Source organism: Streptomyces sp. NPDC056479, assembly GCF_042795335.1.
Taxonomy (GTDB): Bacteria; Actinomycetota; Actinomycetes; order Streptomycetales; family Streptomycetaceae; genus Streptomyces.
Map to the genome: position 1 here is coordinate 84,587 of NZ_JBHTRZ010000012.1, position 111,161 is coordinate 195,747.

Here is a 111,161-nt window from a genome sequence, read left to right on the forward strand (position 1 = left end):
GAGGGGGGGGGGGGGGGGGGTGGGGGGGGGGGGGGGGGGGGGGGGGGGGGGGGGGGGGGGGGGGGGGGGGGGGGGGAAGAGAGGGGGGAACCCCCCCCCCCCCCGGCCGGATGGGGGGAAGACCGGCCGGGGCGCTCGTCCCCCGTGTCCTGGTGGTCCGTCGGCGGCTCGGCCTTACTTGCCGTAGGCCGCGAACGCCTTCGAGAAGGCGAACTTGTCCTGGAGGATCGAGCTGCACGTCGCGTCGGCCGCCGGCTTCTCGCCGCCCGCGCACTGCTTGTCGCGGGTCGCCGACCACATCGACAGCCAGCCGAGGCCCTTGGACTTGGCGAAGTTCACCAGCTGGGTGGCGTCGTCGACCTTGAAGATCTCGGTGGTGACGTCGTTGACGCCGATCATCGGGGTGACGGCGACCGTCTTCCAGGCGGCGCTGTCGGAGAGGCCGAGCACGCTCTTGACCTGGGCCTGGGTGGCGGTGGCCGCCTGTTCGGCGTAGGTGCCCATGTCGCCGCTGTACGCGGGGCCGTAGTCCATCGCCATGATGTTGACGGTGTCGATCTTCACGCCGTTCTGCTTGGCGTTGGAGAGCAGGTCGACGCCCGGCTGGGTCAGGCCCTCCGGCATGACGGGGAGGGTGAAGGAGACGTCCAGGTTCGGGTGCTGCTGCTGGAGCTTGGCTATCGCCTGGGCGCGGCGGGAGTTGGCCGCGGTGTCCGGGAGCGCGCCGCCCTCCACGTCGAAGTCGACCTTGGTCAGCTTGTACGCGTCGACGACCTTGCCGTAGGCCGCCGCGAGCGCGTCCGCCGAGGAGCAGGTCGTGGCCAGCTCGCTGCCGGCCGCGCCGCCGAAGGAGACACGGACGTCGCCGCCCTTGGCCCGCAGGTCACCGATCTGCGCGGCCACCGCGTCGCCGCCGAGGTCCGTGACGCCGCCCCACTTGGGGGTGCAGCCGCCGCCGTCGGTGATGAAGGCGAGGTTGTAGTTCTTCACGCCGGTCGCCTCGGCGCTCGCCGCCATGTCGAAGGCCGGGTAGAGGGAGGTGTCGATGTACGGGGCGAAGCCGGCGGACGCGTCCGTGCCGGTGCCGGGGGTCTCCGTGGGCTTGGCCGTGGGGGTCGTGGACTGGGTGGGGGTCGCGCTGGGCTTGGGCGTGGCCGTCGCGGTCGGGGTCGCGGTCGGCTTCGGTGACTGGGTCGGGCGGCCGCTGGGCTCCGGGGTCGCCGTGTCGTCCGTGGAGCACTTCGCGTCGTCGATCAGACAACCCGTCGGCGCGGCCGTGCCGTTGACCACGAAGCCGACCGTCACGGACTCGCCGGCCGCCAGGCCGTCGGTGTCCCACTTGGGCGGCGTCACGGTGATGTGCTGCCCGCTCGCGCTCGACTCGGCGTTCCACAGGGAGCTCAGCTTCGAGCCCGAGGGCAGGTCGAACTCCAGCGTCCAGTCCTTCTTCGCCTGAGCGCTGTTGTTCGTGACGACGTACTGCGCGGTGTAACCCGTCGACCAGTCACTGGTCTTCGTGTACGCCGCCCCGATCCCGGCCGCCTGGGCGGTGCCGGTGAACAGGATCGCGCCACCGCCGGCCACGGCCGCGGCGACCAGGCCGCCTATCGCCTTGTTCCTGCCACTGACCTTGCGCCGGTGGGTGCTGCTCATCACGTGCCTGCCTCACTGTCACGGTTCACGGGGGTGGGTGCGGCAGCACGCTAGCGATTCGGAATCGGGCAAAGCGCCTGATCCGGACGGGGGTTGACGGCCTTAGGGCACGCTTAAGGAAGGGATCGGGGCCGGTTAAAGGTCGAGACCAATTTGCCGGGACGGCGGCGTCGCACCGACCCTCGATGGCCCCTGCGCACCGGCTCTCTCCCGTCCAGCTGGATCCAGATCCGCACCTCGGTCCCGCCCAGCACCGATGATCCGATCCGCACATCCCCGCCGGTCGACTCCGCGAGCCTGCGGACGATGTCCAGCCCCAGCCCGGTCGACCCGGCGCTGCCCGAGCCCCGCCCGCGCGCCATCGCCGCCTCGGGGTCGGATATGCCGGGCCCCGCGTCCGAGACCAGCACGATCACCGCGTCCTCGCCGTTGTGCACGTCGACCGCGAACGCCGTGCCCTCGGTCGTATGCCGGAAGACATTGCCGAGCAGGGCGTCCAGCGCGGCCGCCAGATCGGCACGGGCCACGGGGATGCGCACCGGCCGGTCCACCCCGGCCACCCGCACCTTGCGGCCCTCGTCCTCGGCCAGCGCCGACCAGAACGCCATGCGCTCGCGCACCACCTCGGCCGCGTCGCACCCGGCGCCCGGACCGGCCGCCACCGTCTGCGGCTTGGCCTCCCGGGCGGTACGGATGATGGTGTCGACCTCGCGCTCCAGCTGGGCCACCGCGGCCCGGGTCTGGTCGGCGGCCGGGCCGTCCCCGAGCGAGGCCGCGTTCAGCCGCAGTACGGTCAGCGGCGTGCGCAGGCGATGGGACAGGTCGGCCGCCAGCTCGCGTTCGTTCGCGAGGAGTTGTACGACCTGGTCGGCCATCGAGTTGAACGCGACCGCGGCCAGCCGCAGTTCGGTCGGCCCGTCCTCCGGCACCCGGGCGCCCAGCTTGCCCTCCCCCAGCTCGTGCGCGCCCTCGACCAGGCGCTGCGCGGGCCTCACCATCCGTACGCCCAGGCGGTCCGCCACGGCGACCGACCCGACGATCAGCGCGAGACCGACCCCGGCGAGCACCGTCCAGGCCGTGGTGAGGCCGTTGGTGACCTCCGCCTCAGGGACGTACACCTCGACGACGGCGATCTCGCCCGAGCTCAGCGCGACCGGCTGAAGCAGCGTGGATCCGCCAGAGACCTCGGTGGTCGAGGCGCGCCCCAGCCTGCGTACGGTCGCGATGTCGTCGTCGGCGGCCCGCTGCCGGCCGAGGTCGACGGCGTCGGTGTCGCCGGACGCCGGTATGTGCACGGCCATGCCCGCGTCCGACCCGGCGGAGGCGACGACCCGCTCCAACTGGTCCCGGTCGGTGGTGATGGACAGCGCCGGGGCCACGGCGGCGGCCTCCCGCTCGGCGTTGGAGAACGCGCGGTCGCGGGCCATCTCACGGATGACCAGTCCGAGCGGCACGGCGAAGGCGACCACGACCATGGTGGTGACCGCCAGACAGACCTTGACCAGTGCCCATCTCATCGCGGCGGCTCCCCACCGGGTGGTTCCAGCTTCACGCCGACGCCTCGCAGGGTGTGGAGATAGCGCGGCCGCGCGGCGGTCTCCCCGAGCTTGCGCCTGAGCCACGACAGATGGACATCGATCGTCTGGTCGTCGCCGTACGACTGCTGCCACACCTCGGCGAGCAGTTCCTTGCGGGGTACGACCACTCCGGGCCGGGCGGCCAGGAAGGCGAGCAGGTCGAACTCGCGGCGGGTGAGGTCGAGTCGGGCGCCGTCCAGCTCGGCCTGGCGGCGCAGCGGATCGACGGTGAGACCGCCCACGCGCACCACGGTCTCCGGCGGAAGGTCGCCGGCGGCGGCACGGGAGCGCCGTAGCACGGCCGACATGCGGGCCGAGAGGTGCTCGACCGAGAAGGGCTTGGTGAGGTAGTCGTCCGCCCCGGCGTTCAGCAGCCGGACGATCTCCGTCTCGTCGTCCCGCGCGGTGGCGATGATGACCGGGACGTCGGTGATCCCACGCAGCATCTTCAGGGCCTCGGACCCGTCCAGATCGGGCAGTCCGAGGTCCAGGATGACCACGTCGAAACGGATATGGGCGACCTCGCGCAGCGCCTCCAGCGCCGTCCCGACACTGCGCACGGTGTGCGCCGCGTCGGTCAGGTGCCGGATGAGCGCCGAGCGCACGAACGGGTCGTCCTCGACCACGAGCACACTTGCCATGCGCCGCACCGTACGCCATGCGAGGGACGCTCATCCGGGCCTGTGGATAACTCAGTCCGTGTGCGGCCCGTGAGGCGGGTGAGGCAGTATGGCCCGCGATGCGCAGAGGACTCGTACACGTACTGGCTTGGTCGCTCGCCACGGGCGCGGCGGTCACGCTGTCGTGGTGGGGGGTCCACACGGTGATGGCGGGCACGGTGTACGACCGCCCGCGCGCCCTGCCCATCACGGCGGCCGACGCCACCACCCAGGAGTCGAAGCCGCTGGCGTCGTCGACCCAGTCGCCGAGGCGGCCGACCCCGTCGACGAGTCCCTCCCCGAAGCCGACCGGGAAGCCCCGCACGCCGTCCCCGTCGAAGCCGCCGGCGAACACGCCGAGCCCTTCCTCCACCACCTCCGGCCAGGTCAAGAGCTACGACACCGACGGCGGCCGGGTGGTCTTCGACATCGGCGACGCCTCCGCGACCCTCGTCTCGGCCACCCCGGGCGCCGGCTGGTCGATGCAGGTGTGGAAGACGGAGACGTGGATCCGGGTGGAGTTCGGCGCGGGCGCGGACCGGGTGTCGGTGTTCTGCACGTGGCACGACGGGCCGCCGCGGGTGGAGATCGGGAACTACTGAGTCACCGGAACACGGACGGGGGCGGGGCCGGGGAGGCCACCGCCGCGAGGTCGGTGACGGGGACGGCCCCGCCGGTGAAGTCGGTGAGCGCCTTGCCGTGCTCGACACGGGCGGGGTGCGGGTCGGAGGCGGCGCCACGGGTCAGTTCGGCGACCGGGAGCGGCCGGTCGGAGGCGACGAGGACGGCGTTGCCGAAGCGCTTGCCGCGCAGCACGGCCGGGTCGGCGACCAGGGCGAGTTCCGCGAACCGGTCGGCGGCGGTGGCGATCTGGCCGCGCAGATGCGCGAGCGGCGGCCCGTCGGCGAGGTTCGCGGCGTACACACCGCCGGGCGCCAGGGCCCTGCGTACGTCGTCGAGGAACTCCGTCGAGGTCAGATGGGCGGGGGTACGAGTCCCGCTGAAGACATCGGCGATGACGAGGTCCGCCCACCCGTCGGGCACCTTGGCCAGCCCGTCCCGGGCGTCCGTCGACCGCACCCGGATGCGGGCGCCGGGATCCAACGGCAGCTCCCGCCGCACCAGTTGGACGAGGGCGGCATCCCGCTCGACGACCTGCTGGGTGGAACGGGGCCGGGTGGCGGCGACATAGCGGGCGAGAGTGAGGGCGCCGCCGCCGAGGTGGACGGCCTGGATGGGTCTGCCGGGCGGGGCGACGAGGTCGATGACATGTCCCAGGCGCCGCTGGTACTCGAAGGAGAGGTACCCGGGGTCGTCCAGGTCGACGTGGGACTGAGGAGCACCGTCGATGAGGAGCGTCCAGGCGCGGGCACGATCCCGGTCGGGTATCAGCTCGGCGAGCCCGCCGTCGACGTGTTCGACGACGGCTTCGGCCACTGCCGACCGGCGCCGGGCGTTCCTGGACCTTCCCATTGGGTCATTGTCGCAAGCGGGCGGCCGGGCCGCCCGGGCAGCCGCGTCAGCAGCAGTTGTCGGCCGCCTCGATCAGCCGGGCCGCCTCCCCCAGCGCCGCCCGCAGCATCGCGGGATCGGTCGCCAGGTCCGCCTCGCCGGGCGGCAGGAGCCAGTCCGAACCCTCGACCGGGGGCTCGGGGTGCGGGTCCAGGCGCAGCCCCCGGCCGTCGGTCTCCGTACAGGTGCTGCCCGGCACGTCCCAGGCGGCCGCCGTGCCCGGCGGCACCACGAAGCCGAGGGTGTCGCAACCGTCGTCGTGCAGTACGGGCCCGACCGCGTCGCCGGTGCCCCGGCGCAGGATGTCGACGGCCTCCAGGCCCTGCCGCGCGGGGACGGTGACCACGTCGCACCCCGTCTCCGGGTCGCAGCCCGAGCCCGGCGGCGCGCTGCACTCCGCGGTCGGCGCGTGCCCCGCGGTGGTCGCAGCCGTACGAGGAACGATGCTCTGGCTGGTCTTCATCCCGACCTCCACCACGGAACCCCTTTGCAGTCCGAAGCGTTCAACGCGGCCCGACGTCAACGGCTACGGCGGAAGTCCGCCGCAAAGGATGGCAGTTCATGGCAGATCACGTATGAGATATCCGGTTTGTAGCTAAACCCTGCGTACCGGGTCCGCTACAGCAGGTACGTTCATGCCCGCCGGACGCAAGGGCACCACACGGATATTCGGTACGGATAGCCGGTTGAACTCGTCCTCGTTCCGGCATGGTTCGACGGTTCGCACGAGAGGACCCGGCCATGGCGTCGTCAGAGCTGACCTCGTCCCAGCCCACCAGGCCACCGCGGCCGAATCTCGCGTTCCGGCAGTTGCGCGGACAGCGCTCGCCGGCCGAGTTCGCCGCGGTGGTGCGACGGGCCGCTCGCGACATCGGCGAGCGGGTCAGCTGTGACGCGCGTTACGTCGGCCGGGTCGAGGCCGGCGAGATCCGCTGCCCCAACTACGCGTACGAACGGGTGTTCCTGCACATGTTCCCCGGCCGCACGCTCACCGACCTCGGCTTCGCGCCCCGCTCGTCCGTACGTGGACGCCGGGCGCGCGACGAAGAGGGCGCGCCCCTGGCACACACCACGAGCCCGGCGTGCGCCACAAGTGAGACGCGGGGGGCCCGTGAGCCGTATGACCCAGAGAACCCGGGGGACCCGTACGACCCGTATGACGCGTGCGGGACAGAGCAGAATTACGAGAACCACGAGGAGAGCGACGTGCTACGTCGCGCATTCATGACAGGCGGGGGCGCCACGGTGGCCGCCGCCTCGCTGAGCCCCCTGGGGCTCGCCTTCGACGCCGCGGCCGCGGAGCGTCCCGTCCGACGTGTCGGGGGGCGCGAGGCGGACGCGCTCGAGGAAGCCGTACGCCGTATCCGGCTGCTCGACGACCGGCACGGCGCCGACGGCCTCTACCGCCGCGCCGCCGCGCCGCTGCGGGCCGCCTACGCGCTGCTCGACGCCGGTACGACCCGGCACGCGGTCGGCGAGCGGCTGCACGCGGGCGCGGGTGAACTGGCCATCTCGGTGGGGTGGCTGGCGCACGACTCGGGGCGGTTCGACGACGCGCGCTCGCACTACGCGGAGGCGTTGGCGACCGCCAGAATGGCCGGCGACCCGGCCCTGGAGGCGCATGCCTTCTGCAATACGTCCTTCCTCGCGCGGGACGCGGGCCGGCCCCGCGAGGCGGTGCGTGCGGCGCAGGCCGCGCAACGCGCCGCCCGCCCCCTCGGCTCCGCTCGTCTGATGTCGCTGCTCGCGCTGCGTGAGGCCGGCGGCTGGGCGGGGCTCGCCGACCGGACCGGCTGCGAACAGGCTCTCGTCCGCGCGCAGGCCCTCTTCGGACGGGGCCGCTCCGAGGCCGACCCCGAGTGGATGAGCTTCTACGGCGAGGCCGAACTGGAGGTCCTGGAGGCGCAGTGCTGGTCGGTGCTGGGCAACTGGCGGCGTGCGGCGCGGCACGCCGGGCGGGCGGCCCAGCTCCAGGATCCGCACTTCACGCGCAACATCGCCCTCTACACGGCGGAACTGGCGGACGACCTGGCCCGCGGGGGGCGCCCCGACGAGGCGGCCTCGGCCGGGATGCGGGTGCTGGACCTGCTGGACCAGGTGCAGTCGTCCCGGGTGCAGACGATGCTGGCGGGCACGGCGCGGGTGCTGCTGCCGCACCGGCGGGCGAGCGGGGTGTCGGCGTTCCTGGAACGCCATGCTTCGGCGCCGCGGACCGCGTGAACGCTTTCGGCGCCGCTGAGGGCGTGAACGTTACGGCGTGAGCGACCGCCCCAACGGCTCGGTGCCCTGGTCGGCCAGGTGCCCCAGGTCGTTCCAGCTCTCGATCGCCGGCTCCCCGTAGGCCCACCCCAGCACCGACAGCGACGTCGGATTGAGCCGTATCCGCGCGGCGAAGTCCAGCGCCAGCCCCAGCCAGCGCGCGCCTATGGACCGCAGGATGTGCCCGTGCGCGAACACCAGCACGTCCCGGTCCGCCTCGCGCGCCCATGCCACCACCTCGTCGGCGCGGGCCGTCACCTCGGAGAGGGTCTCGCCCTCGGGCACTCCGTCGCGCCAGATGAGCCAGCCGGGGCGCACGGCCTGGATGTCCGCCGGGGTCATGCCCTCATAGGCGCCGTAGTGCCACTCCATGAGCGTGTCCCAGGTACGGGCGCGCTCGCCGAAGCCGGCCAGTTCGCACGTCTCGCGCGCGCGTGACAGCGGGCTGGTGCGGACCTCGACGCCCTCCAGCCCGTCGAACGGCGGCTGGTGCAGGCGCTCGCCGAGCAGCTTCGCGCCCCGGCGGCCCTCCTCCAGGAGGGGCACGTCGGTCCTGCCGGTGTGCTTGCCGGACAGCGACCACGCCGTCTGTCCGTGCCGGGCCAGCAGGATGCGCGGTGCCATGAAGGGGCCTTTCCGGGAGAAATGAGAGGCGGAACGTGTCCATCATCGCGCACGCTGTGCCGGGGCAACCCGGCGGTCGATCTCTGCGTCTAGAGGGCCGGGGCGCCCGAAGGGGGCTCGCGCATACACCGTAAAGTGGTACGGCCGGTCAACCGGGCGCTAACAAGAAGGGGGAGGCGATCGGATGCCGCACGCCGATATAGCTGGCGTGGAGGCGACGCCGCGGACCCGCCTGCGCTGGTGGACCGAGCTGCCGCTGATATTGCTCGTCTACGCCTGCTACTCGGCGGGCCGACTGCTCGCCCGGGGCGATGTCTCCCACGCCGTCGACCACGGTCTGGCGATCCTGGACATCGAGAAGGCCCTTTACCTCAACGCGGAGCACCCCCTCAACCGCCTGTTCACCCGCGAACCCTGGCTCGGCGTCCCGGCCGACTTCTGGTACGCGTCGCTGCACTACCTGATCACGCCCGTGCTCCTGGTCTGGATCTTCAGGTCCCGCACCGTGCACTACCGTGCGGCCCGCACCTGGCTGATGACGTCGACCTTCATAGGCCTGATCGGCTTCACCCTGCTGCCCACCTGCCCGCCCCGGCTGCTCGCCGACGGCCACGGCTTCGTCGACACGATGGCCCAGTACAGCTCGTACGGCTGGTGGGCCGGCGACGCGAGCGCGCCGAAGGGCCTGGGCGGCATGACCAACCAGTACGCCGCGATGCCGAGCCTGCACGTCGGCTGGGCGCTGTGGTGCGGCGTGATCCTGTGGCGGTACGGCGGGACGCGGCTGACGAAGGTGGCCGCGGTCGCCTACCCGCTGATCACCACGATCGTGGTCATGGGCACCGCCAACCACTACTTCCTCGACGCGGTCGCGGGCGCCGCCGTGATGGGCGTCGGGTTCCTGCTGGCGCCGTACGTCATGCGGGCCATGGACCGGCTGCGGACGCGGTTCGGGCCGGCCGCCGCACCCGTCGCGGCCACCGTCGGCGTGCCCGTCCCGGTGGGCTCCGGCGACACTCCTTCCTCGATTGTCAGTGCCGGATGCCAGACTTCCGCGGGTGAGCGAATTCCACGGCAGCGCCAGTCCCGGTTCGAATCCGGAGCCGAGCCGAGTGCCTCTCCCCAGGACGCGGGGGACGGCGCTCCGGCACCGGCTCGCTGAGCTGCGCGGTCCCGACGTACCCGCCAAGGCGCTGGACGCGCGCGCCCTGGCCGCCCTCGCCGCCAACCCCGGCTGCAAGCGGCGCGCGATCCTGGACGGCGCCGGGGTGAACAAGGCGGCGCTGGCGAGCGCGCTGGGCTCGCCGTCGGTCTTCGGACAGTCACAGTTCGCCTTCACGCGCGGGAACGCCTTCGAGGCCAAGGTCAAGGCCGACGGCGGCGCGGAGCTGCTGCGGCTGGTGCGCGAGAAACTGGACCGCGCCGCCGAACCGCCCGCCCACGCGCGCCTGCCCGAGCTCGCCGCGATCGGCCCCGAGGGCCGCACGGCCCGTACGGCACTGGCGCTGCGCGAGGCCACCGAAGCACGCGGCGAGTGGACGCTGCTGGACCATCCGATGCTCGCGCTGGACGTCGCAGGATCGCCCGCCTTCCTGGAGCCGGACGCCGTGGTCGTGCACCCGGACGGCAGCTGGACGGTCGTGGAGATCAAGTCCTTCCCGATGCTGGACGGTTCGGCCGACCCGGCGAAGGTCGGCGCCGCCGCGCGGCAGGCGGCGGTGTACGTGCTGGCGCTGGAGGAGGTCGCCGCCCGGCTGGAGTCCGCCCCGCGCGTGCGCCACCGGGTTCTCCTCGTCTGCCCCAAGGACTTCTCCAACCTCCCCACCGCCTCGGCCGTCGATGTGCGCAAGCAGCGTGCGGTGACCGCGCGTCAGCTGGCCCGCCTCACCCGCATCGAGGACATCGCCGACACGCTCCCCGCCGGCACCTGCTTCGCCCCCGAGCTGCCCTCGGCCGACCTGACGGCCGCCGTCGAGTCGGTCCCGGCGACGTACGCGCCCGAGTGCCTGTCCGCCTGCGAGCTGGCCTTCCACTGCCGTGCCCGCTCCCGCGCATCCGACGCGGTGACGTCGCTGGGCCGCTCGGTGCGGGCCGAGCTGGGCGGCCTGACCACGGTCGAGGACGTGCTGTCGGCGGCCCGCGGCGAGTCCGGCGATCCGGACGACCCGGCGGTGGCGGCCCTGCGCAGGGCGGCACGGCTCCGCGCTGAGGCCCTCGGCCAGGAGGCGGTGGCCGGGTGTCGCTGATCTCCACCCTGGCCCGCCTCGAAGCCGTCAGCACCGGCCGCGCCCAGCCCGCCGCGACCGTGCGCCACCGGCACCTGTCCGACCGGCCGCTCGTCTTCGTGCCCCTCACCACCGCCGGCGAGGCCGGCGCCCCGCTGGGCGCGCTGGTCGGCACCGACCGCGACGCCCCGCATCTGCTGGTCGTACCGCAGCCGCGCGACCGGGACCTCAGGTTCACGTTCCTGTCCGAGCTGGCGGACGTCGTCCTGCCGTACATCGACGCCCACGCCGAGGCCGTGGAGGCCGCCGAGCGCAACGAGACCGATCCGGAGACCGGCAAACGGGTCAAGGTCGAGGTCGAACTGTGCGCGGACGCCCCGCAGTTGATCGTGCCCAGCCGCGCGGGCGTCGATTTCGTACGGCTGCTCGGCCGCTCCATGCGCTTTCGGCGTACGGCGGAGCAGGACCCGGAGACCCCCTACCCCGCGCCGCCGCGCGTGCCGTTGCTCGGCCGCTGGCTGACGCACTTCGGGGAGCGGGCCCGCGTGCCCGGCTCCTCGCTGCTGCTGGCCATGACGGATGTACTGGCCCGGCACTGGGCGACCGGCCAGTCCACGCTGGAGGACCAGCACCTGGGCGCCCTGCTCGCCTGGATCGCGCCGCCGGAGGGCGAGACGGGTGCCGAGGCGGCCCTGCGGGCGGAGCTGGCGCGGGACCGGGACGGCCAGCTGCTGTGCCCGCCGGCCGGTCCGGCCACCGACCCGGCGTTCGACAACAAGCTGCTCGCGCCCGCCATCGAGCGCTACGACCGCGCCCGCACCGCTCTCGCCGCCGCCGAGGACGGTCTGGAGGCCGACGACCGGCTCGGCGAGCTCACCGCCGCCGAGCGGGAGATCCGGGCCCTCGTCGAGAGCCGGACCCGGCCCACCTGGGACGCGGTGTGGGGCGGCCTCGACCGATTGCGGGAGCTGCCGGAGGCCGCGCGGGTCGAGGAACGGTGGACCCGCGACCGCTGGTCGTTCACCGGCCACCGCGACCGTGTCGTCGCCGGCGAACCCCCGCAACCGCGCCGCGACGACGCGGTCACCGCCGCCAACAAGCTCGCCGCGCGCGAGCGCGAACAGGCCCGTCTCGAGGCCCAGGAGGCGCTCGACGATCCGCTGGTGATGGCGGGGCGACGGCTGGCCGGCGAGGCGTTCGCGGGCGAGGTCACCGATGTGGTGATGGCGTACAGCGAGGGCAAGCGGCCGAGTCCGCGCCCCCTGGTCACCGTCCGCACGGCCGACCGGCCGTATCTGGGCGAGCGGGCCAAGGTGTACCGGTCGCTGGGCGGCAAGCCCCAGTCGGCGGAGTTCGTCGGCCACGACGGCGCCCTCGACGAGGACGCGGGCGTGCTGCTGGTGCTGCGGGTGCTCGACAAGATGGGCCGCGGCAAGGAGCCCGAGGAAGGCTCGGTGCCGGAGAAGGGCGACCTGGTCTGCTTCACGCTGTTCGAGCACGAGCAGCGGGGCGGGGCGAAGCTGCCCGACCCGGAGCAGACGCCATGGACGCACGGCGGGCCGCCCGGGGAGCAGATCTCCGAGGCCGCCGATCGGCAGACCGAGGAGGACGTGCTGTGACCGCCGTGTTCGACCCCGGTGCCGCGGCCGGTGAGGCCACCGACGCGATCCTCGCCGACACCCTGCACGGCACCGCGCGCGGCGTCGTCGTGGACTCCCCGCCCGGCGCCGGCAAGTCCACGCTGGTCGTCCGTGCCGCGCTCGAACTCGCGGAGGCCGGGCGCCCCTTGATGATCGTCGCGCAGACCAACGCGCAGGTCGACGACCTGGTGCTCAGGCTCGCCGAGAAGAACCCCGAGCTGCCGGTGGGGCGCCTGCACAGCAGCGACGCCGACCCGTACGACAAAGCGCTGGACGACCTGCCGAACGTACGCAAGTCGGCGAAGGCGGCCGACCTCGCGGGCCTGTCGGTCGTCCTGTCCACGGCGGCGAAGTGGGGCCATGTGAAGGTCGACGAGCCGTGGCGGCACGCGATCGTCGACGAGGCGTACCAGATGCGCTCGGACTCGCTGCTCGCCGTGGCGGGGCTGTTCGAGCGGGCGCTGTTCGTGGGTGACCCGGGTCAGCTGGATCCGTTCGCGATCGTGGGCAGCGAGCAGTGGGCGGGGCTGTCGTACGACCCCTCGGCCTCCGCCGTCACCACCCTTCTGGCCCACAATCCGGACCTGCCTCAGCACCGCCTGCCGGTCTCCTGGCGTCTGCCCGCCTCCGCCGCGCCGCTCGTCTCCGCCGCCTTCTACCCCTACACGCCGTTCCGCAGCGGCACCGGCCACGACGACCGCCGGCTCGGCTTCGCGGTCCCGTCGGACGGCTCGGGCCCGGACCGGGTGATCGACGAGGCGGCGGAGTCCGGCTGGGGGCTGCTGGAGCTGCCCGCCCGGCACACCCCGCGCACGGATCCCGAGGCGGTACGGGCGGTGGCGGCGGTCGTACGGCGTCTTCTGGACCGGGGCGGCGCGGCGACGTCGGAGCGCTCACCCGATCCCGCGCCCCTGACCGCCGACCGGATCGCGGTCGGCACGGCCCACCGGGACCAGGCGGCGGCGGTCAGGGCGGCACTGGCCGAGCTGGGGGTGGCCGACGTCACCGTGGACACGGCCAACCGTCTCCAGGGCCGCGAGTACGACGTGACCGTGGTCCTGCACCCCCTCTCCGGCCGCCCTGACGCCACCGCCTTCCACCTGGAGACCGGCCGCCTGTGCGTCCTGGCCTCCCGCCACCGGCACGCGTGCATCGTGGTGTGCCGGGCAGGGGTGAGCGACCTGCTGGACGACTATCCGTCGACGGAGCCGGTCCAATTGGGGACGCTGGTGAAGTTTCCTGATGGTTGGGAAGCGAATCACGCGGTGTTGGCACGGCTCGCGGAACATCGGGTGGCCTGGCGACCGTGACCGGACACAGCCCACACACCCACCACGCCCACCACAACGCCGCCCCTCCCGCCGGACGGAGTCCGGCACGCCGCCGGAGGCGGCCGATCAATACAGCCCAGATGGTTGGGAGGCGAATCACGCGGTGTTGGCACGACTCGCGGAACATCGGGTGGCCTGGCGGCCTGGCTGATCAAGGGCCGCACCTGGTCACAGGTCCTGACCGCAGGTTCCAGGCCCCACCCCGGCTGACCTGTCCCGACGCCCACTTGCGCGGGCGCGGGACAATGGACGGTGGACCCGTTACGTACGAGGAGGACAAGACATGGCGGAGCCCACGCCGCGTCGGAACGAACCGCGGCTACGCCCCGCGCCCCTGCTCTTCGAGCCCGCGCAGGTGGCCGCCGACCCGGAGCACTTCTTCGACCTGGAGTCGATCGACGACCCGCGTGCGCTGCTGGCGCGGGCGACCGAGCTGACGCAGGCGTTCCGGGCGGCGGCGGACCGTGCGGTGGAGTTCCAGGCCGTCGCGGCCGCCCAGCTGGCGGACCCTCGGCGGTTCGACCGGCTGACGCCCGCCGACATCGCCGAGCAGGCCGAGTGGACCGAGGACTACGCCAAGAAGATGGTCGAGTTCGGCAGGGATCTGATGCGAGGGGTCGAAGGGCCGGGGCACGTCGACCCGGTGTGAGCCCCTGGGCACTCCCACACACCTGATGGCATATGCCAGGCGGGCAAGATACCCGCTCCCACCCTCTTCTGTCCGGCCTTTCGGCAACCCTCGGGGATCATCCGCTCACTCCCGGTAGATGTATCCGTCATGAGCAGCACACGGGACGACCTCTTCTCCGACCACCCCGACGCCCATCTCGACGGCTCTTTCGACGCCCCCGGCGGCTCCGGCATCTCCGGCGTCACCCCCGACGGCGCCGCCTGGCTCGCCTCGGCAGGAACGTATCCGCGCAGCACGCTCACCCTCTGGGCGGAACGCCCGCAGGCTCCGGTGGTCCTGCCCTGCGGCTCGGTCTTCGACGTCGTCAGCACCCCCGCGATCTTCGGTCGCCGGATGCTGGACAGGCTCTGGCACGAGGGCCCGGGATCCGGACCGGTGGCCGTGTTCCGCGGGCGGATCCTGATGTTCACCGCGCCGGGCACCGCCCACCGCCTGCCCTCGCTGCTGCGCTGGGAGGAGTTCGGCCGCACGGACGGCATCCCGCCGCTCCTCTGCCACGGCACCGGCGACGCCGTCACCGTCCCGGCGCCGACGGACGTCGATCCGCAGTCCCCGACGCCCGCCGGCTCCCGCTGGCTGGTCGCCCCGGACACCCGTAATCCCTGGTTACCGGGCCCCGAGGTGCTGCTCTGGGCGGCCGTGCGGGCGGCCCGCGCCGCCGTTCGGATATCGATTTTTCCCCACCCGGATCAGGGTGCTAAGGTCTACGACGTCAGCAGGCGCCGCTAGCTCAGTTGGTTAGAGCAGCTGACTCTTAATCAGCGGGTCCGGGGTTCGAGTCCCTGGCGGCGCACAGACAGTGAAAGCCCCTCGTGAGAACGAGGGGCTTTTCGCATGCGCACCGTGCCTGCCTACGACCCCCCGATCCCGCCACCACCCGCCGTCGTGATCTTCACCGTCCAGGCTCCCGAGGCCGTCCGCCCCTCCGCCTCCACCCGGACATCCTCACCCGGCACCGTGAAGCTCTCGCCGAGCCCGACCGGCGCGTCCGCGAGCGGTGGGTACACGGACTCCTCCCAGCAGGCCTCGCTGCGCGGATGGGCGTCGATCACCTCGACCGGCCCGCCCCCGGACTCCGCCTCACTGCGCACCCGGTACACCAGCACCCCCTGCCGGCAGGTCTCCGCATCGTTGCCCACCGCACCGCGCACCTCGAAGGCCAGAGCGCTCTCCGGACCGGTGCGCACGACGGCGAGCTTGATGCCGTTGCCCAGCCCGAACCCCGGCACGGCCCCGCCGGATCCGCGAGCACCGTCGGAGCCGTAGGCACCGTCGGAGCCATAGGCCCCGTCCGACCCGTGCGCCCCGTCCGAGCCATGAGCGGGGTCCGAGCCGAACCGCCTGTTGGAACCCAGGGCCCCCGCCTCGGCCACGCCCGTCCGCGCCCGGCCCCCCGGCCCCACCGACAGCGGCTCCAGCGTCAGCCGAGCGGACCCGGTCCCCACCCCCTGCACACACACCACCTGCCGCGGCTCCAGCCACCCCAGCTTCCACTTGTGCCAGCCGAACAGATCCGGCGCCATGCCGAACTGGCTGCCCATCAGGTCCCAGTCGCCGACATAGGTGTCCCAGTCGCCCTTGCCGTCCACCGGACGGTGGTACAGGTCCGGCAGATCGAAGACATGGCCGGTCTCGTGCGCGAGGACGAGACGGTCGGGAGGATGGTTCTCGAACACGGTGACGACCCGCCGGATGTCCGTGCCGTCGGCGCGCAACGGGGTGTCCAGGTTGACCACCTTCGTGGCGTCCGAGTCGACGCCGGGCGCGTCCGGGTCGGCGACGAAGTACACGATGTCGTAGCGGGAGAAGTCCACCTCGCGGTCGGCCACGGCGAGCGCGTCACGGAGGTAGGCGGCCCGGTCGGAGACCCGCCAGTCACGCTGTATGGCGTAGGCCGTCGACGGGCGCGGCATGCGCAGCCAGTGGCGCAGTGGATGCGGGCGCAGGGTGAATCTGCCGTAGGAGGCACGTTCGAAGAAGCGGGACGTGGACGGGAAGTGGTCGGCCGCCAGTTCGGCGGGGGTCGTCAGGGGGGCCGAGTCCGGGAAGGACAGGAACACCATGACCGCGTCGAGCTTGCGGGTCGGGCGCGGATAGGCGGCGTTCCAGGTGTCCAGGCCCTCGGAGTGGTGGGCGTCGGTGCGTTCGAGGGCGCAGGGCCCCGAGTCGAACGGTTCCGCGGCCGAGGGACCCACGACCAGCGAGGTCGCCGCGAGCGCCGACATCGTGGTGAACACGGCGGCGGTGCTGCGCAGTCGTGGCCGGTCCCGCAGCAGGCCAAGCCCACGGAACAGGGGGGACTGACGCGGCACGTGGACCTCCGAGTGCGGTTCGCGGGACACCGCACCCAGCCTGTGTCGGATTGTCGTACTACGTCCTGTTCTGCTGCACCGGACGGGTGAGTGGTCCGGGGGCCCGTCAGAACCGACACCCCCGATTCGCTCACGGAACGTCACAAGTGGTCGGGGGCTCGAAGAAGCCGTCCAAGCGCGAGCAGAAACGATCTGTCAGAAGAGCGCGTCGCGTGGGAACACTGAACAGTAGGTGGAAGGGCCCGAGAGCAGCCTCTATGATCGGCACACTTTCCTGACACTTTCCTGCACGGACGCGGCCCGGGGCCCATCCCTCATCCACCCGGCCGGCCATTCCGATGAGACCCATCCGAAGATCGAGTGCACTGCGGGAGCGAGCGGTGAGCGGAACGTCCGAAGGGCCGACGCCCGCGGCAGACCTCATCGGGCCGGCCGTCACAGAGAGTAACCTACAGCCATCGCCCGGTACCGGGACGCCGCCCTACCGGTCCGCCTTCCGTGCCGCGCCCCTGGCGATGGCCGTGGTCGACCGCGACGGCCTGGTGGCCGGCGCCAACCCCACCTTCGCCGAGCTGCTCGGCACGACCCCGGCGGCGCTGACCGGTTGCGTCGTCGCCGACCTGATGGACCTCGCCTCGGACGCCCGCACCTGGCACACATACCGCGAGGTGCTGCGCGGCCGCCAGGCCGAACTGCGCTGCACCCGCCGTCTCAAGCACCCCGAGGGGCACTCCCTGTGGGTGCAGGTCACCATCGCGCCGCTGCCCGGCGAGGAGTCCGAGGGCCTGCTGCTCTCCGTGGCCGACATCAGCGCCCACCGCGAACTCCAGGCGCGGCTGCGGCACTTGCAGATGCACGACCCGGTGACCCTGCTGCCCAACCGCACGCTGTTCTTCGAGCGGCTGTCGACGACGCTGGAGGTGGAGTCGTACGAGGAGAGCGGCACCACCGGCCGAATCGGCCTGTGCTATCTGGACCTTGACGGCTTCAAGGCCATCAACGACACCCTCGGCCACCGGGTCGGCGACAAGCTGCTGGCCGCCGTGGCCGAGCGACTCACGGCCTGCGCGGAGCAGGCGGGGTACTCCCGGTCGAGCCCGCCGCTGGTGGCCCGGCTCGGCGGTGACGAGTTCGCCCTGCTGATCGAGGACTCGACGGGCACCGAGCAACTGGCCGACCTCGCCGAGTCGGTGCTCGAAGCGCTGCGCGCCCCCTTCGACATCTCCGGCAGGCGGTTGTCGGTGACGGCCTCGGTCGGCGTCGTCGAACGCCACGCGGCCGGCACCACCCCGACCGCTCTGATGCAGGCCGCCGACACCACGCTGTACTGGGCGAAGGCCGACGGCAAGGACCGCTGGACGCTGTTCGACCCCGAGCGCAACGCCCACCTCATCACCCGGCAGGCCCTCGCCGCCACCCTCCGGCCGGCCATCGAGCGCGGTGAGTTCGCCCTGGAGTACCAGCCGTTGGTGGGCATGGAGGACGGCAGGCTCAGCGGCGTCGAGGCGCTTGTCCGCTGGAATCATCCTCAGTTCGGCGTACTGGCGCCGAATCGGTTCATCGGACTGGCCGAGGAGGACGGCTCGATCGTGCCGCTCGGCCGCTGGATCCTGGCGACCGCCTGCCGCCAGGCGCGGGCCTGGCAGTTGGCGCACCCCGACGAGCCGCCGATCTTCGTGAGTGTGAACGTGGCGGTGCGTCAGGTCTGGGACTCCGACCTGGTGGCGGACGTGGCCCGGATCCTCGACGAGACACAACTCGACCCGCAGCTTCTCCAGTTGGAGCTGACCGAGTCGGCGGTGATGGGCTCGGGTGGCCGGCCTCTGCAGGACCTCCAGGCACTCAGCGACATGGGCGTGCGCATCGCCATCGACGACTTCGGCACCGGCTACTCGAATCTGGCGTACCTGAGCCGGCTGCCGGTCTCGGTCCTGAAGCTGGACGGCTCCTTCGTACGGGGCTTCCAGTACGAGAGCGACAACAGCGCGGCCGTGCCGCCGAACCCGGCCGACGAGGTCGTGGTCGAGGCGATGATCCAGCTCGCCCACCGGCTGGGTCTGACGGTCACCGCGGAGTGCGTGGAGACGCTGGCGCAGGCCTCGCGGCTGCGCCGGATCGGCTGCGACACCGGCCAGGGGTGGCTGTACTCACGGCCGGTGCCGCCGGATCGGATCTCCGAGCTGCTGGGAGTGCGGGTCTGACCGGTCCGGTCAGGCGGCGGGCAACCCGTAGGCGTCCGCGATGAGTTCGAACGAGCGCAGGCGTACGTCCATGCCGGGCGCGTTGCTCGTGATCATCAACTCGTCGGCGCCGGTGCGCTTCTGGAGGTCGTCGAGGCCGGCACGGACCTCGTCGGGGGTGCCGTGGATGACGTCGGCGAGCCAGGAGTCGGCGAACTCGCGCTCCAGCGCGCTGAACTGGTGGGCCTCGGTCTCCTCGGGGGTGGGGATCAGACCGGGGCGGCCCGTGCGCAGCCGGATCATGCTCAGCGCGCCGGACATGACCTGACGACGGGCCTCCTTCTCCTCGTCGGTGGCGAGCGCGGAGACGCCGATGAGGGCGTAGGGCCGGTCGAGGACGGCGGACGGCCGGAAGGACTCCCGGTACAGGTCCAGGGCCGGGATGGTGTTCCGTGCCGAGAAGTGGTGCGCGAAGGCGAACGGCAGACCGAGGATGCCGGCCAGCCGGGCGCTGAAGCCGGAGGAGCCGAGCAGCCAGATCGGCGGGCGGTGCGGGGACTGGACGCCGCCCGGCGAGGTCGCCTGGATCGGGCCGGGGACGGCGTGGATACGGCGGTAGGGGTGGCCGTCCGGGAAGTCGTCGTCCAGGAAGCGGGTGAGCTCGGCGAGCTGCTCGGGGAAGTCGTCGGCGCCCTCGTTCAGGTGATCGGTCCGGCGCAGGGCGGCCGCGGTGGCGCCGTCCGTGCCGGGGGCGCGGCCCAGGCCCAGGTCGATACGGCCGGGGGCCATGGCCTCCAGGGTGCCGAACTGCTCCGCGATGATCAGTGGCGCGTGGTTGGGGAGCATCACGCCGCCGGAGCCGAGACGGACCCGGTCCGTGTGGGCGGCCAGGTGGGCGAGGATCACGGCCGGGGACGACGAGGCGACGCCGGGCATGGAGTGGTGCTCGGCGATCCAGTAGCGGTGGAAGCCACGGGACTCCGCCAGACGCGCCAGCTTGACGCTGGTGCGCAGGGCGTCGGTGGCGGTGCGGCCCGAACTGACCATGACCAGGTCCAGCACGGAGAGGGGGACGGGGGCGCTGCCCTGTGCCTCGCCTCGGATCTCGTCTGCCGCCACTGTTGCCTCCTGATGCGTACGTTGTGCTGGCCGAAGGGGTCTAACAGGAGATTGCCTCCGTTTATTCCCGGGCCTTCTTCCCGGTCCCGGCCGCGAACGTGGCCTCCCGGAACAGCGGGGTCTCGCCCCGCCCCGCTCCGCGCAGGCGCAGGGCGTAGCCGACCAGGGCGTGGTTCAGCATGTACAGCCGGTGTTCCGCGCGCCCTCCCGGGGAGAGCCGGTCGACGACCCACTCGACGGGCGTGGCGCCGGCGTAGGTGTCCCTGGGTTCGAACAGCAGGTGCGCGGCGCCTATCTCGCCCAGCACGTTGAGCGTATAGGCGAACGGGTAGGGGCGGTTGACGCGGTCGTCGTCGGTGCGGTCCAGGTCGGGGAAGCCGTCCACCAGCCGCTCCAGCATCTTGGTGCCGATCAGATCCATCCGGCCGGTGAGCATGGCGGTCTGGGTGACGTAGGCGTACGCGATCCCGTTCAGGAAGTAGTTCGCGCCGGGGTCGATGTGCACCCACTGGCCGACGATGTCCTCTACGAAGGCGTTCAGGTCGGGCACCTGGTCCTCCAGGCGGCCGAGGTTGTGCAGGGCGATGAGGTAGTAGAGGCCCATGTGGGTGCGCTCGACCGGGGTGATGCGGGACATCAGCTCCTTCGCCTCGGCCAGCCGGTCCCGGCCGTGGGTCAGGTACTCCTCGGCCCGGCCGGTCAGGGCGACGGCGTTCAGCATGGTCAGCAGCGGGTAGATCCGTACGAAGCTCTCGGACATGGGCTGCGGGAACGCGGGGGGCAGGTTCAGCTCGTCCGCGCGGTCGAGGTAGGAGAGGACCTCCTTGACGAAGTCCCGGCCGTCGTCGGCGATGAACCGCTCGTGGCCGAGCAGCGAGATCACCGACAGCAGCATGGAGCCGCCGCGTCCGCGGAAGAACGGCGCCGGGATCTTCTCCAGCAGCCCCAGCGCCTCCCGGACGTAGTTGCACCGCCCGATCACCAGCCGTTCCTTCAGGCCGAGTTGGCCGAGGGCGAGGAAGACGGCCGAGTAGGCGGACAGCTTCTCGTAGTGGCCGTGGCGGCCGGCGTTCTCGTCCTTGATCCGGTCCGGCTCGATGGTGTCGGCGACGGCCAGGGTCTCAGCGGCGAAGTCGGTCACCGAGTTGACCAGCAGGGACCGGTCCAGCCGCAGCTTGGCGAAGGCGTCCATCAGGATGCAGCCGGCCATGACCCTGAAGTACGGGTTCTGCTCGGCCCGTACGGCGGCCAGGATCGGGGCGAGGTCGCGTTCGAGGTCGGGGCGGCGCAGGTCGCGGCCGGGGTCGGCGACGTTCAGGGCGAAGTCGGCCAGGAGGTGGGAGAAGCGGGTGTAGGCGTCGTCGACACCCTTGGCGGCCAGCAGGCCGAACGTGTGCCGGATGCGGGCGGCGGCCTCGGCGTCGTAGCCGACGGGGTACTGGCCCAGGCCGGTGCCGCGGACCATCCGGCTCCACGGGGTGGCGATGACGCGGGTCTCGTGGGACAGGTGGTGCAGGCCGTCCACCGGGACCGGGAACGCGGCGGAAGTCATACGGGTCTCCTTGCACGGGAGTTGAGGCTGCGAGGTGGGCAGGGGGAGGCCGCCGGGCAGGCCGGGGGATGTGCCTGCCCGGCGGACCTCGGAGGGGGGATGGGGTCTCAGTCGTCCAGGTGGGGCAGCGGCGGTACCGCGAGGCCGAGGAACTCGGTCCTGGCGCCTTCCAGCATTTGCAGGGCCCAGTTCAGCCACTTGATGCCCTCGCAGTAGATGGCGACCGGGCGGCGCTGGGTCTGGTAGGTGTCCACGAGGGTGCCGTCCAGTTCCTTCTGGAAGTGGAAGGGCGGCATGGCCGTGAAGTGCTGGCCCATCATGAACACGAACCGGATCAGCCAGTACGGGTCGTCCCGCAGATAGGGCGAGTCGGGGTCGTCGAGCCCCAGCGCGGCCGTCATCACGCCGGCGAAGTGGTCCTCCATGCCCTGCGGCGCCCCGGTGTCGAGGGTGCCCCCGTTGGCGATCACGTCCCGCACCCGGTACGCCCGCTGGTACGGGTTGCCCGGCAGGAACGCGATGTCGACGGTGGGGGTGTGCCCCTCCTCGGCCTCGACGTTCAGGGTGAACTGCTCGAAGTGGATCTCGTCGTAGTGGCCGATGGAGTTGTGCCAGGGCTTGTTGTCGTACATCGCGTCGTCGCGGGTGTCCTTGCCCTCGCTCTTGAAGCCGATGGCGCGGGGGTCGAGGAACCTGATCCCGAGCGCGGCGGGCGTGATGGCCGCGAGCGCCTCGTCGATGTCCTCCCGCGGCGCCCCGGACTCGATCAGCCGCTGGGCGTGGAGCAGCGGCCCGGTGTCGCTGATCTTGATGTTCTCGGTGTTGGTGTCGCCCATGACGAGCGAGTGATGGGCCGGTTCGAGGATCTCGGCGAACTCAGGGGTCCCGCGGAAACGCTTCAGCAGAGCCCCGTGATTGAGGTAGGAGACGCCGTTGACGACGATGCGCTCGGTGTCGAGGAGCTGCGCGTTGAACGTCCGCGGTGCGGTGCGGCGGCACAGCTCCAGGCGGTCCTCGATCTTCCGGAAGTAGGAGGTGTCGAGCGTCTCGCCGGGCGCCGGGACCCGGCCGACGCTGTGCACGTCCTCGTTCAGCACCCGGATGATCTGCTCGTAGAGGCGGGCGACCACGGCCGGCGGCGGGGTCTGCTTCTCGACGTACCGGCTGACCTCCTCCCCCGCGACATAGCTCATCTCGTAGATGACCTCACGGTCGACGGTCCGGTCGGCCTGCCGCAGTCCGGACGGCACCGGGATCTCCCGCTCCAGGACGGTGAAGACCTCGGGGAAGTAGCCGCGCACCGGCTCGGGCAGGGCCAGCAGGAACTCGGCCTGCTTGCGGGCCTTGGCGAACGGCGGCAGCATCACGCCGTCGCCCTCCGGGTTCCAGCGTGCGGTCGTCAGCGCCTCGCTGAGGATCTTCCGGACCGTGATGTGCTCCTCGCCCTCCTTCCTGACGAAGACGGTCATGGACTCGCTGCCGCCCTGGCCGAAGCTGACGATCGTCTCGTCGATGCCGATGTAGGCGTGGACGGTGCTGGAGAGCACCCGGCGGCTGCGGGCGTTGGCCAGGACGCGTTCGTTCTCCTCGGTCAGGGCGAGGACGCAGGCGTACTCGAACGCGTCGAGGGCGGGATTGACGCGCTTCTTCCAGGCCTCGGCCGGTTCCGTGACGGCGACGACATGGGTGGCGTACGACCCGGTGTCGACGTCGGTCACGGCCGGCTCCGAACCGAGGGCGACGATCTGGCAGTTGCCGTTGAGGTGGATGCGTCGCACGCCCGTGCCGAGGGCGCCGTCGCGGAGCACCGCGCGGGTGGCGTCGGCGAGGTCCTTGCGGGACTGGACCGGCACGCCCTCGGGCGACACCAGGGGGATCCCGGCGCCGGTCAGCCCGCCCAGGATCCGCTCCAGGGTGTCCTCCGGGAGGTGCGCGGCGCTCAGGGTGACCGCGTCGGCAAGCGAGACCGCCCCGGAGACGGCCAGGGCGGCCAGCCAGCCCGGGATGTCGGCGCCCTCCAGGTAGTGGTCGCTCTGTGCGAACAGGGCCGGCCGGTGCTGGGCGAGGGTGTGGAACAGCAGGTACTCGTGGACGACGCGGTGTCCGGCCGGGGGGATGCCGCCGCCGAGGCGCAGGGCCTCGAGCATCCGGTCGTGGATCTCGTACGCCGTCGGCTGGTGGTCGAGCAGCATCCGGGTCCTGCGGGCCTGCGATTTGCCGTCATGGGCGGCCGGTCCGCCGAAGTGGAAGACGACGACCTCGGGGGCGGTGGTGTGGAGCGTCCGCGCGCGGACCTCGCCGGTGCGGTCGAGCACGGTCAGTTCGACGTAGGCCTTGCCGAGCATCGTCGCGTCCCCGGCGGTGATCCGCTTCTTCAGGCGTGCGCGGGTGACGAGTTCGCCCCGGTCGAGGGCGATGTGCTCACGGTGGGCCCGGGTGTGCTGGAAGATCTCCAGAAGCCGGTGGAAGCTGGGCGAGCCCTCCCGCTCCGGGCGCAGCATCTCCGCGGTGATGACCCGTCCGAGGGTGCGCGAGAAGTAGTCGTCGCAGAAGTCGCTCTCGGCGGCGAGGCGGAACAGCTCGCGAAGCAGGTGGTGGTCGTCGCGGGTCAGGTCCTCCCCCGTGGTGTACAGCTCCTCCAGCCGGGACATCAGGGCGCCGACCACGTTGACGGCGCGCAGGATCCTGGCGGTGTCCTCGTGGCTGCCCGTGTACGCCACGGCGGGCGCGGCGACATCGTTGTCCCGTAGGAGCTGGACCGACTTGGCGCCCAGACCCAGCTCCAGCACCATGTCGACGTCGAGGTCGTTCAGGGTCTCGCAGGTGTCCCGGGAGGCCATGACCTGGTCCGTCATGGCCAGGACGCCTTCGCGGACGGCGGCCGCGGTGGTCAGCAGGGACATGTCGTGGTTGGACACCAGCGGCACTCGGGGCTCGTGGAAGCGGATCCGCTGGGTGCCGAGGAACCGCTCCAGGGCCTCGCGGGCGGGACGCATCCGCGCGGAGTGGGCGAGGAAGACGGTCGGTTCCTTCAGCTCCCAGGTGGTCGCGTCCGGGGAGGCGGCGACGAACGCGTCGAACTCGGCCCTGGCTCCGGAGCGGACGTAGAGGTTGGCCTGGGTGGGCGCGTATGTCTTGTGCAGTTCCACGTCGGTGAGCGGGAACGTCTCGCGCAGCGCGCCCAGCACCGCCGCGAGGGCCTCCGGGCTCGGCGCCTTCATCGCGAGCACGTGGTGCGGCTCCCCCACCAGGGGCGTGGCCCGCACGGACTCGTCGAGGTAGGAGGCGATGTCCCGGGCGAACGGCTCGTCGGTGCTCCGGGCGCCCGCGGCCTGGAGCATCAGCGGCGTGAACGCCTGGGCGATCCGGACGCCGTCGTGGACGGAGAGGGCGCCGCCGGCCACCGCGGCCGTGAGGATGCCGAAGCTCTCGCCGGTGTAGGCGACGAAGCCGACCGGGACGCCGTTGCGGGCGATCCGGTCGCGCAGGTAGGCGTCGAGGGCCAGGCTGTGCACCAGCAGGGCCGCCCCGATGAAGCCCTGCCGCTCCAGCTTGCCCTCCGGAAGGCTCTCCGGGTCCAGCAGGAGCAGGTCGGGACGGGCGGGGAAGCCGAGGGCGCGGGCGGCCTCGCGGTAGATGCCGGTGATCTCGGGGTTGCCCGAGTCCAGCAGGGCCCGGCCGAGGCTGCGGTAGAAGGCGCGGCTGCCGAGGCCGGGGAAGAACCCGGCCACGCGTATGCGGTCCTTGGTGCTGAGGACGTCGTCGACCGGGCCGAACCGGCCGGCGGCAGGAGAAAGGACATCGGAAAGAGAGCGGGACACAGGCTTCGCCTCTCGGGTTTTCTGAGCGGTAACGTCGCGCGCTCGCCTTTGGGCGCGGAAAATTCACGTTCCCAAGTACAGAAGAATTCTTTCCGACCGTGCAGACTTGATTCAACACGTTCCGATGCAGGGATTTTCAAGCCTCTTCAAGCAACCGCAGAGCAATGTCAGAGAAGTGCAAACATGCAGCTCAAAGCAGCATCAGCGATGTTATTTCTAGGAGCATCAAAAAAAGCAGGGCCGAAAGCCACTGCGGCTTTCGACCCTGCTTTTTCGAAGGAACTGCGGGAACTACTGGAATTACTGGACGCCCGCCTCGACCGTTTCCGTGCGGCGCGCGGCGCCCGCGGAGGTGTTCTTCGCATTCGCCGTTCCGCCGCCGAGGGAACCCGCCGCCACCACGACCAGTCCGGCGAGGGCGAGTCCCGCGCCGACCCACAGCGGGGAGACGAATCCGTATCCGGCCGCGAGGGCCAGGCCGCCGAGCCAGGCGCCGAGCGCGTTGCCGACGTTGAAGGCCGCGATGTTGGCGCCGGAGGCCATGGTGGGTGCGTCGTCGGCGTACTTCATGGTGCGCACCTGGAGGCCGGGCGCGGTGGCCAGGCCGATGGTGCCCATCAGCAGCAGCGAGATCAGCGTCGCGACCTTGCTCTCCGCGGTGAGCGCGAAGACACCCATGACGACGGTGAGGACGGCCATGATGCCGATCAGGGAGGCGTTGAGTGACTTGTCGGCGGCCTTGCCACCGACGAAGTTGCCGATGAAGGTGCCGGCACCGAACAGCACGAGCAGCCACGGCACGGTGCTGGTGGCGAATCCGCTGACCTCGGTGAGCGTGAAGGCGATGTAGGTGTAGCCGCCGATGACGCCGCCGAAGGCGAGGATGCTGAGCGTGATGGAGACCCAGACCTGACCCCGGCGGAAGACCGCGAGTTCGGCGCGCAGGTCCGTGCGGGCGGCCGCCGTGGTCTGCGGCACCAGGAGCTGGATGCCGGCCAGGGCGACGACGCCGATGACCGTGATGGCCCAGAAGGTGGAGCGCCAGCCGAACTGCTGGCCCACGAAGGTGCCCAGCGGCACACCGAGGACGTTGGCGGCGGTCAGCCCGCCGAACATGAGCGCGATGGCGCCGGCCTTCTTGTTCTCGGCGACCATGTCGGAGGCGACGACCGCGCCGACGCTGAAGAAGGCTCCGTGGCACAGGGCCGCGACGACCCGGCCGACCATCAGCAGTTCATAGGTCGTGGCGACGGCGGAGATCAGGTTGCCCGCGATGAACAGCGTCATCAGGCCGACCAGGACCTTCTTGCGGTCGAAACGGCTGATCGCCGCGGTCAGCCCGAGGGCACCGATGGCGACGCTCAGCGCATACACGGAGACCAGATACCCGGCAACCGATTCGGAGACGTCGAAGTCGCCTGCCACCTCCGGCAGCAGCCCTACGATCCCGAACTCCGTGAGGCCGATACCGAAGCCCCCCAGTGCCAGGGCGATGAGCCCGATAGGCATGTGAAAACCCTCCGTTGCAGTGGCATGCGGTCCCGGACCGTGCCTTGCGGGACGCTGACATATCGAAGTATCGCAGAACCTCGATACGTCATGTCAAGTGGAGTTCGGCTCAAGGGAGTTGGATTCGGGCGGCCCGCGACGGCGGGACCGGGTCCGCGAATGGCCGCTGACCTGGGGAAACGGCGCGGAGCTTACGACGACGTAACGTATCGACTATCCTCGATACATCCACAGTCGGCTCCGCGTCAGCACCGGAAGGCCCATGACGAAACACGACACGCCTGAGACAGGCGACCTCGCGCCCCTGCTCGAAGCCCTCAAGGCGCTCGCCAACCCTGTGCGGCTGCAAGTGCTTCAGTGGCTGCGGGAACCGGAAGAGCACTTCCCGGTCAACCCGGCCGTCACCGACCCGCGCGCGGTCGGCGTCTGCGTCAGCCACATCCAGGCCAAGACCGGACTCGCGCAGTCCACCGTCTCGGCCTATATGGCCGTACTCGAACGCGCGGGCCTCGTGCGCTCCACGCGCGTCGGCAAGTGGACCCACTACCGGCGTGACGAGGAGCGCATCGCCGCGCTCGTCGAAGACCTCCACCGCGAGGTCGGGGAGGTCCATCTGGCGGACCTCCTTCCCTCGTAACCCACTTCTCGCGCGAGTCCGGGCCCGGGTCATCTCCGTGACCCGGGCCCGGACGTCATTTCCAGACCGTCTCGCCGGACCCGCCCACGGGCTTCTCCGGCTCGGGCACGGGGCTCGTGCGCAACCGCGGCAGCATGCCCGGCGCGGCGAGCCCCGGCAGCACCAGTCGCCACAACGCGGAGATCCGGGCGGGCAGGTCCCGCCGGTTGCTGTACGCCTGTGACATCACCTGAAGACCGGTGAACGCGCCGACCACGGTCGCGGCCACCTCCGGCAGATCCGCCCCCGGCAGGAGCTCTCCCTGCTTCTCGGCCTGGCACAGCAGGTCCTCGACGACCGTGATCGACTGGTTGTACGGGGTCTGGGCGGAGGGCGAGAAGGACGACTGCTCGACCGCCAGCCGCACGCTGGCCCGCAGCACCGCGTCGGTCTGCAGCCGGCGTGAGAACTCCAGGGTGAGGTCGATGACCGCCTGCAGCTTCACCGGCTGGTCCGGCACCACCAGGGCCTCGCTCTGCGCCTCCACCAGCGCCGCCGCGATCGCTTCCTTCGACGGGAAGTGGTGATACAGCGCGCCCCGGGTGAGACCGGCTCTGGCAAGTATCTCGTTGGTGCTCGCCGCGTCGTAGCCACGCTCGCCGAACACGGCCGCGGCGGCCTCCAGGATCGAGCGTCTCGACCTGATGCCTCTCTCCTGTTGGGCCATCGCCGGCTCCTCGCATCTCCAGCTCGGAAACATACAAACTTGTCTGCATTGTATTCGCCCGAGCAACGAGCTGACCAGCCCTGTTCCGGTTAGGGTCAGACACTTCCGAGCCGAAAACCGACGCCTCGTACGTTCACGATCCAGCGACTCGATCCGAGCTTGCTCCGCAGGCTGCTGACATGGGTGTCTATGGTGCGGCCGCGCTGCGACCACTCGTCGTCCCACACCTGGCTCAGCAGTTGACGGCGGGACAGCGTGGTGCCCGGCCGGGAGGCAAGCAGGTACAGCAGGTCGAACTCCTTGGGCGTGAGGTCCACCCGCCGTCCCTCCAGCAGGAGTTCGCGGGCATCGGCGTCCAGCTGCAGCGGGCCGTAGGTGATGACCTGGGCCGGCGGCCGGGGACGGACCCGGCGCAGCACCGCCTCCATCCGGGCCAGCAGCTCCCTCAACCCGTACGGCTTGACGACGTAGTCGTCGGCTCCCGCCTGCAGCCCGAGCACACAGTCGAGTTCGGCCGCCCGCCCGGTCACGGCGATGACCGGCACGTCACCGGCCGCCCGCATCCGGCGGCACACCTCAAGTCCGTCCAGATCGGGCAGGTCGAGGTCCAGCAGAACGAGGTCGGCATCACCGTGGGCCCGTAACGCCTCGGCCCCCGTGGTCACGCCCCGCGCCTGATAGCCGTGCCGGCTCAACTCCTGCACCAGGCCCTCGGCGGCCGGGAGGTCACCCTCGACCACGAGAATCCGCAGCGCCCGTGCATTCTCGGACACCGGCTGATCCGCCCCGACGCGCGTTCTCGCCGAATCCATGACCTGCCGATCCATGTCACGTCCTCCCCCAGGCACATCACATCGAACTGTTGAGCGCTCGCCCGAGGACGGTACCAGGCAGGGCTGCCGGTTTGTCAACGCGGTCCGGACCGAGGCGGCAGCGGAGAAGCCGACAAGTTACTCGTTAAACAACTGCACCAGACGACTCAGAAGTACGGACATTTCCTCCCACTGTCCCTCTTGGACCGAGCCGACCACCCCGTATACGGACGAGTCAAGTCCACGTAACCGCGCTGTAAACCAAACAAGTCAGCCGGTCTTTGAAGAGCTTTTACTTTGAAACCAATCCACCCTGTCTGTATGTTCGAGGGAACACGCGTTCATCAGAGACGGGGGGTCAGGACGCGCGTCCACTCACCCCTGTCCGCGAACAGACAGGAGTGCCACGGATGCTGACCACCGTCCAAGCGCCCACGACCTCCCGTGCTCCCCTCGGGGACCCGCGGCTGACCGCCACGGTCCCGCGCGAGTACGTCCATCGCGTGTCCGTGGCCGAGGTGTTCCTGACCGGCTGGGAGGCCGACGGCACGGACTCCTTCTTAGTGCGGGGCCAGTGGCCGCGCAGCCACGCGCTCTTCGCCCCGGTGGGCGGCCACCAGGATCCGCTGCTCCTGGCCGAGTCGATACGGCAGGCCGGAACGCTGCTGTCGCACGCCGAGTACGGGGTGCCGTTCGGCCATCAGTTCCTGATGTGGAACATGTCGTTCAGCGCCACCGCGCCGGCGTTCGAGGCCGGCTCCGCCCCGACCGACATAGAACTGCACACCAGGTGCCACGACATAGTCCGGCGGGGCAGAAGCATCGCCGGTATGCGCTACGAGGTCTCCCTGCGGCGGGCCGGCCTGACCGTGGCGACCGGCGGCGCGAACTTCAGCTGCACCAGCCCCGCCGCCCACCGACGGCTGCGCACCGGCCGCCCCACCACCACGGGCCGTGCCCTTCCGGCTCCGATCGACCCGGCCGAGGTGGGACACACGGATCCGGAGCACGTCGTGCTCGCCGCCGCGGCGGCGCCCGGCGAGGCACGGTGGGAGCTGCGGGTGGACACCGGGCACGCGGTCTACTTCGACCACCCCGTGGACCACGTCCCCGGCATGGTGCTGATCGAGGCCGCCCGCCAGGCCGCCCGTGCCGTGACCCGGCAGCCCCGGGCCCTGCTCCTCGACCTGGACACCGAGTTCAAGCGCTACGCCGAACTCGACGCGCCCTGCTGGATCGACGCCCGCGTCGAGGGCACGGGAGCGGGCGGGGAGCAGCGGGTCCTGGTGAGCGGCACCCAGCAGGGTGAGCGGGTCTTCACCGCCGAGCTGTCCGTCGGATGCCCGGCCGTCTGACCCCGGCGTCGTGCGCCCCCTCGCCGGCCGCCGGCGTCAGGCGCCCCACCGCCTGACGCCGCCCCCTCACACCTGCACGATCGGCTCCCGGGTGAACAGCTCGCCCAGCGCCGCCGCGTTCACACGGCGGTCCGCCAGGCGCAGCGCCTCCCACACGGTGACCTGGTTCGCCGTGAGGACCGGCTTGCCGAGTTCCCGTTCCAGGGCCGGGATGTGGGCGGCCGTGTGCAGTGCCGTGTCCGGCAGCAGGACCGCCTCCGCGTCCTCCGTGTCCGCCTCCTTGGCCAGCGCGAACAGCTCGGCCTCACTCCACGTCCCGACCTCCGCCGCCGTGATGATCCCGGAGCCGCGCACCGAGACCACCTCCGCACCGCCCGCCCGCAGGAACTCCGCGAAGAGTGCCGCCACGTCGTCCGGATAGGTCGCGCCGACCGCCAGTCGCCGTACGCCGAGTTCCCGTGCGGCGTGCACGAAGGCGAAGGACGTCGACGACGCCGGCATGCCCGCGGTGACGGCCAGGGTGCGCACCTGCTCGTGGGCGCCCTCCCAGCCGTAGACGAAGCTGCCGGACGTACACGCCCACACCACCGCCTCGGCACCCGTCAGGCGCAGCGACTCCACGCCCGCCGCGAGCCGCTGCGCGGAGCCCATCCGCAGCAGCGCGTCCACCCGGTGCGCGTCCTCGCCGATGTCGGTGTGCACGAGGTCGAGCCGGATGCCGCCGGCCAGCAGCTGCTCGATGCGCGGATAGTCGTCCTCGGCGGAATGGCCAGGGTAGAGAAATCCGAGAGCGGTCATGTCACCCTTTCTACTGCTGTTCCTGCTCGGGAACATCCGGCACGTCCGGAAGCACGGGCCCGCTCCGCGCGGGCGGGTCGATCCGGGCCGCCGGATCGATCAGCGCCTGATAGGGCCCCACCGCGCGAGTACCCAGCCTGCGCAGCGCGGCCCACATCGTCACCTGGTTGGCCGAGAGCACCGGGATGCGCAGTTCTGCCTCCAGTTGCGGGATCACGTCGTAGGTCGGGAGGTTGGTGCAGCTGATGAACAGCGCGTCGGCCGCGCCGCGCACCGCCGTGCGCGCCATGTCGGCCACATCGCGGTACGGCACCTTCCAGATGTGCCGGGTGAGCCCCATGAACGCGCATCCGGTGACCGCGACCCCCGCCTCGGCCACGTAGTCCTCCAGCGCCCGCGTCACCGACACCGTGTACGGCGTCACCAGCGCCACCCGCCGTACGCCGAGGTCGGTGAGCGCCTCCAGCAGCGCGCCCGAGGTGGTGACGGCCGGCATCGCGCCCGCCCGGGTCATCGCCTCGCACATCGCCCGCTCGCCCGCGATGCCGCCGACGAAACTGCCGGAGGTGCAGGCGTAGGCGACGACCTCGGGCGAGATCGCGGTCAGGGTGCGGACGCCGTCGCCGAGCGTCTCGTGCTCGCTGACCAGCCGGGCCAGATCCAGGCTGACCTCGACCGGGACGAACGGCGTCCGGGTCAGATGCAGCGAGACCTCGTCCGGCACCCAGCGCCACAGCTCCCGGTCCAGCGCGAAGTCGAACGGGGCGACGACTCCGACACCGCGCTGCGGGTGGGGGCCGCCTAGGAAGGAGATGTCCATGGCCATGGCAGGCACCGCCCCTCACTACGAGATACGGGTGAGCAACGGACCGTATGAACGCCCGTGTTGACGAAGGTAGGTTCGGGTGCGAGCGTGGTCAAACCTCGCATGTCAGACGGCCGTCCCTTCCAGTAGAACTCCGTGGAACGGCCCCCGCACACCCCCGAGAAACGGCCTTCGCACACCCTGGAGAAGCGACCCCGAATGACCTCGTCCGGTTCCTCGCCCACGCTCCTCGTCCTCGACGCCGAACCCCTCCCCCGCCTCGGCCGCCTCACGGGCCGCGCCCGCGTCGAACACGCGGACCCGTCGACGCTCGCCGAGCGGCTGCCGCACGCCGACGTGCTCCTGGTCTGGGACTTCACCTCGCACGCCGTACGCCACGCGTGGCCGGGTGAGGGTCCGCGCCCGCGCTGGGTGCACACGGCGAGCGCGGGCGTGGACCATCTGATGTGCCCGGAGCTCACCGCGTCCGACACCGTGGTCACCAACGCGCGCGGGGTCTTCGACCAGCCCATCGCCGAGTACGTCGCCGCGCTGGTGCTGGCGATGGCGAAGGACCTGCCGAGGACCCTGGACCTCCAGCGCTCCCGCCAGTGGCGGCACCGCGAGGGGCAGCGGGTGGCCGGCACCCGCGCGTGCGTGGTCGGGTCCGGCCCCATCGGCCGTACGATCGCCCGCACGCTCAAGGCCCTCGACGTCACCACCGCGCTGGTCGGCCGGGTCCCGCGCACCGGCATCCACGGCCCCGACGACCTCGACCGGCTGATGGCCCGCGCCGACTGGGTGATCGCGGCCGCGCCGCTCACCGAGCACACGCACGGCATGTTCGACCTCCGCCGGTTCGGCGTCATGCAGCCCTCCGCCCGGTTCATCAACATCGGCCGCGGGCAGCTGGTGGTGGAGGAGGCGCTGGCCGAGGCGCTCACCAAGCGGTGGATCGCGGGGGCGGCGCTCGACGTCTTCGAGCACGAACCCCTCACCCCCGAAAGCCCGTTGTGGGAGCTGCCGGGCCTGATCGTCTCCCCGCACATGAGCGGGGACACCATCGGCTGGCGCGATGAACTCGGGCTTCAGTTCGTGGAGTTGTACGAGCGGTGGGAGGCGGGCAGACCGCTGCTGAACGTGGTCGACAAGCAGCGTGGGTACGTACCCGGACGCTGACGTCTACGGCTGGAGGGCGACGCATGACGGATCTCACCGAACTGACCGCCGTACAACTCCTCGACGGATACCGCAAAGGAGAGTTCAGCCCCGTCGACGCCACCCGAGCGACCCTTGAGCGGGCCGAGCGGATCCAGCCAGAGGTCAACGCCTTCGTACGGCTCACCGCCGACGCGGCCCTCGCGCAGGCCGCCGACTCGGCAGACCGCTGGCGGCGCGGCGAACCGGCCGGTCTGCTCGACGGTGTTCCGGTCACCGTGAAGGACATCCTGCTGATGCGCGGGGCGCCGACGCTGCGGGGCTCGAGGGCCGTCTCCGAGAAGGGCGACTGGGACGAGGACGCCCCCTCCGTGGCCAGGCTGCGCGCCCACGGCGCCGTCTTCCTCGGCAAGACCACGACCCCCGAGTACGGCTGGAAGGGCGTCACCGACTCGCCCCTGTCCGGCATCACCCGCAACCCTCTCGACCCGACCCGCACGGCGGGCGGCTCCAGCGGCGGCGCGGCGGCGGCCGTGGCGCTCGGCGCGGGACCGCTCGCCCTCGGCACCGACGGCGGCGGCAGTGTCCGCATCCCGGCGGCCTTCTGCGGCATCTTCGCCCTGAAACCGACGTACGGCCGGGTCCCCCTCTACCCCGCCAGCGCCTTCGGCACCCTGGCCCACGTCGGCCCGATGACCCGCGACGCGGCCGACGCGGCCCTGCTCCTCGACGTCATCGGCGCCCCCGACTCCCGTGACTGGTCGGCGCTGCCGCAGGCACCGGGCTCGTTCGTGACCGCCATGGCGGGCGGCGTGCGCGGCCTGCGGGTCGCCTACTCGCCCTCGTTCGGCGGCCAGGTGGCGGTGCGCCCGGCGGTCGCGTCGGCGGTACGGCGGGCGGTGGAGCGGCTGGCGGGGCTGGGGGCGTACGTCGAGGAGACCGACCCCGACTTCACCGACCCGGTGGACGCCTTCCACACCCTGTGGTTCACCGGGGCGGCCCGGGTGACCCAGCATCTCGGGCCGCACCAGCGGGAGTTGCTCGACCCGGGCCTCAGGGAGATCTGCGCCACCGGTGCCCGTCGCTCCGCGCTGGAGTATCTGGCCGCGGTGGACGTCCGTATGGCACTGGGCCGCAGGATGGGCCGCTTCCACGACACCTACGACCTCCTTCTCACCCCGACCCTCCCGATCACGGCCTTCGAGGCGGGCGCCGAGGTGCCGAAGGGCTCGGGGCATCGCAGGTGGACCGGCTGGACCCCGTTCACCTACCCCTTCAACCTGACCCAGCAGCCGGCGGCCACCGTCCCCGTCGGCACGGACGGGGACGGCCTGCCGATCGGCCTGCAGATCGTGGCCGCCCGGCATCGGGACGATCTGGTGCTGCGGGCGGCACACGCCCTGTACGAGGACGGGGTCACGGCCTTGGGGGCCTGACGGTCGTGCCGGTGCCGATCACCTCGACGGGTGTGTCCCGCAGCCGTTCGACGTGGGACAGGAGGTCCTCGTTCAGACGCGCTCTGGAGTGGTAGAGGTCCTCCTTCCAACTCAGCGCCGCGCGACCACCCAGATCCTCCTCCACGAGCGACGTCCGGCCGTCGGTGCCGACGGCCGGACGCCCGGTGTGGCGAGCACGCAGCAGCTCCGTCACCTGCTCGAAGGCGCCGAACTGGTGTGATCCGATCCAGAGTCCACCGCCCAGAAGCTCGTCGGAAGCCGCCCTCGCCTCGTCCCGCATGGCGTCGGACTGCGAAAGGAACCGCTCCACGTCCAGGGCGAGGCCGGCTTCCAGGTCGGTGAGGGCGCGGCGCAGAAAGTCGTGCCACGCCCGGATCGCCGTACGGGCCCGGGCCACCCGCTGCAACTGCACCTGGGTCGCCTCACGGTCGGCCCGCGCCCGCTCCTGCCGGGCGATCTGCCGCTGATGCGCCAGCGGTCCGAGGAACATGGCTAGGGCCGAGATCAACGCCCCGACGACACCACCGAGCAGCCCGGCGATCGTGTTCGACATGGCCGCAAGTCTGGCCGAGGAGAGGCGAGTTCTATCCGCCGATCCGCCGGAAACTCAGCGACTCGCCCAGCGCCCCCGACCGCCACAGGTCGTTGCAGCCCTCGGCCATCTCCGCGAGACCCTCCACGACCTGGCCCCAGACGATCCCGGGCACCCAGCCCACGTCGCCGTTCAGCAGCAGGTTGTTGCGCTCGTAGAACAGGGCCAGGTCGACCACGGTGGTGCCGGGGCGGACCTCACGGTCGTAGCCGTAGGACTTGGTGCCGAGTTCCGTGCCGGCGAAGGCGAAATAGCACAGATCGCCCGGAATGGGGGTAACTGTTGGGTTTTCCAGGGGCGGCTCCGTTTCCGCGAAGGGCGGGAAGAGGGCATAGATCTCATTGCGGGCGTATTTGGCGTGGTAGACGTCGCCGGACAGGGGCAGGGCATCCCAGACCGCCGCGCAGGTCCGCGGGGCGCGATCGTCCAGGAGCTTGGCCGTGCAGCGGATTCCGCGCTTGACCAGTGACACCTCGATGAACCGTTCAGTCATGCATTCCAGGGTGCATACATCGCATGGTCCCGGGTAGCCGCGCCGCCATGGCTCCACCTAATGGGAACGACAGAAACACACCTGGGACCACGCGCCGGTCGCTGCTCGCGGGGGTGGCGGCGCTCGGTGCGCTGGGGGCGGCCGGCTGCTCACGGGTGGCCACGGCATCGACCAAGGAAGGCGGCGAGCTGCTCGACCGGCTGAAGGCGGCGGGCGTCGTACGGCTGGGTATCGCGGGGGAGATCCCCTTCGGATACATCGACAGGAACGGCGAGCTGACCGGCGAGGCACCGGAGTTGGCCAAGGTCATCTTCAAGCGGCTGGGCATCGACCGGGTGCAGCCCGTGCCGACCGAGTTCGGCTCGCTGATTCCGGGCCTGAACTCACAGCAGTTCGACGTCGTCGCCGCCGGGATGTACGTCAATCCCGAGCGCTGTGAACAGGTCATCTTCTCCGACCCGGACTACCAGATGCTGGACTCCTTCATCGTGCGCAAGGGCAATCCCAAGGGCCTGCACGACTACAAGGACATCGTCGAGAAGAAGGCCAAGTTCGCCACCGGGACCGGCTACGCCGAGATCCAGTACGCCGTCGAGGCGGGGTACAAGGAGAGCGACATCCTCATCGTGCCGGACCAGGTCGCGGGGCTGAACGCGGTGGAGGCGGGACGTGTGGACGCCTTCGCCGGTACGGCGCTGACCACCCGTGAGGTGGTCAAGAAGTCCGCCAAGGCGGAGTCCACCAAGGCCTTCGCGCCCCTCGTCGAGGGCAAACCGCACGTCGACGGAGGCGCGTTCGCCTTCCGGCCGACGGAGACGAGCCTGCGGGACGCCTTCAACGTCGAGCTGCACAAGCTCAAGAAGAGCGGCGAGCTGTTCCGCGTCCTCAAGCCCTTCGGCTTCACGCAGGCGGAGATGACCGACCTCACCGCGAAGGAGCTCTGCGGCGGATGACCTCGGGACTCTGGGAACTCGTACTCAAAGGGATATGGATCACCGTCCAGTTGCTGGTCCTGAGCGGACTGGTGGCCACGGCGGTCGCCTTCGGGGTCGGCATGGCCCGCACCCACCGGCTGTGGATCGTCCGCTTCCTCGCGGGCGTCTACACCGAGGTGTTCCGCGGGACCTCCGCCCTGATCATGATCTTCTGGGTGTTCTTCGTGCTGCCGGTCGCGTTCGGCTGGCAGCTGGTGCCCCTCTGGGCGGGCACGCTCGCGCTCGGACTGACCTACGGCGCGTACGGCGCCGAGATCGTGCGCGGCGCTCTCAACTCCGTCGACCCGGCACAGCGTGAGGGCGGTATCGCGCTCAGCTTCACGCCGTGGCAGCGGATGCGGCTGATCCTGCTGCCGCAGGCGGTGCCGGAGATGATCCCCTCCTTCAACAACCTGCTGGTGGAGCTGCTCAAGGGCACCGCGCTGGTGTCCGTCATGGGCATGGGCGACCTGGCCTTCAGCGCCAATCTGGTGCGCCTCGCGCTCCAGGAGAGCGCGGAGATCTACACGTACATCCTGGTGATCTACTTCGTCATCGCCTTCCTGCTCACGCGAGGGATGCGCGGGCTGGAACGCAAACTCAAGGCCGGTGTCGGAAAGTCCGTCGGGCGCACGCCCGATCAGGAGCTGCACCGACCTGAGACGACCGGTGTGGGCGCGGGAGGTGCTCTCGGATGACCTGGGACTGGGGCGCTGTCGCCGACTTCATGCCGCGTTTCTGGGACGGGCTGCTGCTCACCTTGCAGATCCTGGCCCTCGGCTCGCTGATCTCGTTCGCGCTGGGTCTGGTGTGGGCGCTGCTGATGCGCACACCGAGCCGCTTCGTGCGCTGGCCGGTCGGGGCGGTGACGGAGTTCATCCGCAACACCCCGCTGCTGGTGCAGCTGTTCTTCCTCTTCTATGTGCTGCCCGAGTGGGGCATCACCGCCTCCGCGCTGACCACCGGCGTCTTCGCGATCGGGCTGCACTACTCGACGTACACGATGCAGGTCTACCGGGCCGGCATCGAAGCGGTGCCCGTCGGCCAATGGGAGGCCGCGACGGCGCTGAATCTGCCGGTGACCAGGACGTGGCGGGTGGTGATCCTGCCGCAGGCGATCCGCCGGGTGGTCCCCGCCCTCGGCAACTACGTCATCGCGATGCTCAAGGACACCCCGATCCTGATGACGATCACGGTCATGGAGATGCTCGGCGAGGCGCGGCTGTTCGCGCAGGAGAACTTCCAGTTCACCGAGCCCCTGACGGTCATCGGTGTGGCCTTCATCTTCATCGCCTACCCGGCCTCCCTTCTCGTACGAGCCCTGGAGCGACGCCTTGTCCGCTGACACCCCTCTGATGAAAGATCCCGACGCCAGCGCCAACCCGCCGGTGGACGGCGCCGAGCTGATCCGGTTCGACAACGTCACCAAGCGCTTCGGGTCCAACACGGTGCTGGACGGGCTCGACTTCTCCGTCGCGTCCGGCAAGCACGTCACGCTGATCGGCCCGTCCGGCTCCGGCAAGACGACGATCCTGCGGCTGCTGATGACCCTGACCAAGCCCGACGAGGGCACGATCACGGTCGCCGGGGAGCAGCTCCACCCGGCTCCCGAGAAGCAGATCCGCGAGGTCCGCAAGAAGATCGGGATGGTGTTCCAGCAGTTCAACCTGTTCCCGAACATGACCGTGCTGCGGAACATCACCGAGGCCCCGGTCACCGTCCTCGGCATGCCCAAGGACGAGGCCGAGGCGCGCGCCCGCGAGCTCCTCGACCTGGTGGGCCTCGCCGACAAGTGCGACGCCCGCCCGACCCAGCTCTCCGGAGGCCAGCAGCAGCGGGTGGCGATCGCGCGGGCGCTGGCCATGCGGCCGCAGGTGCTGCTGCTCGACGAGGTGACCTCGGCGCTGGACCCGGAGCTGGTCGCGGGCGTCCTCGACCTGCTGCGGGACATCGCCCGCACCACCGACATCACCATGCTCTGTGTGACCCACGAGATGAATTTCGCCCGGGACATCTCGGACCAGGTGCTGATGTTCGACTCCGGCCGGGTCATCGAATCCGGCACTCCGGAAAAAATCTTCAACGACCCCGAGAACGACCGCACCCGGGAGTTCCTCAGCGCTGTGCTGTGACTCCGTGAGGGGCTCATACCTTTGGCATATGCCAGAGTGCTAGCACCGCAGTTGAGGGCGTCGCAATCTCGTCAACAACCGCTCACTACAAGCCTCTTGCCCGTTATCGTGAAGGGGATCGACTGACTCGAACCCGGCCCGATGAGAAGCGACGTGCGACCGCAGGGGGAACCGTGGCGCTGCAGCACGAGTCGACAACGCCGTACCAATCGGTCCAGGACGCCTTGCGCGTCCTGGAAACCGTGGCGCGGCACAGCACCGGAGTCACGGATGCCGAGCTGTCCCGGCATACGGGCATCGGCCTGGGGCGGCTGACCGGCCTCCTGCGGATGCTGCGCCGCGAGGGGTACGTCGAGCAGGTCGTGGACGGGGCCTACGTCACGGGCGACGCCCTGGCCCGCCTCGGTTCCGCCCAGGGCCGGGAGCAGGCCCTGCGGGACAAGCTCCAGCACACCCTGGACCGGCTGCGGGACTCGGTCGGCGCCGCCGTCTACATCAGCCGGTACCTCGACGGCGAGGTCAAGATCGACCAGTTCGCGGCCGGCCCGGGTACCCCGGTGGTCAACGAGTGGGTCGACTTCCGCTTCTCCGCCCACGCCACCGCGATCGGCAAGAGCCTGCTGGGCCAGCTCGACCACAACGGCCGGCGCGACCATCTCTCGCGGCACAAGATGGCCCGCCTCACCTCGCGCACGATCACCAGCGACAAGGTGCTGCTCTCCCGTCTGGAGTCCCAGCCGCCGACGGTCCCCCACCTCGACCTCCAGGAATACGCGGTCGGCACGGTGTGCGCGGCCGTCCCGATCACGGCCGGCTCGTCGGTGGGCTGCCTGGCCCTGTCCCTCCCGGTCGAGCACGCCCACCGGCTGCGCCAGGCGGCGGACGCGCTGAACCGGAACGCGGCGCCGGTGCTGCTGTCGCTGGCGATCCAGTCCTGACCGGCCCTGGTCCACGGTGGTCTGAAGCACCCCCGCGGACCAGGTAGTATTTTCTTCGTCGCCGCCGCGAAAGGCACAAATCGCGGTCGGCGCGAGTCATGCGCCGCTAGCTCAGTTGGTTAGAGCAGCTGACTCTTAATCAGCGGGTCCGGGGTTCGAGTCCCTGGCGGCGCACAGACGAAGGGCCTCTCGTGGGAGCGAGAGGCCCTTCGACGTATACCCAAGACCCCCGCCGCTTCGAGGCAGGTCCTACGGGGGCGGCTGGGGGTCCGGGGGTCATCCCCCGGGAAATGCAGCATCAGCGGGTCCGGGGTTCGAGTCCCTGGCGGCGCACAGACGAAGGGCCTCTCGTGGGAGCGAGGGGCCCTTCGACGTATACCCAAGACCCCCGCCGCTTCGAGGCAGGTCCTGCAGGGGCGGCTGGGGGTCCGGGGGTCACCCCCCGGAGAATGCAGCATCAGCGGGTCCGGGGTTCGAGTCCCTGGCGGCGCACGGACGAAGGGCCTCTCGTGGGAGCGAGAGGCCCTTCGACGTATGTCATGGCCTCCGCCTCGGTGAGCCTTCGATACGTCCGCTCCCCCGGCGGCCGCCACCACACCGGGTCGCCGCACCGCACCCCCTCCCGCCTGAGCCCGGCTCGATGGATCTTGTTCGTGGCGGTCACCGGCATCCGCTCCACCACCCGCACGAACCGGGGCGCCATCTTCGTCCCCAGATCCGGCTGGGCGAGCAGGAACCCGCCGAAGCCCACCGGCTCGAACTCCCCCGCGATCGTCGCCATGACCTGGTCCCCGGTCACCGGATCCGGCACCGCGTACACGGCGACGGCAGCCGCACCCTCGTACCGGGCCAGGATGTTCTCGATCATCGCGGCCGACAGGTTCTCCCCGTCGACCCGCAGCCGGTCGTCGCCGCGCCCCGCGAAGTACAGATAGCCGTCGGCGTCCCGGCAGAACAGGTCCCCCGTCCAGTACCAGCCCTCCCGCCGCCGCTCGGCCTCCGCCTCGGTATTGCGCCAGTACCCCTCGAAGGGGTTCGGCCCCCGGTTGACCAGTTCCCCGATCGCCTTGTCCCCGTTGACCAGCCGCCCGCCCTTGTCGAAGACGGCCGGCGGACACTCCGCGCAGCTCTCCGGGTCGAGTACGACGAGCCCGGGCCCCGCCCGCCCCACGGCCCCCGGCGGCGTCCCCGGCGACCACTGCACGGCGGCCCCGCCCTCGGACGACCCGTACCCCTCCACCAGTCGCACCCCGAACCGCCGCTCGAAGGCGGCAGCGTCCACCGCGCCCGCCTCGGTGCCGAAGCCGAGCCGCAGTGCGTGGTCCCGGTCGTCGGGCTGCGGCTCGGTGGCGAGGATGTACTGGATCGCCCGGCCGACGTAGGTGAAGTACGTCACCCCGTACCGCCGTACATCCGCCAGGAACCCCGACGCCGAGAACCGCCGCCGCAGCGCCACTCCCGCTCCGGCCGCGAGGGCGGGGGCCCAGTCGGCGATGACCGCGTTGCCGTGGAACATCGGCATGCATATGTAGTGCACATCGTCGGGCCGCACCCCGAACTGCCCGGCAAGCGAGAGGCCGGCCGCGGCCAGCCGTCCCTGGGTGCAGATCGCGGCCTTGGGGGCGCCGGTCGAGCCGGAGGTGAAGTAGAGCAGGAGCCGGTCGTGCGGGGTGGCCCGGGAGGGGTCGGGGCGGGCGTCGGCGTACGGGGCGAGCAGGGCGTCGTACTCCGGCGTGCCGGTCAGCAGCAGGCGGAGTCCGGGCAGCTCCAGGCCGTCGAGCAGCGGTAGCCGGGCCGGCTCGGTGACCAGGACCCGGCACTCGGTGTGCAGGATGTCGCGGGCGAGCTCGGGTCCCCGCCGGGTGGGGTTGATCCCGGCGACGGCGGCTCCCGCGAGGGCGGCCGCGCCCAGCCACATCGGGTACTCCGGGGTGTTGTCGAGGAGCACCCCGATATGCGGCTCGGCGCCAGATGGCAGCAGGTCGCCCAACAGGGCGGCCCGGGCGGCGGCCCCGGCGGCCACCTCGTGCTGGGTGAGCACCACGTCCTCGAACCACAGCCCCGGCCGATGGTCACCCCACCGCGCCGCGACGAGCTCCGCGACCGTACGCCGTCCACTGGAGTCCATGAGGGCGCACGGTAGTTGACGGATCGTCAGATGTGGAGGGTCACGGGGTGATCGTGACGCCGTCGACGACGACGGTGTCGACGGTGCCACCAGGGTCCTCGTCGAAGCCCAGGCCGTAGCCGTCGAAGACCTGGCTGTACGTGACCATGAAGCCGACACAGAACACCACGACCACCCCGAGGAACGCGAGGACACCGAAAGCGGCCGCCGCCTGCCCGACGCGGCCCGGCGCATGGGCCGTGGCCACCACCTGCGCGCCCTCGGCGTAGTGGACGGTGACGAGATCACCCTCGACCCTGGTCCCGGGCCCGCCCTCCTCCTCGAACCGGACGACGCGACCGTCGCGCGCGGTGAACTCGTACACGTGGTGCAGGGTGGTGTGCACGGACGTGTCGCCGTGGCCTCCGCTCACGGTCGTGTACGACCGCAGACAGCGCGCCTGCGCCGTCAGTCCGCTGTTCCACGCACTGCGTATCTGCAGCGAGCGGCGCACCACCCGGTACGCCATGAAGAGCGCCCCGGCCATGATCAGGCCGGGTACGAAGTAGAAGAACACGTCCATGGTCCAGTCCCCCGAGGTCGGTGCGTCGACCCCGATCGGCCGACGTGGGAGGGATCTACCCACGCCGGCCTGGGTGCTGACTCAAGGGAACCTCAGAACGTGACGTCCGAGCACGCGTAGAACGCGTTGCCCGTGTCGGCGATCGTCCACACCGCGAGGATCACGTGGTGACCGCTGAGCCCGGACGGCAGCCTGCCGCTGTGCGAGAGCGTGGACGGCGGGCGCTGTCCGTTGTACGGCACCGTGAAGAACGGGGTGAGGTTGAGGTCGGAGCGGGACAGGTTGTGGTTCTGGTTCCAGCCCGGCTTGGTGACGTAGTACCGGAAGTCGGTCGTGGCGTGCATGGCCGTGAACTGCCAGCGGAAGGTGTAGTTCTGACCACCCGTCACTCCGGTGGTGGGCCAGGCACCGCCGGACGGCGTCTTCGGCGCGCTGAGCTGGCTGAACTGGCCGAGGCCACCGTTGCATATCTGGCCGTCGGCCGGGCCGGAGCCGGGGAAGCCCTTCGGGCCCTCGACGCTCTGCGGCTCCCACTGGATGGAGCCGCAGTTGGTCACGGTGCCGTTCTGGCAGAGCTTCTGCCGGCTGATGGGGAGATCGGTGTAGCCGTGGCTGCTCGCGCCGCCGCCGGAGAGCACGACGGCCCCGGCCGTGGTGAGTCCGAGCGCGGCGGCGTACCACTTGGTCCTTCTGCGCATGCTGCTGCTCCTGGGAACGTGGGGGAAGTTCGATGAGCTTGCAGGTCTAGACCAAGTCCCAGATTATTGCTGACTATTGGCTGTGTCCATATCAAAGACGTGTCCATACCAATCACGGACCCGTTTCACCGCGCCCCGCGCAGAACGCCACCGTCAAGTCCTTGACCAGCGCCTTGCGTTCGTAGTCGTCCAGCTCGACCAGACCCCGCATGGTCAGCCGGGTCACCGTGTCCTCCACCGAGTCGACGACCGAGGTGACCATGGCGGCCCGGTCCTGGGCGTCCAGCGCGGCGATCCGGCGGCGGTGCATGGCCGCGGCGACCTCGGGCGCGTACTCCACCCGCACCGGCCGCACTGAGAACACCTCCAGCCCGACCACGCCCGCGTCCCGCACCACCCACCGGGTCAACGTGTCCGCGGCCACCTCGACCGAACCCCGCGAGACACCCGGCATCTCCACCGGCACCCGGGCCAGCGCCGCCTCGACGCACTCGCGCAGATACGACTCGTGGTCCTCCACCCCGAGCGTGGCGCGCGCGGTGTCCTTCACCCGCCACACCACCAGGACGACGACCCGCAGCGCGACCCCGTTGCCGTCCGCCGCCGGCATCGGCTCGCTGCGCCAGTGCCGCAGCCGTACGTCGACCCGGCGGCGCAGCAGCAGCGGGTTGACCCACATCAGCCCGGTGCGCCGGACCGTCCCCCGGTAGCGGCCGAACAGCCCGAGCACCCAGGCCCGCCCGGTCTGCCCTCGCGTCAGTCCGCCGAGGCCGAGCAACCCGAGCGCCCCGGCCCCCGTGTATGCCGCCCACTGCGCGGGCCCCAGCCCGGTGCCCGCGGACACCGGCAGGCCGAGCGCCTGAGCCGCCAGCGACGGCAGCACCCCGGCCCACCACGAGGTGGCCAGGCATCCGGCCGCGGCGCAGACCCCGGCGAACACCCCGGCCGCCCCGGGCAGTACGCGCGCGGGCCGCTCCTCCAGCTCGGGGTCGACCTGTGGCTCGGGACGTGGCTTCGGTTGCACCGGACGGCGCAGCCGCGGCTGCTCCCCCGTGCCCTGCCGACGCGCCACGACCGTCGGCCGGAGCGGCACGGACACCGGCCCCGCCTCGTCGCGGAACAGCAGATGGACGGGGATCTCGGTGGTCGCCTCGTTCTGGATCAGCCGCCCGGGCCGGATGGGCCCCTCGGGCTCGGGCGTGTGAGAAGTGGTCGTGGTCATGCGTGCCTCCAGCCTCCGCGCCAGATGCGTCACAACGGTGGTTGCCGTGATGTCGGGTCAGGAGAAGAGCCGCCGCCAGGTCTCCGGACCCGGATAGCCGTCCGCCGCGCCGCCCCGCCAGCCCTGGGCACGCTGGAAGGCCTCCACGGCGCGCCGGTCCGCCTCGCTCCAGTGCGGTCCCGGCCCGATCTTGTAGTGCTTGCCGAATCCCTTCTTCACCAGCTGGCTGCCGAGCCTGGTGACGTAGTCGTTGTCGACGCCCGGCCGGAACATCGCCCGGCCGGGATAGCCGGCCACTCCGTGCGAGGCGGGCGGCGCGGGCGGGCTCGGGCCGGACGTGCGGGCCGGTACGTCCTTGCCCCGGCCCGAAACCAGCAGCGCCCACGTCTCCGGTCCCGGCAGCCCGTCGGCGTCCTGACCCCGCCAGCCCTGCGCCAGCTGGAAGGCCTGCGTGGCCCTGCGGTCGGCACCCGACCAGCGCGGACCCGGGCCGGAGGTGTAGTACCGGCCGGCCCCGCGCTCGACGAGCAGCCGGCCCAGCCGGGTGACATGCGCGTTGTTGGCCCCGGGGCCGAACTGCGCCCGCCCCGGGTAGGCCGCCGGACCCTGCTGCCCCTCCGGCTTCTCACCGCCCGACTGTCCGGGGTCCGTCTTCCCGCCGTCCGACTCACCGGTGTCCGGTTTCGTCCCTGTCGAACTGCCCGCGAGCCCCTTGTAGCGGTAGGCGACATAGCGGTCGGAGTGGTTCCAGTAGGCGTACGGGGTGGTCTGTCGGCGGGCGTGCGGGGGTGCCTCCTCGTAGGCGATGTAGTAGGTGTGCGTGTAGTCCGTCCAGCCGCCGAAAATGACGACGTGCGAGCCTTTCTGGGGGTTCGCCGGATTGTGGAACAGCAGCATGTCGCCCGGCTGCAGATCCGCCTTGGGAATGCGTACGCCGTACTGGCCGAGGCTGCCCGTCCATTCGTTTCCGGGCAGGCTCCAGGCCATCGAGACGAAGCCCGAGCAGTCCTGCCGGTATCCGTCCGACCAGTACTTGGACATGCTGTACGGCACCTTCGCGGAGACCCATTTCTTGGCCCGTTTGATGATCTCCGCACGGGTCGTCGGGGGCGTCTTGATCGGGCCGGAGGGATTGGCCGGCTGACCGCCCGGACCATGCAGCGGCGCCTTGCCGCCCTGAGGGGTATAGGGCTCGTCACCTGCGGGAACGGCCTGCTGGTCGGATGGGTCGGGGGCGGCGACGGCCGGGGCCGTGTGGCCGACGACGACGGTGGTGGAGGCGGCTGCGGCGAGCAGCAGCGCCCGGTGGGCGGCCGGGTGGCGGCCGGCCCGGGAATGCGGCAGGACGCGTTGCCAGTGAACGCATCCGGGGCAGTCGCAGTCACTCGCCGGATCGAATTCCTCGAATGCCGGAGTCCGAGCCTCCATGCGATTCCCCTCACACTCCAGTTGGAAATGTCCGCGGCTGTACACGCCGTCAGTTTCTCAACTGTCTTCCGGACCCGCATGTTGACGGTCCGAATGGTTTACAAAGCCCCCGCGACCCCTGCGCCACCCCCGGGCGCGTGGTCCGGAGCACTTCCGGAGGTCATGTAGAGTCAACGACGTCAGTAGGCGCCGCTAGCTCAGTTGGTTAGAGCAGCTGACTCTTAATCAGCGGGTCCGGGGTTCGAGTCCCTGGCGGCGCACGTTGACGATGGCGAGCCATGATCGCAAACAGCGCGATCCAGCTCGCCATCGTCGTTTCTGCGCGGCTGCGCCGCGCGCCGTGGGGGCTTCGCCACCCACACCCCCTTCACGCCGGAAGCCCCTCGTGCACGCGAGGGGCTGTTCGCGTGTTTGGCCGGATACCCTCTGGCCATGGCAGCGCGTGACCTGCAGGAACGGATCAAGAAGCTCATCATCGACCGTCGGCTGGCCTCCGGGGCCTCGCTGCCGACGGAGCCCGAGCTGATGGCTCATCTGGGTGCCAGCCGCAATTCCGTGCGCGAGGCGCTCAAAGGCTTGCAGGCGATGGGCATCGTGGAGATCCGGCACGGCTTCGGGACCTACGTCGGCACGATGTCGCTCGCACCCATGGTCGAGGGCCTCGCCTTCCGCACGGTCGCCGGGCACTACCGGGGCGAGGACACCCTGCTCCAGCTGGTGCAACTGCGGGAGGCCGTGGAGACGGGGCTGGTGTCGAAGCTCGCGGGGCGGCTGCCGGACGCCGACCTCGTTGAACTGGACGCGCTCGTCGGCCGTATGGAAGAGCAGGCGGCGCATGGCGGCGACGGCATCGCCGAGACCGACCGGGCGTTTCACGCCACCCTCTACCGAGGGCTGGACAACGCACTGCTGGGCGAGGTCATGGAGGCGTTCTGGGACGCCTTCCACCGCGTCCACACCGATCTCGGGGGCGCCCCGCAGGACCCCCTGGTCACCTGCCGCCAGCACCGGGAGATCGTGGACGCGGTGCGCTCGGGCGATGCGATACGTGCGGAGGAGGCCATAAGGGAGCACTTCGGCAACATCCGCGCCCGCGTGTCCACAACGGGTACACAACACCCCCACAGCTGCCACAATGAGCGCGTATGACCGGTAAACACCTCGTTTCGCATCTTGCGATCATGTGGAACGCCGTAGAACCCTGGGGATGGGTTTACCAAGATGCTGCGGATACGCGGCAGTTGGGGGGCAAGGAGCCGGTTGCCGGTTTTTGCGGGGAGTAGGGGGTCCCGTTCATGACCGCATGCCGAGGGGGGCATGATGCAACCGGAAGGTCGCGTTTCCATGTCTAAGGTGTGGAAGATGTGGTGACTGCGGCCCACCACTGATACGCCTGTGAAGGTCGAGGGGGATCGACACAGTCGTTAAGGAACCGACAGACACGCGGTTGACCTGCGTGTGGGGGGATGACTCATGACGTCGACGCCGACGGGCGCCCGGCAGAACTTCGACCCGTCTCAGACCACTCAGCTAAGGGTGCCTTCGCAAACTCGGACCGGAGCGTTCCGCCGGATCAAGAAGACGCTGCCGAAGTACGACTACGAGCACTACAGCCGGCTGGCCGGTCCCCTCACGCAGCCCGACCCGAACAAGCCGTACCGGGTCCAGTACCGCTCGCTGATCTCGCAGGAGCCGCACCAGATCAGGGTCGCCCTGATGCTGGCCGCGGCACCGGTGCTCTCCCTGGTCCTGCTGTTCTGGCTGCTGCAGCCCGAGCACTGGACCGAACGGGACTACCCCGCCTTCGACTTCCTGCCGGCGCTCGACATCGTGATGCTCGTCTCGATCGGCCTGATCGAGTTCTTCCGCTGCATGAACGTGCTGTCCAACGCGCACGCCACCCTGGTCGCCCGCGACCCGATCCCGGTGGTGCCGGAGACCGGCACGAGAGTGGCCTTCCTCACCTCCTTCGTGCCCGGCAAGGAGCCGCTGGAGATGGTGACCAAGACCCTGGAGGCGGCCGTCAAGCTGCGCCACCGGGGCCTTATGCACGTCTGGCTGCTCGACGAGGGCGACGACCCGGCGGTGAAGGAGGTCTGCGCCCGGCTCGGCGTGCACCACTTCACCCGTAAGGGCGTCGCCAAGTGGAACCAGGCCAAGGGCCCGCACCGCGCCAAGACCAAGCACGGCAACTACAACGCCTGGCTCGACGCGCACGGCGACGACTACGACTTCTTCGCCTCCGTCGACACCGACCACGTGCCGCTGCCGAACTACCTGGAACGGATGCTCGGCTTCTTCCGTGACCCGAACATCGGCTTCGTCATCGGCCCGCAGGTCTACGGCAACTACGACAACTTCGTCACCAAGGCCGCGGAGTCCCAGCAGTTCCTCTTCCACGCGCTGATCCAACGGGCGGGCAACAAGTACGGCTCCCCGATGTTCGTGGGTACGTCGAACGCCGTACGCATCAAGGCGCTCAAGCAGATCGGCGGCCTGTACGACTCGATCACCGAGGACATGGCGACCGGCTTCGAGATCCACCGCCACAAGAACCCGGCGACGGGCAAGAAGTGGCGCTCGGTCTACACGCCGGACGTGCTCGCCGTCGGTGAGGGCCCGAGCGCCTGGACGGACTTCTTCACCCAGCAGATGCGCTGGTCGCGAGGGACGTACGAGACGATCCTCAAGCAGTACTGGAAGGGCTGGTACTCGCTCCCGCCGAGCAAGCTCTTCAACTACACGATGATGATCATCTTCTACCCGATGTCGGCCCTCAACTGGATCCTGGCGGCGCTGAGCTGTGCGCTGTTCCTGGGCCTGGGAGCCTCGGGTGTCAACATCGACCCGACGATCTGGCTGATGCTCTACGGCAACGCCTCCGCGCTCCAGATCGGCCTGTACGTCTGGAACCGCCGCCACAACGTCTCGCCGCACGAGCCCGAGGGCTCCGGCGGCGTGGCGGGAATGGTGATGTCCGCGCTGTCGGCGCCGCTGTACGCGAAGGCCCTGTTCGACTCGGCACTGCGCAAGAAGAGCAAGTTCGTCGTTACTCCCAAGGGCGATTCCGCGAGCCCCGACCGGTGGTTCGGAACCTTCCGCTACCACTGGTATTTCATCGGGATTTTCGGCGCTTCGATCGCCGCCGGGTTCGTCTACGGGCACTCGCACCCCGCGATGATCATCTGGGCGACGTTTGCCATGCTGATCACGGCGACGCCCATCTTCGCCTGGCGCTACATGTTGCGACAGGAGAAGAAGAAGCCCGCCGCGACCGTGCCGGCCCAGACCGGACCGCAGGACGCGGTGGCGACGGGCGGCGCGACCGCGGTGCCGTACCAGCCGCAGCCGCTGCCCGCGCACGCCACACCGCCGCACGCTCCCCACGGCCAGCAGAAGCCGAGCTGGGCCGCGTCGGGCAGTGGCGGCAATGACCAGACGATGCAGATCGCCCTTGGTGGACTTGGGGGACGTAAGGAATGAACGACCGTGCAGGCCGCCGCCGCGCCCGTCGACTCGCGATAGGTACGGCGGTGGTACTCGCGCTGGCCGGAATGAACGGGCCGTGGCTGTACCGCGTCGGCACCGAGAAATACCACCAGTACCAGATCAACAGACCCGAGTACAAAGCCGAGAACGGCAAGTGGGAGACCGTCGAATTCCCCGAGGAGTACCGCCTCAACACGATTCACGCGGCGCTCCTGCACACCGGCAAGGTGCTGCTGATCGCGGGCTCGGGCAACAACCAGGACAACTTCGACGCGAAGAAGTACGACACCCGGATCTGGGACCCGGTCAAGGGCACGATCAAGCAGGTGCCGACGCCGAACGACCTGTTCTGCACCGGCCACACCCAGCTGTCCAACGGCAACCTGCTGATCGCGGGCGGCACGAAGCGGTACGAGAAGCTCAAGGGTGACGTCACCAAGGCCGGCGGCCTGATGATCGTCCACAACGAGAACCCGGACCAGCCGATCACGCTGCCCGCGGGCACCAAGTTCACCGGCAAGGAGAACGGCAAGACGTTCGTCTCCAAGGACCCGGTGCTGGTGCCGCGCGCGAAGAAGGTCTTCGACAAGGCGACCGGCGAGTTCCTGCGCAACGACCCCGGCCTCGGCCGGATCTATGTCGAGGCGCAGAAGAAGGGCGCCAAGTACGAGACCGGCACCCAGGACAACTACCGCATCCAGGGCCTGTCCGGCGCCGACGCGCGCAACACGTACGGCATCGCGCAGAAGCTCGCCCTCGACAAGAAGGACTTCCAGGGGATCCGGGACGCCTATGAGTTCGACCCGGTCGCCGAGAAGTACATCAAGGTCGACCCGATGCACGAGGCCCGCTGGTACCCGACGCTCACCACCCTGGGCAACGGCAAGATCCTCAGCGTCTCCGGCCTCGACGACATCGGCCAGCTGGTGCCGGGCAAGAACGAGGTGTACGACCCGAAGACCAAGAAGTGGACGTACCTGTCGAAGTTGCGGCAGTTCCCGACGTACCCGGCGCTGTTCCCGCTGGAGAACGGGAAGATCTTCTACTCGGGTTCGAACGCGGGCTACGGCCCCGACAACGTGGGCCGCGAGCCGGGTATCTGGGACGTGGACACCAACAAGTTCAGCAAGCTGCCCGGTCTGAGCGACAACAAGCTGATGGAGACCTCGGGCACGGTGCTGCTGCCGCCGGCGCAGGACGAGAAGTACATGGTGATCGGCGGCGGTGGCGTCGGCGAGTCCAAGGAGTCCAGCGAGAAGACCCGGATCATCGATCTGAAGGACGACAGCCCGGAGTTCGTGGACGGGCCGTCGCTGGAGAAGGGCACGCGCTATCCGCAGGCGTCGGTGCTGCCGGACGACAGCGTGCTGGTGTCGGGCGGTTCCGAGGACTACCGGGGCCGCGGCGACTCCAACATCCTCCAGGCGCACCTCTACCGGCCGGGCGCGAACGAGCTCGACCGGGTGGCCGACCCGCTGGTGGGGCGCAACTACCACTCGGGGTCGATCCTGCTGCCCGACGGGCGCGTGATGTTCTTCGGCTCGGACTCTCTCTACGCCGACAAGGCCAACACCAAGCCGGGCAAGTTCGAGCAGCGCATCGAGATCTACACGCCGCCGTATCTCTACCGGGACGCGCAGCCGTCGCTTTCGGGTGGTCCGCAGACCATCAAGCGGGGCGGGACGGGCACGTTCACCTCGCAGCACGCCTCGTCGATCGAGAACGTGCGGCTCATGCGGCCGAGTGCGTCGACGCATGTCACGGACGTGGACCAGCGGTCGGTGAAACTGGACTTCGAGAAGTCCGGGGACAAGATCACGGTGGATGTGCCGACGAACCGGAATCTGGTTCCGTCGGGGTGGTACATGCTGTTCGTCACGGACGATCAGGGGACGCCCAGCAAGGCGCAGTGGGTGAGGGTGCCGTAGATGCCGTAGCGCTCCCGCACCTTGTTCTCCGGGTGCGGGAGCGTTGTGACTGGTTGCGCGGTTCCCCGCGCCCCTAGGAGGTTGTGGCCCTCGCGAGTTTCAGGGCGTACTCCGCCCACCACTCGCCCGCCTTCGGGCCGCCCTTGCACTCGCCGTCCGACTCGCCGGGGCGCTTGACCCAGACGTACGCGTCGACCAGCGGGTCCGATGTCTTGGTCGTCGGGGACTCCCCGAGCGCCCGGCCCGGCGGGTTGCACCAGCGCTCGCCCGGATCGCCCTGGGCGTAGGGGCCGTTGCCGTTGCGGCTGGTGTCGATCACGAACGGCTTGTCGCCCACCTTGCCGGAGAGCTGTTTGCCGTACGCGACCGAGTCCTTGGTCGTGTAGAAGTTGGAGACGTTGACCGAGAAGCCGTCTGCCTGGTCGATGCCGGCCCACTTCAGGGGCTCGAAGATCTGGTCGGGATGACCCCAGCCGGCGTTGCCCGCGTCCACGTAGACCTTGGTGTTCTTCAGCGACTTCAGCTTGCCGATGGCACCCTTGAGGAGGTCGTAGCGCTCCTCGTGGAACTCGTCCGGGGTGCACCCGTCCACCAGGTGCAGCAGCGCGTCCGGCTCCAGGATCACCGTCGTGGCGCGGTCCTCGATGCCCTTGGCCACGCCGTCGATCCAGTCCCGGTAGGCGTTGCCGTCGGCGGCGCCGCCCTGGGAGTACTGGCCGCAGTCGCGGTGCGGGATGTTGTAGAGCACCAGCAGGGCCGTACGGCCGGCCTTGTCGGCGGCCTCGGTGTAGCCGCGTGCCTCCTGCTCCGGGTTCTCGGGGCCGATCCACTCGCCCGTCGGCTGCTGGGCTATCTTGCGGATCTCCTCGGCGTCCTCCTTCTTGCCGTCCTTCACGTAGTCGGCCACCTGCTGGGCCGCGTTCCCGTCCGGGTTCACCCAGAACGGGTCGGTGTCCTTGGGCTGTTGACTGATCCCGGCACCGGAGTTGTCGTCCGGCTCGTCTCCGTCCCCTGAGGAACAGCCCGCGATCAGCAGTGCCGCCCCCAGCAGCATCGCGGACGTCCGCGCGCGAGCGCCCCTCCAGGCCCCCCTTTTCAGGTACATCCAGCTCCCCCTCGGGTGCTTCGTTCCAAGGCTCAATCCTGACATACGTGTCGTGGGGCACACGAGGTCGCCGAGCCTTGTCGGAGACCTGTTACAGCCACTATGACGGCTTCGTTGGACGGCGTGCGGAGCACCCGCTCGGGGCGGCGACCACAGGGGAACAGGGGAAGGGGAGGGTGCCGTGATGCACCGGTCCACCCGGGAGATCCGGCTGGCACAGGCTCTGGTGGAGTCGGCGGACACTCTCGTCGACGAGTTCGAGGCCGCGCGCTACTTATCGCGGGTCGCCGACCACTGTGTGCGGTTACTGGTCGCGCAGGCGGCCGGGTTCATGCTGATCGACGAGGGCGGCACGGTGTCGCTGGCGGCGGGTGGCACACGGCACGAGACCGCGCTGGAGCTGCTGCGGGCCCAGCACGGCGACGGCCCCTGCCGGGACAGCTACGGCTCCGGCGGGCCGGTGCCGCCGGTCTCGATCCGGGCGGCAAGGGCGGCCGCCCGCTGGCCCGAGTTCACCGAGCGGGCGCTCGCGCACGGCATCGCCGCGACCTACGCGGTCCCGCTGCGCCACCGGGAGCGGCTGCTAGGAGCGCTCAACGTCTTCGGCCCCGCCCTGCCGGACGACTCCCGCTCCGAGGGCGATACGACGCTGCGGCTGGCCCAGCTCATCGCCGACAGCGCGGCCCTCGGCCTGGAGAACAACAGCCGGTACGCCCAGTGCCGCACCCGGGCCGCTCAGTTGCAGGGGGCGCTGTCCAGCAGGGTGCGTATCGAGCAGGCCAAGGGAATGCTCGCCGAGCGCTGGAACACCCCCGCGGACCACGCCTTCGTGGCACTGCGGCAGTACGCGCGCCGCCATCAACTGCCGCTGGACCGGGTCGCGCGGGCGGTCATCGACCGGGTCGCGGACGACGCGGAGCTGCGCCGGGAGGCGGGGCGGGCGGACGACGAGGGACGCCCCTAGCGGCCCGTTGCCCGTTCCACTAGGCCCCGGCCCTCTTCCGTTCTAGAGTTTTCCCCGGACGACCCCAGCCCCCGGTCGGACCGTCTCCACTGTGGTCACACAGCCTCCCGCGCCGGACGCCGGGTTACTCCCGCAACCCGTGCGCCCGCGGTAGAGGACCTGCCCGGTCGGCGGCTTCGGGGGGAGCGGGTCGTCGACCGGGCCAGGTGCGCCCTGGTCTCGGCCTACGGCCCGGTGCCGGTGCCGGTGAGATACGCCGAGACGATCAGGTTCGCCGGGTAGCCGCCGGTCGCCCGGTCGAAGGTGCCGGCGCAGGTGATCAGGCGCAGTTCGGCGCGGCCCGTGCGGTGGGCCCCGTAGGCCTGGTGGGCGTCGAAGCGGTCGCGGGGGACGACCCGGACGTCGTCCACGGTGAACTCGGCGACCCGGCCGTCGCCGCGGAGCACCCGCAGCGTCGCGCCCGGCCTGAGCGTGCCGAGACGGTGGAAGACGGCGGCCGTGCTCCTGGTGTCGACGTGGCCCGTCATCAGCGCCGCCCCGGGCGCTCCGGGCTTCACCCCGGCCGCGTACCAGCCGACGACGCCGGCCTGCGCGTAGGGCGGCGGATCGATCGCGCCGTGCGCGTCGAGCCCTCGGGCGGCCACCGGTGCCCGCAGGTCGAGCACCGGGATGTCGAGGCGCAGCGGCAGGGCGTCGCCCAACGGCCGTGCGGCGGGCGGCAGTCGCGGCGACGCCGGCCGTCCGACCGCCGCGATGTCACCGGAGACCTGCGCGGACCCGCCCGGCCGTACCTCGGTGACCTCTCGCCCCCACAGCCACAGCCCGAGCAGCAGCACGGTCCAGGCGACGCCCATGAGGAGGCGGCCGCCGTGGGCGGGGCGTTCGTGGTCAGCCATGGTCAGCGGTGCCGTCTGCTCCTGCGGGCGCTGCGCAGGGCCACGGCCGTGGCCGCGACGCCCGCCAGGATCAGGCCGGTCACGGTGTGCGCCGTGCCGGGGCCTGCCGCGCGGGCGTCCACCATGGCGAGCTGCGACGTGCCACCGCCGCCGGCCCGGACGGGGGCCACGGGAGAGGCGGGGGCGGAGGGCTCCGGCCCATGCCGTACGGACTGCTCCGCGCCCTTGCCCACGACGGTGACGGCGCCCGTGCGGGAGGTCTCCCCGCAGGCGACCTTCACGTCGTAGGTGCCCGCCCTGGCTGTGGACCGGACGCGGCTCTCGCCGGCGAGGGTGCCGTCGGCATCGACGGTGAGGCGGGCGTCGGCGACGAACGCCTCGGAGACGGCCGTGGCGGTCCGCTGCGGGCATCCGCCGACCCGCAGCGTGATGTCACCGCCGGGGCGCGGGGACGACGGGCCGATCACGACGCCCCCGTCCGCCGCGTGTGCCGTCGGGACGACGGCGACCGCGCCCAGAGCGGCGATCGCACAGAGAGTGACCCGCAGTGATCCCATCGTGAACCTCCAGTTACCTGGAGACTCCCCCCGAAGTACGGGCCCCGCATCCTCAGCGGGGCCCGTGCTGCTCCGTATGGGTCGTTTTGCGGGTCTACCGGGTTTCAGATCCGGTCGACGAGGTCCGCGATGGAGTCGACGACCTTGGACGGCCGGTACGGGAAGTTCTCCACGTGCTCGGGCCGGGTCAGCCCGGTGAGTACCAGGAAGGTCTGCATCCCGGCCTCCATGCCGGCCAGCACGTCGGTGTCCATGCGGTCGCCGATCATGGCGCTGGTCTCGGAGTGGGCGCCGATGGCGTTCAGGCCGGTGCGCATCATCAGCGGGTTCGGCTTGCCCGCGAAGTACGGCTGCTTGCCGGTGGCCTTGGTGATCAGTGCGGCCACGGCGCCGGTCGCCGGGAGCGGGCCCTCGGCGGAGGGGCCGGTCTCGTCGGGGTTGGTGCAGATGAAGCGGGCGCCGTCGTTGATCAGCCGGACCGCCTTGGTCATGGCCTCGAAGGAGTAGGTGCGGGTCTCGCCGAGGACGACGTAGTCCGGGTCGTGGTCGGTGAGGATGTAGCCGATGTCGTGCAGCGCGGTGGTCAGGCCCGCCTCGCCGATGACGTACGCCGAGCCGCCGGGGCGCTGGTCGCCGAGGAACTGGGCGGTGGCCAGGGCCGAGGTCCAGATGTTCTCGATCGGCACCTCCAGGCCCATGCGGTTCAGCCGGGCGTGCAGGTCGCGCGGGGTGTAGATCGAGTTGTTGGTGAGGACGAGGAAGGGCTTGCCGGACTCGCGGAGCTTCTTGATGAAGGCGTCGGCGCCGGGAATCGGTACGCCCTCGTGGATGAGCACACCGTCCATGTCGGTGAGCCAGGACTCGATGGGCTTGCGGTCTGCCATGGTGCTGTGACTCTCCTGGCCTGCGTGCGGAACGAGCTGGGGGCGCCGGAACCACGCCGTACCGACGCCCCCAGGGTAATCAGGACTGGCTGATCCTGACCCCGTCGATCACCCAGTACCAGTTGTTGGACCCGGTGTAGCGGAACCGGAAGTTGACGCTGGAGGCTCCGGAGGGGACGTCGACGGCCAGCGACTGGGGCTGCGAGACGACGTCGGAGGTGTAGCTCTTGACGACGGCGGGGGTGCCGCCGTTGAAGGAGACCAGGATCTGGGCCGTCTGGGCGCCCTCCTGCCGGTAGAGGGTCGTGAAGTCCAGCCGCACCTTGCTCTTGCCGGTGACGTCGTACGCGGGGGTGACCAGGGTCGAGTCGTAGGTGCCGGAGAGGCTCTTGTCGGACCACTCGTCGGAGTCGGCGACCGCGAAGACGCCGCGGGCGCGGACGTTGAGTTCACGCCATTGGTCGCGCTGGGTGCGGGACCAGAACTCGTCGGTGGCGAAGGTCCAGCCGCGCCACTCGGTCATGCCGCCGGTGCCCATGGCGTTGTTGACGACGGACCAGCCGCTGGGCGCGGTGTGCGTGAAGCCGAGCACGCCGGCCGGGATGCCGGTCTCGTCCACCCGTCCGGTCAGGGCGGGCCGCAGGGCCTCGAAGGGGTCGGTGGACCGCTCCTGGACCGGCTTGCCGTCCAGGCCCCAGGCGGGGTCGACGGTGACGCCGAGCTGCTTGAAGACGGTGGCGGCGACGTCGACCAGCCGGGTGTCGATCGGGCGGGCGCCCGCGGCGATGCCGGGCCCGGTGGCGAGGACGAAGGTGCGCCGCTCCTCGATCGAGGATCCGCCGTGCCCGCCCGCGTCCATGTGGCCGTGGTCGGTGGCGACGATCACGGTCCAGCGCTCGGAGGCGTAGCCGGGCCGGGCCTTGATCGCGGCGCGCAGCCGGCCGAGGTAGGCGTCCTGGACGGCGATCTGGTCCAGGTAGGCCTGGCTGCCGGCACCTTGGTTGTGGCCGACGATGTCGGACTGGCCGAAGTAGACGAACATGACGTCGGGGTTCTGGTCCCGGATGATCGCCTCGGTCTCGGCGGCGATGGTGGCGTCGTGGCCGGTGTAGCCGTCGCGGTCGCCGTCGAGGACGAGCTTCGCGTCGGCGCCGGGGGTGACGGTGCCCTGGGCGTCCAGGGGCTTCCAGTCGACGGCGGCGTAGGTGGACAGCGCCGGGCGGACCTGGGCGAGGCGGGCCAGGAAGCCGGGGTACTGGGCGTACTTCTTGCCGGCGAAGGTGTTGTCCTTCACGCCGTGCTTGTCGGGCCACACTCCGGTGGAGATGGTGGACCAGCCGGGGCCGGAGGAGGTGGCGGCCATCGGGCTCGCGTAGAGCAGCGAGGTGCCGTACGTGCCCTCGCTCATCATGGCTTTCAGGTGCGGGGCGTTGGCCGCGTCGATGCGGTCGTGGCGCAGCCCGTCCATGCCGATGACGAGCACCTTGTCCGTGCTGGTGCCGTTCGGGAGCGTGGGGACGGCGTGGGCCTGGGAAGCGCTGGCGGTGCCGAGTGCCAGGGTGGCGGCGGTCGCCGCGGTGGTGGTGAGGACGGTGCGGCGGGACAGGTGTGACGTCACGTGATCCTCCTGGGGCGGGTGGGTGCGGGCATGGCGACGCCCCCGGTGGTGGTGCCAGGGGCGTTGCGGGTGGTGCGGCTTTTCAGGTGTGGCCTTGGTGGTATCGCCTCGGCGGGTGGATTCGAGGAGGCGGCTCAGCTGCCGGTGGCCGACTTCCAGGCGTCGACGTACGACGTCAGGTTCTTGTCGATGTCGTCCCAGTCGGGCTCGAAGACCTCGACGCCCTCCACGATCTTGGCCAGGGCGATGGCGTTGGCGTCGGTGGCCTTGACGTCCTGGCGGGCGCTGAAGCCGCCGCCGATCTCGCTGACCTGCTGCTGGGCACCCTGGCTCAGCATGAAGTCGAGGAGCTTCTTGCCGTTCTCGGTGTGCGGGGCGTCGGTGACGAGGCCCGCGGCATAGGGCAGGGCGAAGGTGGTGGGCTTGCCGCCTTCCTTCGCGGGGAACCAGATGCCGAGGTTCGGCATGGTCTTGGACTGGGCGAAGTTCATCTGAACGTCACCGTTGGCGACGACCAGTTCGCCCTTGTCGACCTTGGGGGCGAGCTTGCCGGTGGAGGCGGACGGGCCGACGTTGTTGGACTGGAGCTTGCCGAGGTAGTCCAGGGCGGGCTGCTGCCCGCCGAAGTCGTGCATGGCCTTGATGAGGACGGCGGTTCCGTCGCCGGCGACACCCGGGGTGGAGTACTGGAGCTTGTTCTTGTACTTGCCGTCCAGCAGCTCCTCCCACGTGGTGGGCGGCTGCTTCAGCTCGTTCTTGTTGTAGATGAATCCGAAGTAGTTGTTGACGACCGAGGTCCAGGTGGCGTCGGCTCCCTTGTCGGCGCCGTTGACCTGGTCGGAGCCCTTGGGGGCGTACTTCTGGAGCAGGCCCTTGCCGTCGGCCTGCTGGATGAAGGGCGGGAGGGTGACGAGCACGTCGGCCTGCGCGTTGTTCTTCTCGCGGGCGGCGCGCTGCACCATCTCGCCCGAGCCGCCCTCGACGTACTCGACCTTGATGCCGGTCTGCTTCTCGAAGTCCTTGAAGATCCGGTCGTACCAACCGTCGCCGTTCTCGCCCTTGAGGCCGTCGGCGCTGTAGACGGTGACGACCTTCTCGTCGGAGGCGGCCGAGTCGCCGCCGCAGGCGGTCAGCAGCGGGGTGGCGGCGAGTGACACCGCGAGGGCGATCTTGAGGGTGTTTCTGGGCATGGCGAGGTGAACTCCTTGCACGGGAAGGGGGATTGATCAGCGGGTGTCGATCAGCGGTACGAGGCTTTGGTGCGGACGCGGGAGACGGCGAACAGCGCGAGCAGGGTCGCCGTCATCAGGACCACCGCGAGAGCGGAGCCGGCGAAGAGGGCGCCGCGGTCGGTGGCCGCGTAGATCAGGACCGGAAGCGGGGTCCAGTCGGGCGGGTAGAGCATCATCGTGGCGCTCAACTCGCCCATGGACAGGGCGAAGCAGAGGCCTGCGGCGGCGGTGAGGGACGGCAGGAGGAGGGGGAGCCTGACCCGCCACAGGACGTAGCCGGGCCGGGCGCCGAGGGAGGCGGCGGCCTGTTCGTACGCCGGGTCGAGGCGGGCCAGGGCGGCGGACACGGACTGGTAGGCGAAGGCGGTGACCAGGACGGTGTGGGCGAGGATCACGATCTCCCGGGTGCCGTTGAGCAGGAACGGCGGCTTGGAGAAGGCGACCAGGATGGCGAGGCCCACGACCACGGACGGCACGGCCACCGGCAGCACGAAGAGCGCGTCCATGACCCTGCGGTACCGCCGCTTGAGCCCGGCCGCGGCGAGCGCGGCCCACGTCCCGGCGGTCAGGGCGAGCAGGCTCGCGGCGGCGGCCGTGAGGAGGCTGGTGGTGAGGGCCTGGAGGGCCTCGCCGCGGGTGGCGGACGAGTAGTGGCCGGTGGTGAAGCCGGAGGGCAGCACGCTCGACCAGTTGGTGGCGAAGGAGGCGCCGAGGACGACGAGGAGCGGAAGGGCGAACAGGGGCAGGAAGAGGACGAGGAACACGGCCCATACGGCCCACTTCGCCCCGCGGCTATGCACCAGCACGGCGGCTCACCACCCGGTAGAGGCCGTACAGGCCCACGGAGATCAGGACGTTGACGACGGCGACCACGCAGGCGCCCGGGTAGTCGGACTCCAGGATCGCCTTGCTGTAGACGAGCATCGGCAGGGTCGTGACGCCTTTCGCACCGGTGAACAGGACGATGCCGAACTCGTTGAGACACAGGACCAGGACCAGGCTGCCGCCCGCGGCGAGGGCGGGCACCGCCTCCGGGAGGATCACCCGGCGGACGATGCGCAGGGGGCGCGCGCCGAGCGAACCGGCCGCCTCCAGCTGGGCGGTGTCCAGCTGGGAGAAGGCCGCGAGCAGCGGTCGTACGACGAAGGGTGTGAAGTAGGTGATCTCGGCCAGCAGCACTCCCCAGGGGGTGGTGAGGAACTGGAAGGGGCCGTCCTGGGCGCCGGTGACATCGGTCCACAGGCCGTTGGCCATGCCGACCGTGCCGTAGATGAAGAGCAGGGCCAGCGTGATCAGGAAGGACGGGAAGGACAGGAAGACGTCGATGAAGCGGGCCACCGCCCGTGCCCCGGGGAAGGGCACGAAGGCGATGACGAGCGCGATCACGAAGCCGAGGACCAGGCATCCGACGGTCGACCCGGCCGCCAGCCAGACGGTGGTCCACAGCGCCTCACGGAAGGATTCGGAGGCGAAGACGTCGGCGTACGGCTGGATGGACGTGCCGCCGGAGTCGGGCTGGAAGGACTGCTGGACTACGAGGGCGAGGGGGTAGAGGAAAAGGAGAGTGAGCAGGACGACTGGCGGGACGGCACCCACCCAGGGGCGCGGGGCTCTGTTGAATTTGCGGCTACCGCCGCGCGGGCGCGACCAACCACGACGGACCCGCAGCCGACGAACAACCTCAGTCATGGCCCACTCCTGCGGCCAGCAGCGTCGCGTCCTCTGGGGAGAAGTGCAGGGTCACCTCGTCGCCATGGGCCGGCGGGTCCTTCAGTTCCCGCAGGTCGGCGATGACCCGGTGGCCGTCGACCTCGACGTACAGCCGGTGGGTGGCGCCGCGCCACTGGATCTCCCGTACGGTCCCGGCGAGCCGGTTGGGCCCGTCGCCGAGGCCGACGAGGTGGGGCCGTACGCACAGCGTCGCCTTCGCACCCGCCGCGGCGCCTTCCGTGTCCACCTTGAGCTCGCCGCCTCCGAAGGCGACGCCGCCCGAACCGACGGTCACCGGCAGCAGGTTGGCGTTGCCGACGAAGGACGCCGTGAACTCGTTGGCCGGCGCCCGGTACAGCTCCCGCGGGGTGCCGCAGGCCTGGAGCCGGGCGCTGTCCATCACCGCGATCCGGTCGGCGAGGGTGAGCGCCTCGACCTGGTCGTGGGTGACGTACAGGATCGTCACGTCCGGCAACTCGCGGTGCAGTCGCGCCAGTTCGGCGAGCATGCCGGAGCGCAGCCGGGCGTCGAGGGCGGAGAGCGGTTCGTCGAGCAGGAGGACGCCGGGGCGGATGGCGAGCGCGCGGGCGATGGCGACGCGCTGCTGCTGGCCGCCGGACAGCTCGCGCGGGTGGCGGCGGGCGTAGGCGGCCATGCCGGTCATCTCCAGGGCCTCGGCGACCCGGGTGCGGATCTCGGCCTTGGGGACCTTGGCCTGCCCCCGCTGTGCCTTCAGCCCGAAGGCGACGTTCTCCTCGACCCGCATGTGCGGGAACAGGGCGTACTGCTGGACGACCATCCCGATGCCCCGCCGGTACGGCGGCAGGTCCGTCACGTCCCTGCCGCCGAGGAACACCCGCCCGGAGGCGGGCCGTACGAACCCGGCGACCGCCCGCAGCGCGGTGGTCTTGCCGGATCCGGACGGCCCGAGCAGCGCCATGACCTCGCCGGGCTCGACGGTGAGGTCGAGGGAGTCGAGGACGACGTTGCCGTCGTAGGCGACCGACACCGAGTCGAAGCGGATGCCGGTCATGTGAGCACTCCCCGCAACTGCGCCACGCTGTCCAGCACATGACCCGCCCCGGCCGCCCGCAGCGCCCGCGCGTCGTGCGCGCCGGTCAGCACGCCCGCGACGACACCGGCGCCCGCGCGGACACCGCTGAGCATGTCGTACGAGGTGTCGCCGACGACGGCGATCTCCAGGACGTCGTCGGCGGCCGCCGTCCGCAGGAGCGCGGTGAGGACCATGTCCGGGTACGGCCGTCCCCGGCCCCCGGCGTCGGCGGGGCACAGGGTGAGGGGCACCAGGTCCCGCCAGCCGAGCGCGTCGAGGATCGCGTCCTGGGTGATCCGGGCGAAGCCGGTGGTCAGGACGACGGTGCGGCCGCCGGCCTGGAGTTCCTCGATGGCCTCGCGGGCGCCGGGGATCGGTGCGACGAGGCCGCCGTCGACGAGTTCGCCGTACGCCTTCTCGAAGGCGGCGTTGGCGCGCTGGGCCCGTTCCTCGTCGCCGAACAGATACCGGAAGACGGAGATCTTGGACTCGCCCATGGTGTCGCGCACGTACGCGAGCTTGTCGACGTGGTCGGGGCTGCCGGGTTCGACGCCCAGCTCCGCGGCGGCCGCCGCGAAGGCCCGCTCGACGAGGCCGCCGTCGGCGACGGTGGTACCGGCCATGTCGAGGACCACCAGCCGGATGTCCTGATGGAGCGTCATGTCTGTCACCAACCCAGTTCGTTCGCGGTCGTCTCGGCTATCGCGGGCGAGCAGGTCATGCCGCGCCCGCCGGGCCCGGTGACCAGCCACACCCCGTCGCGCACCTGCTGCCGGTGCACCACCCGCGCGGGGTCGGTGCACTGGGCGTACACCCCCGCCCAGCGGCGCCGGATCTTCGGCAACGGGCGGCCGAGGAGGGACTCGACGACCCCGGTGAGGTGGTCGTAGGGGTCCTCGACGGTGTCGAAGGCGAAGGGGTGCTCGTACTCGTGGGTGTCGCCGATGGTCAGCCCGCCGTCGGCGCGCTGCACCATCAGCAGTTGCATACGGTGCACCGCGGCGGTCTCCGCCTGCGCCTGACCGGCGTTGAGCGCGTCCAGGGCGGCGGAGGCGTACGCGGGGTAGTAGCGGAAGCTGTCGGCGTCGGCGACCGAGGTGGTGAGCGGCTCGCCGAGCGGGTCGGTCTGCATCATCTGCAGGCGGACGCGGCGCACCGGCAGGTCGGGTCCGGCCAGCTCGCGGACCAGGCCGCCGAGCCAGGCGCCCGTGCACAGGACGACGACGTCGCCGATGTGCACGTCCCCGTGGTCGTCGCGGACGGCGTTGCCGCCGATGACCTCGCGGACCTCCCGGCCGGGCTTGAAGGTGTAGTTCGGGGACTTCAGCAGCTCCGCGCGCAGGGCGAGCTGTGCGGTGCGCGGCTCGACGGCCGCGTCCCGTTCGCAGTACAGGGCGGCGGTGAACTCGCCGCGCAGGGCGGGGTTCAGGGCGCGCGCCTCGTCGGGGGTCAGCAGCTTGTGACCGCGGGCTGCGGCGTCCTCGCGGGCCACGGCGGCCTCGGCGACGGCGAGTTCGAGGTCGCCGCGGACGGGGGTCAGGGAGCCGTTGGGCCGGAAGCCGAGGCCCGGCACACGGCCCCCGATCCCCTCCCACAGCTCCCGGGCCCGCAGGGCGGTCTCGAGCTCCTCACCGCCCGCGCGTCCGCTCACCCAGATCTGGCCGAAGTTGCGCAACGACGCGCCGCGAGCCTCCGCCTCGCGCTCGATCTGTACGACCTCATGGCCGCGTTCCACTGCTTGCCAGGCGTGCATGGTGCCCACCACGCCGGCTCCGACGACTATCACTCTCACGACGGCCACGCTCCTCGGGATCGGGTAACCGGAAGGGTCCGGCTGACAACGAGAGCGTGAACTGGCTATCACGTTTGGGCTAGACCCGTTATCTGTTCGTGATATTCAAGGGCGTGCAGAACAGGTTCATTTCCGGACTTTTCAGCCGCCGAGATGGGCGGAGAAGGAGAAGCGGTCCCCTCGGTACAGCGTCCGTACCCGCTCCAGCGGAAGGCCCTCGGTGTCCCGTGAGACGCGGTGGATCAGCAGCATCGGGAGGGCGGGCGGCGTGCCGATGAGCAGCGCCTCGCGCGGGGTGGCCAGCACGGTCTCGATGCGCTCGTCGGCGTCGCCGAAGCCGATGCCCTGCCGGCCGAGGAAGGCGTAGAAGGAGGAGTCGGGGTCGAAGTCGGCGTCCAGGCGCGGCACCCGGGCCACGGCGACGTAGGTGCTCTCCAGGCCGACCCGCTCGTCGTCGGCGAGCAGGACGCGCTCCAGGTGCCAGACGGGCTCGCCGCGTTCGAGGCCGGTCTCGGCGGCGAGGGAGGCGGGGCAGGGGAAGCGGTCGAGGGTGACGAGGGTACGGCCGGGGGTGCGGCCCTGGCGCCGTACGCCCTCGGTGTAGCTGGCGAGGGAGAGGGGCTGTTCGAGCTTGGGCCCGGCGACGACGGTGCCCCGCCCCTGCCGCCGCAGCTTCCCTTCCAGCACCAGCTCGCGGATCGCCTGCCGGACGGTCTCGCGGGCGACCTCGTACTGCTCGGAGAGGTCGCGTTCGGTGGGCAGCGGGTCGCCCTCGCCGAGTTCGACGATGAGCCGGTCGAGCCGGGCCTTGACCGCGTAGTACTTCGGGATGCGGCCGTGCTCCGGGATGCCTTGGCGCACGGGGGCGCCGGGGGCCTGGTCGTTCGGGTAGTCCACGCAGGGATCGTCGCAGACGGGGCGGGCCGCTTCGGCGGCGGCCTCAGCGGCGTCTGCGGGCGAGGAGGAACCCGGTGCCGATCAGCAGGAGGGCGATCGCGGCGGCGATGGTGGCGCCCGGGGTCGAGGTGAGGCCGGTGCGGGCCAGTTCGTCGGCGAGAGAGAGCTCGTGGCGGGGGGCGTCGGTGGCGGCGGGCGGGGAGGTGTCCGGATCGGACGGGTGGGCCGGGTTCGCCGAGGCGTCACGGTCGGCGGGGCCGGTCGGAGCGGCCGTACCCGACGGGTCGTCCGCCGCGCCGGAGCGGTCTGCCTTGATCTTGAAACGGTAGTCGTTGGACTGGCCCACCCAGTCGCCGTCGCCCTCGTGGCGCTGCACGACGGCCGCGTTGGCGGTGACGTCGTTCGCCGCGGCGTCCGAGGTGAGCGCCAGCCGGACCTTCACGGTGAGGGTCTTGCGGGGGCCGACGGTGAAACCGGCGAAGCCGTCGAAGGCACCGACGAGTTCGTCCTCGTCGGTGGTCTCGAAGCGGACGGGGCGGGGGCGGGTGCCCTCCTGGGCGCCGTCCTGAGTGCCGTCCTGAGTGCCGTAGAACTCCAGGCGGGGCTGGGACGGCTTGAGGGCGCGCTTGCCGTCGATCAGGACGACCACGGGGTGGATACCGGTGCAGGTCCGGCCGGTGGTGTTGGTGAGGTCCAGGTACCAGGTACCGAATCCGCCGCCTGCCGTGTAGGAGGCGGGGCCGCCGTGGAGGCGGGTGGTCAGGGGGAAGGCACCGTCGCCGGTGGCACAACTGGGCAGCTCGACGGGAGACTCCGCGCGCACCGGGGACGCGGCGGCCAGGAGGGCGGCTGCTGCGAGGCAGAGGGGGACAGGTGTATGCAGTCGCATAAACACATGACCATGCCGGGTGAGGGCGGGGATGGGGCGGAGCCATTCCGTGGCGGGCCGGAAGTCCGCTCGATCAGCGGACGGAGGAAGTGTCGGGAGGAGCTGCCGGGAGGAGCTGCCGGCGCAGGGCCTCAGCCCTCCGCCCGCCCGAACAGCGGCGCCAGCAGCAGTTGCGCCGCCCCCTCGGCCACCCCCCGCCCGCCGCCGGAGGCGACCCGTACCGGTACCGCGTCCTCGCCCGCGCGCCCGGCGCGTTCCTCCAGGACCGCGGTGACGCCCCGTACGAAGGTCTCGGGCGCCGCCGCGATCGTGCGGCCGCCCAGCAGGACGAGGTCGACGTCGAGCAGGGCGACCAGGTTGCCGGCCGCGGTGCCGAGGACACGCGCCGCCTCCGCCATGTCGCCCCGCGCCACCGCGGCCAGGCACAGCGCCTCCACACAGCCGCGGTTGCCGCACCCGCAGGGCGGCCCGTCCAGCTGGACGACCTGATGCCCGAACTCCCCGGCCCCGGTACGGACGCCCCGGTGCACCGCGCCCCCGATCACGAGCCCCCCGCCGAGCCCCGCCCCGAAGTGCAGATACGCGAACGACGCGAAGGCCCCGGCCGCTCCCTGGACCGCGAGTCCGAGGGCGGCGGCGTTGGTGTCCTTGTCGACGACGACCGGCAGCGACAGCCGCCGTGCGAGCACGTCCCGCAGCGGGAAGCCGTTCCACTCCGGGAACCCGGTGACCCGGTGCAGCACCCCGCGCCGATGGTCCAGCGGACCGGGCAGCGCCACGCCGACCCCGAGCACCGCGCCCGGCCGGCCGCCGTCGCCCGCCAGTTCCGCCACTTCGCGCACCGTCCGCGCGACGACCGTCTCCGCACCGGCCCCCAGATCCAGCGCGGCGCTCCGCCGGGCCACCACGGCACCCGTCAGATCGCAGAGCACCGCCGTCAGCTCGTCCCGGTCCAGATGCACCCCCACCGCATGCCCGGCCTCCGGCACCAGCCGCAGCACCGTGCGCGGCTTGCCCCCGGTCGACGCCCGCCGCCCAGCCTCCGCCGCGAGCCCCTCCTCACGCAGCCGGGCGGTGATCTTGCTGACCGCCTGCGGGGTGAGCCCGGTCCGCTCGGCGAGTTCGAGCCGGCTGATGCCCTCGGGACCGGCCGTGCGCAGCAGATCGAGCACCAGCGCGGCGTTGTGGCTGCGCAGGGCGCCCAGATTCACGCCCACGACGCCACCGGCCGGGGCGCCCACGACAGCGCCACCCGAGCCGCTCACGCCGCTCCCGGCCACGGCGCCCGCCACCCCGCCTCCCGCCGCACCGCCTCCGGCATCAGCACCGCCGCCCGCACCCTTCGCCCTCTCCCAGCCACCCATCACCCGACCATTCTCCCTCGCGCTTGCACTTTGGCAACAGCGTTGCGAAAGTAGACGGCATGACTGGCACTCCCGGCACGACCGCTACTCCCCTGCGCGTGGGCCTCGTCGGCTACGGCCTGGCCGGCTCCGTCTTCCACGCTCCGCTGATCGCCACCACCGAGGGGCTCGCCCTGGACACGGTGGTCACGTCGAACCCCGAGCGGCAGAAGCAGGCCCGCACCGAGCACCCGGACGTACGCGTCGCCGCCACGCCCGACGAGCTGCTCGCCCGCGCAACCGACCTCGATCTGCTCGTCGTCGCGTCCCCGAACAAGACGCACGTCCCGCTCGCGACCGCCGCCCTCGAGGCGGGCCTCCCGGTCGTCGTCGACAAGCCGATCGCCGGCACCGCGGCCGAGGCACGCGAGCTGGCGGCGCTCGCCGAGGAACGCGGCCTGCTGCTCTCCGTCTTCCAGAACCGCCGCTGGGACAACGACTTCCTGACGCTCCGCCACCTCCTGGCCGAGGGCGAGCTGGGCGACGTATGGCGCTTCGAGTCCCGCTTCGAACGCTGGCGTCCGCAGCTGAAGGGCGGCTGGCGGGAGTCCGGCGACCCGGCAGAGATCGGAGGTCTGCTGTACGACCTCGGCAGCCATGTCGTCGACCAGGCCCTGGTCCTCTTCGGCCCCGTCACGCACGTGTACGCCGAGGCCGCGGTCCGCCGCCCCGGCGCCGAGACGGACGACGACACCTTCATCGCGCTCACGCACGCGAACGGCGTCCGCTCCCACCTGTACGCCTCCGCCACCACGGCCCAACTCGGCCCGCGCTTGCGGGTACTGGGTTCCGAGGCGGGCTACGTCAAGTACGGCCTGGACCCCCAGGAGGCGGCGCTGCGCGACGGCCTGCGGCCCGGCGCCGGTGCGGACTGGGGCGTCGAACCCGAGTCGCTGTGGGGCCGGGTGGGCGCCGGCGATTCCCCCCTGACCGGCGGCGGCCGCGCCGAACCCACCCTCCCCGGCGACTACCCCGCCTACTATGCGGCCGTGGCCGAGGCACTGCTGGGCGGCGGCCCCAACCCGGTGACCGCCCTGGAGGCGGCCGCGACCCTCGACGTACTCGAAGCGGCACGCCGCTCGGCCCGCGACGGAGTGACGGTGACGCTGTGACACACAAGACGCACAACCCGGAGATCACCCCGAAGTTCCAGCCGGAGCTCACCCCGCCCCTGGAGGAGCTGGAGGCCCAGGAACGGCGCCTGGTCTTCCGCCGGTTCACCTACGAGGACGCCTGGGCGCTGGGCTCCCTGCTGGTCGAGCTGGCCCGCGAGCGCCAGGCCCCGGTGGCCATCGACATCCACCGGGCCGGCCAGCAGCTCTTCCATGCCGCCCTGCCCGGCTCCACCCCGGACAACGACGCCTGGATCGCCCGCAAGCGCCGGGTGGTGGAGCGCTACGGCACCTCGTCCTACATCGTCGGCGCCCGCTTCCGCGCCAAGGGCACGACGTTCGAGGACTCCTCCCGCCTGGATCCCGACACCTATGCGGCCCACGGCGGCTCGGTCCCGATCAACGTCGAGGGCGTGGGCGTGATCGGCTCGGTGACGGTGAGCGGGCTGCCGCAGCTCGACGACCACCGGATGGTGATGGAGGCACTGGAGGAGTTCTTGAGCGGCCGGTAAGGGCAACGCCCTGCTCTTGAGGGGCGCGGGGAACTGCGCGACCAGCCACGAACCAGCCGCGGCTGACGAACAACGCGCAGTTCCCCGGCTCTCCCAGCGGAGCGTTACGCGTCCTTGAATTCCTGCCGCTGACGGCCGAGCCCCTCGATCTCCAGCTCGACCACGTCCCCCGCCCGCAGATACGGCTTGGGCTCGGGCCGACCCATGGCCACCCCCGCCGGCGTACCCGTGTTGATGACATCGCCGGGATACAGCGTCATGAACTGGCTGACGTACCGCACGACCTCCCCCACCGGGAAGATCTGCTCGGCCGTCGTCCCGTCCTGCTTCGGCTCACCGTTGACCCACAGCTTGAGCGACAGCTTCTGCGGATCCGGCACGTCGTCCGCCGTCACCAGCCACGGCCCCAGCGGATTGAACGTCTCGCAGTTCTTCCCCTTGTCCCACGTCCCGCCGCGCTCGATCTGGAACTCCCGCTCGGACACGTCGTGCGCGACGGCGTACCCGGCGACATGCGAGAGCGCCTCCTCGGCGGACTCCACATAACGCGCCGTACGGCCGATGACGACCGCGAGCTCGACCTCCCAGTCGGTCTTGGTCGATCCCCTCGGGACGAGCACCGTGTCGTTCGGGCCCACGACCGTGTCCGCGGCCTTGAAGAAGATGACCGGCTCGGCGGGCGGTTCGGCGCCGGTCTCGCGGGCGTGGTCGTGGTAGTTCAGCCCGATGCACACGACCTTGCCGATACGCGCGAGCGGCGGTCCGATGCGCAGGCCGGCGGCGTCCAGCGCGGGCAGCTCCCCGGTGTCCGCGGCCGTGCGGATCCGCCCCAGCGCCGCGTCATCGGCGAGCAGCGCTCCGTCGATGTCCGGGACGACTCCGGAGAGGTCCCGCAGAACTCCCTCGGCGTCGAGCAGCGCAGGCGTCTCCGCACCCGCCGTACCGACTCGCAGCAGCTTCATGATCACAATCTCCCTCGATCGCGGGCGTCCGCCGATGGGTGCAGCCATCGGAGGACTGGTCGATCCTCCAAGGTCCACGGCCAGTCCGCAATACCCGGTTCACGTACTGGACCGTAGGCCCCCGCCGGTCACCGGGGCTCAGCGATAGAGCACGGCCCGCTCCACCGCGCTCCACGTCGTACTGGTCACCACGTAGAGCGCGGCGGCCAGCGGTAGGACCGCAACGGTGACCAGGGTGAAGAAGGACATGAACGGCATGACCTTGGTCACCGCCCCCATCCCCGGCACCGGCTCACCGCCGGCCACCGGCACCGCCGGATTGGCGGCCATCATCCGCTTCGTACGGTGGAAGTTGAACGCGGCGACACAGGCGACGACCACGAAGAGCCCGGCGTACACGAGCCCCGCGCCCCCGAACAGTCCGCCGCCGTCGAGCGCGTCCGCCCATCGGTCGCCCAGAGGGGCGGCGAACAGCTGGTGGGTGAGCAGTTCGTTCGCCCCGCCGCCGATCGTGGTGTTCGAGAACAGGTGGTAGAGCAGGAAGAACGCGGGCAGCTGGCACAGGCTGGGCAGAATCCCGGACAGCGGCGACACCTTCTCCTCGGCGTGCAGTTCCAGCAGGGCCCGCTGGAACTTCTCGGGGTTCTTGCCGTGCTTCTTCCGCAGCTCGGCGATCTTCGGCTGCAGCTTGGTCCGCGCCTTCTGCCCGCGCGCGGCGGCCCGGGACAGCGGATGCACGAGCAGCCGTACGAACGCGGTGAACAGGACGATCGCGGCGGCGGCCGCGGAGGCGCCGAACAGCGGCGCGAGCAGATCGGCCAACTGCTGAACAAGGTCGGCGAATACGGACATGGGTGAGCCCTCCGAGGGTCTCGTCGTGCCGGAGTGATCGGGAATGCCGGGAACCGGCATGGCGGCATGACGACCCGCGTCGGGTCACGCGTGTGGGATCAGAGGTCGGTGCGTGCCCTACGCGACGGTCGCCGGGAGGGCGTGCCCGGGTGCCCTGGGCCGTGGCCGGCCCGAGGCGTCGGGGTCACGTTGGGGCAGGAAGGCCGTACGGCGGGCCCGGTCACGGATGGCCGTACGCACGCGTGTGGGCGCCACGGCGGGCGCGGCGCGCGAGGCGAGGAGGGAGCAGACGGCGAACGCGGAACTCGCGGCGGCGGTGGCCGCGAGCGCGACGGTCGCGGAGAGGCTGCCGGTGTCGAGCAGCGCGATCTCGAGGAAGAGCAGCACCAGCATGGCGGCGGGGCGCAGACCGGCCAGACGACGGATCATCGGCGGCCCCTCCCCTCGTTCGGCTCGCTGCTACGGCGCTCGTCCTGATGTTCGTTATACAGGATCCCTCACGCCGACTCGTGCTCGATGGGCCGCAACAGCCGCCTGGGCTTCAGCAGCGCCCGGCTGACCGGATCCGCCGGGTCCGGATCCAGTCCGGGCCCCGGCTCCATGAGGACGTCCTCGACGGGTACGACGGTTGCGCAGGCGCGGCATTCGCCGTACGGCCCGAGTTCCGCGCCGCACTCCGCGTGCCGGAAGTAACGCAGCCGGACCTCGTCGAAGTGCTCGCGCCCCCACAGGCCGAGCGAGCGCAGGGTGGGCCACAGGGCGATGCCGCGCTCGGTGAGGACGTACTCGTCGCGCGGCGGCGACTGCTGGTACCGGCGCTTTTCGAGGATCCCCTCCGCGGTGAGCGTCTGGAGGCGGGCGGCCAGGACGGCGCGCGGGATGCCGAGGTGGACCAGGAAGTCGTTGTAGCGCCGGACGCCGTAGAGGGCGTCGCGGATGACGAGCAGCGTCCACCGCTCGCCGACGATCTCGAGCGCCCGGGCGATCGAGCACTGCTGTGTCGCGTAGTCCTTGCCCAGTGCCATGCCGTCCACTGTAACCGTTTTTCACCTTCTTGGTTCAATGAATGAACCTAGGATGCTACGGTGAGGTCCATGTCAAGGTTCAATGACCGAACTGTCGCCGAGGCCAGCACCGCGCCGACCGTTCCCCACCCCGCCCCGCCCGTCGCGGAACACCCCCCGGACCGGCGCGCCACCCTCGCCCTGACCAGCGCCGCCACCGTCGTGGCCCTGATGACGTACACCGCGCCGATGGTCACGCTCCCCCAGACCGCCGCCGACCTGCACACCCCGCTCTCCGCCCAGGCCTGGCTCCTCAACGGCACCCCGCTCGGCCTCGCCGCCCTCCTCCTGGTGGCCGGCAGCCTCGCCGACGACTACGGCCGCCGCCGGATCTTCGTCGCCGGCACCTTCGCCCTGGGCATCACCACGGCCCTGGGCGCCCTGACGACCACCACCTGGCTCTTCACGCTGGCCCGCATCACCCAGGGCGCGGCGAGCGCGGCCCTCCTCGCCAGCAGCCTCGGTCTGATCGTCCATGCCTTCCCGGACCCGCGCGGCCGGCTGCACGCGACCGGCGTATGGGGCGCCTTCGTCAGCGGCGGCATCGCACTGGGCCCGGTCCTCGTCGGCGCGATGCCGAACTGGCGGCTCTCCTACGGCGTACTGGGCGCCGCCGCGCTGATCGTGGCGGCCCTGTCCACACGCGCGCTCTCGGAGTCCCGTGCCCCGCGCGGCGGCCGCCCCGACCTCGCCGGCGCGGTGACCTTCGGACTGGCCCTCGTCTCCCTGGTGGCGGCGCTGACCCTGGGCCGGGACGGCTGGCTGCGGGCACCCGTGGGTCTGCTGCTCCTGGCGACCGTGACCCTGCTGGGGCTCTTCGCCGCGGTGGAGCGGCGCGCGGCGACGCCGATGATCGACCTGTCGCTGCTCCGCCGTCCCCGCTTCCTCGCCTCCTCGGCCGGCGGCCTGTTCACGGGCCTCGCGGTGATCGGCCTGTTCAGCTTCCTGCCGGCGCTGCTCCAGCAGACGCTCGGCCTGTCCGCGATGGACACGGCGTGGCTGTTCCTGCTCTGGTCCGGCCTGTCCTTCGCGGTGGCCCTCCAGGCCCGAAGGCTGGCCGGCCGGATATCGCCGCGCCTCCAGCTCGCCCTGGGCTTCGTCCTGCACGCGGGCGGCGCCCTGGCGATGCTGGGCGCGCTCGACGCGGGTTCCTGGCCCCGGCTGCTGCCCGGCCTGATGGTGGCCGGCATCGGCAGCGGTCTGCTGAACGCCGCGCTGCCCCTGCTCTCGGTGGAGTCCGTGCCGGCCCAGCGGGCCGCGATGGGCTCGGGCGCCCAGCAGACGTTCCGGTACATCGGCTCCTGCGCCGGCGTGGCCCTGACCATCGCCCTCGCCACCTCCTCCGGGGACGGCCTGGCACGGGGCGCGGACATCGCGATGGTGGTCTCGGCGGTGCTGGCGCTGCTGGCGGCGGTGAGCGTGGTCGCGCTGCGGGAGCGGTCGGCCTGACGACCGCCTCAGCGCGGGCGCATGGAGACGAGCTTGCCCCACACCACCAGCCGGTACTTCGAGGTGTACTCGGGTGTGCAGGTGGTGAGGGTGAGGTAAGAGCCGGGCTCGGTGTATCCGTGGCCCGGCTTGACGGTGGAGCGCGGGATCGGCCGGATGACACCGCCGTCATGGGCGGCGGTCTGCGACAGGATCCGGTCGACGGCGTACGTGTACGTCGCGCTCCGCGTCTCGACCTGGACGGTGTCCTCGCGCACCAGCCGGTTGATGTACCGGAAGGGCTCGCCATGGGTGTTGCGGTGCCCGGCGAGAGCGAAGTTGCCCGCCTGGCCCGGCTGTTGGGTGCCGGGGTAGTGGCCGACGTAGCCCTTGTTGAGGACGCCGGTCTTGCCGACGCCCTCGGCGACGGGGACACGCAGGTGGAGGCGGGGGACGGTGAGGATGGCGTAGGCCCGGGACCAGTCGGGCTCCGGTGACGTCTCGGCGGCGGGCCGGCGCCGGGTGCCGGCGGACGGGTCGGTCGAGCCGCCGGCACCCCGCGAGGGCGCCGGCTCGGCCGTCGTCGCCGGCACGTCCGCAAGGGAGCCGCCGCCTGCGCCGTCCCAGGCCCGCTCCAGCGCCCGGACCTCCCGCGCGGCCCCCTGCCTCGCCTCCCGGTTGGTCCACCACATCTGATGGACGACCAGCAGCAGAAGCACCACCCCGACGGTGACGAACACCTCCCCGCCGCCCCACAGCACCCGCCGCCGCAGGGCACGCCGCCGAAGCCCGCTGTGCTGCACGACGCGAACCCGCCCCATCCGTGGCCTCCTTCACCGTGGCCGCCCGCACGATAGGCGCCGGGGCGCGAGGTCTCCAGACCCGTGCCCGCACAGTCCGCGCCGAGCCCCCGTCCGGTACCCCGAACACTTCCTCCATAGGTTTGAGAAAGGGGTTTGAAAAAGCACTGTCACACCCCTCGACAACCCCACGCGCCACACCCGATGCTTCCTGACGGCATCAACGGGACAGGCCACGACGCCGGTTCGCCGACGACCGGCCGTTGAACGAAGCGGAGAAGTCATGATCCGACGCAGAACTCTGCTGGCGGCGACAGGCGGCGCCCTCCTCGGCAGCACCCTGGCCACGGGCACCGCACACGCGGACGCGACCATCGCCGTCAACCCGGGCACGTCGTACGGCGCCTGGGAGGGCTGGGGCACCTCGCTGGCCTGGTGGGCGAACGTCTTCGGCAACCGGAACGACTTCGCCGACCTCTTCTTCACCACCAACTCGGTGACCTACAACGGCACGACCCTGCCCGGCCTGGGCATGAATATCGCCCGCTACAACCTCGGCGCGTGCAGCTGGAACAGCGTGGGCGGCGAGACGATGGCCGAGTCGGCGAACATCCCCGCCTTCAAGCAGATCGAGGGCTTCTGGCAGGACTGGAACAACGAGGACCCCGCGTCCTCGGCCTGGGACTGGACGGCGGACGCGAACCAGCGCGCGATGCTGGCGAAGGCGACGGCACGCGGCGCGACCACGGAGCTCTTCGCCAACTCCCCCATGTGGTGGATGTGTTCCAACCACAACCCGTCCGGCGCGGCGGGCGGCGGCAACAACCTCCAGACCTGGAACTACCGCCAGCACGCCTCGCACTTGGCGGCGACGGCGCTGTACGCCAGGAACAACTGGGGCGTGAACTTCGCGACGGTCGACCCCTTCAACGAGCCGGCGTCGAGCTGGTGGACCGCCACCGGCACCCAGGAGGGCTGCCACATGGACCCGGCGGTCCAGGCGGCCGTACTCCCGTACATGCGCAGCGAGTTGGACAAGCGAGGCCTGACGGGCGTACGCATCTCCGCCTCCGACGAGACGAACTACGACACGGCCCGCTCGACCTGGTCGTCCTTCGGCTCCTCGACGAAGGCCCTGGTCAGCCAGGTCAACGTGCACGGCTACCAGGGCTCGGGCGGTCGCCGCGACCTCCTCTACACGGACGTGGTCACCACATCCGGCAAGAAGCTGTGGAACTCGGAGACGGGCGACGGTGACGGCACCGGCCTCACCCTGGCCTCCAACCTCTGCTACGACTTCCGCTGGCTGCACCCGACCGCCTGGTGCTACTGGCAGGTCATGGACCCGACGACGGGCTGGGCGATGATCGCGTACGACGCGAACACACTGCAGCCCACGACCGTCCAGACCAAGTACTACGTAATGGCCCAGTTCAGCCGCCACATCCGCCCGGGAATGAGGATCCTCGACACGGGCGTGAGCTACGCGGCCGCGGCCTACGACGCGTCGGCCCGCCGCCTGGTGATCGTCGCGGTGAACACCTCGACATCGGCCCAGACCCTCACCTTCGACCTGTCCCGCTTCACGACGGTCTCCGGCGGCTCGGGCGGCCTGGTCCCGCGCTGGAACACGGTGACGACGGGCGGGGACCGGTACGCGGCGTACTCCAACACGTATGTGAGCGGGAAGTCGGTGGCGGTGCCGTTCGCGGCACAGTCGGTGCAGACGTTGCAGATCGACGGAGTGGTGATCTGATCGACCGGGGCGACGGGGGCGACCGGGGTGACGCAGCCGTAGGGCTCGACGAGGGAGAACGGGCGCGGGCGCCACTCCGGCCTGCCGGCGCCCGCGATCAACATCCTGGGCCCCGGATCCCGGTGCCGTTCCTGGTGCTGCTGTACCTGGCGAAAACCTGAGCCCGCCAGGCCCCAGCCGGCCTCCTCCCCCGCCGGTGACGGCTCGACCAGGCAATATCTGCCCCCTCTTCTCCCCTCTGTTCTCCGCTGCGCCATCCATGGGCAGTACGGTGTCCCCCATGCGCCCCGACACGCCTGCCGAAAACGTCGACCACACAGCCGAAGCGGCACGCCTGGAGCGAACCGCCGGCCTCTACCCCGAGGACGCCGAGGCCCTGCTGCTGCGGGCCGCGGCCCACCTGGAACTGTCCGGCGACCGCCCCGCCGCGACCGCGCTCTACGACAACCTGCTGTCGTCGTCGACGCCGCTGGAGCACCCCCACCTGGTACGGGCCCTGAAGGCCTCGAACCTCTGGGAGTACGGCCACGAGGCAGAGGCCCGCGCGATCATCGACGGCGTCCGGGCGGCGTCGCCGCGCGACCCGGCCCCCTGGGTGATCATCGCGGAGGCGCTGGAGTCCCACGACGAGCTGGAGCAGGCGCAGGAGACCTTCACGGAGGGCGTCCGTCTCCTCCTGACCGACGTACCGGAGCCCCCGTACTCCGCGCACCCTCTGCTGTTCGGCCGCCACCGGGTCCGACGCATGCTCGGCGCGCCCCACGACGAGTGGGACACCTTCGCGGACACCCTCCACTCGATGCCGGTCTCCCTGGACGAACTCCACGACCCGAAGCGGGTGTGGTCCCTGGGCTCGGACAACCCGGCGGAACTGGAGGCGGAGATCTCACGCCTGCGCGCGGAGCTGGGCGCATACCGGGAGGCCCTGTCCCGCCCCTTCCCGGTGGCGGTCCTCCACTGGACGGCACCGGAACTCACGGAACTGCTGACGGCGTACCCGACCCTCTCCATCGAGTACCCCTCCCACGAGGAGCACCTGGCGACGATAGAGGGCTCCCTGAGAGAACTGTCGACCTCCGGCACCCCGAACCTGGGCATCGTGACGGGCACGGTCCCGTCCTACGAGGCCTTCGCGGCCTCGGAACTCTCCTCCCCGGACGACGCGACCCTGCTACCGCAGTACGCGACGACGCTGGCGGCGCGGGGGCGGGCGGTTGCTTGGCCGCCGCAGCGGGGGGCGGGGTGCTGGTGTGGGTCGGGGGCAGCCTATGGCGAGTGCCACGGAACCGTGAGCTGATCTGGATCCCGCCCAGCTCCAGCAACCCGTGGGCCGACCGCCTAAAGCCCTTGGCAGATAAGGGATTTATCAACCCACTTCACAGGTCAACCTCCCGCTATGTCCCACCTTTGCAGTACGGTCACATTTACTGTGTGAGCCGAAGGGCTGCCGTCTTTGGAGTGGCCCTGACCTGTGCATTTTGAGGAACCGATGCCCTACGAGCCCGGCACCGTCTGGCAGTACGACGTCCCCACGACCGGCAGCACCCATCTGCCACCAGACGCCGGATACGGCAGGGCCCTGACTAACCAGGGATACGGCTTCGAAGTCGCTGTGGCAGACCTGATCGACAACTCGATCGACGCGGGCGCCAACAAGATCGTCGTCCACTTCCTGCGTGACGCAAAGCGGATCCTCACTTTGCTGATCATCGACAACGGCAAGGGAATGGACGAGGCCGGGCTGGTTGATGCGATGACGGTCGGGCGACGCCGGACCTACGGCGAAGACGCCCTCGGCATGTATGGCACCGGCCTGAAGGCCGCGTCGCTCTCCCATGCGTCGTCGCTCACCGTGGTCAGCCGCACGAAGCGCAGCCGCGCCGTCGGCCGCTGTCTTACTGCGGAAGGGATCGAAGACGGCTTTCGCTGCGACACCGTGGATCCGCGCTACGCACAGGATCTCGTCGACCGGTACGACGGCATCATCGAGTGGCACGGCACAGTCGTACGGTGGGACCAGGTACGGGCTTTTGAGACTGTGACACCTGGGCAGAGCGATCAGTACCTGTCGAAGGCAATCGCACGCCTGGAGACCCACCTCGGGCTCTACCTTCACCGCTTCCTGCAACGCGGCCTCCAACTGGACATAGCGGTATGGGACGTGAGCAGCAACGGGGACAGCCTCGGCGAAGAGGTTGACCACATCGCCGTAGAGGCCCTGGACCCCTTCGGGTACAAAGTGCCCGGGAAGAAGGGATATCCGAAGCAGTTCACCGCGCCCGTGGAGGGCATCGGAGACATGCGCCTGACCGCCCATATCTGGCCACCCAAGTCGAAGCAGGCGGGCTTCCGGCAGATCGGGGCGCTTGCAGAGCGGCAGGGTTTCTACTTCTACCGGAACGACCGCCTTGTCCAAGCGGGAGGCTGGAACGGCCTGCGCAACCCCGAGGGACATCTCGTTCTGGCCCGGGTCGCGGTGGATCTTCCCCCGCATGAGAACAGCGTCCTGAGCCTCGATGTGAAGAAGGAAAAGGTCACGGTCACCCCGGCCTTCACCCTGGGCGTGGACGAGGCGGTGGATTCCTCAGGACACACCTTCCAGCTGTACCTCAGCGACGCCGAGAGCTCCTACCGCGACGGTTCCAGACGCACCGAAATCGTTCGGAAGCCCGTAACGCCTCCGGGCAAGGGACTGGATCCGAAGGTCAAGCGGGTCGTCAAGGAGGAACTGCCAGAGAAGGGGGGCGAAGAGCCGATCGCGTTCACCTGGGCGCCGCTCCCTCCCGACCGGTTCTTCGAACTGGACCGCGAGAACAACATCGTCATCCTCAACAAGGACTTCCGCGAGGACTTCAACGATGGCAGGCGCGGCGGAGCGAACGACGCTCCCGTCACAAAGACCCTGCTGTACTTGCTGCTTGAGGACTGCTTCGGGCTCGGGCGCTGGGAGCGCAGCCGTCAGGACCGCGTGGACTACTGGAACACCATTCTCCTGGCTTCCGCGGAGGCGCATCGCACGCGGCGCACGCAGACGCTCTCCTGACCGTCCTACGACACCCGCTTCTGGCTCCCCTCTGACCGCTGATTGAGGTCCGCACATGAGCGACACCCCTGGCAACGTGCTCTTGGACATCCACGCTTCTGCGCTGGCTGGCATGGGCAGCGTCCCTCGGCATTTCGCGCGGTGGGCCGCGCTGGCCGCCGACGAGGTCCACCCAGACGCTGACCTCAGCGAGGAGCGGTTCCGGGAGTGCCTCATCAGCGAGGACGAGGCACTCGCGGCTCTCTGGAGCCGCCATCTCACCTCATGGGACTTCGCGGAAGATCCTCAGTGGGCACTCGGCAACCCCGCCCGCACCGACGAACGGCGTGCGGCCGTGTACGACCGCCTCCGGTTCGGCAGCGATCTGCGGAAGGCACTGGACAACGCCGTTCCCGTTGCGAAGCTTCCCGGCCCCACCGTAATCACTCGTAAGTTCACTCCCTGGTACACCCCCGAACGCGTAATTGCCCGCTCCTTCTACTGGACGTCGTACGAAGGGAAGCTCCGCGCAAAAGGCTGGCCCGATGCGGCAATCGCCAGCCTGGACGAGGCTAGCCGAGCGGTCGTCGAACGCCTCACTGACCCCGAGCAGCCCGCAGCCAGGCAGGCGAAGGGTCTGGTCGTGGGATACGTCCAGTCCGGAAAGACGGCGAACTTCACCGGCGTCGCTGCCAAGGCAATCGACGCCGGCTATCGGCTCGTCATCGTGCTCGGTGGCACCCTCAACCTTCTGCGAGCACAGACGCAGCGCCGTCTCGACATGGAGTTGATCGGGCAGGAAAACATCTTGCGGGGCGCGGACATTACTGACTTGGAATCCCTAGTCGGCGTCGACTATGTCAGCGATGACGACGCGGACTGGCCCGATTTCGTCAGGCACGGAGGACGACCCTCCACGCTGGGCGCCTTCGATATTGAGCGTCTGACGACTCGGGACAACGACTACAAGAGCCTCGCGCAGGGCATCCGGGCGCTGGAGTTCGAGAAGCGTGAACCGACCCGCCCGCTCTACGACCCAGCGAACATCCATCACGCCGCGGCTCGGGTCCTGGTGGTGAAGAAGAACAAGTCCGTCCTCACCAAACTCGTCAAGGACCTCAAGCAGATCCACGGGCTGCTCGGGGAGCTTCCGACCCTGATCATCGACGACGAGTCCGACCAGGCTTCCGTCAATACCCTGGATCCCAAGAAGTGGGAGGCCGGGACCACCGAGCGCACCGCGATCAACGGACTGATATCCCAACTCCTCAAACTACTTCCGCGGGCGCAGTATGTGGGATACACCGCAACTCCTTTCGCCAATGTCTTCGTTGACCCCGGTGACGACGATGACATCTTCCCGAGCGACTTCCTGATCTCGCTGCCCCGCCCCTCCGGGTACATGGGGGCTCAGGACTTTCACGATCTGGATTCTCCGGTAGCGGAAGACGAGCGGACTCTTGCCAACTCGCAGGAGAAGGCCCACGTCCGGGGAATCTTCGAGTCGGCTGGCGACCGTCTGCAGGAGGCTATGGACGCCTTCATCCTGTCTGGCGCCCTGAAGCTCTACCGGGCTGACCATGGAGTCCCGGAAAGTCCGTTCCGGCACCACACGATGCTCGTGCATCAGTCCGTACGCAGGGATGATCATGCCGATCTCGCGCTGCGCATCAATTCCATGTGGCACCAGGCGGGGTACAGCTCTGCGGCCGGGCATGAACGCCTTGCCGCGCTGTGGACCTCAGACTTCATCCCTGTGAGTGAGGCGCGGGCGTCCGACCTCCCCGCTCCGAGTTCCTATGAAGAGCTGCGTCCATACGTCAATGTCGCGCGACAGCGCATCGGTTCAAACGGCCAGCCGGTCATCGTTGTGAACGGCGACTCCGATCGCTACTTCGACCAGCTCGGCCTCGACTTCGACCGGACCCCGCATGTCTGGAAGATCCTTGTGGGAGGCACAAAGCTGTCGCGGGGTTTCACCGTGGAGGGCCTGACCATCACCTATTACCGGCGTACCACCCAGCAGGCGGACACGCTGATGCAGATGGGGCGTTGGTTCGGTTTCAGGCCAGGATACCGAGACCTTGTGCGGCTCTACATCGGGCGGGAAGAACCGTTCGGGCGCGACAAGTCCGCGGATCTGTACGAGGCGTACGAAGCGATATGCCGGGATGAAGAAACATTCCGTGAGCAGCTAGCCCAGTACGCCGTGGTGGTCGACGGGCAGCCTCAGATGACGCCCATGGAGGTGCCCCCTCTTGTGGCGCAGCACCTGCCGTGGATCAGGCCGTCGGCGCGCAACAAGATGTTCAACGCGGAACTCGTGGAGATCCGGTCCCCAGGACGCCCCATCGAGCCAGCCTCGTACCCGATGAACAACAGCGCTGCTCACAAACGGAACACGGAACGCTGGCGCCCGCTGCTGGACAGGCTCGGTGCGACACCGATGTCGTTCAGCAATCCGCCGGACAGTTCCAGCGCTTTGACACGCAACTTCGAAGCACTGACGGGGATCGTTCCCCACAGCGAGCTCGTGGGCGTGCTGTCCCAGCTTGAGTGGGAGCGTCCGCAATACTTCGACCCCCACCTGACCTATCTGAGGCAGCTCGACGGCACGCTCGCCACGGTGGACGACTGGCTGCTCATCTCGCCCCGGCTGGCCTCGAACAAGCGGGTCGAAGCCGGCATCCTCGGCTCCGCCCCACTGTCTCTGGTCCGCCGGAAGCGGCAGGCCGGCAAGACGTCCTTCGGACGCATCGCCAGCGTCGAACACCGCACGGCGGCACAGCGCCTCATCGATGAGGCCGCCTCACCCCTGGGTATCCCGGGCCAGAACGCTGGAGTCGGGCCCACAACCGGAGTCATCCTGCTGTACCCGGTCGTCGACGGTGACAGCCACAGTGACGTCCATGCCGTCGTCCGCAACGGATCGGCTGACCCATCGAAGATCGTGATGGCCTTCACCCTGATCCCGCCGACCTCGGCTGTGAGTGGGGACCGTCGTCTTGTGCGGTTCCGTGCGAAGGACTCTCGGCACACCAACGACGCTACGATTCCGGTGAGTTCATCCTGAGGGGGATCCGCTTGCTGCCCATCGATATCCACGCTGCTCAGAACGTCGCTCTGGCGGACGAACTGAGACGCGACGCCGACCTCCTGGCCGTGCACGCGGAGTTGATGGGCAGGGACCCCTCAGGGGAGCGGTTCGCCGCAGTGCTTCGAAACACGATTGATCAGCTGCTGAACGGCGAGGTCACTGGCCGTTATGCCTGGGATTCCTTGTACAAGACCGAGAGGACCCACGCGGGAACTCTCGTCGAGATAAACCTGCAGCGGGAGTTCAAGTTCGCAGACGGCGCTGCAATGGACTACCGGATCGCCGGCATCGAGGTGGACTGCAAGTACTCGCAGAGCTTCGGCGGCTGGATGATCCCACCGGAGGCCCGAGGACACCTCTGCCTGCTTGTTTGGGCCAACGACAGCGTGAGTCTCTGGAGCGCCGGTCTCTTCCGGGTGAGGGATCACTGGCTGAACCGAGGAAGCAATCGCGACGCGAAGCTCACCGTGAAAGCCATCCACCGGGATAAAATCCTGTGGCTTTGGCACGACGCGGAGCTGCCAGAGAACGTGCTCCTTCACATGGACCCCTCCGACCGCGCCGCCGTCTTCGCACCGCAAGCTGGCCAGCAGCGCCTCAATGAGCTGTTCCGGCGCGCACAGAAACGGCGCATAAGCCGGAACGTGGTACGGACTGTGGCTCAGCAGAAGGACTACATGAAACGAGTACGCGGCAACGGAGGGTCACGATCAGCCCTCAAGCCCGAGGGAATCCTCATCATGGGCGACTACGACAGCCACCGTGCAGTTGCTAGGAAGCTTCAGCTGCCTGCACCCGGCGAGGGAGAGTTCGTGAGTGTGCGGGTGATACGAGCGGGCGCACGTCATACTGCGATCCCACAGATAGAGCTTGACGGGAAGAATTGGGTAGTCGCCGATGAAAACGACCCGCCGGAAATGGCTCCGCAACTCCCTCCGCACACATCACGCGCATAGCTTGCCCCACACCTGTAAAGAAATCAGCCGCACTGGAATATTTCATGCCGCTCAGCATTGATCTGCAGACTCTCGTCAACAAGCACCTAACTGACGCGGAAGCCATCAGTGCAGTAATTCTAGGACTCTGCTGGAACGACTCCGCACTCGCTGGCGCCGCCAGGATTTCTCTAAATGAGAACGAGACAGTCGAGGACGCAGCTAAGCGCCATGACCTCGGCTGGAATCCGACCTGGCTGACAGACGCTGGATACACGGCATATGACTCCATCGGAACGGCCCTTGAAGAGCCCAATCCCGCCGCCGGTCCCATTAATTGGACCCCCGAAGTGAGAACATTCCGTCTCGACGATGGAGTTGCTGATTCGGCCCGAGGACACGGCTTCCGTCGGCGCACATCAGCCGAACTAGCAGTCCTATCCCTATGGACGCACGTCATGAACAAGAGAGACATTTCTTTCGAGAGGCCGCTTGAACTTAGCCCAAATACTCGGGGAGCTCTCTTCCGAGACTTCCTCATCTACTTCCTTCAATGCAGCCTTCCACACGGCTGGAAGGTCCGCCACGAAGTTCCGCTTACCCATATCCGCGGGCTGCACATGCGCAGGGATGTGAGTGGCAGGAAAAGCGACATCCTGATCATCGATGACGGCGACCGGCTCGTAGCAGCACTATCGTCCAAATGGTCTTGGCGATCCGACCGAGGCACAGAGGCAGCACAGATGGTGCCCTTGACTCGATATCGCCCCGACATCCCCTACGCCTTGGCAACAGCAGAATTCCCGCGAGCTGCAAGAGTCGCGCGAGAGAGCGTCGAAGACCGGGCCTACCACCTGTGCCCAGGATGGGTTGGTTCGTGGATGGCCGTAAACGAACTACAAGCAGGCGTCTCGCCCCTCGAACGCTGGCCGAGCTTGGAGGTGCTGCGCCAAGAAGGAATCTCTCGGGCTCAGGCACTGGCTCTCAACGGTCTGGATACCCTGGTCGAGGACCTTCGCAACAGCGGCGACATCCTGTGAGTAGGGACCGGGAGGCCAAGGGTATGTCCGAAGCAAATTGGGAACCGCCCGTCGGCTCCTGGGCATCATCCGCGGCCCGTCGGCGGAACATGCAGGCCATCCGGAACAGGGACACCAAGCCGGAATGGCTCATTCGCAGGCTCGTCCACGCCCAAGGCCTGCGCTACCGAGTCGCCGCCAGGCCGCTTCCGGGCCTTCGGCGAACTGCGGACATGGTCTTCGGTCCTGCGAAGGTGGCTGTCTTCATCGACGGCTGCTACTGGCACGGGTGCCCCGAGCACTACGTGCCGCCGAAGACCAACAAGGGCTACTGGTCCGACAAGGTCGCCCGGAACATGGCCCGCGACCGGGACACCGACCAGCACCTCGAAGAGGCGGGCTGGACGGTGCTCCGGTTCTGGGAACACGAGCCGTCAGAGGACTGCGCAGCGCGCATTGCGGCCGCGGTCGAGCTGCGCCGCAGCGCCACCCGGAAGGCAAAGCCGGACAGCTAGTCAGCCCTTCTTCCGATCGCGCTCCCGCGCCGCCTTCAGCACATCGGTGATCGATTCACCGATTGCCTGCGCGACAGGCGGTGGAAACGCGTTGCCAACCTGTCGGTACTGGGCCGTCTTACCCCCGCTGAAGTCCCACCTCGTCGGAAACCCCTGAATGACCGCGGCCTGACGCACCGTGAGCATCGGACCGTCAGGACCGAACAGATCCCTGTCCTCCGTGCCGGTTGGCTTCCCGTCCACGGGCGCATTGGCCACGCCCATGCCCGAGACCCCAAGTGCCCGCCATGCTTTCTTAGCCCGGCTAGGACCGAGATCGGCGCCCCCGTGCTTCTTAGAGCCGCCCACAAGCGTGGGGGCCACGTCCTTGTCAGCCGCCTGCTTCCAGTCTTCGAAGACCTGCCGGGCCCGGGCGGCCCGAGGCCCCTCCTCAAATGGGCGGATGCGCTCCAGCATCGTGCCCTTGAGTGCCCTGTAAACCGTGACCCTCTCGGCGCTGGGGGCGGGAGCTTCGTACTTCAGATCCTTGAGGACGTCCTTCCGGAAGGCAACAAGGATGGAGCGAGGCCGAAGTTGCGGAACGCCGAACTTCTCCGCCTCGTATACCTTCCACCCCACAACCTCATAGCCAGGTAGCCCGTCGTCGGCTGGCTCCATCCCCTCCAACCGTGCCTGAATTCGCGACCTGTAGTCGTCGAACTTGGCATCCATGAGGCCGCGCACGTTCTCGATCATCACGGCTCGGGGACGGATCAGCTCGGCTAGGGCCAGGATGCGTGGGAAGAGGTCACGTTCATCATCCTCACCCAGCTGCTTGCCAGCGTGGGAGAACGGGGGGCACGGGACACCGCCAGCCAGCAGGTCAACCTCGCCCCGGCGATAGAAGCCGACACTCTTCTGCAGATCCTCTTCGGGGTCAAACCCCTCCACGTCCTTGCAGAGAATGTCGCAGTTGTCGCGCTCCCAGTCCCACTTCGGGTGCACCTCGATGTTCTCGCGCAGTGTCGCTGCCGCGTACTTGTCGATCTCGACGAGGGCAAGGTGCCTGAAACCGGCGCCATGCAGCCCGATCGCCTGTCCGCCGGCGCCAGCACAGATCTCGATCGACGTGAATTCGTCCTCCGACAGCGCACGGGCGCCCTCGGGTTCGTTCATGCGGGTCATGCCCCCTCCTTACAGCCGTACAACGGCAGACACACCTTGCAATCCACCATCACTGAGGGTGACAGACCCCACTGACAACGAGATCTCACCTGGCAACGAGACCTCACTAAGTGTGCAGTACGCCCGCCGGATCGCTGAACGCACCCTCCGCCACGCCGAACACTCATACGATATTGCCCATGCGGATACCTGCCTGGACTGAGGACGAACTCGTGCTTGCCGGAGCGCTTGTCGTGAAGAACGGCTGGCGAGAGCTGCGCACCGGTGACCGGGACGTCCAGGAGCTGTCGGAGCTGCTTCGCTCGCTCCCGATCCATAGCCCGGAAGCACTCGCCTTTCCCAGCTTCCGGTCGCCCGACAGCGTCAGCCGCAAGACCACGGACTTTATGACGAACCACAACCTGTACTCCGGCAAGGCCACGCGATGCGGCAGGCCCACTGTGCTCATGATCGAAGCGTTCACCACACGTGAGGCCGAGATGCTCCAGGCCGCCCAGGCCATCGAGGAGGGCATCGCCTCGGGCGAGCTTCACAGCATCCCGAGGCAGCCAGATGAAGTCGATGAGACGGGCGCCACCGCCATCGAGGGCCGCCTCCTCGTCCGCTGGGCGCTGGCCCGCGAGCGCGATCCGAAGCTCCGCTTGCAGAAGATCGAGCAGCTGCAGCGCCGGGGCCGCCCGCTCCACTGCGAGGTCTGCGACTTCGATTTCGCCCGCACCTACGGCGACCTCGGCGAGGGCTACATCGAAGTGCATCACGTCACTCCTCTTTACGTCTCCGGGACTCGCAAGACCCGGCTCGACGACCTCGCATGCCTGTGCGCCAACTGCCACCGCATGTGCCACAGGAGCCGTCCCGGAGAATCCTGGCGCACGCCTACCGTCCTCCGGGAGTGGATACGGAAGTCCGCCCAGGCACCCGCCCACTAGGCCGCTTCCGTTTCGGCTTCGAAGTGCATCTGAGCCCGGTCGAGAATATTGTCCGGATCATCGCCACGGGCGGCAGTCCAATGGAGCAAGTCTGCAATCAGCTCAACTGCCGACTCTGCGAGGCCGATCTCTCGCCCTCCTCTCCATAGAGCCGCACAGCCAGCGACACTCTGATAGTTCTGGAGCGCTTCCGCAGCTCGCTCAATACGTCGGCAGGCGCGCCCTGCGTTGGTCGAGATCTCACACCAGACCGCCTTGCCCGTCGCAGTCAGCACCGTGCCCCAGTCAGCGGCCAGGGCCGTGAGCAGATGCAGGCCTCGGCCGCATTCCTCATTGCAACCCGCCGCGGTGAGGGACGGCACAGCCTGACTCTTGTCATGGACTTCAAGGCGGAGCCGCTCCCCTCTCCATTCCAAGATCAAGGTTGCCGAGGCACCTTCACCGACGTGCTTGACGACGTTCGTCGCCAACTCCGTGACGAGCAGCTCGGCTTCGTCGGCAACGACGGGCAAACCCCACCGGCTCAGCTGCTTGGCGGTGGCTCGCCGCAGCAGTCGCACTTCCGCCGGCGCTGCCTCGAAAGGCATGACACAGCGGAGTCGGGAATCGGTGACTTCGTAGCCAGCCATGGCCACTCCTCCCTCCCAGCCACGCACATGCTGCGCCTGCCGTATCCGTACGGCTGCACTGCGTAGCGATCTGTCACCGAGCATGGCAGAGAGAACTCTCACTGTGTAACTTCTCATGAGAATCTATCGGGTGAATCTGATGGTGAGCCGGCTTCTGCGCTGCCTAGCCTGACGGGGATCTCCGGGTCGACAGCCCGGCGCATGGCGAAGGAGCCTCATGCCTGAACGGACCACAACCCGTCGCCGCCAACTGGGCGCGATGATGCGCAAGTTGCGGGCCCGCAAAGGGCTGACGCTTGAGGAAGCCGGGCAGCTTGTCGGTGTTTCCAAGGCGACGGTCAGCAGGTACGAGACCCAAGCTGGGCCGGTCAAGTGGGTTGTCGTGGATGCACTGTGCCGTGAGTACGGCGCGACTGAGGCCGAACGCAAGGCAGTTGTGGGACTGGCGAAGGACGCCAAGCAACAGGGCTGGTGGAGCTCGTTCGCCGACTCCATCCCGGAGAGCATGAACCTGCTGCTCACGCTTGAGGACGACGCAGTACGCGAGAGTCACTTCTCTTGCGTCTACGTTCCCGGCCTCCTGCAGACGCGCTCCTACAGCACAGCCCTGCAGAAGGCCAACGAGGTGCCTCTGGCGGCAAATGAGATCGAGCGCCTCGTCGACATCCGCATGAAACGGCAGGAGATCCTCGCCCGCCCGAAGCCTCTGCATCTGTGGGCGATCCTCGACGAGTCCGTGATCCGCCGCGTTGTCGGGTCACCTCAGACCATGAAGGAGCAGCTCGACCGCCTGCTCGAGGCGAATGAGTCCCCTCACATCACGCTTCAGGTGCTGCCCTTCTCCCAGGGTGCCCACGCCGCGGCGCTTGGCAGCTTCGTCATCATCGGCGGCACTGAGCCGGCACTCGACGTGGTGTACGTCGACTTCCATACCGGCTCCCTCTTCTTGGAGAAGGAAGAGGAGTTGGATCGATACAGACTTGCGTTCGAGTACCTCCGGGCACAAGCGTTGGACATGGAGGCCTCCTCCGCCCTGATCCATCGCGCCCGCAAGGAGCTGTGAATGCCTGCTGACTCTCAGCCTGTCACCGAGTCCGCTTGGTTCAAGTCGTCATACAGCGGCGGCAACGCGACCGAATGTGTCGAGGCTGCCTTCATATCCTCCGGCGTTCTGCTGCGAGATTCGAAACGCTCTCGGGGCCCTCACGTCGCCGTGTCAGCCAAGGCATGGAGCAGCTTCCTGACCAGCGCTGTGGTCTGAGGGGCCACTCACTAGAGTGCTGCCTCGGCCCTGCGATCGGTTCGGCCCCATCTGCCAGCAGGTGACGGCCGATCGCGCGGTGCCAACCATGCGAACCGAAGCAGCAAACACCGTCCTTACACGGCAAACTCGCCGTTCCAGCATTCTTTCTTGCTTTCGATCGCATGCACGAAGGCGGGTGACGAAGGCGTGTTCTGCGTCCAGATCCCCGACGAGGGTCCTGTCACTCTCTTCCTGCCCTTGCGGAGCGTGCATGGGAGGGACGCGTCCACGCAAGTGCTCGTCGAATGGGTGGAGCCTGTTCGAGGTCGGCATGCGCTCGTCCAGGCTGACGCGCTCTCACTCTCCAAGATGCGACCGCTGACTTGTGCACCCCCCGGGCGCCGAACACCTCGCCTGACGAGGCCTCATGCATGCGGAACTGATTACTCCTCATGGCGGTGATCCGGATGGCAGCTCCAATGAGCGCCGAGTCGCATATCGGATTAGCCTCCGAAATGAGCGCTAAGTGGATCTTTAATGACGCGCTCCACTCGAACCAAGGAGGAGACATGCGCAAGCTTCAGAAGGCCGCTCTTGCGGCCGCGATGGTCGGGACCCTGAGCCTCATAGCCACCGGCACCGCCTCCGCGCAGCCTGCATACGACGGTCATGGTCACGGGGGTTGCAAGTCTCACGACATGAACATCGAAATTCTCAGCAACATCGGGGTGCTCCCCGGACTTGCAGGGAACGCGTTCAACGGTGAGGGCAACCCGGGCGCCATGTACAACGACATCGGGTCCGACTGCCACTGAGCGAGAGCGATTTCGTGGCGTAGTTCAACGCAATGGGCCCCGGTGCCCTGGGCGACGAGCCCGGGCACCGGGCCTTGCTTTTGGCGGGGCGAGGCCGAGGAGGTCAGTGAATCCAGTAGTCCCGCTCAGGCAGTTCTACCCACCTGTCCGGCCTGCCCACTATCGCCGCGTTGTCCGTCGGACGCAGGCCTGCCCAGGCGCAGGCGTACGCCGCCGCATTGGCGCGGAAGAGGTAGGACGACAGGACCTCCTCGGGGGTGGCGTCAACGTCGGGGGCGCCTCCCGGGTGCAGGTCCCAGCCCTCCACGACGCCGTCTCGAGTCGTGCTGCCCTGGTTGCCGCTCTTGGGGTTGGCGTAGAGGCCGTAGCTGATGGTGCCTCGGGACAGGCGGGTGTGTATGCCGGGCATGGACGGTGCGTAGCCCCAGGGCTGGGTGATCACGCAGCCGCCGGGGACCGTCGTCACGCCGATGATGTGCAGGGTTTCGTCCAGGTCGTAGTCGTACGGGTCGTCCAGGATGTCGGCCAGCTCCGCCTCGTCCGCCGGGGTTGCCTCCAGGCGGCTCACCGCCTCGTCGGCGTCGATGGCGGCCACGCAGGCCAGGCCGAAGCCGTCGTGGTCGATGCCGGTCAGGGCCTCGTTCAGGCGTTTGCCCTCCTCGGCCGTCGCGCGCTCGCGGTCGGTGAGGCGGCCTCGCCGGGCGGCAGGGGGAAGAGGTCCGGGGTGGGGCCGGCCAGGCTCAGGCGTGCGGGTGACCAGCCGCCGATCAGGGGGTGCCAGGGGTCGGCTCCCGCGGCGGCTAGGGCTCGGGCGTTCTCCGGGCGGTCGGACATGACCGCCTCCCACAGGGCCGTGGTGCCGTACTCGAGAGCGTCCACGTCCGCCACACGGCCCGCCAGTTCCGCCACGACCTCAGGTGAGCCGAAGGCCGCCGCCCGGTGCAGTGGGCGGCTCCCTCCGCGGCCCCAGCGCTCGGGGTCGGCGCCCCCGTCCAGGCGGCGTCTGACGTCGTCGTAGTCCTCCCAGGTCTCCCAGTTCATGCCTGCCCAGCCGTCCTCACGAGCCGTCACCATGCCACCTCCAGGCGCGATACGGGTCCATCACCGTCCGCTGCGTCCACTACGTTCGTCAGTCCCAGCCCAGCGGCCGCGCCCCTGCCTGCCCGTGGCGGCCTGCCCCCGTCACACACACCTTCGCAGGCGGCACTGACAATCCACATCGGCGGGCAGGCAGGGCGGGCGCGGCTCGGCGACCAAAGTCGCAGCGCCCTAGACCATCGGCCGATGGCAGGGGCCACGGCCCCTCGTCAGACTCGGCACTGCGCCATATCGGCGACCGGCAACCGGCGGAACGGGGAAACGTCGGTGGCTCGGTGCGCCGGTCGACGGCGAGTGCGCTGGAACTGACGAACTGACGCTGCATGAGGACGGTCGGGGGACATGGCGGATACGGGGCGTATCGGGAGTGGGCGGGGGCGTCCGGCAGACCTGATGAAGGGTGGTCCGGGGGGCGGTGGCGTCGCCGTGTTCAAGGAGTCGGCCTGGGGTCTGACGCTGTTTTGGGTGGCGTGCGGGGCCGTCGTCGGCGGGCTGGTCACCCTTCTTGCCGAGTGGCTCGTGAGGCTGTCGTGGGCTCCCTTGCAGGGGCCGGCCAAGCTGCTGGCGTCCGTACCGGAGCCCTGGCAGAGCATCGGATCCGTCGGGGTGGGGGCGGTGCTGGGGCTGGTGGTCGGCATCATCGCGGTGCACGAGTCGCTGTCGGTGCGCGTGTCCCCCGACCACGTGGTGCTCGGCATCAGGGACTCCTCGCAGGAGTTCGGGCGGGATGAGGTCGCCCTGGCGGTGCGGGACGGCAAGCAGCTGGTGCTGCTCGGGCCGGACGGCATGGAGATCGCCCGGGAGGACTGCAATCTGCCCTGGACGCGGCTGGCCGAGGCCTTCGCCGCGCACGGGTTCCGGTGGTCGGACGAGGATCCGTACCGGGAGGAGTTCCGGCGCTGGGTGCCTGGGATGCCCGGATTGCCCCACGGGGCGGACGCCTTGCTGCGGGCCCGTGCGACGGCCCGGGAGAAGGACGAGGGTGCCGAGGACGCCCGGGAGCTGCGTAGGGAGTTGCTGCGGCTCGGCGTCGTGGTGCGGGATGTGAAGAAGCGGCAGTACTGGCGTATGCCTGTGGGGGCCTGATGTCTTGCAGGACCTCGCCGTGCGCCGGGGACGGTGGCGGCTGAGAGGATTGCGCCGACCGTGGAGGAAGAAGGGGGCGGAGCATGATCGTGCTCGTCTTGGTCGGCGTGCTGCTGCTCGTCGTCGGGGGATGCGTCTGTGTCGTGTGGGCGGCGCGCGGCGGCCCGCGCTGGGTGCGCGTGGTGTCCAGCGTGACCCTGGGGCTGGCCGAGGTGGTGGCGATGCTGGCCCGTGGCTCGGGGAAGTCGAGGTCGGGCTCGAGCTCGGACGACTGATCCACTACGCCCGCCACAGGCGCGGGAACGCCAACGCGGGCCGCGCCGGGTTGGGTTGAGCGGTGCGGCCCGCGTCATGGAGTGGGTGATCGGGTCAGCCGGACTTCGTCGGCGGCGAGGTCGCCGTTGCCCTGCCCTCCGTCAGGAGCCACTCGTGGTGGAGGGCGCCCAGCGGGATCTTCGTCTGGAATACGGGGGTGCCGAAGATGGTCAGTTGGAGATTGAGGGAGCCGGTGAGGTCCACGCCGCCGTAGATGGCGTAGGCGCCGGTCACCGAGCCCGTGCCGTCGGAGGAGCCCGTGGCCGACGCGTCGGCGTGGGCGCGGACGTACGGGGCCAGGTCGGCGGTGACGCCCACCGTGCCGTAGAGGCCGACGGTGGCCTCGGCGCCGAGGGCCGCCTTGACGTCGCCCGCGGCCGTCACCGTGGCCTTCAGGGGCTCGCCCGTCATCTCGGACTCGCTGACCGGGGTCCAGCCCTTGGCCCAGGAGAAGCTGCCGCCGACGCGGAAGTCGCCCTTGAGGTCCTGTTCGACGTCGACGGTGACCTTGCCGTCCGCGTCCACCTGGATGTAGCAGGTCAGGTCGAGGTTCACGACCACGGGGATCGGGCCGACCTGGATCACCGGGTCGGAGTGCAGTTCCGCGAAGGGGATGCGGATCGGCTTTCCGTCGGTGGAGCCGGCCGCGCGTCCCTTCAGGGACCACTGGGAGGCCCAGTCGCCGGACAGGCCGAGGAAAGCGGCGCCCGGCGAGGAGCCCGTACCGGAATCGGCCGTGTCGCCGGAGCCGTCGTACGAGAACGCGACCTCGGGGGCGAGCTGGACGAAGCCCTCCACCGACGCGGCCGCCGACGCCGGGGTCCCCTCGGCCGTGGCGACCGCCGCGCCCACGTCGATCCGCAGGCTGCCCAGCGGCAGCTTCGCGCCCTCGGGGCCGAAGTGGAGATCACCGGTCTTCGCCCAGGAGACCTTCACGCCCTGGACGAGGGGCTTGACGTCGACGGACGACGGGTCGACCGGGACTTCACCGTCGGCCTTGCTCTCGCCGAGCACGGAGTTGAGCTTCGCCGGTTCCGTCTCGACCGCCGTACCGCCGCTCTGCGCGGCGCCCACGACCTTCGTGACCTCGGCCAGTACGCCGTCGGGGGCGCCGGGGGCCGGGGCGCTGGCGATGATGTCGCCGACGGTGACCGGGGGTTGGGCCGTGGGGCTGGAGGTCGGAGCGGCCGAGGGATCGGCCGACGGATCGGCGGACGGGGTGGCCGTCGGTTTCGTGGCGGACGGCGCCGAGATGACGGCCCGTCCGGTCCTCCTGTCGTACGAGGCGACCTTGAGGGAGGACTTCTTCGCCCTGCCTCCGTCGCCGCCGTCGGCCACGGCGGTGGGAGTGGCCGTACCGGACGGGGCCGATACGACGGCGAGTTGTTCCTGGGCCGCGGCGGCCTCGGGGCGCTCGGAGGCCGTCGCGGCCGCCGCGTCCGTGGTGGTCGGGGAGTCGGTGGAGCAGCCGGTGGTCAGTACGGCCGCCAGGGCGATCGCCGACAGCAGGGCATGGCTCTTGAGCCTGGATCTGTGCATGCGTGTTCCTCGGGAGCGGTGTATGGGGGTGCGCTGCAGGAGGTGACGCATGGGGGGTGGGCGGCATGCCGGTTATCCAGGCATGCCGAGAAGGCCGGTCCGGCACTGTGCGCCGACGGTGGTTACCCCCCAGTAGTCATGCATGAGCATGCCAGTACGGCGGGGGTGGCATCCGCTTTCTTTCAGGGGCGGGCCGGTGACGTGGGTCACAACTGATCTACAGTCGATCCACAGCTGATCTGCGGTCAGTTCCCGCAGTCGTCACCGGGGTTCTCGGGATCGGGGGCCGGGGCCGGAGCGGGTTCGGGGGCGGGCTCGGGCTCGGGGTCGGTCGTCTCCGGCGGGGTGGGGGTCTGCGGAGGTTCGGGGTTCGCGGGAGTGCTCGGGGTCTCCGGGTACGCCGGGGTGCTCGGGGTCTCCGGGTACTCCGGCGTCGACGGCTGCTCCGGTTGCTCCTCCACCGGATCGGCCGGCGCAGGGTCGACCGGGGCAGGATCGACGGGCGCGGGATCGACCGGCGCGGGATCGACCGGGGCCGGATCGACCGGGGCCGGAGGCGCAGGCTCCGCCGGTACGGGCACAACCGGCGCCGGAGGCACAGGCGGCGGCGCAGGCACATCGGCGTCCGGCACGGCAGCATCCGGCTCCGCCACCGGTTCGACTTCCGGCACCCTGTCAACGGCGTCGACGGCACTGACGTCATCGACGCCACTGGCGGTATCGACAACCGCCACCCCCGCCTCACCCCGCTTCACCGAAGCCCCCGGCGCATCCGGCACATCCGGCACATCCGAAACCCCCACCCCCTCCGACGGCCGAGCCCCCACCGGCGCCTCCGCCAACGGCACCCGCGGCGAAACCGGCGTCGAAGACGGACCCCCCGTGCCCAGTGCGAGCATCATCGCGAGGGCCGCGCCCGCCACCGTCGCCCCGGCCGCGACGGCCGCCGGCACCTTCGCACCGGCCCCGCCCCCGGCCAGCGCCTGCCGGGCCGCGTGCAGCACGCCGCCGAACTGGCCGCTGAGCGCGGCCGTCGCACCGGCCGAGCCCGCCGCCAGCGGCAGCAGGAACTTCCCCGCGCCGCCCACGGCGAAGACCAGCAGGGCCGGGCCGACCAGCGCGGGCAGACGGTCGTTGGCGCGCATGAGCACCGCGAGCCGGCCGCGGCAGTCGTCGCAGGCGTCCACGTGGGCGAGCAGGCGTTCCGACTGGCGGGGCGTCGCGTTGCCGCGTACGTACGCCGGCATGCGCACCCAGTGGACCTCGCAGGCGGGGTCGTCGGGGGCGCCGGTCTGGGAGCGCAGGAATGCCTGGCGCATGCCCTCGCGGGCGCGGTGCAGCAGTACGGCCGTCGCTCCCTGCTTGGCGCCGATGCGCTGTCCGACCGCCTCCAGCGGCTGGCCCTCGGCCTCCGCGAGCCACAGCGCCCGCACCCAGCGTTCGGGCAGTTGACCGAGCACACGCACCAACAGGTCGACGGACGAGACCTGTTCGGCGGGGTCGGCCATGTCCTCCGCGTGGACGGCGGTCTCCGTGCGCTCGGCGGTCCGCGGGTCGTGCGGGGTCTCGCGGGCGTCGCCGGCCGTTGCCGCCAGGTGCCGGACCGTCGTCATCAGGTACGCCGGCACGTTCTCGATCTCGTGACCCTCGGACAGCCTGCGCCAGACGCGGAAGTGCGCCTCGGCGACCAGGTCCTCCGCCACCCAGGAGTTGTTGCGGGTGAGCGAGCGCGCGAACGCGACCAGGCGCGGCTGCTGTTCCTCGTAGATACGGGCGTAGGAGGCGGTGGCGGAGAGGGGAGGTGACGCCTGGGCGGGCACCTTGGGGGAACCGTCGGACATGGCGGGAACGCTCCGGTTGCCTGCTGGGCCGGTGGGCGCGAACGGGTTTGTCAGCGTAGATGACTAAAATCTCAAGTAAATGGTTCGAGTGAGTTAGATCACAGGGATGAGGTTCCGGTTCGGCGTAATCAACGGGGCCGCCGGGCCGTCGAGAAGGCGCACAGGCACTGACCACAGGCCCCGACCACGGAGAAACCCGACCATGCGCCTCACCCTTGAGCAGCCCGTCCGCGCCCGCCTCGTCTCCCCCGGCTTTCCGGATCTGCCGATACGTCCGACCCTGCGCTACTCCGCCACCGAACCCTTCGCCGTGCGCATCGACTTCCCCGCCCATGTCTCGGAGGACGAGCGCGGGGCCACGTGGACCTTCGCCCGCTCGCTGCTGGAGGAGGGACTCGACGCGGCGGCCGGGATCGGGGACGTCCGCATCGAGCCGTGCGGGCGGTCCCGCACGATCATCGAGTTCCACGCCCCGCACGGCATGGCGGCCATCAGATTCGCTGCGGCGTCCCTGCGACGGTTCCTGCAGCGTTCGTACGCCGTCGTCGAGCCGGGGAGAGAGAGGCTCGGGCCGGAACTCGACCACGGGCTCCTGTCCCTGCTCGACGGGGTCTGAAGCGTCAGTCGGTCTCGATGGGCGTCAGAACGCGCGTGCTCGTCCGGCGGTAGATCACCGAGCTGCGAAAGCTGACCACCTCGCGGCGGGCGCTGAAGCGGTCCATGAGGAAGGCGTGCAGGTGCTCGATGTCCGGGACGGCCACATGGACGAGGAAGTCGTCGTCGCCGGAGACGACGAAGACCGAGACGACCTCCGGGAGTTGGGTGAGGTAGCTCTCGAAGTCCTGGATCACCTCGCGGCTCAGGGGGCGCAGCCGGGCGAAGACCAGTGCCTGGAGCGAGCGGCCCAGCAGGCGCGGCTGTACGGCCGCGTGGTAGCCGGTGATCACTCCGCGGGCGCGCAGGGCGCGGACCCGTTCCAGGCAGGTGGAGGGTGCGATGCCGACTCTGCGGGCGAGTTCACGGTTGGTGAGCCGTGCATCGCGCTGGAGATGGGTGAGGATCGCCGAATCAGTGTCGTCCATGACCGTCATTCTTCCCGGGGCACCGAATTTGGTTCGGCCGAGCCGCTCAACTCCCGTACCGGGCCGTACATTTCACCTGCCTGCCCGGACCGGAGGGAGCCCTCGCCCATGACGACCGCCGCCGCCCGACCCGCAGATCGCTCCGAGGGACGCCCCCGCGACGGAGAACGCCCGCCGGACCAGGCCGTCGACCACTACGACCGTTTCCTCGCCGAGCACTACACCTGGATGCTCGGCGGCGATCTCGACGCGCTCGCGGCGAGGCAGCGGGCGGCTCTCTCGGCGTGGGGTGTGACGCCCGGGTCGGCGATCGGTTCGGCGGCCGGGGCGCTGGCCGTGGATCTGGGATGCGGTCCGGGGCAGGCGAGCCTCGCGCTGGCCGGTCTGGGCTTCGACTCCGTCCTCGCGGTCGATCTGAGCCGGCCGCTGCTGGGCGAACTCGCCGCGCACGCCATGCACTTGCCGGAGGTGCGGGTGGTGCGGGCGGATGTGCGGACCGCGCTGCGGGAGCTGGTGCGACCGGGGTCGGCCGGAGCCGTCGTATGCCTGGGTGACACGTTGACGCATCTGCCGACGCGCGGGGACGTGGCCGCCCTCTTCGCCGATGTCGCCGCCGCGCTCGCGCCCGAGGGTACGGCCGTGTTCGCCTACCGCGACCTGACGGTCCCGCTCACCGGGACCGACCGGTTCCTGCCGGTGCGGGCGACCGAGGACCGGATCATGACGTGCTTCCTGGAGTACCCGGACGACTTCGACGACTACACGGTCGTCGTGCACGATCTGATCCACACCCGGGACGACACCGACGCCGACTGGACGCTCACCGCCCGCAGTTACCGCAAACTGCGGCTCTCGCACGCCTGGGTGCTGGAGCAGCTGCGCACGGCCGGGCTGCGGGTGCGGCACGAGGAGAGCGGGGCCGGCGGCATGCGGACGGTCGTGCTGGAGCGTGGCCGATCGCGGAGGGCGGGTGGGTAGCGCTCCGGCGCCCCCGGCATGCTGCGCGGGCTCGCGGCTGACGGCGGAGGACGGCGGCACCGACTCGGCGCCGCCTCGGTCCTGCCGTACGCCGGGCTGGTCGGAGCGGCACGAGCGGGGCATCGAGATCGTCGACTACAGGGTCACGTACGTGCCGCTCGGGTTCGTGTGCGAGACCAGCGACGGCGGGAGCTACGACAACGGCGACGTGCCCGGATACGTCAACCCGGCCGTGCTGGTGCTCGCCCTCACCGCGGCCGGATGTGCCATCGGCGCGGGGTACGCGTCGGAGCTGCGGGCCCGCGCGGAGTTCCGCCGGGGCGCGTCCGGTTAGCCTCGGTGCTCCAAGGCCCGGCAGGAGTGGTTGGAGGCAGCATGGCGAAGGTTCCCAGCGCGGTGGTCGCCGCGGGCGGGCTCGTCGGTGGGTACGGCGTGGCCCGCTGGACGAAGAAGCGGCAGCTCGGCGGAGCCGTACTGGCCGTCGCGGGGGCCGCCGCCGCCCAGCAGTGGCGGCAGCGGGCGGGCGACAAGGCCGCGGGGGCGCTGACCGCCGCGTATGTCGCCGCCTTCGCCGGATCGCATCCGCTGGCCAAGAAGGTGGGCGCGTGGCCCGCCGTGTTCGGGGTGGCGGGCGCGATGGCCCTGGCGTCCTGGGCGGTCGCGGACCGGCGGGGCTGACCCCCGCCACGGCCGTGGGATGCCGCTAGGCCCGGTGGCTCAGCACATTCACCACCTGCCCGCCCGGATCCCGTACGAAGAACCGCCGTACCCCCCACTCCTCGTCCCGGATCTCCCGTACGACCTCCGCGCCCGACGCCACCACCTGCGCGTACACCGCGTCGACGTCCTCGACCTCCACGCTCAGGTCGGAGACGACGGGGGCGGTGGGTTCCTCGGTGAAGAAGCTGATCTGGGCCGTGGGGTTGGCGGGGGACGCCATGGTCATCACCCAGCCCTCGGGGGTCTGGGGGTTTCCCCCAGAAAATAGAGTCATCACCTCCTCGAAGCCGAGCAGGCCGTAGAAGTCCCGGCTCGCCGCGATCGCTTCCTTTGACCCGGCGTGGACATTGGGGACGATCCTGCGAATGGTCATCGGTGCGGCTCCCTGCTCCCTGGTCGGTGTCCGGAGTTTTTGTTATCCCCCGCAGTCTGGCTCCGTCTCCTCCCCGTCCCCAGCCCCAGGCACGCGAGGAATGAGCCACGTGACACGACAGATCAGCCGCCGGAGCATGCTCAAGGCCGCGGGCGCGACCGCGGGAGCCGCCGGTATCGGTACGGCCGTGCTGCCCACGCCCGCCACGGCGGCCGACGCCTACGCGCACCCCGGCCTTCTGCACACCCGCGCCGACCTGGACCGTATGGCCGCCAAGGTGAAGGCCGGCGCCTCCCCCCACACGGCCGGGTTCGCCAGGCTGACCGCCAACCGGCACGCGCAGCGCGGCTGGACGGCCAACCCGCAGGCGACCGTGGTCCGGGGCGGCTCCGGCCAGAACTACGGGATCCTCTACAACGACGTCCATGCCGCGTACCAGAACGCCCTGCGCGGACACATCAGCGGTGACGGCGCGCATCTCGACACCGCCGTGGCGATCCTCAACGCCTGGTCGGCCGAGCTGACCGGCGTCGGCGGCAACGCCGACCGCTTCCTGGCCGCCGGACTGTACGGGTACCAGATCGCCAACGCCGCCGAACTGGTCCGCGACCACCCCGACTTCGAGCTCGACCGGTTCCGGGAGATGCTGACGGGCGTCTTCGCACCGCTCAGCGACGACTTCCTGGTCAGGCACAACGGCGCCGTCGTCTCGAACTACTGGACCAACTGGGACCTCGCCGCCATGTGCTGCGTCCTCGCGACCGGCATCCTCTGCGACGACAGGGCCCAGGTCGCCCGCGCCGTGGATTACTTCAAGCACGGCGAGGGGCTCGGCGCCATCCGGAACGCCATCCCCGTCGTGCACGACGACGGACTCGCCGAGTGGCTGGAGGCCGGCCGCGACCAGGGCCACGCGCTGCTCGGCGTCGGCCTGATGGGCACCTTCTGCGAGATGGCCTGGAACCAGGGCATCGACCTGTACGGCTACGACGACAGCCGCTTCCTCAAGGGCGCCCAGTACGTGGCCAAATGGGCCATGGGCGGGGAGGTGCCCTTCACCGCGAACACCCGCAGGAAGGGCGCGATCAACGGCTGGTCGGGGTCCGAGACCGTCACCGAGGCCGCGCCCGTGGACCCGGCGATGACCCGCCCCATCTGGGCGATGATCGCCAACCACTACACCAGGCGCCGGGGTCTGCCGGCGTCGTACCTCACACGGATCGCCGCGAAGTCGGCGCCGGAGGGCGGCGGCGGTGACTACGGGCCCAACAGCGGTGGATACGACCAACTCGGCTTCGGGACATTGGCGTTCACACGGGACAGGGCCATAGCCACGGGTACGGGCGGCGGCTCGGCGAGCCCGTCCGCGTCCGCCGCGGGGCCGGATGCCCGACCGCAGACCGGGGCCTCGGCATCGCCCGCGGCCCCGGCGTCCTCCGCCGCCGGCGGTGACCTCGCGGCCACCGGCTCGAACGGCGTCCTGGGCTGGACCGCCGCCACCGGCATCACGGCCCTGGCCGGCGGTCTCCTCCTGCTGCGCCGCCGCGACCGGGGCCGGCGCGAATCTCAGTAGGGGCGGGGAGAAACTCGCCTTCCTATGTCCCCGTCGCCTCCGCGGCGGCCCCCGTGCGGGCCGGCTTGGCCACCGCCGTGAGCGGCCTGGCGATGTCCTCGAGCGACCGGCGTTCCGCGCGCACCGCGAAGAACGCCGCGACCAGGCCCGCCAGACACATCAGGGCCGCGCCGATCTGGAAGGCGAGGACCGTGTCGCCGACCTTGCCCGTCCCGGTGAGGTCGGCGAACAGCAGCGGGCCGCTGATGCCGCCCGCGGCGGTGCCGAGGGCGTAGAAGAAGGCGATGGACATCGCCCGGGTCTCCATCGGGAAGATCTCGGAGACCGTGAGGTAGGCGCTGGAAGCGCCGGCCGAGGCGAAGAACAGGACCGCGCACCAGCAGGCCGTCATCGTGGTCGCGTTCAGCGCGCCCTGGTCGAACAGCCAGGCCGTGCCGAACAGCAGCAGGCCCGAGAGCAGGTACGTCGACGAGATCATGACGCGCCGGCCGACCGTGTCGAAGAGCTTGCCGAGCAGCAGCGGGCCCATGAAGTTGCCGACCGCGATGACCGCGAAGTAGTAGCCCGTGTTGCCGGTCGGTACGTCGTAGAACGTGGCCAGGATCGCGCCGAAGCCGAAGGTGATGGCGTTGTAGAGGAACGCCTGGCCGATGAACAGGGAGAAGCCGAGGAAGGCCCGCCTGCGGTACTTGGCGAAGACCGTGCGGCCGATCTCCAGGAACGTCACGCTCCGGCGCTGGCGGATGGTGATCTCGCCCTCGGGCCGCGGCAGCGGCTCGCCCCGCTCGGCCTCCACCTTCCGCTCGATGACGGACACGATCCGTTCCGCCTCGTCGTCACGGCCGTGGATCAGCAGCCAGCGCGGGCTCTCCGGGACGTGCCGCCGGACCAGCAGGATCACCAGCGCGAGGACGGCACCCAGCGCGAACGTCAGCCGCCAGCCGATGTCCGCGGGCAGGATCGCCGTGTCCAGCGCGACGATCGCAAGCAGCGAGCCGCCGACCGCGCCCAGCCAGAAGCTGCCGTTGATCATCAGGTCGACGCGGCCGCGGTACTGCGCCGGGATCAGCTCGTCGATCGCGGAGTTGATCGCCGCGTACTCGCCGCCGATGCCGAAGCCGGTCAGGAAGCGGAACAGGAGGAACCACCACGTGTCGAACGAGATCGCGGTGAGGGCCGTCGCCGCGAGATAGACCGCGAGCGTGACCATGAAGAGCTTCTTGCGGCCCCACCGGTCGGTCAGCCGTCCCCAGAACAGCGCGCCCACACACGCACCGGCGACGTACAGCGCGGCCGCCAGGCCGGTGACCTGGCCGGAGGTGATCGGAAGTCCGCTGCCGGGCTCGGACAGACGGGGGGCGATGCTGCCGACGACCGTGACCTCCAGGCCGTCGAGGATCCACACGGTGCCGAGGCCGATCACGATCGTCCAGTGCCAGCGCGACCACGGGAGGCGGTCGAGGCGGGCGGGGATGTCGGTCGTCACGGTACGGCCGGTGTCGGCCTGCGCGGTGGCCATGGGCTCCCTCTCGTCGAGCGAACCCTCGTCGGGTGCCCTGAAGGCCCGGTACTACGCCCCCAGCGCCCGCGACACCGTGTAGATCAGCAGTCCGGCGAGCGACCCCACGACGGTGCCGTTGATCCGGATGAACTGCAGATCGCGTCCGATGTGCGCCTCGATCTTCCGCGTCGTGTGCTCGGCGTCCCAGCCGGCCACGGTGTCCGTGATCAGGGAGGTGATCTCCTTGCGGTAGGTGGTCACGACGTACACCGCCGCGCCCTCCACCCAGCTGTCGACCTTGGCCTGCAGCCGCGGCTCCACCGCCATCCGCGCGCCCAGCGACAGCAGCGAGGCACGCACGCGCAGACGCAGCTCGCTGCGCTCGTCCTCGGCCGCAGAGACGATCATCGACCGTACGGCGGTCCACGCGGACGCGATCAGGTCCTGCACCTCGCCGCGGCCCAGCACCTCGCCCTTGAGCCGCTCGACCCGCGCGCGGGTGTCGGTGTCGGACTGGAGGTCGGAGGCGAAGTCGGTGAGGAAGCGGTCGAGGGCGCCGCGGGCCGGGTGGGAGGGCATGTCGCGCATCTCGGTGACGAAGCGCAGCAGCTCCTTGTAGACCCGCTCGCCGACCCTCTTGTCGACGAACTTGGGGGTCCAGCCGGGGGCGCCGCCCTGGACCGCGTGCATGATCTCCTCGTCGTGCAGGATCAACCAGTGCTGTGCCCGCGCGACGATCAGGTCGACGGCCCGCTTGTGGCCGCCGTCGGCGACGATCTTCTCCAGCATCTTCCCTATGCCGGGCGCGATCTCCTGGGCGTCGGCGCGCCGGGTGATCGCCTCCCCCACGACCGCCTGGACGTCCGAGTCGCGCATGACGGTCAGGGCGCCTCTCAGTGCCGCCGACAGCTCGGCCGTCACCCGGTCCGCGTGCTCGGGATCGGCCAGCCAGGCGCCGAGCCGGCTGCCGATGCCGACGGCGCGCAGGCGCTGCCGTACGACGTCCTCCGAGAGGAAGTTCTCCCCGACGAACTCCCCCAGCGAGACGCCGAGCTGATCCTTCTTGTTGGGGATGATCGCGGTGTGCGGGATGGGCAGGCCGAGGGGGTGGCGGAACAGGGCCGTGACGGCGAACCAGTCGGCGAGCGCGCCGACCATACCGGCCTCGGCGGCCGCGGCGACGTAGTTCGCCCATTCCCCGGCGCCCTGGTTCGACGCCACCTTGGCGAGGACGTAGATCAGCGCCACGAACAGCAGCAGCCCGGTCGCGGTGAGCTTCATCCGCCGTACGCCGCGCTGCTTCTCCTGGTCGGCGGCGGTGAAGGTGTTCATCGCACGTACGGCCGAAGCGGGAACCCGCCGGTTACCGGCGATGCCCGGCCGGGCATGCTGCTCTACGTCGCGTGTTCCCGTTTCTTCCGGATTCGTACGTTCCATTCCCTCTCCACCCGTCCAGGATCCCCCGCACACATTGTCCCTTCCTGACCTACTCCTGGAACGAATCAAGAGTTCCCGGCGTCTGTCCGATGGGGGGAGGTCAATGGCGAAGTCCGGATGAACTCCGGCGGCCCAATGGGGGGTCCGTGCAACTCCCCTCTGCCTTATGACGCATCATGAGGTGATCACATCGGAGCCTCGGGCTCCCATCCGCCCGAGGAGAAACGCACCGCATGACCAGGCGAAACGGTTATGCCCTGCTGTCCGCGATCATCGCCCTGATCGTCGCGGTGTCCGCCGCCATATACGTCGGGGTCGCCTCCGACGAGGGCAGCGCCACCGGCCGGAGTACCCCGACCAGGCAAGGCACCCAGCGCGGCCCCGCCGCCCCCGCCTCCACCGGCATCTGGGTCGGCGCCTGGTCCGCCTCCCCGGTCGGCGCCGAGGCCGGGACCGAGGTGCGCGGCATGGCGGGCAGCTCGGTGCGCAACGTCGTGCACACCAGCGTCGGCGGTACGAGTTCCCGCATCACGCTGTCCAATCTGTACGGCCAGTCGGCGCTGACGATCACGCACGCGTCGATCGCGGTGGCGGCCTCCGCCGGAAGCGCGGCCGCCGTCACGGACACCATGCGGCGGCTGACCTTCGGCGGCAACGCCACGGTCGTCGTCCCGCCCGGACAGCAGGTGCTGAGCGACGCCGTGCGTCTCGTGATCCCGGCGGACGCCGACATCCTGGTCACCACCTACTCTCCCACCCCGTCCGGCCCGGTCACCTTCCATCCGCACGCCCGCCAGATCAGCTTCATCGCCCAGGGCGACGTCACCGAGGACGCGACGGGGGTCGCGTACACCGGGCGGACCAGCGTCTGGCGCTACGTGACCGCGCTGGACGTCCTCAGCCACGAGTCCAACGGGACCGTCGTGGTCTTCGGCGACTCGCTGACCGACGGCATCACGTCCACCGAGAACGCCAACCGCCGCTGGACGGACGTCCTCTCGCGCCGGCTGCGCGCGGCGGTCGCGGCCCGGGAGGACGTGCCGCGCTACAGCGTCGTCAACCAGGGCATCAGCGGCAATCAGATCCTCGCCAGCGGCGCCGGGCGTCCCGCGGACAACCAGGCGGGCGTCGGCCGCTTCCGCCGCGACGTCCTCTCCCGTACGAACGTCAAGGTCGTCGTCATCGCCCTCGGCGTCAACGACATCCTGCGCAATCCGAACCTCGCCGACCCCGACCGCATCCTCGACGGCATGCGCGCCCTGGTCCGCCAGGCCCACGCCCGCGGCCTGAAGGTCGTCGGCGCGACCCTGATGCCCTTCCAGGGCCACCGCGGCTACACCGACGCCCGCGAGAACGTGCGTCAGCAGATCAACGCCGAGATCCGGGCCGGCAAGGTCTTCGACGCGGTCGCCGACTTCGACGAGGCCCTGCGGGACCCGTACAACCCCCGCAAGTTCCGCCCCGACTACGACTCGGGCGACCACCTCCACCCGAGCGACAAGGGCTACGAACAGATGGCGGAAGCCTTCAACCTCCAGGACCTGAAGGGCGCGGCTCCGGCGAAGCTGTAGCGCAGGAGCCGCGGGACGGCGGCGATCAGTCCTCGTACTCCTCGTCGCGCCCGGCCCCTCGCAGCTCCCGGCGCTCCGCCTTCCGCTCAAGCTTCTCCCGCCGCCGCTCCTCGCGGAGCTCCTGCTTCTGCGAGCGCGTCAGCTTCCGCTCGACCCCGACGCCGCCCCAGAAGGCGAACCCGGTCACGACCACCCGAGGTGCCCCGGGGTCGCCCGGCGCCCCCTCCTCACGGTGATCGAAGCCCCCCATGATCCCGATCCCGCGCACCTCGACCTCGACGCCGGGCGGCACGGTCACCTCGATCCCGCCCATGATCGCGACGCAGTTGATCTCGATCACCCGGTCCGCGAAGTTCGCCTCGCGCAGATCGATCTCCCCGCCGCCCCAGAAGGCGAAGCAGTTGAACCGCTTCGGCGCCGTCCACCGCCCCTTGCGCTGGAACCCCGACATCACGGCGACACCCCAGGTCGAGGATCCCTCGCCGCCGACGATCCGGTCGGCCCAGTTCCCGTCCGACGCCTCGGGCTTCTTGATCATGTCGACCTTCGGCACGGCCACCGTGCCGACGGGCAGATCCCGGGTGATCGGCGCCAGATCGCCGTACGTACGGGCCTTGTACGTCGCGTCCAGGCGTTCCTCGAACTCGTCCATGTCGAGCCGCCCCTCCGCCAGGGCCTCCCGCAGGACCTCGGTGACTCGTTCACGATCGGCGTCGGAGGCGCGCAGCTCCGGGACTTCGTCGGTCATGTAGAGCAGCCTACGAGCAACCCCGGCCCGGGGCTACGAGATCGCCCGCTCGGCCTGCTCCGGCGGGGGTTTGGGGGTGTCCCCCAATGAATGCAGCATTTTGGCGATCACGGCCTCGATGTCGGGCTCCCGCACCGACAGATCCGCCAACGGATACTCCGCCGCGATCCGCGCCACCAGCACCGCCGCCGACTCGGCCGCCGGGAACGCCAGCCACTGCCGCGGCCCCTCCACCTTCACCACGCGCGCGGGCGGCGCCTCGATCGGCGGCAGCTCGCGCTCCAGGTCGACCACCAGGATCCGCTCGCTCTCGCCCACCTCGTGCAGCCCGGCGAGCGGACCGTCGTACATCAGCCGGCCGTGGTCGATGACCATCACCCGTGAGCACAACTGCTCGATGTCCTGGAGATCGTGCGTGGTCAGCAGGACCGTGGTGCCGCGCTCGGTGTTCAACTCCCGCAGGAACTCCCGGACCCTGGACTTCGAGATCACGTCCAGACCGATCGTCGGCTCGTCCAGGTACAGCACCTCGGGATCGTGCAGCAGCGCCGCCGCGATGTCGCCGCGCATCCGCTGGCCGAGCGAGAGCTGGCGTACGGGGACGTCCAGCAGTGCGTCCAGGTCGAGGAGTTCGACGAGCCGGTCGAGGTTCTCGCGGTAACGGCCGTCCGGGATGCGGTACATGCGGTGCATCAGCTTGTACGAGTCGATCAGCGGCAGGTCCCACCACAACGTCGTGCGCTGCCCGAACACCACCCCGATGCGGTGCGCGAGCCGGGTGCGTTCGCGGGACGGGTCGATGCCGGCCACGCGCAGGCGGCCGCCGCTGGGGGTCAGGATCCCGGTCAGCATCTTGATCGTCGTCGACTTGCCGGCGCCGTTCGGCCCGATGTAGCCCACCATCTCGCCGCGTGCCACGCGGAAGGAGATCGAGTCCACGGCCCGCACCTGACGCCGCTCCCGCTTCATGAAGCCGGTCTTCCTGCGCACGTCGAAGACCTTCTCGACGCCGTCGAGTTCGATGAACGCCTCGTCCCGCATGCCCTGCCCCTAACTCCCCGTACTCCGATACGACCGCAGCCCGGCCCGCCACGCCAGACCGGCCGCCGCACAACACACCGCCGCCACCAGCGGCGAGGCGAAGGCCGTCCACTCGGGCAGGCCGATCGGGTACGGCCGCCCCAGCACATGGGCGGCGGGCACCCAGTTGACGAAGGCGAGCGGCAGCATGAAGGTCACCGCGCGCACCAGGTCCTTGCCGAACACGGTGGGCGGGTACTGCAGCAGCGTCGTCCCGCCGTACGTGAACGCGTTCTGCACCTCGGCGGCGTCCTGCGCGAGTATCTGGAAGGCCGCGCCCGCCACGAACAGCGCCGAGAAGATCGCCGCTCCGCTGACCACCATCACCGGCACCAGCAGCACCTTCGCGGCGGTCCAGTCGACGTCGACCGACACCAGCGCCCAGCCCAGCACCAGCGCACCCTGGGTGATCCGGCCCAGCCTGCGCAGCGCGAAGCGGTCCGCGCCGACCTGCGCGAGCACCGGCGCGGGACGCACCAGCAGCGTGTCGAAGGAGCCGTCGCGCATCCGGGCGCCGAGGACGTCCATCGAGCCCAGCACCAGGTCGGCGATCCCGAAGGCGGTGGCCGACAGCCCGTACAGGAAGGCGATCTCGGGCAGCGACCAGCCGCCGAGGGTGTCCACCTGCGAGAACATCAGCAGGATCGCCACGAAGTCGAGGCCGGTCACCAACAGGTTGCCGAGCACCGTGACGACGAAGGAGGTGCGGTAGGTCATGCTGGAGCGCACCCACATCCCGGCGATCAGCCGGTAGGCCCGCAGCCCTTCGAGCAGAGCGCCGCGCTCAGCCACCCTGCACCACCACCCGCCGCGTCGCCGCCGACTGCAGCAGCCGCCCCGCCGCGAGCAGCGCCACCGCCCAGACCGCCTGGAAGGCGATCGCCCCGAGCGCGTCGGTCTCCCCCATCAGCACGTCCGCCGGCATCTGGAGCTGCGCCGCCCACGGCAGCGTCCGTACGATCTCGCCGAACACGCCCGGGAAGGCGTTCAGGGGCAGCACCATGCCCGAGAAGAAGATCCCGGTGATCATCAGGGCCTGGCTGACGCCCATGCCGTCCAGGAGCCAGAACACGCTCAGGGCGGCCAGATAGCGGATCGCGAAACTGACGACCGCCGCCAGCAGCAGCGTGATCACGAACGCGGCCCAGGGGGTGACGTCGGTCGGCAGCGCCATCGGGAAGAACAGCGCGCCGAACCCGAACGGGATCACGCCCCGCCCCAGCATCTGGAACAGCGCCCGCCCCATGTCCCCCGCCAGCCACCAGAGTTGGAGGTCGGCCGGCCGGTACAGGTCGACGGCGATCTCACCGGTGCGGATGCGCTCCATGAGGTCCTTCTCGGCGCCGCCGCCCTGGATGGCGAGCGTGGCGTAAAGGCACTGGCCCAGCCACACGTAGGTGACCGCCTGGGCCTGGTCGTACCCACCGAGTTGCGGTCTCTCGTCCCACAGCGCCAGATAGGTGTACACGAGGATCACACCGAAGACGGTGTTGGTGAACACACCGGCCGCGGTGGCCACCCGGTAGGTCGCGTACCTTCGGAATCCGCCTACCGCGACGGTCGCGTACAACCGCCACGAGCCCACATCCACAGCCCTCCTCGCCCGCGCCCGGCACCGAAGCGCAGGAGCCTAGTGCGCGGCCGGCGGGGGCTGCCAGCCAATTTCCGGGGACCCCGGCGGATGAGTCCGGTCACTTTCCGAGGACAGGCGCGTTTTCCGGGAACGGAGCGCCCGATACGAGAGTCTTCTATGGGGGCGCAGCAGGCGTACGAGGGCGTACGGGAACGTACGACGCGAAACAGGAGTCCGTGCACGACATGAGCGACGAGCCGCAGCCACAGCAGCAGCCGACCGGGAAGCCGAAGCGGCCGAAACGGACGGGCTGGCGGCGCATCATCCCGACCTGGCGCATGGTGCTGGGCACCTTCGTCATCGGCGTACTGCTGGTCGTCGGTCTGTTCTTCCTCGGCTACTCGCTGGTCAAGATCCCGCCGGCCAACGCGCTCGCCACCAAGCAGGCCAACGTCTACATGTACGCGGACGGCTCGGTGATCGCCCGCGACGGCCAGGTCAACCGGGAGAACGTCACCCTCGCGCGGATCTCCAAGGACGCCCAGCACGCGATCCTGGCCGCCGAGGACCGGGACTTCTACACCGAGTCCGCCGTCGACCCCAAGGCGATGCTGCGCGCCGCCTGGAACACGGCCACCGGCAAGGGCAAGCAGTCCGGCTCCACGATCACCCAGCAGTACGTGAAGAACTACTACCTGCGCCAGGAGCAGTCCGTCACCCGCAAGGCGAAGGAATTCATCATCGCGATCAAGCTGGATCGCGAGAAGAGCAAGAGCGAGATCCTCGAGGGCTACCTCAACACTAGCTTCTTCGGCCGCAACGCCTACGGCATCCAGGCCGCCGCCCAGGCCTACTACCGCATGGACGCCAAGGACCTCGACCCGGCCCGCGCCGCCTATCTGGCCGCGCTGGTCAACGCGCCCAGCGAGTACGACGTCATCGCCCACCCGGAGAACAAGTCGGCGGCCGTCGCCCGCTGGAACTACGTCCTGGACGGCATGGTCACCAAGGGCTGGCTCAGCGAGTCCGAGCGGGCGGGCATGAAGTTCCCGATGCCGAAGGAGGCCTCGACCTCCACCAACCTCTCCGGTCAGCGCGGCTACATCGTGCAGATCGTGAAGGACTATCTGACCCAGAACAAGATCGTCAGCGCGGAGGAGCTGGAGGCCGGCGGCTACCGGGTCACCACCACCCTGCAGAAGGACAGGCAGGACGCCTTCGTCGACGCCGTCAACGACAAGCTGATGTCCAAGCTGGACAAGAAGAACAACAAGGTCGACAACTACGTCCGCGCGGGCGGCGCCTCCGTCGACCCGAAGACCGGCAAGGTCGTCGCGATGTACAACGGCGTCGACTACGTCAAGCAGTACACCCCCAACGCCACCCGCAGGGACTTCCAGGTCGGCTCCACCTTCAAGCCGTTCGTGTTCACCTCGGCCGTGGAGAACGGCTCGACCACTCAGGACGGCCGCCAGATCACCCCGTACACCTTCTACGACGGCACCAACAAGCGCCCGGTGCAGGGCTGGACGGGCAGCTACGACCCGGCGAACGAGGACGACGTCTCCTACGGCGACATCACGGTGCGCGAGGCGACCGACAAGTCGGTCAACTCGGTGTACGCGCAGATGGCGGTCGACGTGGGCCCGGAGAAGGTGAAGGACACCGCGGTCGAGCTCGGCCTCCCGTCCGGCACCCCCGACCTCCAGCCCTACCCGTCGATCGCCCTGGGCACGGCCACCGCCAGCGTCCTGGACATGGCGGAGGCCTACGCGACGCTCGCCAACCACGGCCAGCACGGCACGTACACGATGATCGACAAGATCACCAAGGACGGCGCCGACGTCATCGAGCTGCCGGAGCGCAAGACCTCCCAGGTCATCAGCCGCGAGGCCGCCGACACCACGACCTCGGTGCTGCAGAGCGTCGTCGACAACGGCACCGCCACCGCGGCCCTGGCGGCCGGCCGGCCCGCGGCGGGCAAGACCGGTACGGCGGAGGAGGACACCGCCGCCTGGTTCGCCGGCTACACCCCCGACCTCGCCACCGTCGTCGCCGTCATGGGGCAGGACCCGGTCACGGCCAAGCACAAGTCGCTGTACGGCGTGATGGGCCTCGACCGCATCAACGGCGGCGGCGCGCCCACCGAGATCTGGGCCCAGTACACCGAGAAGGCGCTGAAGGGGAAGCCGGTCGAGGACTTCGACCTGCAGCTCGCGGAGGGCGCCGACATCCCCCAGTACCCGACGACCGACCCCACCCGGGGCGATGACGACGACACCGGCGGGCAGGACAACGGCGGCACCACCGGTGACACGACGACCGGCGGCCAGGACACCGAGGGCCAGACCGGGGGCGAGACCCCGGGCCAGACGGACGGCGGCACCACGGGCGACACGACCGGCGGCACCTCGGACGGCGGCACGACCACCGACGGCGGCACCACCGGCGACACCGACTCGGGCGGCACCACCGACGGGGGGACGACCACCGACGGCGGCACGACGGGCGACACCTCGACCGGGGGGACGGACACCGGAGGAGGTACGGGCGGCGACACGTCCACCGGCGGGAACGACACCGGCGGAGGCGGAGCGACGTCCGGAAACACGGCCGGGACGCTGAGCACGACCCGCAGACAGTGAGCGCCGGGGCTCAGTGACCGCTGGTCGCCTTGAGCCCCACCACGGCGACCAGCAGCAGGGACACGAAGAAGATCCGCGCGGCGGTGACGGGCTCCCCCAGCACCGCCATGCCGACCACCGCGGCACCGGCCGCGCCGATGCCCACCCACACGCCGTAGGCGGTGCCGATGGGCAGGGACCTCGCGGCGTAGGACAGCAGCAGCATGCTGGCGACGATGCCGGCGCCGGTGAACAGGCTGGGGACGAGCCGGGTGAATCCGTCGGTGTACTTCATGCCGACCGACCAGCCGACCTCGAGCAGACCGGCGACGATGAGCAGGACCCAGGCCATGGGGAACGCACCTTTCGCAAGGACGGAAACCTTTCGGTGCGTCGTCTTTGCGTTCACCCGGTACGGCGCGTCTCGTCGGGGTCTTTTCAAAGATAGCAAAAGGCGGCAAAAGGCTGACGAAAGGGGCTGGTGACCATGGTCACCAGCCCCTCGAAGCGTTCCATTACACGGAGAGCCCCGTCAGAGGTAGAGCCCCGTCGAGTCCTCCGACCCCTCGAACCGGTCGGCGGCCACGGCGTGCAGATCACGCTCGCGCATGAGCACATACGGGACCCCGCGCACCTCGACCTCGGCGCGGTCCTCCGGGTCGTACAGAACCCGGTCGCCGGGCTCCACGGTCCGTACGTTCTGCCCGACCGCGACTACCTCGGCCCACGCCAGCCGGCGGCCGACGGCCGCCGTGGCGGGGATCAGGATGCCGCCACCGGAACGCCGCTCGCCCTCGCTGGTGTCCTGCCGCACGAGTACACGGTCGTGCAGCATCCGGATGGGCAGCTTGTCGTGCTGGGTGCTGTGCTCGTTTCTCTTGGCGCTCACGCCTTGAACCTACCTGCCTTTTCCGCCCGCGTACGCCCTCGGGTCCGCCGCTCAGTCCCTGCGGCGCCGGGTGCCCAGGGCGAGCAGCCCGACGAGGCCGACCGCGACGAGCGCGACGGGCACGATGCGCTCCAGCCGGGGCGCGCCCTCCTCGTCGGTGAACTTGGCCGTCACCCCGCTCACGGCCCGGTTGACCTCGACATAGGCCCGTCCGAGCGTGTGGTCGATGTTCGAGACGACCTTGGCCTTGGCGTCGCCGACGATCGTCTTCGGGTGCACACGCACCCCGATCTCGTCGAGGGTCTCGGCCAGCGCTGCGCGGCGGGCTTTGATGTCCGCCTCGATCTGCGCCGGTGTTCTGGTGTCCGACGTGTCCGCCACCGTACGGCCTCCGAAGTGAAGCTGATGCTGTTTCCGGACAGTCTGTCAGCTCCACGCCGGACCGCACTGTCAGGCTCCCCGGTTACGCTGGTTCGATGAGCGAGCGACTCCAGCCGGGGGACGTGGCCCCCGCCTTCACCCTGCCCGACGCCGACGGCAACGAGGTGTCCCTGTCGGACCACAAGGGCCGCAAGGTCATCGTCTACTTCTACCCGGCCGCCCTGACGCCCGGCTGCACCAAGCAGGCCTGCGACTTCACGGACAACCTTCAGCTGCTGGCCGGCGCCGGCTACGACGTCATCGGTGTCTCCCCCGACCAGCCGGAGAAGCTCGCCAAGTTCCGCGAGAAGGAGTCCCTGAAGGTCACGCTGGTGGCGGACCCGGAGAAGTCCGTCACCGAGGCGTACGGGGCCTACGGCGAGAAGAAGAACTACGGCAAGACGTACATGGGCGTCATCCGGTCCACGGTCATCGTGGACGAGGAGGGCAAGGTCGAGCGGGCGCTGTACAACGTGCGGGCGACCGGCCACGTGGCGAAGATCATCAAGGATCTGGGGATCTGACGACCCGGCCCGGCCAGTAGCATGGCCGGGCAAGGTCACGCGGCCGTGGTGGAATTGGCAGTCACGCTGGGTTTAGGTCCCAGTGGGGTAACTCCCGTGAGGGTTCGAGTCCCTCCGGCCGCACCAACTACTGCGCGAGCAGCTCACGTACGACCGGCACCAGCGCCCGGAACGCCTTGCCCCGGTGGCTGATCGCGTTCTTCTCGTCCGGCGTCAGCTCGGCACAGGTCCTGCTCTCCCCCTCCGGCTGGAGGATCGGGTCGTACCCGAAGCCGTTGGTGCCGACGGGCGTGTGCCGCAGAGTGCCCCGCAACTGCCCCTCGACCACGCGTTCCGTGCCGTCCGGCAGGGCGAGTGC

Annotated in this window: 105 protein-coding genes, 4 tRNA genes and 1 riboswitch (1 of these 110 cut by a window edge); of the genes, 50 read left to right on the plus strand and 59 right to left on the minus strand. The window is 70.1% G+C overall.

From position 1 onward, the window contains the following. Window positions 1–174: 174 nt before the first annotated feature. The 3 genes from ACFQ6S_RS38105 to ACFQ6S_RS38115 all read right to left on the minus strand — a co-directional run bounded on the left by ACFQ6S_RS38105 (window position 175) and on the right by ACFQ6S_RS38115 (window position 3,871). Entirely contained in the window at window positions 175–1,653 is a 1,479-nt protein-coding gene (locus tag ACFQ6S_RS38105; protein WP_383419874.1) for a cellulose binding domain-containing protein, read from the minus strand. 113 nt (window positions 1,654–1,766) lie between these two features. Beyond that, window positions 1,767–3,170 carry a sensor histidine kinase gene (locus tag ACFQ6S_RS38110; protein WP_383419876.1) on the minus strand — a complete coding sequence of 468 codons (1,404 nt, stop codon included), beginning with the start codon at window positions 3,168–3,170 and terminating at the stop codon, window positions 1,767–1,769. Continuing rightward, window positions 3,167–3,871 carry a response regulator transcription factor gene (locus ACFQ6S_RS38115; RefSeq protein WP_383419878.1) on the minus strand — a complete coding sequence of 235 codons (705 nt, stop codon included), beginning with the start codon at window positions 3,869–3,871 and terminating at the stop codon, window positions 3,167–3,169. Before ACFQ6S_RS38115 ends, ACFQ6S_RS38110 begins: the two co-directional genes overlap by 4 nt. 98 nt (window positions 3,872–3,969) lie before the next feature. Here ACFQ6S_RS38115 and ACFQ6S_RS38120 point away from each other — a divergent pair, with 98 nt between their 5' ends. Next, window positions 3,970–4,491 carry a hypothetical protein gene (locus ACFQ6S_RS38120; RefSeq protein ID WP_383419880.1) on the plus strand — a complete coding sequence of 174 codons (522 nt, stop codon included), beginning with the start codon at window positions 3,970–3,972 and terminating at the stop codon, window positions 4,489–4,491. 1 nt (window position 4,492) lies between these two features. Here the strand turns inward: ACFQ6S_RS38120 and ACFQ6S_RS38125 are convergent, their stop codons facing one another. Continuing rightward, window positions 4,493–5,362 (minus strand): spermidine synthase, encoded by an 870-nt coding sequence (locus ACFQ6S_RS38125; RefSeq protein ID WP_383419882.1) that lies wholly within the window; start codon window positions 5,360–5,362, stop codon window positions 4,493–4,495. Between the two features lie 46 nt (window positions 5,363–5,408). Continuing rightward, window positions 5,409–5,864: a hypothetical protein gene (locus tag ACFQ6S_RS38130; RefSeq protein WP_383419884.1), complete on the minus strand. Its 456-nt coding sequence runs from the start codon at window positions 5,862–5,864 to the stop codon at window positions 5,409–5,411. A gap of 278 nt (window positions 5,865–6,142) precedes the next feature. On the opposite strand from ACFQ6S_RS38130, the gene ACFQ6S_RS38135 reads away from it, so the two are divergent. Beyond that, the gene (locus ACFQ6S_RS38135; RefSeq protein WP_383419886.1) at window positions 6,143–7,621 is read left to right on the plus strand and encodes a hypothetical protein; all 1,479 of its coding nucleotides are present in this window, start codon (window positions 6,143–6,145) and stop codon (window positions 7,619–7,621) included. A gap of 30 nt (window positions 7,622–7,651) precedes the next feature. On the opposite strand, the gene ACFQ6S_RS38140 is transcribed toward ACFQ6S_RS38135, so the two are convergent. Next, entirely contained in the window at window positions 7,652–8,284 is a 633-nt protein-coding gene (locus ACFQ6S_RS38140) for a histidine phosphatase family protein (RefSeq protein WP_383419888.1), read from the minus strand. Window positions 8,285–8,468: 184 nt separating this feature from the next. Between ACFQ6S_RS38140 and ACFQ6S_RS38145 the strand changes: the two genes are divergently transcribed. The 7 genes from ACFQ6S_RS38145 to ACFQ6S_RS38175 all read left to right on the plus strand — a co-directional run bounded on the left by ACFQ6S_RS38145 (window position 8,469) and on the right by ACFQ6S_RS38175 (window position 14,964). Next, complete coding sequence (locus tag ACFQ6S_RS38145; protein ID WP_383419890.1) at window positions 8,469–9,446, plus strand: phosphatase PAP2 family protein; 978 nt, start codon at window positions 8,469–8,471, stop codon at window positions 9,444–9,446. After that, window positions 9,397–10,530, plus strand: coding sequence for a hypothetical protein (locus tag ACFQ6S_RS38150; protein ID WP_383419892.1), 1,134 nt, complete (start codon window positions 9,397–9,399; stop codon window positions 10,528–10,530). Before ACFQ6S_RS38145 ends, ACFQ6S_RS38150 begins: the two co-directional genes overlap by 50 nt. Beyond that, window positions 10,521–12,128, plus strand: coding sequence for a hypothetical protein (locus ACFQ6S_RS38155; RefSeq protein WP_383419893.1), 1,608 nt, complete (start codon window positions 10,521–10,523; stop codon window positions 12,126–12,128). The genes ACFQ6S_RS38150 and ACFQ6S_RS38155 overlap by 10 nt, the downstream gene beginning before the upstream one ends. After that, a complete protein-coding gene (locus ACFQ6S_RS38160) occupies window positions 12,125–13,459 on the plus strand; it encodes an AAA domain-containing protein (protein WP_383419894.1) in 1,335 nt (444 codons plus the stop codon). Before ACFQ6S_RS38155 ends, ACFQ6S_RS38160 begins: the two co-directional genes overlap by 4 nt. 304 nt (window positions 13,460–13,763) lie before the next feature. Further along, window positions 13,764–14,129 carry a hypothetical protein gene (locus tag ACFQ6S_RS38165; RefSeq protein WP_383419895.1) on the plus strand — a complete coding sequence of 122 codons (366 nt, stop codon included), beginning with the start codon at window positions 13,764–13,766 and terminating at the stop codon, window positions 14,127–14,129. Between the two features lie 129 nt (window positions 14,130–14,258). Beyond that, window positions 14,259–14,900 (plus strand): bifunctional DNA primase/polymerase, encoded by a 642-nt coding sequence (locus ACFQ6S_RS38170; RefSeq protein ID WP_383419897.1) that lies wholly within the window; start codon window positions 14,259–14,261, stop codon window positions 14,898–14,900. After that, window positions 14,891–14,964, plus strand: a tRNA-Lys gene (locus ACFQ6S_RS38175). Before ACFQ6S_RS38170 ends, ACFQ6S_RS38175 begins: the two co-directional genes overlap by 10 nt. A gap of 58 nt (window positions 14,965–15,022) precedes the next feature. Here ACFQ6S_RS38175 and ACFQ6S_RS38180 read toward each other — a convergent pair. Next, window positions 15,023–16,513 carry a M6 family metalloprotease domain-containing protein gene (locus tag ACFQ6S_RS38180; RefSeq protein ID WP_383419898.1) on the minus strand — a complete coding sequence of 497 codons (1,491 nt, stop codon included), beginning with the start codon at window positions 16,511–16,513 and terminating at the stop codon, window positions 15,023–15,025. A 350-nt stretch (window positions 16,514–16,863) separates the two neighbouring features. Between ACFQ6S_RS38180 and ACFQ6S_RS38185 the strand changes: the two genes are divergently transcribed. Continuing rightward, a complete protein-coding gene (locus ACFQ6S_RS38185; RefSeq protein ID WP_383419900.1) occupies window positions 16,864–18,684 on the plus strand; it encodes a putative bifunctional diguanylate cyclase/phosphodiesterase in 1,821 nt (606 codons plus the stop codon). Window positions 18,685–18,693: 9 nt separating this feature from the next. Here ACFQ6S_RS38185 and ACFQ6S_RS38190 read toward each other — a convergent pair whose 3' ends face one another. From ACFQ6S_RS38190 to ACFQ6S_RS38205, 4 genes are all read right to left on the minus strand, one after another. Further along, window positions 18,694–19,782, minus strand: coding sequence for an LLM class flavin-dependent oxidoreductase (locus ACFQ6S_RS38190; RefSeq protein WP_383419902.1), 1,089 nt, complete (start codon window positions 19,780–19,782; stop codon window positions 18,694–18,696). Between the two features lie 61 nt (window positions 19,783–19,843). Then, window positions 19,844–21,334: a hypothetical protein gene (locus ACFQ6S_RS38195; protein ID WP_383419904.1), complete on the minus strand. Its 1,491-nt coding sequence runs from the start codon at window positions 21,332–21,334 to the stop codon at window positions 19,844–19,846. Between the two features lie 107 nt (window positions 21,335–21,441). Further along, entirely contained in the window at window positions 21,442–25,155 is a 3,714-nt protein-coding gene (locus ACFQ6S_RS38200; protein WP_383419906.1) for an ACP S-malonyltransferase, read from the minus strand. 300 nt (window positions 25,156–25,455) lie between these two features. Continuing rightward, window positions 25,456–26,664 carry an MFS transporter gene (locus tag ACFQ6S_RS38205; protein ID WP_383419908.1) on the minus strand — a complete coding sequence of 403 codons (1,209 nt, stop codon included), beginning with the start codon at window positions 26,662–26,664 and terminating at the stop codon, window positions 25,456–25,458. Between the two features lie 262 nt (window positions 26,665–26,926). Between ACFQ6S_RS38205 and ACFQ6S_RS38210 the strand changes: the two genes are divergently transcribed. Next, a complete protein-coding gene (locus tag ACFQ6S_RS38210) occupies window positions 26,927–27,301 on the plus strand; it encodes an ArsR/SmtB family transcription factor (protein ID WP_383419910.1) in 375 nt (124 codons plus the stop codon). 55 nt (window positions 27,302–27,356) lie between these two features. Here the strand turns inward: ACFQ6S_RS38210 and ACFQ6S_RS38215 are convergent, their stop codons facing one another. After that, window positions 27,357–28,007: a ScbR family autoregulator-binding transcription factor gene (locus ACFQ6S_RS38215; RefSeq protein WP_383419912.1), complete on the minus strand. Its 651-nt coding sequence runs from the start codon at window positions 28,005–28,007 to the stop codon at window positions 27,357–27,359. A 95-nt stretch (window positions 28,008–28,102) separates the two neighbouring features. Then, entirely contained in the window at window positions 28,103–28,819 is a 717-nt protein-coding gene (locus ACFQ6S_RS38220) for a response regulator transcription factor (RefSeq protein ID WP_383419914.1), read from the minus strand. Window positions 28,820–29,229: 410 nt separating this feature from the next. On the opposite strand from ACFQ6S_RS38220, the gene ACFQ6S_RS38225 reads away from it, so the two are divergent. Continuing rightward, window positions 29,230–30,174 carry a ScbA/BarX family gamma-butyrolactone biosynthesis protein gene (locus tag ACFQ6S_RS38225; protein WP_383419916.1) on the plus strand — a complete coding sequence of 315 codons (945 nt, stop codon included), beginning with the start codon at window positions 29,230–29,232 and terminating at the stop codon, window positions 30,172–30,174. A 66-nt stretch (window positions 30,175–30,240) separates the two neighbouring features. Here ACFQ6S_RS38225 and ACFQ6S_RS38230 read toward each other — a convergent pair whose 3' ends face one another. After that, window positions 30,241–30,972, minus strand: coding sequence for an aspartate/glutamate racemase family protein (locus ACFQ6S_RS38230; protein ID WP_383419918.1), 732 nt, complete (start codon window positions 30,970–30,972; stop codon window positions 30,241–30,243). 10 nt (window positions 30,973–30,982) lie between these two features. Then, window positions 30,983–31,792 carry a decarboxylase gene (locus tag ACFQ6S_RS38235; RefSeq protein WP_383420264.1) on the minus strand — a complete coding sequence of 270 codons (810 nt, stop codon included), beginning with the start codon at window positions 31,790–31,792 and terminating at the stop codon, window positions 30,983–30,985. A 204-nt stretch (window positions 31,793–31,996) separates the two neighbouring features. Here ACFQ6S_RS38235 and ACFQ6S_RS38240 point away from each other — a divergent pair, with 204 nt between their 5' ends. Next, entirely contained in the window at window positions 31,997–32,956 is a 960-nt protein-coding gene (locus ACFQ6S_RS38240; RefSeq protein WP_383419920.1) for a D-2-hydroxyacid dehydrogenase, read from the plus strand. A 23-nt stretch (window positions 32,957–32,979) separates the two neighbouring features. Then, window positions 32,980–34,371: an amidase gene (locus tag ACFQ6S_RS38245; RefSeq protein WP_383419922.1), complete on the plus strand. Its 1,392-nt coding sequence runs from the start codon at window positions 32,980–32,982 to the stop codon at window positions 34,369–34,371. Here ACFQ6S_RS38245 and ACFQ6S_RS38250 read toward each other — a convergent pair. Both ACFQ6S_RS38250 and ACFQ6S_RS38255 read right to left on the minus strand, forming a co-directional pair. Then, on the minus strand, window positions 34,352–34,945 hold the full coding sequence (locus ACFQ6S_RS38250; RefSeq protein WP_383419923.1) for a hypothetical protein: 594 nt from the start codon (window positions 34,943–34,945) through the stop codon (window positions 34,352–34,354). The two genes, ACFQ6S_RS38245 and ACFQ6S_RS38250, sit on opposite strands and share 20 nt — an antisense overlap. Before the next feature lie 31 nt (window positions 34,946–34,976). Further along, window positions 34,977–35,477, minus strand: coding sequence for a DUF3830 family protein (locus ACFQ6S_RS38255; protein WP_383419924.1), 501 nt, complete (start codon window positions 35,475–35,477; stop codon window positions 34,977–34,979). Window positions 35,478–35,524: 47 nt separating this feature from the next. Here ACFQ6S_RS38255 and ehuB point away from each other — a divergent pair, with 47 nt between their 5' ends. From ehuB to ACFQ6S_RS38285, 6 genes are all read left to right on the plus strand, one after another. Then, the gene (ehuB, locus tag ACFQ6S_RS38260; protein WP_383419926.1) at window positions 35,525–36,430 is read left to right on the plus strand and encodes an ectoine/hydroxyectoine ABC transporter substrate-binding protein EhuB; all 906 of its coding nucleotides are present in this window, start codon (window positions 35,525–35,527) and stop codon (window positions 36,428–36,430) included. After that, entirely contained in the window at window positions 36,427–37,149 is a 723-nt protein-coding gene (ehuC, locus tag ACFQ6S_RS38265) for an ectoine/hydroxyectoine ABC transporter permease subunit EhuC (protein WP_383419927.1), read from the plus strand. The genes ehuB and ehuC overlap by 4 nt, the downstream gene beginning before the upstream one ends. Next, window positions 37,146–37,796: an ectoine/hydroxyectoine ABC transporter permease subunit EhuD gene (gene ehuD / locus ACFQ6S_RS38270; RefSeq protein ID WP_383419929.1), complete on the plus strand. Its 651-nt coding sequence runs from the start codon at window positions 37,146–37,148 to the stop codon at window positions 37,794–37,796. Before ehuC ends, ehuD begins: the two co-directional genes overlap by 4 nt. Window positions 37,797–37,806: 10 nt before the next feature. After that, a complete protein-coding gene (gene ehuA, locus ACFQ6S_RS38275; protein WP_383419931.1) occupies window positions 37,807–38,583 on the plus strand; it encodes an ectoine/hydroxyectoine ABC transporter ATP-binding protein EhuA in 777 nt (258 codons plus the stop codon). Window positions 38,584–38,756: 173 nt separating this feature from the next. Next, entirely contained in the window at window positions 38,757–39,521 is a 765-nt protein-coding gene (locus ACFQ6S_RS38280) for an IclR family transcriptional regulator (protein WP_383419933.1), read from the plus strand. Between the two features lie 100 nt (window positions 39,522–39,621). Further along, window positions 39,622–39,695, plus strand: a tRNA-Lys gene (locus ACFQ6S_RS38285). Between the two features lie 283 nt (window positions 39,696–39,978). Here the strand turns inward: ACFQ6S_RS38285 and ACFQ6S_RS38290 are convergent. The 5 genes from ACFQ6S_RS38290 to ACFQ6S_RS38310 all read right to left on the minus strand — a co-directional run bounded on the left by ACFQ6S_RS38290 (window position 39,979) and on the right by ACFQ6S_RS38310 (window position 45,559). Further along, the gene (locus ACFQ6S_RS38290) at window positions 39,979–41,649 is read right to left on the minus strand and encodes an AMP-binding protein (protein ID WP_383419935.1); all 1,671 of its coding nucleotides are present in this window, start codon (window positions 41,647–41,649) and stop codon (window positions 39,979–39,981) included. Window positions 41,650–41,689: 40 nt separating this feature from the next. Further along, window positions 41,690–42,211: a hypothetical protein gene (locus tag ACFQ6S_RS38295; protein WP_383420266.1), complete on the minus strand. Its 522-nt coding sequence runs from the start codon at window positions 42,209–42,211 to the stop codon at window positions 41,690–41,692. 92 nt (window positions 42,212–42,303) lie between these two features. Beyond that, window positions 42,304–42,909: a lytic polysaccharide monooxygenase gene (locus ACFQ6S_RS38300; protein ID WP_383419937.1), complete on the minus strand. Its 606-nt coding sequence runs from the start codon at window positions 42,907–42,909 to the stop codon at window positions 42,304–42,306. A 112-nt stretch (window positions 42,910–43,021) separates the two neighbouring features. Beyond that, entirely contained in the window at window positions 43,022–44,131 is a 1,110-nt protein-coding gene (locus tag ACFQ6S_RS38305; RefSeq protein WP_383419938.1) for an SPFH domain-containing protein, read from the minus strand. A gap of 57 nt (window positions 44,132–44,188) precedes the next feature. Beyond that, window positions 44,189–45,559 carry a peptidoglycan-binding protein gene (locus ACFQ6S_RS38310; RefSeq protein ID WP_383419940.1) on the minus strand — a complete coding sequence of 457 codons (1,371 nt, stop codon included), beginning with the start codon at window positions 45,557–45,559 and terminating at the stop codon, window positions 44,189–44,191. A gap of 186 nt (window positions 45,560–45,745) precedes the next feature. Here ACFQ6S_RS38310 and ACFQ6S_RS38315 point away from each other — a divergent pair. The 4 genes from ACFQ6S_RS38315 to ACFQ6S_RS38330 all read left to right on the plus strand — a co-directional run bounded on the left by ACFQ6S_RS38315 (window position 45,746) and on the right by ACFQ6S_RS38330 (window position 50,976). Next, window positions 45,746–45,819: transfer RNA gene (locus ACFQ6S_RS38315), tRNA-Lys, on the plus strand. 172 nt (window positions 45,820–45,991) lie between these two features. Beyond that, complete coding sequence (locus tag ACFQ6S_RS38320; protein WP_383419942.1) at window positions 45,992–46,708, plus strand: FadR/GntR family transcriptional regulator; 717 nt, start codon at window positions 45,992–45,994, stop codon at window positions 46,706–46,708. Between the two features lie 324 nt (window positions 46,709–47,032). Beyond that, on the plus strand, window positions 47,033–49,042 hold the full coding sequence (locus ACFQ6S_RS38325; protein WP_383419944.1) for a glycosyltransferase family 2 protein: 2,010 nt from the start codon (window positions 47,033–47,035) through the stop codon (window positions 49,040–49,042). Next, window positions 49,039–50,976, plus strand: a complete 1,938-nt coding sequence (locus tag ACFQ6S_RS38330; RefSeq protein ID WP_383419946.1) for a galactose oxidase-like domain-containing protein — start codon at window positions 49,039–49,041, stop codon at window positions 50,974–50,976. Before ACFQ6S_RS38325 ends, ACFQ6S_RS38330 begins: the two co-directional genes overlap by 4 nt. Before the next feature lie 73 nt (window positions 50,977–51,049). On the opposite strand, the gene ACFQ6S_RS38335 is transcribed toward ACFQ6S_RS38330, so the two are convergent. Further along, window positions 51,050–52,081 (minus strand): glycoside hydrolase family 6 protein, encoded by a 1,032-nt coding sequence (locus ACFQ6S_RS38335; protein ID WP_383419948.1) that lies wholly within the window; start codon window positions 52,079–52,081, stop codon window positions 51,050–51,052. Window positions 52,082–52,265: 184 nt separating this feature from the next. Between ACFQ6S_RS38335 and ACFQ6S_RS38340 the strand changes: the two genes are divergently transcribed. After that, window positions 52,266–53,045 carry a GAF and ANTAR domain-containing protein gene (locus ACFQ6S_RS38340; RefSeq protein ID WP_383419950.1) on the plus strand — a complete coding sequence of 260 codons (780 nt, stop codon included), beginning with the start codon at window positions 52,266–52,268 and terminating at the stop codon, window positions 53,043–53,045. Window positions 53,046–53,269: 224 nt separating this feature from the next. Here the strand turns inward: ACFQ6S_RS38340 and ACFQ6S_RS38345 are convergent, their stop codons facing one another. The 13 genes from ACFQ6S_RS38345 to ACFQ6S_RS38405 all read right to left on the minus strand — a co-directional run bounded on the left by ACFQ6S_RS38345 (window position 53,270) and on the right by ACFQ6S_RS38405 (window position 65,938). Beyond that, window positions 53,270–53,941, minus strand: a complete 672-nt coding sequence (locus ACFQ6S_RS38345; protein ID WP_383419952.1) for a class F sortase — start codon at window positions 53,939–53,941, stop codon at window positions 53,270–53,272. A gap of 2 nt (window positions 53,942–53,943) precedes the next feature. Continuing rightward, window positions 53,944–54,498 (minus strand): hypothetical protein, encoded by a 555-nt coding sequence (locus ACFQ6S_RS38350; protein WP_383419954.1) that lies wholly within the window; start codon window positions 54,496–54,498, stop codon window positions 53,944–53,946. 104 nt (window positions 54,499–54,602) lie between these two features. Further along, window positions 54,603–55,382: an HAD-IIA family hydrolase gene (locus tag ACFQ6S_RS38355; protein ID WP_383419956.1), complete on the minus strand. Its 780-nt coding sequence runs from the start codon at window positions 55,380–55,382 to the stop codon at window positions 54,603–54,605. Between the two features lie 79 nt (window positions 55,383–55,461). Then, window positions 55,462–57,000 (minus strand): alkaline phosphatase family protein, encoded by a 1,539-nt coding sequence (locus ACFQ6S_RS38360; RefSeq protein ID WP_383419958.1) that lies wholly within the window; start codon window positions 56,998–57,000, stop codon window positions 55,462–55,464. 134 nt (window positions 57,001–57,134) lie between these two features. Further along, on the minus strand, window positions 57,135–58,190 hold the full coding sequence (locus ACFQ6S_RS38365) for a 2-aminoethylphosphonate ABC transporter substrate-binding protein (protein WP_383419960.1): 1,056 nt from the start codon (window positions 58,188–58,190) through the stop codon (window positions 57,135–57,137). A gap of 50 nt (window positions 58,191–58,240) precedes the next feature. Beyond that, the gene (locus ACFQ6S_RS38370; RefSeq protein ID WP_383419962.1) at window positions 58,241–59,038 is read right to left on the minus strand and encodes an ABC transporter permease; all 798 of its coding nucleotides are present in this window, start codon (window positions 59,036–59,038) and stop codon (window positions 58,241–58,243) included. Continuing rightward, on the minus strand, window positions 59,025–59,921 hold the full coding sequence (locus tag ACFQ6S_RS38375) for a 2-aminoethylphosphonate ABC transporter permease subunit (RefSeq protein ID WP_383419964.1): 897 nt from the start codon (window positions 59,919–59,921) through the stop codon (window positions 59,025–59,027). Before ACFQ6S_RS38375 ends, ACFQ6S_RS38370 begins: the two co-directional genes overlap by 14 nt. Next, entirely contained in the window at window positions 59,914–60,975 is a 1,062-nt protein-coding gene (locus ACFQ6S_RS38380) for an ABC transporter ATP-binding protein (protein ID WP_383419966.1), read from the minus strand. Before ACFQ6S_RS38380 ends, ACFQ6S_RS38375 begins: the two co-directional genes overlap by 8 nt. Then, on the minus strand, window positions 60,972–61,658 hold the full coding sequence (locus ACFQ6S_RS38385) for a phosphonatase-like hydrolase (RefSeq protein ID WP_383419968.1): 687 nt from the start codon (window positions 61,656–61,658) through the stop codon (window positions 60,972–60,974). Before ACFQ6S_RS38385 ends, ACFQ6S_RS38380 begins: the two co-directional genes overlap by 4 nt. Before the next feature lie 5 nt (window positions 61,659–61,663). After that, window positions 61,664–62,788: a TIGR03364 family FAD-dependent oxidoreductase gene (locus tag ACFQ6S_RS38390; RefSeq protein ID WP_383419970.1), complete on the minus strand. Its 1,125-nt coding sequence runs from the start codon at window positions 62,786–62,788 to the stop codon at window positions 61,664–61,666. A gap of 141 nt (window positions 62,789–62,929) precedes the next feature. Then, on the minus strand, window positions 62,930–63,685 hold the full coding sequence (locus ACFQ6S_RS38395) for a GntR family transcriptional regulator (protein WP_383419971.1): 756 nt from the start codon (window positions 63,683–63,685) through the stop codon (window positions 62,930–62,932). A gap of 43 nt (window positions 63,686–63,728) precedes the next feature. Then, window positions 63,729–64,574, minus strand: a complete 846-nt coding sequence (locus tag ACFQ6S_RS38400) for a hypothetical protein (RefSeq protein WP_383419973.1) — start codon at window positions 64,572–64,574, stop codon at window positions 63,729–63,731. A gap of 131 nt (window positions 64,575–64,705) precedes the next feature. Continuing rightward, entirely contained in the window at window positions 64,706–65,938 is a 1,233-nt protein-coding gene (locus ACFQ6S_RS38405) for an ROK family protein (RefSeq protein WP_383419974.1), read from the minus strand. A gap of 59 nt (window positions 65,939–65,997) precedes the next feature. On the opposite strand from ACFQ6S_RS38405, the gene ACFQ6S_RS38410 reads away from it, so the two are divergent. Continuing rightward, complete coding sequence (locus tag ACFQ6S_RS38410; protein WP_383419976.1) at window positions 65,998–67,089, plus strand: Gfo/Idh/MocA family oxidoreductase; 1,092 nt, start codon at window positions 65,998–66,000, stop codon at window positions 67,087–67,089. Next, window positions 67,086–67,601: a heme-degrading domain-containing protein gene (locus tag ACFQ6S_RS38415; protein ID WP_383419978.1), complete on the plus strand. Its 516-nt coding sequence runs from the start codon at window positions 67,086–67,088 to the stop codon at window positions 67,599–67,601. Before ACFQ6S_RS38410 ends, ACFQ6S_RS38415 begins: the two co-directional genes overlap by 4 nt. Window positions 67,602–67,705: 104 nt before the next feature. Here ACFQ6S_RS38415 and ACFQ6S_RS38420 read toward each other — a convergent pair whose 3' ends face one another. The 4 genes from ACFQ6S_RS38420 to ACFQ6S_RS38435 form a co-directional block, all read right to left on the minus strand. Continuing rightward, window positions 67,706–68,563, minus strand: coding sequence for a fumarylacetoacetate hydrolase family protein (locus tag ACFQ6S_RS38420; RefSeq protein ID WP_383419979.1), 858 nt, complete (start codon window positions 68,561–68,563; stop codon window positions 67,706–67,708). Window positions 68,564–68,701: 138 nt separating this feature from the next. After that, window positions 68,702–69,415 (minus strand): YidC/Oxa1 family membrane protein insertase, encoded by a 714-nt coding sequence (locus tag ACFQ6S_RS38425; RefSeq protein WP_383419981.1) that lies wholly within the window; start codon window positions 69,413–69,415, stop codon window positions 68,702–68,704. Between the two features lie 117 nt (window positions 69,416–69,532). Continuing rightward, the gene (locus tag ACFQ6S_RS38430) at window positions 69,533–69,844 is read right to left on the minus strand and encodes a DUF6412 domain-containing protein (RefSeq protein WP_383419983.1); all 312 of its coding nucleotides are present in this window, start codon (window positions 69,842–69,844) and stop codon (window positions 69,533–69,535) included. 68 nt (window positions 69,845–69,912) lie between these two features. After that, window positions 69,913–70,440, minus strand: coding sequence for a winged helix-turn-helix transcriptional regulator (locus tag ACFQ6S_RS38435; RefSeq protein ID WP_383419985.1), 528 nt, complete (start codon window positions 70,438–70,440; stop codon window positions 69,913–69,915). Window positions 70,441–70,509: 69 nt separating this feature from the next. Here ACFQ6S_RS38435 and ACFQ6S_RS38440 point away from each other — a divergent pair, with 69 nt between their 5' ends. Next, the gene (locus tag ACFQ6S_RS38440; RefSeq protein ID WP_383419987.1) at window positions 70,510–71,928 is read left to right on the plus strand and encodes an MFS transporter; all 1,419 of its coding nucleotides are present in this window, start codon (window positions 70,510–70,512) and stop codon (window positions 71,926–71,928) included. Window positions 71,929–71,936: 8 nt separating this feature from the next. Here the strand turns inward: ACFQ6S_RS38440 and ACFQ6S_RS38445 are convergent, their stop codons facing one another. Beyond that, complete coding sequence (locus ACFQ6S_RS38445; RefSeq protein WP_383419989.1) at window positions 71,937–72,728, minus strand: class E sortase; 792 nt, start codon at window positions 72,726–72,728, stop codon at window positions 71,937–71,939. A 262-nt stretch (window positions 72,729–72,990) separates the two neighbouring features. On the opposite strand from ACFQ6S_RS38445, the gene ACFQ6S_RS38450 reads away from it, so the two are divergent. From ACFQ6S_RS38450 to ACFQ6S_RS38480, 7 genes are all read left to right on the plus strand, one after another. Next, a complete protein-coding gene (locus tag ACFQ6S_RS38450; RefSeq protein ID WP_383419991.1) occupies window positions 72,991–74,463 on the plus strand; it encodes a glycoside hydrolase in 1,473 nt (490 codons plus the stop codon). A gap of 280 nt (window positions 74,464–74,743) precedes the next feature. Next, on the plus strand, window positions 74,744–75,760 hold the full coding sequence (locus ACFQ6S_RS38455; RefSeq protein WP_383419993.1) for an SEC-C domain-containing protein: 1,017 nt from the start codon (window positions 74,744–74,746) through the stop codon (window positions 75,758–75,760). Window positions 75,761–75,952: 192 nt separating this feature from the next. Next, window positions 75,953–77,506, plus strand: coding sequence for an ATP-binding protein (locus ACFQ6S_RS38460; RefSeq protein WP_383419995.1), 1,554 nt, complete (start codon window positions 75,953–75,955; stop codon window positions 77,504–77,506). Window positions 77,507–77,561: 55 nt separating this feature from the next. Beyond that, window positions 77,562–80,558 carry a Z1 domain-containing protein gene (locus ACFQ6S_RS38465; protein ID WP_383419997.1) on the plus strand — a complete coding sequence of 999 codons (2,997 nt, stop codon included), beginning with the start codon at window positions 77,562–77,564 and terminating at the stop codon, window positions 80,556–80,558. Between the two features lie 11 nt (window positions 80,559–80,569). Further along, window positions 80,570–81,538, plus strand: a complete 969-nt coding sequence (locus tag ACFQ6S_RS38470) for a NaeI family type II restriction endonuclease (RefSeq protein ID WP_383419999.1) — start codon at window positions 80,570–80,572, stop codon at window positions 81,536–81,538. A 44-nt stretch (window positions 81,539–81,582) separates the two neighbouring features. Then, window positions 81,583–82,557, plus strand: a complete 975-nt coding sequence (locus ACFQ6S_RS38475; protein ID WP_383420001.1) for a hypothetical protein — start codon at window positions 81,583–81,585, stop codon at window positions 82,555–82,557. Window positions 82,558–82,580: 23 nt separating this feature from the next. Further along, window positions 82,581–83,051, plus strand: coding sequence for a very short patch repair endonuclease (locus ACFQ6S_RS38480; RefSeq protein ID WP_383420003.1), 471 nt, complete (start codon window positions 82,581–82,583; stop codon window positions 83,049–83,051). Here ACFQ6S_RS38480 and ACFQ6S_RS38485 read toward each other — a convergent pair whose 3' ends face one another. Further along, complete coding sequence (locus ACFQ6S_RS38485; RefSeq protein WP_383420005.1) at window positions 83,052–84,215, minus strand: DNA cytosine methyltransferase; 1,164 nt, start codon at window positions 84,213–84,215, stop codon at window positions 83,052–83,054. It abuts the gene before it with no gap. Between the two features lie 179 nt (window positions 84,216–84,394). Here ACFQ6S_RS38485 and ACFQ6S_RS38490 point away from each other — a divergent pair, with 179 nt between their 5' ends. Further along, complete coding sequence (locus ACFQ6S_RS38490; protein ID WP_383420007.1) at window positions 84,395–85,144, plus strand: HNH endonuclease; 750 nt, start codon at window positions 84,395–84,397, stop codon at window positions 85,142–85,144. Here the strand turns inward: ACFQ6S_RS38490 and ACFQ6S_RS38495 are convergent. Further along, window positions 85,141–85,773: an ATP-binding protein gene (locus ACFQ6S_RS38495; RefSeq protein WP_383420009.1), complete on the minus strand. Its 633-nt coding sequence runs from the start codon at window positions 85,771–85,773 to the stop codon at window positions 85,141–85,143. The genes ACFQ6S_RS38490 and ACFQ6S_RS38495 overlap by 4 nt on opposite strands. A 217-nt stretch (window positions 85,774–85,990) precedes the next feature. Here ACFQ6S_RS38495 and ACFQ6S_RS38500 point away from each other — a divergent pair, with 217 nt between their 5' ends. From ACFQ6S_RS38500 to ACFQ6S_RS38510, 3 genes are all read left to right on the plus strand, one after another. After that, window positions 85,991–86,836, plus strand: coding sequence for a helix-turn-helix domain-containing protein (locus tag ACFQ6S_RS38500; RefSeq protein WP_383420011.1), 846 nt, complete (start codon window positions 85,991–85,993; stop codon window positions 86,834–86,836). Further along, on the plus strand, window positions 86,837–87,034 hold the full coding sequence (locus ACFQ6S_RS38505) for a DUF397 domain-containing protein (RefSeq protein ID WP_383420013.1): 198 nt from the start codon (window positions 86,837–86,839) through the stop codon (window positions 87,032–87,034). It abuts the gene before it with no gap. 551 nt (window positions 87,035–87,585) lie between these two features. Next, window positions 87,586–87,831, plus strand: a complete 246-nt coding sequence (locus ACFQ6S_RS38510; RefSeq protein WP_383420015.1) for a hypothetical protein — start codon at window positions 87,586–87,588, stop codon at window positions 87,829–87,831. 103 nt (window positions 87,832–87,934) lie between these two features. Here the strand turns inward: ACFQ6S_RS38510 and ACFQ6S_RS38515 are convergent, their stop codons facing one another. Both ACFQ6S_RS38515 and ACFQ6S_RS38520 read right to left on the minus strand, forming a co-directional pair. Beyond that, window positions 87,935–88,426, minus strand: coding sequence for a hypothetical protein (locus ACFQ6S_RS38515; RefSeq protein WP_383420017.1), 492 nt, complete (start codon window positions 88,424–88,426; stop codon window positions 87,935–87,937). A 47-nt stretch (window positions 88,427–88,473) separates the two neighbouring features. After that, on the minus strand, window positions 88,474–88,905 hold the full coding sequence (locus tag ACFQ6S_RS38520) for an ankyrin repeat domain-containing protein (protein WP_383420019.1): 432 nt from the start codon (window positions 88,903–88,905) through the stop codon (window positions 88,474–88,476). Window positions 88,906–89,355: 450 nt separating this feature from the next. On the opposite strand from ACFQ6S_RS38520, the gene ACFQ6S_RS38525 reads away from it, so the two are divergent. Then, a complete protein-coding gene (locus ACFQ6S_RS38525) occupies window positions 89,356–90,015 on the plus strand; it encodes a hypothetical protein (RefSeq protein WP_383420021.1) in 660 nt (219 codons plus the stop codon). Between the two features lie 83 nt (window positions 90,016–90,098). Next, a complete protein-coding gene (locus ACFQ6S_RS38530) occupies window positions 90,099–90,290 on the plus strand; it encodes a hypothetical protein (protein ID WP_383420023.1) in 192 nt (63 codons plus the stop codon). A gap of 94 nt (window positions 90,291–90,384) precedes the next feature. Here the strand turns inward: ACFQ6S_RS38530 and ACFQ6S_RS38535 are convergent, their stop codons facing one another. Together ACFQ6S_RS38535 and ACFQ6S_RS38540 are read right to left on the minus strand one after the other, a co-directional pair. Further along, window positions 90,385–91,869 carry a hypothetical protein gene (locus ACFQ6S_RS38535; protein WP_383420025.1) on the minus strand — a complete coding sequence of 495 codons (1,485 nt, stop codon included), beginning with the start codon at window positions 91,867–91,869 and terminating at the stop codon, window positions 90,385–90,387. Window positions 91,870–92,114: 245 nt separating this feature from the next. After that, window positions 92,115–93,710, minus strand: coding sequence for a sigma-70 family RNA polymerase sigma factor (locus tag ACFQ6S_RS38540; RefSeq protein WP_383420027.1), 1,596 nt, complete (start codon window positions 93,708–93,710; stop codon window positions 92,115–92,117). 202 nt (window positions 93,711–93,912) lie between these two features. On the opposite strand from ACFQ6S_RS38540, the gene ACFQ6S_RS38545 reads away from it, so the two are divergent. Continuing rightward, window positions 93,913–94,326, plus strand: coding sequence for an SsgA family sporulation/cell division regulator (locus ACFQ6S_RS38545; RefSeq protein ID WP_383420028.1), 414 nt, complete (start codon window positions 93,913–93,915; stop codon window positions 94,324–94,326). 4 nt (window positions 94,327–94,330) lie between these two features. Here ACFQ6S_RS38545 and ACFQ6S_RS38550 read toward each other — a convergent pair whose 3' ends face one another. Further along, window positions 94,331–94,792: an Lrp/AsnC family transcriptional regulator gene (locus ACFQ6S_RS38550; RefSeq protein WP_383420030.1), complete on the minus strand. Its 462-nt coding sequence runs from the start codon at window positions 94,790–94,792 to the stop codon at window positions 94,331–94,333. A 108-nt stretch (window positions 94,793–94,900) separates the two neighbouring features. Here ACFQ6S_RS38550 and ACFQ6S_RS38555 point away from each other — a divergent pair, with 108 nt between their 5' ends. The 3 genes from ACFQ6S_RS38555 to ACFQ6S_RS38565 are packed head-to-tail and all read left to right on the plus strand — an operon-like array spanning window position 94,901 to window position 96,448. After that, a complete protein-coding gene (locus tag ACFQ6S_RS38555) occupies window positions 94,901–95,770 on the plus strand; it encodes a class I SAM-dependent methyltransferase (RefSeq protein ID WP_383420032.1) in 870 nt (289 codons plus the stop codon). Next, complete coding sequence (locus ACFQ6S_RS38560) at window positions 95,763–96,104, plus strand: hypothetical protein (protein ID WP_383420034.1); 342 nt, start codon at window positions 95,763–95,765, stop codon at window positions 96,102–96,104. The genes ACFQ6S_RS38555 and ACFQ6S_RS38560 overlap by 8 nt, the downstream gene beginning before the upstream one ends. A 41-nt stretch (window positions 96,105–96,145) precedes the next feature. Beyond that, window positions 96,146–96,448, plus strand: coding sequence for a hypothetical protein (locus ACFQ6S_RS38565; RefSeq protein ID WP_383420036.1), 303 nt, complete (start codon window positions 96,146–96,148; stop codon window positions 96,446–96,448). A 25-nt stretch (window positions 96,449–96,473) separates the two neighbouring features. Here the strand turns inward: ACFQ6S_RS38565 and ACFQ6S_RS38570 are convergent, their stop codons facing one another. Further along, window positions 96,474–96,863 (minus strand): VOC family protein, encoded by a 390-nt coding sequence (locus tag ACFQ6S_RS38570; RefSeq protein WP_383420038.1) that lies wholly within the window; start codon window positions 96,861–96,863, stop codon window positions 96,474–96,476. 136 nt (window positions 96,864–96,999) lie between these two features. On the opposite strand from ACFQ6S_RS38570, the gene ACFQ6S_RS38575 reads away from it, so the two are divergent. Further along, window positions 97,000–98,436 (plus strand): alginate lyase family protein, encoded by a 1,437-nt coding sequence (locus ACFQ6S_RS38575; RefSeq protein ID WP_383420268.1) that lies wholly within the window; start codon window positions 97,000–97,002, stop codon window positions 98,434–98,436. 22 nt (window positions 98,437–98,458) lie between these two features. On the opposite strand, the gene ACFQ6S_RS38580 is transcribed toward ACFQ6S_RS38575, so the two are convergent. Together ACFQ6S_RS38580 and ACFQ6S_RS38585 are read right to left on the minus strand one after the other, a co-directional pair. Further along, complete coding sequence (locus tag ACFQ6S_RS38580; protein ID WP_383420040.1) at window positions 98,459–99,955, minus strand: MFS transporter; 1,497 nt, start codon at window positions 99,953–99,955, stop codon at window positions 98,459–98,461. 51 nt (window positions 99,956–100,006) lie between these two features. Further along, entirely contained in the window at window positions 100,007–101,269 is a 1,263-nt protein-coding gene (locus ACFQ6S_RS38585; protein WP_383420042.1) for a DUF445 domain-containing protein, read from the minus strand. Between the two features lie 338 nt (window positions 101,270–101,607). Between ACFQ6S_RS38585 and ACFQ6S_RS38590 the strand changes: the two genes are divergently transcribed. Next, window positions 101,608–102,945, plus strand: a complete 1,338-nt coding sequence (locus ACFQ6S_RS38590) for an SGNH/GDSL hydrolase family protein (protein ID WP_383420044.1) — start codon at window positions 101,608–101,610, stop codon at window positions 102,943–102,945. 25 nt (window positions 102,946–102,970) lie between these two features. Here ACFQ6S_RS38590 and ACFQ6S_RS38595 read toward each other — a convergent pair whose 3' ends face one another. Genes ACFQ6S_RS38595 through ACFQ6S_RS38610 form a run of 4 tightly spaced genes read right to left on the minus strand, consistent with a single transcriptional unit; the run spans window position 102,971 to window position 106,358 of the window. After that, a complete protein-coding gene (locus ACFQ6S_RS38595) occupies window positions 102,971–103,693 on the minus strand; it encodes a DUF1707 domain-containing protein (protein WP_383420045.1) in 723 nt (240 codons plus the stop codon). Between the two features lie 33 nt (window positions 103,694–103,726). After that, on the minus strand, window positions 103,727–104,734 hold the full coding sequence (locus tag ACFQ6S_RS38600; RefSeq protein WP_383420047.1) for an ATP-binding cassette domain-containing protein: 1,008 nt from the start codon (window positions 104,732–104,734) through the stop codon (window positions 103,727–103,729). A gap of 9 nt (window positions 104,735–104,743) precedes the next feature. After that, a complete protein-coding gene (locus ACFQ6S_RS38605) occupies window positions 104,744–105,565 on the minus strand; it encodes an ABC transporter permease (protein ID WP_383420049.1) in 822 nt (273 codons plus the stop codon). Then, window positions 105,558–106,358, minus strand: a complete 801-nt coding sequence (locus ACFQ6S_RS38610; RefSeq protein ID WP_383420270.1) for an ABC transporter permease — start codon at window positions 106,356–106,358, stop codon at window positions 105,558–105,560. Before ACFQ6S_RS38610 ends, ACFQ6S_RS38605 begins: the two co-directional genes overlap by 8 nt. 233 nt (window positions 106,359–106,591) lie before the next feature. On the opposite strand from ACFQ6S_RS38610, the gene ACFQ6S_RS38615 reads away from it, so the two are divergent. Next, window positions 106,592–108,991, plus strand: coding sequence for a transglycosylase domain-containing protein (locus ACFQ6S_RS38615; RefSeq protein ID WP_383420051.1), 2,400 nt, complete (start codon window positions 106,592–106,594; stop codon window positions 108,989–108,991). Window positions 108,992–109,001: 10 nt separating this feature from the next. On the opposite strand, the gene ACFQ6S_RS38620 is transcribed toward ACFQ6S_RS38615, so the two are convergent. From ACFQ6S_RS38620 to ACFQ6S_RS38630, 3 genes are all read right to left on the minus strand, one after another. Then, window positions 109,002–109,322: a DMT family transporter gene (locus ACFQ6S_RS38620; RefSeq protein WP_383420052.1), complete on the minus strand. Its 321-nt coding sequence runs from the start codon at window positions 109,320–109,322 to the stop codon at window positions 109,002–109,004. A gap of 35 nt (window positions 109,323–109,357) precedes the next feature. After that, window positions 109,358–109,429, minus strand: a riboswitch (guanidine-III (ykkC-III) riboswitch). A gap of 73 nt (window positions 109,430–109,502) precedes the next feature. Next, entirely contained in the window at window positions 109,503–109,859 is a 357-nt protein-coding gene (locus tag ACFQ6S_RS38625) for a GroES family chaperonin (RefSeq protein WP_383420054.1), read from the minus strand. A gap of 51 nt (window positions 109,860–109,910) precedes the next feature. Continuing rightward, the gene (locus tag ACFQ6S_RS38630) at window positions 109,911–110,240 is read right to left on the minus strand and encodes a DUF3618 domain-containing protein (protein ID WP_383420055.1); all 330 of its coding nucleotides are present in this window, start codon (window positions 110,238–110,240) and stop codon (window positions 109,911–109,913) included. A gap of 95 nt (window positions 110,241–110,335) precedes the next feature. Here ACFQ6S_RS38630 and bcp point away from each other — a divergent pair, with 95 nt between their 5' ends. Both bcp and ACFQ6S_RS38640 read left to right on the plus strand, forming a co-directional pair. Continuing rightward, entirely contained in the window at window positions 110,336–110,803 is a 468-nt protein-coding gene (gene bcp / locus ACFQ6S_RS38635; RefSeq protein ID WP_383420057.1) for a thioredoxin-dependent thiol peroxidase, read from the plus strand. Between the two features lie 39 nt (window positions 110,804–110,842). Further along, window positions 110,843–110,929: transfer RNA gene (locus ACFQ6S_RS38640), tRNA-Leu, on the plus strand. A gap of 1 nt (window position 110,930) precedes the next feature. Here the strand turns inward: ACFQ6S_RS38640 and rdgB are convergent. After that, window positions 110,931–111,161, minus strand: partial view of an RdgB/HAM1 family non-canonical purine NTP pyrophosphatase gene (gene rdgB, locus ACFQ6S_RS38645; protein ID WP_383420059.1) — the end only. It continues 375 nt past the right edge of the window; only the last 231 of its 606 coding nucleotides appear in the window; its start codon lies off the right edge, out of view; the stop codon is at window positions 110,931–110,933.

Bases quoted from the DNA above. Each gene is read 5' to 3' on its own strand.
- ACFQ6S_RS38105 (WP_383419874.1), bottom strand. From the start codon at position 1,653: ATGAGCAGCACCCACCGGCGCAAGGTCAGTGGCAGGAACAAGGCGATA.
- ACFQ6S_RS38110 (WP_383419876.1), bottom strand. From the start codon at position 3,170: ATGAGATGGGCACTGGTCAAGGTCTGTCTGGCGGTCACCACCATGGTC.
- ACFQ6S_RS38115 (WP_383419878.1), bottom strand. From the start codon at position 3,871: ATGGCAAGTGTGCTCGTGGTCGAGGACGACCCGTTCGTGCGCTCGGCG.
- ACFQ6S_RS38120 (WP_383419880.1), top strand. From the start codon at position 3,970: ATGCGCAGAGGACTCGTACACGTACTGGCTTGGTCGCTCGCCACGGGC.
- ACFQ6S_RS38125 (WP_383419882.1), bottom strand. From the start codon at position 5,362: ATGGGAAGGTCCAGGAACGCCCGGCGCCGGTCGGCAGTGGCCGAAGCC.
- ACFQ6S_RS38130 (WP_383419884.1), bottom strand. From the start codon at position 5,864: ATGAAGACCAGCCAGAGCATCGTTCCTCGTACGGCTGCGACCACCGCG.
- ACFQ6S_RS38135 (WP_383419886.1), top strand. From the start codon at position 6,143: ATGGCGTCGTCAGAGCTGACCTCGTCCCAGCCCACCAGGCCACCGCGG.
- ACFQ6S_RS38140 (WP_383419888.1), bottom strand. From the start codon at position 8,284: ATGGCACCGCGCATCCTGCTGGCCCGGCACGGACAGACGGCGTGGTCG.
- ACFQ6S_RS38145 (WP_383419890.1), top strand. From the start codon at position 8,469: ATGCCGCACGCCGATATAGCTGGCGTGGAGGCGACGCCGCGGACCCGC.
- ACFQ6S_RS38165 (WP_383419895.1), top strand. From the start codon at position 13,764: ATGGCGGAGCCCACGCCGCGTCGGAACGAACCGCGGCTACGCCCCGCG.
- ACFQ6S_RS38170 (WP_383419897.1), top strand. From the start codon at position 14,259: ATGAGCAGCACACGGGACGACCTCTTCTCCGACCACCCCGACGCCCAT.
- ACFQ6S_RS38195 (WP_383419904.1), bottom strand. From the start codon at position 21,334: ATGACTTCCGCCGCGTTCCCGGTCCCGGTGGACGGCCTGCACCACCTG.
- ACFQ6S_RS38205 (WP_383419908.1), bottom strand. From the start codon at position 26,664: ATGCCTATCGGGCTCATCGCCCTGGCACTGGGGGGCTTCGGTATCGGC.
- ACFQ6S_RS38210 (WP_383419910.1), top strand. From the start codon at position 26,927: ATGACGAAACACGACACGCCTGAGACAGGCGACCTCGCGCCCCTGCTC.
- ACFQ6S_RS38215 (WP_383419912.1), bottom strand. From the start codon at position 28,007: ATGGCCCAACAGGAGAGAGGCATCAGGTCGAGACGCTCGATCCTGGAG.
- ACFQ6S_RS38220 (WP_383419914.1), bottom strand. From the start codon at position 28,819: ATGGATTCGGCGAGAACGCGCGTCGGGGCGGATCAGCCGGTGTCCGAG.
- ACFQ6S_RS38225 (WP_383419916.1), top strand. From the start codon at position 29,230: ATGCTGACCACCGTCCAAGCGCCCACGACCTCCCGTGCTCCCCTCGGG.
- ACFQ6S_RS38230 (WP_383419918.1), bottom strand. From the start codon at position 30,972: ATGACCGCTCTCGGATTTCTCTACCCTGGCCATTCCGCCGAGGACGAC.
- ACFQ6S_RS38235 (WP_383420264.1), bottom strand. From the start codon at position 31,792: ATGGACATCTCCTTCCTAGGCGGCCCCCACCCGCAGCGCGGTGTCGGA.
- ACFQ6S_RS38240 (WP_383419920.1), top strand. From the start codon at position 31,997: ATGACCTCGTCCGGTTCCTCGCCCACGCTCCTCGTCCTCGACGCCGAA.
- ACFQ6S_RS38245 (WP_383419922.1), top strand. From the start codon at position 32,980: ATGACGGATCTCACCGAACTGACCGCCGTACAACTCCTCGACGGATAC.
- ACFQ6S_RS38250 (WP_383419923.1), bottom strand. From the start codon at position 34,945: ATGTCGAACACGATCGCCGGGCTGCTCGGTGGTGTCGTCGGGGCGTTG.
- ACFQ6S_RS38255 (WP_383419924.1), bottom strand. From the start codon at position 35,477: ATGACTGAACGGTTCATCGAGGTGTCACTGGTCAAGCGCGGAATCCGC.
- ehuB (WP_383419926.1), top strand. From the start codon at position 35,525: ATGGCTCCACCTAATGGGAACGACAGAAACACACCTGGGACCACGCGC.
- ehuC (WP_383419927.1), top strand. From the start codon at position 36,427: ATGACCTCGGGACTCTGGGAACTCGTACTCAAAGGGATATGGATCACC.
- ehuD (WP_383419929.1), top strand. From the start codon at position 37,146: ATGACCTGGGACTGGGGCGCTGTCGCCGACTTCATGCCGCGTTTCTGG.
- ehuA (WP_383419931.1), top strand. From the start codon at position 37,807: ATGAAAGATCCCGACGCCAGCGCCAACCCGCCGGTGGACGGCGCCGAG.
- ACFQ6S_RS38290 (WP_383419935.1), bottom strand. From the start codon at position 41,649: ATGGACTCCAGTGGACGGCGTACGGTCGCGGAGCTCGTCGCGGCGCGG.
- ACFQ6S_RS38295 (WP_383420266.1), bottom strand. From the start codon at position 42,211: ATGGACGTGTTCTTCTACTTCGTACCCGGCCTGATCATGGCCGGGGCG.
- ACFQ6S_RS38300 (WP_383419937.1), bottom strand. From the start codon at position 42,909: ATGCGCAGAAGGACCAAGTGGTACGCCGCCGCGCTCGGACTCACCACG.
- ACFQ6S_RS38305 (WP_383419938.1), bottom strand. From the start codon at position 44,131: ATGACCACGACCACTTCTCACACGCCCGAGCCCGAGGGGCCCATCCGG.
- ACFQ6S_RS38310 (WP_383419940.1), bottom strand. From the start codon at position 45,559: ATGGAGGCTCGGACTCCGGCATTCGAGGAATTCGATCCGGCGAGTGAC.
- ACFQ6S_RS38320 (WP_383419942.1), top strand. From the start codon at position 45,992: ATGGCAGCGCGTGACCTGCAGGAACGGATCAAGAAGCTCATCATCGAC.
- ACFQ6S_RS38325 (WP_383419944.1), top strand. From the start codon at position 47,033: ATGACGTCGACGCCGACGGGCGCCCGGCAGAACTTCGACCCGTCTCAG.
- ACFQ6S_RS38330 (WP_383419946.1), top strand. From the start codon at position 49,039: ATGAACGACCGTGCAGGCCGCCGCCGCGCCCGTCGACTCGCGATAGGT.
- ACFQ6S_RS38335 (WP_383419948.1), bottom strand. From the start codon at position 52,081: ATGTACCTGAAAAGGGGGGCCTGGAGGGGCGCTCGCGCGCGGACGTCC.
- ACFQ6S_RS38340 (WP_383419950.1), top strand. From the start codon at position 52,266: ATGCACCGGTCCACCCGGGAGATCCGGCTGGCACAGGCTCTGGTGGAG.
- ACFQ6S_RS38345 (WP_383419952.1), bottom strand. From the start codon at position 53,941: ATGGCTGACCACGAACGCCCCGCCCACGGCGGCCGCCTCCTCATGGGC.
- ACFQ6S_RS38350 (WP_383419954.1), bottom strand. From the start codon at position 54,498: ATGGGATCACTGCGGGTCACTCTCTGTGCGATCGCCGCTCTGGGCGCG.
- ACFQ6S_RS38355 (WP_383419956.1), bottom strand. From the start codon at position 55,382: ATGGCAGACCGCAAGCCCATCGAGTCCTGGCTCACCGACATGGACGGT.
- ACFQ6S_RS38365 (WP_383419960.1), bottom strand. From the start codon at position 58,190: ATGCCCAGAAACACCCTCAAGATCGCCCTCGCGGTGTCACTCGCCGCC.
- ACFQ6S_RS38375 (WP_383419964.1), bottom strand. From the start codon at position 59,921: ATGACTGAGGTTGTTCGTCGGCTGCGGGTCCGTCGTGGTTGGTCGCGC.
- ACFQ6S_RS38380 (WP_383419966.1), bottom strand. From the start codon at position 60,975: ATGACCGGCATCCGCTTCGACTCGGTGTCGGTCGCCTACGACGGCAAC.
- ACFQ6S_RS38385 (WP_383419968.1), bottom strand. From the start codon at position 61,658: ATGACGCTCCATCAGGACATCCGGCTGGTGGTCCTCGACATGGCCGGT.
- ACFQ6S_RS38400 (WP_383419973.1), bottom strand. From the start codon at position 64,574: ATGCGACTGCATACACCTGTCCCCCTCTGCCTCGCAGCAGCCGCCCTC.
- ACFQ6S_RS38405 (WP_383419974.1), bottom strand. From the start codon at position 65,938: ATGGGTGGCTGGGAGAGGGCGAAGGGTGCGGGCGGCGGTGCTGATGCC.
- ACFQ6S_RS38410 (WP_383419976.1), top strand. From the start codon at position 65,998: ATGACTGGCACTCCCGGCACGACCGCTACTCCCCTGCGCGTGGGCCTC.
- ACFQ6S_RS38420 (WP_383419979.1), bottom strand. From the start codon at position 68,563: ATGAAGCTGCTGCGAGTCGGTACGGCGGGTGCGGAGACGCCTGCGCTG.
- ACFQ6S_RS38425 (WP_383419981.1), bottom strand. From the start codon at position 69,415: ATGTCCGTATTCGCCGACCTTGTTCAGCAGTTGGCCGATCTGCTCGCG.
- ACFQ6S_RS38430 (WP_383419983.1), bottom strand. From the start codon at position 69,844: ATGATCCGTCGTCTGGCCGGTCTGCGCCCCGCCGCCATGCTGGTGCTG.
- ACFQ6S_RS38435 (WP_383419985.1), bottom strand. From the start codon at position 70,440: ATGGCACTGGGCAAGGACTACGCGACACAGCAGTGCTCGATCGCCCGG.
- ACFQ6S_RS38440 (WP_383419987.1), top strand. From the start codon at position 70,510: ATGTCAAGGTTCAATGACCGAACTGTCGCCGAGGCCAGCACCGCGCCG.
- ACFQ6S_RS38445 (WP_383419989.1), bottom strand. From the start codon at position 72,728: ATGGGGCGGGTTCGCGTCGTGCAGCACAGCGGGCTTCGGCGGCGTGCC.
- ACFQ6S_RS38450 (WP_383419991.1), top strand. From the start codon at position 72,991: ATGATCCGACGCAGAACTCTGCTGGCGGCGACAGGCGGCGCCCTCCTC.
- ACFQ6S_RS38455 (WP_383419993.1), top strand. From the start codon at position 74,744: ATGCGCCCCGACACGCCTGCCGAAAACGTCGACCACACAGCCGAAGCG.
- ACFQ6S_RS38460 (WP_383419995.1), top strand. From the start codon at position 75,953: ATGCCCTACGAGCCCGGCACCGTCTGGCAGTACGACGTCCCCACGACC.
- ACFQ6S_RS38465 (WP_383419997.1), top strand. From the start codon at position 77,562: ATGAGCGACACCCCTGGCAACGTGCTCTTGGACATCCACGCTTCTGCG.
- ACFQ6S_RS38475 (WP_383420001.1), top strand. From the start codon at position 81,583: ATGCCGCTCAGCATTGATCTGCAGACTCTCGTCAACAAGCACCTAACT.
- ACFQ6S_RS38480 (WP_383420003.1), top strand. From the start codon at position 82,581: ATGTCCGAAGCAAATTGGGAACCGCCCGTCGGCTCCTGGGCATCATCC.
- ACFQ6S_RS38485 (WP_383420005.1), bottom strand. From the start codon at position 84,215: ATGACCCGCATGAACGAACCCGAGGGCGCCCGTGCGCTGTCGGAGGAC.
- ACFQ6S_RS38490 (WP_383420007.1), top strand. From the start codon at position 84,395: ATGCGGATACCTGCCTGGACTGAGGACGAACTCGTGCTTGCCGGAGCG.
- ACFQ6S_RS38495 (WP_383420009.1), bottom strand. From the start codon at position 85,773: ATGGCTGGCTACGAAGTCACCGATTCCCGACTCCGCTGTGTCATGCCT.
- ACFQ6S_RS38500 (WP_383420011.1), top strand. From the start codon at position 85,991: ATGCCTGAACGGACCACAACCCGTCGCCGCCAACTGGGCGCGATGATG.
- ACFQ6S_RS38505 (WP_383420013.1), top strand. From the start codon at position 86,837: ATGCCTGCTGACTCTCAGCCTGTCACCGAGTCCGCTTGGTTCAAGTCG.
- ACFQ6S_RS38510 (WP_383420015.1), top strand. From the start codon at position 87,586: ATGCGCAAGCTTCAGAAGGCCGCTCTTGCGGCCGCGATGGTCGGGACC.
- ACFQ6S_RS38520 (WP_383420019.1), bottom strand. From the start codon at position 88,905: ATGGTGACGGCTCGTGAGGACGGCTGGGCAGGCATGAACTGGGAGACC.
- ACFQ6S_RS38530 (WP_383420023.1), top strand. From the start codon at position 90,099: ATGATCGTGCTCGTCTTGGTCGGCGTGCTGCTGCTCGTCGTCGGGGGA.
- ACFQ6S_RS38535 (WP_383420025.1), bottom strand. From the start codon at position 91,869: ATGCACAGATCCAGGCTCAAGAGCCATGCCCTGCTGTCGGCGATCGCC.
- ACFQ6S_RS38540 (WP_383420027.1), bottom strand. From the start codon at position 93,710: ATGTCCGACGGTTCCCCCAAGGTGCCCGCCCAGGCGTCACCTCCCCTC.
- ACFQ6S_RS38545 (WP_383420028.1), top strand. From the start codon at position 93,913: ATGCGCCTCACCCTTGAGCAGCCCGTCCGCGCCCGCCTCGTCTCCCCC.
- ACFQ6S_RS38550 (WP_383420030.1), bottom strand. From the start codon at position 94,792: ATGGACGACACTGATTCGGCGATCCTCACCCATCTCCAGCGCGATGCA.
- ACFQ6S_RS38555 (WP_383420032.1), top strand. From the start codon at position 94,901: ATGACGACCGCCGCCGCCCGACCCGCAGATCGCTCCGAGGGACGCCCC.
- ACFQ6S_RS38565 (WP_383420036.1), top strand. From the start codon at position 96,146: ATGGCGAAGGTTCCCAGCGCGGTGGTCGCCGCGGGCGGGCTCGTCGGT.
- ACFQ6S_RS38570 (WP_383420038.1), bottom strand. From the start codon at position 96,863: ATGACCATTCGCAGGATCGTCCCCAATGTCCACGCCGGGTCAAAGGAA.
- ACFQ6S_RS38575 (WP_383420268.1), top strand. From the start codon at position 97,000: ATGCTCAAGGCCGCGGGCGCGACCGCGGGAGCCGCCGGTATCGGTACG.
- ACFQ6S_RS38580 (WP_383420040.1), bottom strand. From the start codon at position 99,955: ATGGCCACCGCGCAGGCCGACACCGGCCGTACCGTGACGACCGACATC.
- ACFQ6S_RS38585 (WP_383420042.1), bottom strand. From the start codon at position 101,269: ATGAACACCTTCACCGCCGCCGACCAGGAGAAGCAGCGCGGCGTACGG.
- ACFQ6S_RS38590 (WP_383420044.1), top strand. From the start codon at position 101,608: ATGACCAGGCGAAACGGTTATGCCCTGCTGTCCGCGATCATCGCCCTG.
- ACFQ6S_RS38595 (WP_383420045.1), bottom strand. From the start codon at position 103,693: ATGACCGACGAAGTCCCGGAGCTGCGCGCCTCCGACGCCGATCGTGAA.
- ACFQ6S_RS38600 (WP_383420047.1), bottom strand. From the start codon at position 104,734: ATGCGGGACGAGGCGTTCATCGAACTCGACGGCGTCGAGAAGGTCTTC.
- ACFQ6S_RS38615 (WP_383420051.1), top strand. From the start codon at position 106,592: ATGAGCGACGAGCCGCAGCCACAGCAGCAGCCGACCGGGAAGCCGAAG.
- ACFQ6S_RS38620 (WP_383420052.1), bottom strand. From the start codon at position 109,322: ATGGCCTGGGTCCTGCTCATCGTCGCCGGTCTGCTCGAGGTCGGCTGG.
- bcp (WP_383420057.1), top strand. From the start codon at position 110,336: ATGAGCGAGCGACTCCAGCCGGGGGACGTGGCCCCCGCCTTCACCCTG.